The organism is Variovorax paradoxus, from assembly GCA_016806145.1.
Taxonomy (GTDB): Bacteria; Pseudomonadota; Gammaproteobacteria; order Burkholderiales; family Burkholderiaceae_C; genus Variovorax.
Genome location: CP063167.1, coordinates 396458 through 487500 on the forward strand (window position 1 = coordinate 396458; position 91043 = coordinate 487500).

Annotated in this window: 79 protein-coding genes, 2 rRNA genes and 3 pseudogenes (2 of these 84 running past the window's edge); 34 read left to right on the forward strand and 50 right to left on the reverse strand. The window is 68.1% G+C overall.

Going from position 1 to position 91043, the window contains the following annotated elements:
* From INQ48_32810 to INQ48_32825, 4 genes are all read right to left on the reverse strand, one after another.
* Positions 1-1571, reverse strand: partial view of a response regulator gene (locus INQ48_32810; GenBank protein ID QRF62333.1) — the 5' portion only. Its footprint begins 145 nt before the window's first position; only the first 1571 of its 1716 coding nucleotides appear in the window; the start codon lies at positions 1569-1571; its stop codon lies beyond the left edge, outside the window.
* A gap of 10 nt (positions 1572-1581) precedes the next feature.
* Complete coding sequence (locus tag INQ48_32815) at positions 1582-3072, reverse strand: AAA family ATPase (protein QRF62334.1); 1491 nt, start codon at positions 3070-3072, stop codon at positions 1582-1584.
* Between the two features lie 253 nt (positions 3073-3325).
* Positions 3326-4105: a sulfite exporter TauE/SafE family protein gene (locus INQ48_32820; GenBank protein QRF62335.1), complete on the reverse strand. Its 780-nt coding sequence runs from the start codon at positions 4103-4105 to the stop codon at positions 3326-3328.
* Between the two features lie 351 nt (positions 4106-4456).
* Positions 4457-6007, reverse strand: a complete 1551-nt coding sequence (locus INQ48_32825; GenBank protein QRF63049.1) for a glycosyltransferase family 39 protein — start codon at positions 6005-6007, stop codon at positions 4457-4459.
* A 292-nt stretch (positions 6008-6299) separates the two neighbouring features.
* On the opposite strand from INQ48_32825, the gene INQ48_32830 reads away from it, so the two are divergent.
* From INQ48_32830 to INQ48_32840, 3 genes are read left to right on the forward strand one after another with little or no spacing between them, the layout of a single operon-like run.
* Complete coding sequence (locus INQ48_32830; protein ID QRF62336.1) at positions 6300-7298, forward strand: glycosyltransferase family 2 protein; 999 nt, start codon at positions 6300-6302, stop codon at positions 7296-7298.
* On the forward strand, positions 7295-8161 hold the full coding sequence (locus INQ48_32835) for a ChbG/HpnK family deacetylase (protein QRF62337.1): 867 nt from the start codon (positions 7295-7297) through the stop codon (positions 8159-8161). The genes INQ48_32830 and INQ48_32835 overlap by 4 nt, the downstream gene beginning before the upstream one ends.
* Complete coding sequence (locus INQ48_32840) at positions 8158-8580, forward strand: ester cyclase (GenBank protein QRF62338.1); 423 nt, start codon at positions 8158-8160, stop codon at positions 8578-8580. The genes INQ48_32835 and INQ48_32840 overlap by 4 nt, the downstream gene beginning before the upstream one ends.
* Here the strand turns inward: INQ48_32840 and INQ48_32845 are convergent.
* The 12 genes from INQ48_32845 to INQ48_32900 all read right to left on the reverse strand — a co-directional run bounded on the left by INQ48_32845 (position 8574) and on the right by INQ48_32900 (position 20552).
* A complete protein-coding gene (locus INQ48_32845; GenBank protein QRF62339.1) occupies positions 8574-10124 on the reverse strand; it encodes a hypothetical protein in 1551 nt (516 codons plus the stop codon). The two genes, INQ48_32840 and INQ48_32845, sit on opposite strands and share 7 nt — an antisense overlap.
* Positions 10121-11152, reverse strand: coding sequence for an alpha/beta hydrolase (locus tag INQ48_32850; GenBank protein QRF62340.1), 1032 nt, complete (start codon positions 11150-11152; stop codon positions 10121-10123). Before INQ48_32850 ends, INQ48_32845 begins: the two co-directional genes overlap by 4 nt.
* A gap of 11 nt (positions 11153-11163) precedes the next feature.
* Positions 11164-11895 carry an ABC transporter ATP-binding protein gene (locus INQ48_32855; protein ID QRF63050.1) on the reverse strand — a complete coding sequence of 244 codons (732 nt, stop codon included), beginning with the start codon at positions 11893-11895 and terminating at the stop codon, positions 11164-11166.
* Positions 11896-11909: 14 nt separating this feature from the next.
* The gene (locus tag INQ48_32860) at positions 11910-12695 is read right to left on the reverse strand and encodes an ABC transporter ATP-binding protein (protein QRF62341.1); all 786 of its coding nucleotides are present in this window, start codon (positions 12693-12695) and stop codon (positions 11910-11912) included.
* Positions 12692-13630 (reverse strand): branched-chain amino acid ABC transporter permease, encoded by a 939-nt coding sequence (locus INQ48_32865; GenBank protein QRF62342.1) that lies wholly within the window; start codon positions 13628-13630, stop codon positions 12692-12694. The genes INQ48_32860 and INQ48_32865 overlap by 4 nt, the downstream gene beginning before the upstream one ends.
* The gene (locus INQ48_32870; protein QRF62343.1) at positions 13627-14502 is read right to left on the reverse strand and encodes a branched-chain amino acid ABC transporter permease; all 876 of its coding nucleotides are present in this window, start codon (positions 14500-14502) and stop codon (positions 13627-13629) included. Before INQ48_32870 ends, INQ48_32865 begins: the two co-directional genes overlap by 4 nt.
* 30 nt (positions 14503-14532) lie before the next feature.
* Entirely contained in the window at positions 14533-15684 is a 1152-nt protein-coding gene (locus INQ48_32875) for an ABC transporter substrate-binding protein (GenBank protein QRF62344.1), read from the reverse strand.
* A 23-nt stretch (positions 15685-15707) separates the two neighbouring features.
* Positions 15708-16661 (reverse strand): alcohol dehydrogenase catalytic domain-containing protein, encoded by a 954-nt coding sequence (locus INQ48_32880; GenBank protein QRF62345.1) that lies wholly within the window; start codon positions 16659-16661, stop codon positions 15708-15710.
* Positions 16662-16681: 20 nt separating this feature from the next.
* Positions 16682-17485 carry a glucose 1-dehydrogenase gene (locus INQ48_32885; GenBank protein ID QRF62346.1) on the reverse strand — a complete coding sequence of 268 codons (804 nt, stop codon included), beginning with the start codon at positions 17483-17485 and terminating at the stop codon, positions 16682-16684.
* A 1-nt stretch (position 17486) separates the two neighbouring features.
* On the reverse strand, positions 17487-19214 hold the full coding sequence (locus INQ48_32890) for a thiamine pyrophosphate-binding protein (protein QRF62347.1): 1728 nt from the start codon (positions 19212-19214) through the stop codon (positions 17487-17489).
* A gap of 88 nt (positions 19215-19302) precedes the next feature.
* Positions 19303-19977: a TetR/AcrR family transcriptional regulator gene (locus INQ48_32895; GenBank protein QRF62348.1), complete on the reverse strand. Its 675-nt coding sequence runs from the start codon at positions 19975-19977 to the stop codon at positions 19303-19305.
* On the reverse strand, positions 19974-20552 hold the full coding sequence (locus tag INQ48_32900; GenBank protein ID QRF62349.1) for an SCO family protein: 579 nt from the start codon (positions 20550-20552) through the stop codon (positions 19974-19976). The genes INQ48_32895 and INQ48_32900 overlap by 4 nt, the downstream gene beginning before the upstream one ends.
* Before the next feature lie 116 nt (positions 20553-20668).
* Between INQ48_32900 and INQ48_32905 the strand changes: the two genes are divergently transcribed.
* The 4 genes from INQ48_32905 (at position 20669) to INQ48_32920 (ending at position 25166) form a co-directional block, all read left to right on the forward strand.
* Positions 20669-21334 carry a TetR/AcrR family transcriptional regulator gene (locus tag INQ48_32905; protein ID QRF62350.1) on the forward strand — a complete coding sequence of 222 codons (666 nt, stop codon included), beginning with the start codon at positions 20669-20671 and terminating at the stop codon, positions 21332-21334.
* A gap of 187 nt (positions 21335-21521) precedes the next feature.
* A complete protein-coding gene (locus tag INQ48_32910) occupies positions 21522-23057 on the forward strand; it encodes an AMP-binding protein (GenBank protein QRF63051.1) in 1536 nt (511 codons plus the stop codon).
* A 13-nt stretch (positions 23058-23070) separates the two neighbouring features.
* The gene (locus tag INQ48_32915) at positions 23071-24051 is read left to right on the forward strand and encodes a tripartite tricarboxylate transporter substrate binding protein (protein QRF62351.1); all 981 of its coding nucleotides are present in this window, start codon (positions 23071-23073) and stop codon (positions 24049-24051) included.
* A 71-nt stretch (positions 24052-24122) separates the two neighbouring features.
* Entirely contained in the window at positions 24123-25166 is a 1044-nt protein-coding gene (locus tag INQ48_32920) for an AraC family transcriptional regulator (protein QRF62352.1), read from the forward strand.
* A 1-nt stretch (position 25167) separates the two neighbouring features.
* Here the strand turns inward: INQ48_32920 and INQ48_32925 are convergent, their stop codons facing one another.
* On the reverse strand, positions 25168-26289 hold the full coding sequence (locus INQ48_32925) for a CoA transferase (GenBank protein QRF62353.1): 1122 nt from the start codon (positions 26287-26289) through the stop codon (positions 25168-25170).
* A gap of 152 nt (positions 26290-26441) precedes the next feature.
* Between INQ48_32925 and INQ48_32930 the strand changes: the two genes are divergently transcribed.
* Entirely contained in the window at positions 26442-27437 is a 996-nt protein-coding gene (locus INQ48_32930) for an NADPH:quinone oxidoreductase family protein (GenBank protein QRF62354.1), read from the forward strand.
* A 33-nt stretch (positions 27438-27470) separates the two neighbouring features.
* On the opposite strand, the gene INQ48_32935 is transcribed toward INQ48_32930, so the two are convergent.
* Positions 27471-28631 (reverse strand): acyl-CoA/acyl-ACP dehydrogenase, encoded by a 1161-nt coding sequence (locus INQ48_32935; protein ID QRF62355.1) that lies wholly within the window; start codon positions 28629-28631, stop codon positions 27471-27473.
* Positions 28632-28867: 236 nt separating this feature from the next.
* Between INQ48_32935 and INQ48_32940 the strand changes: the two genes are divergently transcribed.
* Positions 28868-29398 carry a cytochrome P460 family protein gene (locus INQ48_32940; protein ID QRF62356.1) on the forward strand — a complete coding sequence of 177 codons (531 nt, stop codon included), beginning with the start codon at positions 28868-28870 and terminating at the stop codon, positions 29396-29398.
* Positions 29399-29440: 42 nt separating this feature from the next.
* Here the strand turns inward: INQ48_32940 and INQ48_32945 are convergent, their stop codons facing one another.
* The 8 genes and pseudogenes from INQ48_32945 to INQ48_32980 all read right to left on the reverse strand — a co-directional run bounded on the left by INQ48_32945 (position 29441) and on the right by INQ48_32980 (position 41200).
* A complete protein-coding gene (locus INQ48_32945; GenBank protein ID QRF62357.1) occupies positions 29441-31720 on the reverse strand; it encodes a xanthine dehydrogenase family protein molybdopterin-binding subunit in 2280 nt (759 codons plus the stop codon).
* Positions 31717-32757 carry a xanthine dehydrogenase family protein subunit M gene (locus INQ48_32950; GenBank protein QRF62358.1) on the reverse strand — a complete coding sequence of 347 codons (1041 nt, stop codon included), beginning with the start codon at positions 32755-32757 and terminating at the stop codon, positions 31717-31719. The genes INQ48_32945 and INQ48_32950 overlap by 4 nt, the downstream gene beginning before the upstream one ends.
* Positions 32754-33272, reverse strand: a complete 519-nt coding sequence (locus INQ48_32955) for a 2Fe-2S iron-sulfur cluster binding domain-containing protein (GenBank protein QRF62359.1) — start codon at positions 33270-33272, stop codon at positions 32754-32756. Before INQ48_32955 ends, INQ48_32950 begins: the two co-directional genes overlap by 4 nt.
* Positions 33273-33428: 156 nt before the next feature.
* Positions 33429-34904: pseudogene (gene lpdA / locus INQ48_32960) on the reverse strand (dihydrolipoyl dehydrogenase).
* Between the two features lie 26 nt (positions 34905-34930).
* Positions 34931-36244 (reverse strand): annotated as a pseudogene (gene aceF, locus INQ48_32965) (dihydrolipoyllysine-residue acetyltransferase).
* A gap of 11 nt (positions 36245-36255) precedes the next feature.
* Positions 36256-38957, reverse strand: a pseudogene (gene mdeB, locus INQ48_32970) (alpha-ketoglutarate dehydrogenase).
* A gap of 158 nt (positions 38958-39115) precedes the next feature.
* On the reverse strand, positions 39116-40459 hold the full coding sequence (locus INQ48_32975) for a DUF3100 domain-containing protein (GenBank protein ID QRF62360.1): 1344 nt from the start codon (positions 40457-40459) through the stop codon (positions 39116-39118).
* Positions 40460-40681: 222 nt separating this feature from the next.
* Complete coding sequence (locus INQ48_32980; protein QRF62361.1) at positions 40682-41200, reverse strand: Lrp/AsnC family transcriptional regulator; 519 nt, start codon at positions 41198-41200, stop codon at positions 40682-40684.
* Positions 41201-41395: 195 nt separating this feature from the next.
* Between INQ48_32980 and INQ48_32985 the strand changes: the two genes are divergently transcribed.
* The 8 genes from INQ48_32985 (at position 41396) to INQ48_33020 (ending at position 49489) form a co-directional block, all read left to right on the forward strand.
* Positions 41396-42412 (forward strand): 1-aminocyclopropane-1-carboxylate deaminase, encoded by a 1017-nt coding sequence (locus INQ48_32985; GenBank protein QRF62362.1) that lies wholly within the window; start codon positions 41396-41398, stop codon positions 42410-42412.
* A 58-nt stretch (positions 42413-42470) separates the two neighbouring features.
* The gene (locus INQ48_32990) at positions 42471-42764 is read left to right on the forward strand and encodes a hypothetical protein (GenBank protein QRF62363.1); all 294 of its coding nucleotides are present in this window, start codon (positions 42471-42473) and stop codon (positions 42762-42764) included.
* 55 nt (positions 42765-42819) lie between these two features.
* The gene (locus INQ48_32995) at positions 42820-43911 is read left to right on the forward strand and encodes a M14 family metallopeptidase (GenBank protein QRF62364.1); all 1092 of its coding nucleotides are present in this window, start codon (positions 42820-42822) and stop codon (positions 43909-43911) included.
* Positions 43912-44074: 163 nt separating this feature from the next.
* Positions 44075-45004, forward strand: coding sequence for a branched-chain amino acid ABC transporter permease (locus INQ48_33000; protein ID QRF62365.1), 930 nt, complete (start codon positions 44075-44077; stop codon positions 45002-45004).
* 14 nt (positions 45005-45018) lie between these two features.
* Complete coding sequence (locus INQ48_33005; protein ID QRF62366.1) at positions 45019-46227, forward strand: ABC transporter ATP-binding protein; 1209 nt, start codon at positions 45019-45021, stop codon at positions 46225-46227.
* A 17-nt stretch (positions 46228-46244) separates the two neighbouring features.
* Complete coding sequence (locus INQ48_33010) at positions 46245-47021, forward strand: ABC transporter ATP-binding protein (GenBank protein QRF62367.1); 777 nt, start codon at positions 46245-46247, stop codon at positions 47019-47021.
* A 13-nt stretch (positions 47022-47034) separates the two neighbouring features.
* The gene (locus tag INQ48_33015) at positions 47035-47799 is read left to right on the forward strand and encodes an ABC transporter ATP-binding protein (GenBank protein QRF63052.1); all 765 of its coding nucleotides are present in this window, start codon (positions 47035-47037) and stop codon (positions 47797-47799) included.
* A gap of 235 nt (positions 47800-48034) precedes the next feature.
* A complete protein-coding gene (locus tag INQ48_33020) occupies positions 48035-49489 on the forward strand; it encodes a cytochrome P450 (GenBank protein QRF62368.1) in 1455 nt (484 codons plus the stop codon).
* A gap of 47 nt (positions 49490-49536) precedes the next feature.
* Here the strand turns inward: INQ48_33020 and INQ48_33025 are convergent, their stop codons facing one another.
* Positions 49537-50595: an excisionase family DNA-binding protein gene (locus tag INQ48_33025; protein QRF62369.1), complete on the reverse strand. Its 1059-nt coding sequence runs from the start codon at positions 50593-50595 to the stop codon at positions 49537-49539.
* A 214-nt stretch (positions 50596-50809) separates the two neighbouring features.
* Between INQ48_33025 and INQ48_33030 the strand changes: the two genes are divergently transcribed.
* The 3 genes from INQ48_33030 to INQ48_33040 are packed head-to-tail and all read left to right on the forward strand — an operon-like array spanning position 50810 to position 53492.
* On the forward strand, positions 50810-52399 hold the full coding sequence (locus tag INQ48_33030; protein QRF62370.1) for a GMC family oxidoreductase N-terminal domain-containing protein: 1590 nt from the start codon (positions 50810-50812) through the stop codon (positions 52397-52399).
* A 41-nt stretch (positions 52400-52440) separates the two neighbouring features.
* Positions 52441-52821, forward strand: a complete 381-nt coding sequence (locus INQ48_33035) for a hypothetical protein (GenBank protein ID QRF62371.1) — start codon at positions 52441-52443, stop codon at positions 52819-52821.
* Positions 52818-53492, forward strand: coding sequence for a response regulator transcription factor (locus tag INQ48_33040; GenBank protein QRF62372.1), 675 nt, complete (start codon positions 52818-52820; stop codon positions 53490-53492). Before INQ48_33035 ends, INQ48_33040 begins: the two co-directional genes overlap by 4 nt.
* Before the next feature lie 17 nt (positions 53493-53509).
* Here INQ48_33040 and INQ48_33045 read toward each other — a convergent pair whose 3' ends face one another.
* Positions 53510-54946, reverse strand: coding sequence for a helix-turn-helix transcriptional regulator (locus INQ48_33045; protein QRF62373.1), 1437 nt, complete (start codon positions 54944-54946; stop codon positions 53510-53512).
* A gap of 284 nt (positions 54947-55230) precedes the next feature.
* On the opposite strand from INQ48_33045, the gene INQ48_33050 reads away from it, so the two are divergent.
* Positions 55231-56058: an alpha/beta hydrolase gene (locus INQ48_33050; GenBank protein QRF63053.1), complete on the forward strand. Its 828-nt coding sequence runs from the start codon at positions 55231-55233 to the stop codon at positions 56056-56058.
* 3 nt (positions 56059-56061) lie between these two features.
* Here INQ48_33050 and INQ48_33055 read toward each other — a convergent pair whose 3' ends face one another.
* Together INQ48_33055 and INQ48_33060 are read right to left on the reverse strand one after the other, a co-directional pair.
* Positions 56062-57051 (reverse strand): hypothetical protein, encoded by a 990-nt coding sequence (locus INQ48_33055; protein ID QRF62374.1) that lies wholly within the window; start codon positions 57049-57051, stop codon positions 56062-56064.
* Positions 57052-57246: 195 nt separating this feature from the next.
* On the reverse strand, positions 57247-57855 hold the full coding sequence (locus INQ48_33060; protein ID QRF62375.1) for a MarR family transcriptional regulator: 609 nt from the start codon (positions 57853-57855) through the stop codon (positions 57247-57249).
* 129 nt (positions 57856-57984) lie between these two features.
* On the opposite strand from INQ48_33060, the gene INQ48_33065 reads away from it, so the two are divergent.
* Positions 57985-60978: a winged helix-turn-helix domain-containing protein gene (locus INQ48_33065; GenBank protein QRF62376.1), complete on the forward strand. Its 2994-nt coding sequence runs from the start codon at positions 57985-57987 to the stop codon at positions 60976-60978.
* 48 nt (positions 60979-61026) lie between these two features.
* On the opposite strand, the gene INQ48_33070 is transcribed toward INQ48_33065, so the two are convergent.
* The 4 genes from INQ48_33070 to INQ48_33085 form a co-directional block, all read right to left on the reverse strand.
* Positions 61027-61647, reverse strand: a complete 621-nt coding sequence (locus INQ48_33070; protein ID QRF62377.1) for a response regulator transcription factor — start codon at positions 61645-61647, stop codon at positions 61027-61029.
* Between the two features lie 77 nt (positions 61648-61724).
* Positions 61725-62537 (reverse strand): response regulator transcription factor, encoded by an 813-nt coding sequence (locus tag INQ48_33075; protein QRF62378.1) that lies wholly within the window; start codon positions 62535-62537, stop codon positions 61725-61727.
* 299 nt (positions 62538-62836) lie between these two features.
* A complete protein-coding gene (locus tag INQ48_33080) occupies positions 62837-63619 on the reverse strand; it encodes an SDR family oxidoreductase (protein ID QRF62379.1) in 783 nt (260 codons plus the stop codon).
* On the reverse strand, positions 63616-63945 hold the full coding sequence (locus INQ48_33085) for a nuclear transport factor 2 family protein (GenBank protein ID QRF62380.1): 330 nt from the start codon (positions 63943-63945) through the stop codon (positions 63616-63618). The genes INQ48_33080 and INQ48_33085 overlap by 4 nt, the downstream gene beginning before the upstream one ends.
* 98 nt (positions 63946-64043) lie before the next feature.
* Here INQ48_33085 and INQ48_33090 point away from each other — a divergent pair, with 98 nt between their 5' ends.
* On the forward strand, positions 64044-64955 hold the full coding sequence (locus INQ48_33090) for a LysR family transcriptional regulator (protein ID QRF62381.1): 912 nt from the start codon (positions 64044-64046) through the stop codon (positions 64953-64955).
* Between the two features lie 100 nt (positions 64956-65055).
* Here INQ48_33090 and INQ48_33095 read toward each other — a convergent pair whose 3' ends face one another.
* The 4 genes from INQ48_33095 to INQ48_33110 form a co-directional block, all read right to left on the reverse strand.
* Entirely contained in the window at positions 65056-65820 is a 765-nt protein-coding gene (locus tag INQ48_33095; protein QRF62382.1) for an alpha/beta hydrolase, read from the reverse strand.
* A 53-nt stretch (positions 65821-65873) separates the two neighbouring features.
* On the reverse strand, positions 65874-66407 hold the full coding sequence (locus tag INQ48_33100; GenBank protein QRF62383.1) for a hypothetical protein: 534 nt from the start codon (positions 66405-66407) through the stop codon (positions 65874-65876).
* 199 nt (positions 66408-66606) lie between these two features.
* Entirely contained in the window at positions 66607-67038 is a 432-nt protein-coding gene (locus INQ48_33105; protein ID QRF62384.1) for a DoxX family protein, read from the reverse strand.
* A 10-nt stretch (positions 67039-67048) separates the two neighbouring features.
* A complete protein-coding gene (locus tag INQ48_33110) occupies positions 67049-67423 on the reverse strand; it encodes an alpha/beta hydrolase (GenBank protein ID QRF62385.1) in 375 nt (124 codons plus the stop codon).
* Positions 67424-67611: 188 nt separating this feature from the next.
* On the opposite strand from INQ48_33110, the gene INQ48_33115 reads away from it, so the two are divergent.
* Complete coding sequence (locus INQ48_33115) at positions 67612-68067, forward strand: MarR family transcriptional regulator (GenBank protein QRF62386.1); 456 nt, start codon at positions 67612-67614, stop codon at positions 68065-68067.
* Positions 68068-68264: 197 nt separating this feature from the next.
* A complete protein-coding gene (locus INQ48_33120) occupies positions 68265-68495 on the forward strand; it encodes a hypothetical protein (protein QRF62387.1) in 231 nt (76 codons plus the stop codon).
* A gap of 25 nt (positions 68496-68520) precedes the next feature.
* On the opposite strand, the gene INQ48_33125 is transcribed toward INQ48_33120, so the two are convergent.
* Positions 68521-68730: a hypothetical protein gene (locus INQ48_33125; protein ID QRF62388.1), complete on the reverse strand. Its 210-nt coding sequence runs from the start codon at positions 68728-68730 to the stop codon at positions 68521-68523.
* 350 nt (positions 68731-69080) lie between these two features.
* Positions 69081-70325: an MFS transporter gene (locus tag INQ48_33130; protein QRF62389.1), complete on the reverse strand. Its 1245-nt coding sequence runs from the start codon at positions 70323-70325 to the stop codon at positions 69081-69083.
* A 105-nt stretch (positions 70326-70430) separates the two neighbouring features.
* Between INQ48_33130 and INQ48_33135 the strand changes: the two genes are divergently transcribed.
* Positions 70431-71327 (forward strand): LysR family transcriptional regulator, encoded by an 897-nt coding sequence (locus tag INQ48_33135; GenBank protein ID QRF62390.1) that lies wholly within the window; start codon positions 70431-70433, stop codon positions 71325-71327.
* Positions 71328-71347: 20 nt separating this feature from the next.
* On the opposite strand, the gene INQ48_33140 is transcribed toward INQ48_33135, so the two are convergent.
* A complete protein-coding gene (locus INQ48_33140; protein ID QRF62391.1) occupies positions 71348-72355 on the reverse strand; it encodes a helix-turn-helix transcriptional regulator in 1008 nt (335 codons plus the stop codon).
* 112 nt (positions 72356-72467) lie between these two features.
* Between INQ48_33140 and INQ48_33145 the strand changes: the two genes are divergently transcribed.
* Positions 72468-73379, forward strand: coding sequence for a LysR family transcriptional regulator (locus tag INQ48_33145; protein ID QRF62392.1), 912 nt, complete (start codon positions 72468-72470; stop codon positions 73377-73379).
* 4 nt (positions 73380-73383) lie between these two features.
* Here the strand turns inward: INQ48_33145 and INQ48_33150 are convergent, their stop codons facing one another.
* On the reverse strand, positions 73384-75474 hold the full coding sequence (locus INQ48_33150; protein QRF62393.1) for a hypothetical protein: 2091 nt from the start codon (positions 75472-75474) through the stop codon (positions 73384-73386).
* A 125-nt stretch (positions 75475-75599) separates the two neighbouring features.
* Here INQ48_33150 and INQ48_33155 point away from each other — a divergent pair, with 125 nt between their 5' ends.
* A complete protein-coding gene (locus tag INQ48_33155; GenBank protein QRF62394.1) occupies positions 75600-76208 on the forward strand; it encodes a hypothetical protein in 609 nt (202 codons plus the stop codon).
* Here the strand turns inward: INQ48_33155 and INQ48_33160 are convergent.
* From INQ48_33160 to INQ48_33180, 5 genes are read right to left on the reverse strand one after another with little or no spacing between them, the layout of a single operon-like run.
* A complete protein-coding gene (locus INQ48_33160) occupies positions 76198-77118 on the reverse strand; it encodes a LysR family transcriptional regulator (protein QRF62395.1) in 921 nt (306 codons plus the stop codon). The genes INQ48_33155 and INQ48_33160 overlap by 11 nt on opposite strands.
* Positions 77119-77121: 3 nt before the next feature.
* Positions 77122-78585, reverse strand: coding sequence for a TolC family protein (locus INQ48_33165; GenBank protein ID QRF62396.1), 1464 nt, complete (start codon positions 78583-78585; stop codon positions 77122-77124).
* Entirely contained in the window at positions 78582-79559 is a 978-nt protein-coding gene (locus INQ48_33170; protein ID QRF62397.1) for an HlyD family secretion protein, read from the reverse strand. Before INQ48_33170 ends, INQ48_33165 begins: the two co-directional genes overlap by 4 nt.
* A 30-nt stretch (positions 79560-79589) precedes the next feature.
* Complete coding sequence (locus tag INQ48_33175; GenBank protein ID QRF62398.1) at positions 79590-79796, reverse strand: DUF1656 domain-containing protein; 207 nt, start codon at positions 79794-79796, stop codon at positions 79590-79592.
* A complete protein-coding gene (locus tag INQ48_33180) occupies positions 79793-81799 on the reverse strand; it encodes an FUSC family protein (protein ID QRF62399.1) in 2007 nt (668 codons plus the stop codon). Before INQ48_33180 ends, INQ48_33175 begins: the two co-directional genes overlap by 4 nt.
* Before the next feature lie 242 nt (positions 81800-82041).
* On the opposite strand from INQ48_33180, the gene INQ48_33185 reads away from it, so the two are divergent.
* Complete coding sequence (locus INQ48_33185; protein ID QRF63054.1) at positions 82042-82779, forward strand: helix-turn-helix transcriptional regulator; 738 nt, start codon at positions 82042-82044, stop codon at positions 82777-82779.
* 67 nt (positions 82780-82846) lie between these two features.
* Here INQ48_33185 and INQ48_33190 read toward each other — a convergent pair whose 3' ends face one another.
* Positions 82847-83743, reverse strand: coding sequence for a LysR family transcriptional regulator (locus tag INQ48_33190; protein QRF62400.1), 897 nt, complete (start codon positions 83741-83743; stop codon positions 82847-82849).
* Between the two features lie 120 nt (positions 83744-83863).
* Here INQ48_33190 and INQ48_33195 point away from each other — a divergent pair, with 120 nt between their 5' ends.
* The 5 genes from INQ48_33195 to INQ48_33215 all read left to right on the forward strand — a co-directional run bounded on the left by INQ48_33195 (position 83864) and on the right by INQ48_33215 (position 88930).
* Positions 83864-84820, forward strand: a complete 957-nt coding sequence (locus INQ48_33195; protein ID QRF62401.1) for an alpha/beta hydrolase — start codon at positions 83864-83866, stop codon at positions 84818-84820.
* A gap of 34 nt (positions 84821-84854) precedes the next feature.
* A complete protein-coding gene (locus INQ48_33200; protein QRF62402.1) occupies positions 84855-85646 on the forward strand; it encodes an SDR family oxidoreductase in 792 nt (263 codons plus the stop codon).
* Between the two features lie 84 nt (positions 85647-85730).
* The gene (locus INQ48_33205) at positions 85731-86189 is read left to right on the forward strand and encodes a MarR family transcriptional regulator (protein ID QRF62403.1); all 459 of its coding nucleotides are present in this window, start codon (positions 85731-85733) and stop codon (positions 86187-86189) included.
* A gap of 63 nt (positions 86190-86252) precedes the next feature.
* Positions 86253-87848, forward strand: coding sequence for an MFS transporter (locus INQ48_33210; protein ID QRF62404.1), 1596 nt, complete (start codon positions 86253-86255; stop codon positions 87846-87848).
* 26 nt (positions 87849-87874) lie between these two features.
* Positions 87875-88930: an aldo/keto reductase gene (locus tag INQ48_33215; GenBank protein ID QRF62405.1), complete on the forward strand. Its 1056-nt coding sequence runs from the start codon at positions 87875-87877 to the stop codon at positions 88928-88930.
* Between the two features lie 137 nt (positions 88931-89067).
* Here INQ48_33215 and rrf read toward each other — a convergent pair.
* Both rrf and INQ48_33225 read right to left on the reverse strand, forming a co-directional pair.
* Positions 89068-89180 (reverse strand): 5S ribosomal RNA (gene rrf / locus INQ48_33220).
* A 142-nt stretch (positions 89181-89322) separates the two neighbouring features.
* Positions 89323-91043: ribosomal RNA gene (locus INQ48_33225) — 23S ribosomal RNA — on the reverse strand; it runs 1150 nt beyond the window's last position.

The following is a 91043-nucleotide window of genomic DNA, read 5'->3' on the forward strand; positions in this document are numbered from 1 at the left end:
ACCTCCGCCATGTCGGCATAGCCGGTCGCGACCAGCACCGGCATCTGCGGATAGAGCCGGCGCGCGGCCGCCGCGAGCTCGGCGCCGTTCATGCCCGGCATCAGGTAGTCGACCATCAGCAGGTCGGGCCGGCGGCGCTTCAGCTCCTGCAGGCCGCTGTGGCCATCGCTGGCCTCGCGCACGGTGTACTGCAGCAGGCGCAGGCCTTCGGCGATGCCCTGGCGGACCTCGGCATCGTCCTCCACCACCAGCACCTCGCTGCGCGGGTCCTGCCTGGCGGGCGCGGCACCCTCGCGCTCGCGCGGCGATGCGGCGTCATCCGCCTGCTCGGGCTGCGACAGCGGGAAGCGCAGGGTCACGGTCGCGCCCTCGCCCGGCGTGCTGCGGATCTCGGCCTGGCCGCCCGACTGGCTGGCGAAGCCGTAGACCTGGCTCAGCCCCAGGCCCGTGCCATGGCCATTGGGTTTGGTGGTGAAGAAGGGATCGAACACCTTGGAGAGCACCGCGCTCGGTATGCCGCTGCCGGTGTCCTGCACGCTCACCAGCACCTGCGGCGAACCGTCGGCGGCGCTCGCCAATGCCGTGCGGATGGTCAGTTGCCCGCCCTCGGGCATCGCGTCGCGCGAATTGACCGACATGTTCAGCAGCGCCATCTCGAGCTGCGCGCCATCGAGCATCACCCAGAGTTCATCCGCCCAGAGGTCGAACTCGACCCGCACCTTCGAGCCGACCGAGACCTCGATCAGCTCGCGCAGATTGGTGACCAGCGCATTCACGCCATGCAGCCGCGGCACCAGGCTGCGCGCCCGCGCAAACGACAGCAGCTGCCCGGTCAGTCGCGAGCCGCGCGCCACCGACTCCTTCGCGCGGCGCGCATAGTCGGCCAGCTTGCCTTCGGGCGCCAGCCGCTTGATGAACTCCAGGTTGAGGTTGACCACGTGCAGCAGGTTGTTGAAGTCGTGCGCGATGCCGCCCGTGAGCCGGCCGATGGCCTCGAGCTTTTGGCCCTGCACCACGTTGGCCTGCAACCGTTCGCGCTCGGCGATCTCGCGCATCAGCCAGTCGTTGGCGCCCGCGAGTTCGGCCGTGCGGGTGGCGATGCGCCCTTCGAGCTCGGCATTGAGCCGCTCGACCGTGGCCTTGGCCGACTCGATGTCGTTCAGGTGGCGGCGCGTGGCGTACTGCCGCTGGCGCGCGCGCAGGGCAGAGCGCGCCGCGCTCGCGAGCGTCTCGGGGTTGAGCGGCCGCTCGAGCAGCACCGAGTTGCCGAGTTGCTGCAGCGAGGCCTGCGCGCTGGCCGAACGCCGACCCGACTGGCGCATCGCCAGCACCACGAAGGGCAGGTCGGACCAGGCCGGCTGCTTCGCCAGGCAGGCGCCCAGCGCGCTGTCGAAGCCGTCCGCCAGCGACTCCTCGGTCACGATCGCCGCCGCGGCCGCGATCTCGAGTTCCACCAGCAGCGATGCCGCGTCGGCGCAGACCAGGCAATCGATGCCCTGGCCCTCGAGCAAGGCCCGGATCACCTGCGCATCCCGGCCGCGCGGCGCGAGGATCAGGATGCGGTTTTCCACGCCGGCCCTTTCATGCGGACGGCGTGGCGATATCGCTATCGCCCAGCAGTGGCTGCGTGCCCGTGTAGCGGGCCGCGCCCGACAACACGCCCTGGAAGTCGCTCAGCGCCTTGCCGACCTCGACCCCGTGCGGGCCCAGGCGGAACTCGCGGATCGATTGCTCGTGCGCGTTGGTGCGGCTCTTGATCACCGAGATCGCCTTCAGCAGGTTGCCGCGTGCCTCGAAGTACCTGAAGTTCAGCATCGCATCGCTCAGGTAGCTCAGGTCCACGTCGGCGCGCATCTCGCCCACGGTGCCATGCAGCGACAGGATCAGCAGCGTGGTGAGCCCGCGCAGGTTCAGGTAGGCCAGCAGCTCGTGCATCTGCAGTATCAGGTACTTGCCGCCGGGCATGGCGTGCAGGTAGGCATTGAGGCTGTCGATCACCACCATCTGCACGCCGTCCTGCTCCACCGCCATGCGCACCGAGTGCGCGAACTGGCCCGGCGAGACCTCGGCCGGATCCAGCGTGCGGATCGTGATGTGGCCCGAGCTCATGTAGGGCTCGACGTCGAGCCCCAGCGCCCGCGAGCGCTGCCGCAGCGTGCCCAGGCCCTCGTCGAACAGGTAGTAGGCCACCTTCGAGCCGCGCCGCGCGGCGGCCACGGCGCAACTGATCGCAGTGGTGGTCTTGCCCACGCCCGCGGGTCCGGCCAGCAGCAGGCTGCTGCCCGGTGTCAGGCCGCCGCCCAGCAGGGTGTCGAGCGCCGCGGTGCCGGTCGAGACCAGGCGCTCGTCGATCCGCTGCTCGTGCTCGCTGGCCACCAGGCGCGGAAACACCTGCAGCCCGCCGCGGTCGAGGTTGAAGTCGTGCTCGCCGCTGCGGAACTTCACGCCGCGCAGCTTCACCACGCGCAGCCGCCGCTTGTCGGCGCCATAGTCGTTGGTGTTCTGCTCCAGGTGCAGCACGCCGTGCGCGATGCTGTGCAGGTGCTGGTCGCCATCGCCGCCCGAGCGGTCGTCGAGCATCAGCACGGTGCAGCCGCGCTGCGCGAAGAAGCGCTTCAGCGCGAGGATCTGGCGCCGGTAGCGCAGCGCGCTCTGGGCCAGCAGCCGCATCTCCGACAGGCTGTCGAAGACCACGCGCTGCGGCTTCTGCTCGTTGACCAGGCGCATGACGTCGCGCGTAGTCTCCCCGAGCTCGAACTCCGAGGGATGCAACACCGTCTGCTCGGCCTCCTCGCTGAGCCCCTCGTCGCTCACCAGGTCGTAGACCTCGATGCCCTCGAGCGACCAGCCGTGCGAGGCCGCGACCTCGGTCAGTTCCTCGGAGGTTTCGGACAGGGTGACGTAGAGCCCGCGCTCGCCGGCAGCGCGGCCGGCCTGCAGGAACTGCAGCGCGAGGGTGGTCTTGCCGGTGCCCGGCGTGCCCTCGACCAGGTAGAGATGCTGGGCGGGCAACCCGCCGCCGAGGATGTCGTCGAGGCCCGGGATGCCCGTGGAGGTGAGTGAGGATGGCATGACAGCAAAGCGTTTTTTTGGAGGAATACACGCCCGGGATGACCCAGGCCGCTCTGCATGCCACGTGGTGGTCCAGGAAGAGGGTCACTGCTTCATCGGCAGCGGCGGTGCAACTCATCAACCACAACAAATTCTGACTGGAATTCTCGCGCGCGGGATGCCCCGCGACAGGGGCGTTTCGGGCACTTCGCGTGTAAGCCATTGCCTCGTGCGGGCAAGGCAGGACGGTGCCAGGCCACCGCGACCGGTGGCGTCAGCCGTGCGCGATCGCGGCCCAGGCCGCGGCGAACAGCGTCGAGCCCGCGGCGGCCAGCAGCCCGCCCACCAGCCATTTGAGCGTGCGCGGCTGCAGCCGGTTGGGCAGCCGGTGATGCAACCGGGTGGCCGCATAGACCACCGGCATCGCACAGGCCGCGAGCAGCGCGGCACGCCACGAGAAGTGCCCGGTCGGCACCACGATCACGAGCCGCACCAGCGAGTTGAACGCGAACATCAGCAGCAGCGCGCGCCTTACCAGCTCGCGGTCCAGCGGCTGCCGGTACATGTGGAACACGATCGGCGGCCCCGAGCTCGAGAACAGCCCGCCGAGCACGCCCGACAGGCAGCCGACGATGGCGAAGCTCCTGCGCCCCGAGATCGCCGGCAGCGGCTTCGCCTGCAACACCAGCAGCACCGCGCAGCCGAGGATCGACACCCCCAGCAGCGCGCGCAGCCAGTCGACCGCGCTGCCGCTGAGCCAGGTCAGCAGCATCAGCCCGACGATCACGCCCACCGTGCTGCCATTGAGCGCCGGCTTCATCAGCTGCCACGGCACCGGCCCGGGCCGCGCGCGGAAGTAGGTCCAGGCATTGATCAGGCTCAGCACCGTGGCCGCGTTGGCCGCGTCGCCGACGCTCGCGATGTGGAACACCGACACCAGGCCGAGCAGGATCAGGCTGAAGGCGAAGCCGGTGAGGTTCTGGGCGTAGGTGGCGAGGGCGACGCAGGCCATGAAGGCCAGCACCGGGCCGGCGCCGGAGAAGAGGTCTTGCACGCGTCGGCCTTCAGCGGCGCGGGTCGGGCAGCACTTGCGCGCTGGCGACGGCGTTGCGAAGCCGCGGAGGCGAAAGACGAGACGTGGGAAGCGATCCGGCGGGATCGGGAACGAACGGGGGCACGGGCGCAGACATCGGGGGAAGCGGGGGGAAGGCGCGGTCGCGGGACGAGGCGCCTGCAGTCGAGAGTGATGCCGGGGGCCGGCATCGGGGGTGAATTATAGGTGGGCCCCCTGGGCGCACGCAGCACGCCGCACCGCCTCTCCAGCGCTGGCGGGTCTCCCGGTCCCGCTCCCCTGTCATGCGGCGTCGAAGTACCCCGGCTCCACGAGCAGCAGCGAGCCGTCGGCTCAGCGCGCCGCGCTCGCGCGCGGATCGTGACCGCAGGCGATGCCCGGCGCGCCCCGTTCGTTCTCCGCCAGCACGATGCCCCAACGAAGCAGCACGCGGCGCTCGGGCCCCTCACCGGTCCAGGGCAGCTCCATGCTGCCGGCGCAATCCACGGTCTTCATCAAGGGCTCGAGCAATGGCCCCTCAGCCTGGAACGGCCGCGTGTCGAGCATCAGCACCATGCCACCCTCGCGCGCCAGCACGCCCGGTGCCAGCCAGGGCGAGGTTCGCTCGTCGCCGTCGATGAGCAGGCGCACGCCGGGATCCATCCGCAGCGCGACGGCGCCCGCGAACCAGGTGTCGCCGACCAGCAGCGTCAGCGGACGCTCGCCCATGCGATCGCGCCATGTCGCCTCCACCGCCGCCGCGATCCGCTGCGATGGCAGGTTGGCGCGTGTCGCGCGGCCGGCCCGCGCGCTCCAGACGCCGTCGACCCCCGCATAGGCCCAGGCGGTGGCGATGTGCAGCACTCCCACCACCGCCAGCACCGCCTGCCAGCGGCGCCGGCTCCAGCGCTCCACGTCGAGCCACGGCAGCGAGGCAGCCGCCCATACGCCCAGCGGCAGGAAGAAGGTCGTGAGCCAGGCCGGAATCAGCCGCGAATGCAGCAAGGCCGAAGCGACCAGCACCAGCACGGTGGGACCGAGGGTCGCCCAGGCCAGGAAGCGCCGGTCGAATGCCGCGGGCAGCGGCGCCGGCTGCGTGGCCGCTTCGCGCCGCTGCGCGAACCAGGCCCAGCCGATGAACAGCAGCATCGGCGACAGCCGCGCGAGCTGGACCAGCAGCACGAACACCGGCCGCGGCAGCAGGTGCCTGCCGGCTGCATGCACCGAATGGACCGAGTGGCGTGCATAGAGCACCGTGGTGTCGCCATGCTGCAGCACCCACCACAGGTGCGGCGCCAGCAGCACCAGCGCCAGCGCGCTGGCCAGCAGCAGGTCGCGCCGCACGCGCGCATCGCGCCACAGGCCCTGGCGGACCACGAAGCCCAGGCCCACGGCGAACTGCACCGCGGCGCTGTACTTGGTGAGCATCGACAGGGCCGCGAACAGCCCGAGCCAGACCCAGTCGGCGCGCCCGCTCCCGGCCGGCCGCAGCACGCGCCACAGCATCCACCAGTAGCCCGCGAGCGGCAGCAGCTGCACCGTGTTGTGGTTGTAGACCACCGCGCGCTGCACGTGGTAGGTGACCAGCGTGCCCAGCAGCAGCGCGAAGGCCGCGCGCGCCGGCGTCATCATCTCGCGCGACCAGCGCCACAGCAGGTAGAGCGCGCCGACGCCGCAGCCCACGCCCCCCACGTAGGTCAGCCACGGCTGCCGGCCGAGCAGCGCCACCGGCAGGCTCAGCAGCCAGCTCGGCAGCGGCGGATGCTTGTAGTAGCCCCACTGCAGGCTGCCGCTCCAGAACAGCTCCTCCACGTTGTCCCAGGGCGGCGTGACATCGAGCGCCACCATCGGCCAGGCCCATGCCAGCACCAGCGCCACGAGCAGCGCGGGCACCCAGCGCTCCATCGGCGCGCCGCCCGTGGCGGTGGCATCGGCAGTGGGGAGAAAGCGGCCCGGCACGGGCGTCGATCCGGAAGTCATGGGCGGGATTTATAGGGGCCGCACCTCACCGCCGCCTGACTTCGCGAACGATGGTTTCGACGCGTCGCGATGCGCGTGGAGCCGGCCATGCTGACCCCGCACTGACCCGGCCGAATGGGGTGCATCGCGCACATGGAATTGAGTGCTTTCCCATGCACAAGCTCGTAATCTCCGGCCCATTCCCTGTCACGGTACGCGTCGTGCCGCCAGCCCCATCATGAACGCACCCATCCCCGAGTTCTCCAGGCTGCAGAGGCCACGAGCGGTTGCGATACCGAGCATCTCGTGCGTCGTTCCCTGCTTCAACGAAGCACGCAACCTGGGCGCCCTGCTGCCCGAACTCGAGCGCATGCTTCGCGCCACCCAGTTGCGTTGGGAAGTGATCGTGGTCAACGACGGCAGCACCGACGACACCGAGCTCGTCCTCGGCGCCTGGTGCGAGCGGCCGGGCATCCGCAGCCTCTCGCTGTCGCGCAACTTCGGCAAGGAAGCGGCCCTGACCGCCGGCCTGGGCGCGGCGCGCGGCGACGCGGTGGTGCTGCTCGACGGCGACATGCAGCACACGCCCGCGCTGGTGCGCGCCATGATCGACCAGTGGCGCGCGGGCGCCGAGGTGGTCTATGCGGTGCGCGAGGACCGCCGCGACGAGGGGCCGCTCAAGACGCTGAGCACGCGCCTGTTCTACCGGCTGCTCAACGCCTCCGACCGCTTCGCGGTGCCCGAGAACGCGGGCGACTTCCGGCTCATGGACCGCAAGGTGGTCGATGCGCTGCTGAAGCTGCCCGAGCGCAGCCGCTTCATGAAGGGCCTGTACGCCTGGGTCGGCTTTCGCGCCGTGGCGCTGCCCTACACGCCGGCGCCGCGCGCCGAGGGGCGCAGCCGCTTCAACGCGCGGCGCCTCGTCAAGCTGGCGCTCGACGGCCTCACCTCCTTCACCACCTGGCCGCTGCGCATGGTCAGCGTGGCCGGCCTGCTGCTCGCGGTTCCGGCCTTCGGCTACGGCAGCTACGTGGTGCTCGACTACATGTGCTTCGGCAACGAGGTGTCGGGCTGGTCGACCATCGTCGTGAGCCTGATGTTCTTCATCGGCGTGCAGATGATCTCCACCGGCATCCTCGGCGAGTACGTCGCGCGCATCTTCGAGGAGGTCAAGGGCCGGCCCGTCTACGTGGTGCGCGAGCAGCGCGGCCACGGCCTGGAGACCGAGGAGCCATGACCTCGCACGTCGCCGCAACGCAACGGCTTTGCATCTGCGCCGACGACTTCGGCATGAGCGCGGGCATCAACGCGGCGGTGCTCGACCTGATCGCGCGGCGCAATCTCTCGGCCACCGGCTGCCTGGTGCTGCGCGAGGCCTGGCCCCGGGGGCTGCCCGCGCTGCGGCGCGTCGATGCCGCGTGCGTCGACGTGGGCCTGCACCTGGACCTGACCCCGCCACGAACCGCGGGCGCCGAGGAGCCCGGCCTCGGTGCGCTGGTGCTGCGCTGCTACGCGCGGTCCATGCCGCGGGCACGCCTGCGGCAGACCATCGCCGGGCAGCTCGCGCGCTTCGAGGACGGCCTGGGCCGCGCGCCCGCCTTCGTCGACGGCCACCGGCACGTGCACCAGCTGCCGATGGTGCGCGAGCTGCTGCTCGAGGAGCTGTCGCGCCGCTACGCGGCCGCGCCGCCATGGCTGCGCAACACGCGGCCCGGCGCGGCCGCGTTCAAGCCCCGGGTCATCCATGCGCTGGGAGGCCGCGCGCTGGTGCGCGACGCCGCGCGGCGCTCGATCCCGACGAGCCGGGGCCTGCTGGGGGTCTACAACTTCGCGGGCGGGGTGGCGGGCTACCGGCAGCGCCTGCTCGCCTGGCTGTCCGCCGCGCGCAGCGGCGACGTGCTGATGTGCCATCCCTCGCTGGCCGAGGACGCCGGCACGCCGCACCACGAAGCCAGGGCCGCCGAGTACACGGTGCTGGCGGCCATGGAGTTCCCGTGGCGCGATCCCCGGGGCGGGCAGGTCGAGCTCATGGCCCTGTCGGGCGGGATGCATGGGTTGCGCACAATGTGCTGCCCGACCCACGACACCGCGACCCGATGACCTCCGCAAGCCTCCCACTCGACCATGCCTACCGCGCCTACCTCGACTGCCTCAACGCGCGGGACTTCGGCGCGCTGGGCCGCCATGTGCACGAGGAGGTCAGCCACAACGGCGTCCACCTCGGCGTCGCGGGCTACCGCCGCATGCTCGAGAAGGACTTCGACGACATTCCCGACCTGCGCTTCGAGCTGGAGCTGCTGGTCGTGGACGCGCCGCGCGTCGCAAGCCGGCTGCGCTTCGACTGCACGCCGAAGGGACGCTTCCTGGACCTCGACGTCGACGGCCTGAAGGTGTCGTTCGCCGAGAACGTCTTCTACGAGTTCGTCGACGGACGGATCGCGCGCGTGTGGTCGGTCATCGACAAGGCGGCCATCGAACACCAGCTCGTGGCGTCGCGCGGCGCGCGGCAGCCCTACTGAGCGTCGAAGCTCAGCACGAATCGCCCCGCTTCCGCCAGGCCGCCGCATTCGAGCAGCAGGCCGCACTCGCTGGTTCGCAGCGCCGGAAAGGTGCTTCGGCTCACGGCACGGCCGCTGCCCGCGGCCACCTCGCGGCCATCGAGCGCGAGCGTCCAGCGCCCCTGTTCGGCCAGCCGGCCGATGACGACCTCGAGGCCGCCGCGCGCGCCGGCGCAGCGGCGCAGCGCGAACCGGAGCCGCCGCGACGCCGGATCGAAACGGGCCTGCAGCACGTCCACGGCATCGCCCACTTCCACCAGCGCGGGATGGCGGCGCTCCTCGGCGGCGATGGGTTCGTTGTAGAGCTTCCAGAGCCCGTCGGGCACGTTGAGCGCCGCATAGCCCATCAGCACGTTGCCGCACATCGGCTCCATCAGCGTGCGATGGCCCTCGGCGTCCTGCGGCGCGTCGTTGCGCGGAAAGTAGAAGCCGCCATCGCGCCAGGTGGGCGCCATGTGGCGCTCGGCATGGCGCTCGAGGCCGGCCAGCGTCGCGGCATCGCCCATCTCCGAGGCCCAGGTCGCGGCCCAGCCGAAATCGGAATCGTCGTTGACCACCGCCTGGCCCATGATCAGCGGCCGCTCGGCCGAGCGCACCGACAGCGCGCCGTCGCGGCCCTCGACCAGCCAGTCGCGGATCTGCGCGGGATAGTGGCTGTGCACGAACTCGCGGTTCCACATGTTCATGAGCGTGCCGCACCAGGCGTCGGCCCAGGGCGAGGGGCCGGCGTTGTCGCGCACGACCTGCGTGTCCTGCGCCATCATCATGTTGTAGTGGCCGTTGGCGCCCAGCCGGCCGAACTGCGACCAGGCCTTCTGGTAGGCCTCGGTGACCTCGGCCGCCACCGAGCGGCCATTGACCAGGTCGTGCATACGAAAGCCGAGGATGGCCGGCTGGTTGCAGATCTGGAACACGCAGTTGGGCTCGCAGGCCACGCCCAGGTAGCCGCTCTCGACCATCTGCCAGTACACGGTCTCGTTGAGGCTGTTCTGGTCGTACTCGTAGCGCCGCTCCTTGCCGCCCCAGAAGAAGGACCAGTAGCTGAAGGTGAGCGCGCCGTGCGCGGCGTAGCGGTGATCGTCGAACAGGTAGTCGTAGAGCAGCGCCATCGACTGCACGTAGGCGCTGTACATGATGTTGTCGCGCGCGACCGGATCCCACTGCTCCTCGAGCCGGTCCGACAGGTGCAGGTTGAACACGCTGCCGCCGCGGCTGACGCGCGCCCAGTACATCCAGACCTCGGGCAGCAGCATCTTCTCGACCAGGCGCTCGAAGACCGGCTTGAACGCGCCCGGCGCGGCCGGCAGGCGATGGCGATGCGCCAGCGCCAGCGCATAGGCCATGTACGAGAGCTGGAAGCGGTAGCCGCCGAAGTCGTCCTGGCCCGCGCCGCGCCCCTGCATCAGCGACCAGTCGTTGGGCGGCTGGCGCGCGAGGTTGGCGAAGTGGCGCAGGTGCCCGGCCTGGCGGTCGGTGAGGGTGTCGTGGGCTTCGGCGGTGGTCATGCGGTCTTCTCCTCGGGTTCGATGCGCCGGGCGATCCAGGCCGCCAGGCAGGCGTTGACGCGTTCGGGCTGCTCCTGCTGCATCCAGTGGCCGCTGTCGACCACGGCCTCGCTGAGGTCGCCGCACATCGCGCGCATGGGCGCGGCCAGGCGCGAGTCGCGGGTCTCGCAGATCCAGTCGAAGGCGGCATGCAGGAACAGCACCGGCATCGCGAGCCGCCCCGCGGCGGGCGCGGTGGCCGCGAAGGCAGCGTTGCGCGCCATGTTCATGTACCAGGCGTCGGGACCGAAGAAGCCGTTGCGGCCCAGTCGCTCGGCATATTCGGCGAGCGCCTCCTCGGAGAGCACGGCGGCGTCGCGCGGCAGGTCGGGCGCGATGCCCGCGCCGCCGAACCAGCCGCCGTCGCGCCGCATCGTCGCGGTGCGGTAGGGCTTGCCGCGCCCCTCCGGATTGCCGCGTCGCATCAGCGCCTTGACGGTGCGCCGCGGATCGGCCTCGAGCGCGGCCCGCGCCGCCTCGAAGCTTTCCTGGTAGTGGCACTGGTAGTCCCACTGGCCCGCCGGATACAGGGCCTGCGGATACACGGCACGGTCGACCAGCGGCAGCAGGCTGTCGAGCGTGAAGCCGCTCGGCAGATAGGGAACGCACAGGCTCGCGACGCCCAGGCACTTGTCCGCATGATGGCTGGCCATGCTCCAGACCACCGGCGAGCCCCAGTCGTGGCCGACCCAGATCGCCCGGTCGCGCCCGAGGTGCGCGAGCAGCTCGACCATGTCCTGCACGATCTGTTCCATCGCGTAGTCCTCGCATGCCGGATGCACGGTCGAGCCGCCGTAGCCGCGCATGTCGGGCGCCACCACGCGAAAACCGAGCGCCGCGAAGCACTCGATCTGGTGGCGCCAGCTCTCGGCCAGTTCGGGCCAGCCGTGCACGAACACGATCAGCGGCCCGTCGGCCAGGCCGGCCGCCAGGTAGCGGGTGGTGTGCCGCGGGGTCGCGCATTCGTGCGCAGTGATCTCGTGTCGCATCTTCATCTCCCTCACATGCCGAGGTAGGCGGCCTGCACCGCGGGGTCGGCGAGCAGCGCGCGGCCCGGGCCTTCGAGCGTGATGCGGCCGGTCTCGATCACGTAGCCGCGGTCGGCGATGGCCAGCGCGGCGCGCGCGTTCTGCTCCACCAGCAGGATGGTCTTGCCTTCGTCGCGCAGCCGGCCGATGACGCCGAAGATCTCCTTCACGATCAGCGGCGCCAGCCCCATCGAGGGCTCGTCGAGCAGCAGTAGGCGTGGCCGGCCCATCAGCGCGCGCGCCATCGCCAGCATCTGCTGCTGCCCGCCCGACAGCGTGCCGGCCGCCAGGCGCCGGAACTCGCCGAGGATGGGGAACAGCGCGTACATCGCCGCCAGGTCGCTCTCGACCTGCGCGGGATCGTTGCGCACGAAGGCGCCGAGCCGCAGGTTGTCCTCCACCGTCATCGGGCCGAACACCTGCCGGCCCTCGGGCACCTGGCAGATGCCGCGCTTGACGCGCACGGCGCAGGGCGCGCGCACGATCGGCTCGCCATCGAAGGCGATGGCGCCGGACGAGACCGGCTGCACGCCCGAGATGGCGCGCAGCAGCGTGGTCTTGCCCGCGCCGTTGGCACCCACCAGCGCCACCAGCTCGCCTTCGCGCACCGCGAGGTCGACGGCGTGCAGCGCCTGGATGCGGCCGTAGTGGCTGGTCAGGCCCCGCACCTCGAGCAGCGTCTTCATCGAGCGGTCCTCCTGCATCGCGGGTACGGCGTTCATGCCTCGGCCCCCAGGTAGGCGGCGATCACCTCGGGGTCGTTGCGCACCTGCGCCGTGCTGCCGAGCGCCAGGCGGCGGCCGTAGTGCAGCGCCAGGATGCGGTCCGACACGCCCATCACCAGCTTCATGTCGTGCTCGACGAGCACGACCGTGGTGCCGTTCTCGGCGATCCGGCGGATCAGCACCTCGATCTGTGCCGTCTCCGTGTGATTGAGCCCGGCGGCCGGCTCGTCCATGAGCAGCAGCCGCGGCGAGGCGGCCAATGCGCGCGCGATCTCCAGCCGCTTGAGCGCGCCATAGGACAGCTGGCTCGCCTGCGCCTTGGCATGCGCGCCGACGCCGACGAAGTCCATCAGCTCGAGCGCCCGTTCGCGGCATTGCGCATCGGCGCGGCGCAGCGCGGGCGGGCGGAACATGCCGCGCAGCAGGCCCGTGCCGAGCGACAGGTGGGCGCCGATCATCACGTTGTCGACCGCGCTCATGTTCATGCACACCTGCAGGTTCTGGAAGGTGCGGCTCAGCCCCCTGCGCGCGAGCTGCTCGGGCGGCGTGCCGTCGACGTCGCTGCCGAACAGCGCGATGCGGCCGGCCGTGGGCCGGTAGATGCCGGTCACGAGGTTGATCAGCGTGGTCTTGCCGGCGCCGTTGGGACCGATGATCGCGTGCACCGTGCCCGCATGCACCTCGAAGCTCAGGTCCTGGATCGCCTTCACGCCGCCGAAGGCGATCGACAGCCCCTCGACCTTCAGCGCATCGACCACCGGCTTGGCCAGCGCGCTCATGAAGGCCTCCTGGCGAACAAGCCCTTCAGGGTCGGCACGATGCCCGCGCGCATGAAGATCATGGCGGCCGTGAGGATGATCCCGAGCAGCAAGGTCTCGAAGGACTCGAAGGCATGCAGCACCTGCGGCAGCAAGGTGATGATGGCCGCGCCGACGATCGATCCGAAGACCGAGGCGGTGCCGCCCAGCACCACCATCATCACGAACTCGACCGAGCGCGTGAGGCCCGCGGCCGCGGGCGTGAGGAAGCCGACGTAATGCGCCATCAGGCTGCCCATTACGCTGGCCATCACGGCCGACAGCACGAACACGCGCGTCTTGAAGCGGCCGGCCTCGATGCCCACGGTGCGCGCCGCGACTTCCGAGCCGCGGATGGCCTGCAGCGCGCGGCCGGCCGGCGAGTCGACCAGGTTCGACGCGGCCCAGGTCGCGAGCAGCAGCAGCGCCGCGGTGAACGCATACCAGGCTGGCTCGCCCGACAGCGACCACCCGAACACCGACAGCGCCGGCACCGTCATGCCGTCCGAGCCGCCGGTCCAGCGGGTCTCGTTGTTGAAGACGATGGTCGCGATCAACCCGAGCGACAGCGTGGCCATCGCCAGGTGATGACCGGCCAGCCGCAGGATCGGCCGCGCGACCACGAAGGCCAGCACGCCCGTCGCCGCCGCGCCGGCGGCCAGCGCGGCCAGCGGCGGCCAGCCGAAATGCGTGGTCAGGATCGCCGAGGCGTAGGCACCGAAGCCGAAGAAGGCCGCGTGCCCCAGGCTGATCTGCCCCGCGTAGCCGAACAGCAGGTTGAGGCCGATCACGACCACCGCGTTGATGGCGATGCGGATCGCGATGTCGTAGGCGAAGCCGCTCGGCCCGAGCACCGGGAACAGCAGCAGCAAGGCCGCGAGCAGCGCAAGGCCGGCATGGCGGGTGGGAAATCTCATACGCGCTCCGTCACCCGCACGCCGAACAGGCCGCGTGGCAAGAACATCAACACCAGCAGGATCAGCACGAAGGCCACCGCATCCTTGTAGGCGGCGGAGACGTAGCCTGCGGCCAGCGCCTCCATCACGCCCAGCACCAGGCCGCCGACGATCGCGCCCGGCCCGCTGCCGATGCCGCCGAGCGCGGCGGCCGCGAAGCCCTTGAGGCCGAGCACCACACCCGCGTCGTAGCTCGTGAAGGTGATCGGCGCGGTGATGACGCCGCCGATGGCGCCCAGCGCGCCCGACATCGCGAACGACACCAGCATCACGCGGTCGGTGCCGATGCCCACCAGCGCGGCGGCCAGCGGGTTGTGCGAGGTCGCGAGCATGCCCTTGCCCGAGAGCGTGCGGCCGAAGTACCAGGCCAGCAGCACCACCACCGCCAAGGTCACGCCCAGCACCCACAGGCTCTGCGGCACCAGCGTGGCGCCCGCGACGCGCAGCGGCGCATCGCCCGAGAACGCGGGCAGCGCATGGTTGCCCTTGCCGAGCACGACCTGCACCACGCCGCGGATCACGAGCGCGACGCCCAGCGTGATGATCAGCAGCGTGATCAGCGGCGCGCCGCGCGCGGGCCGCACCGCGAGCCGCTCCATGCAGGCGCCGGTGAGCACCGACGCGACGATGGCCACGGCGATCGCCAGCGGCAGGCCGCTGCCGGCCTCGACCATGGCCGCCGCCGTCATGGCGCCGAGCATGATGAACTCGCCCTGCGCGAAGTTCACGATGTGGCTCGCGTTGTAGATCAGCGCATAGCCGAGCGCCGCGAGCGCGTACATCGCGCCGACCGTCAGGCCGGAGAAGAGGAACTGCAGCAGTTCAGAGAACATGGTGGCCCCCATGCCGGCGCGGTAGCGTGCTCACTTGACGAGCTCGAAGCGGCCGTTGCGCACCTCGATGATGCGCAGCGAGTCGGTCGTCAGGCCGTTGTGGTTGGCCGGCGTCATGGTGAAGGTGCCGTTCAGTCCCACGAGCCCCCTGGTCGATTCGATCGCGTCGCGCAGCTTCGCCTTGTCGGTGCCGTTGGCGCGCTTGATGCCGTCGACCGCGATGGCCAGCGCATCCGCCACGTTGCCGCCGAAGGGCGAGGCGTCGACCTTGTAGGCCTCCTTGAAGCTGCGGTAGTAGTCGAGCGAAGGCGCCTTCTGCGGATCGCCGTCCTTCAGCGCGTCGGGCACCACGAAGCCCGTGGTCGGCATGCGCACGCCTTCGGTGGGCGCGCCGCCGAGCTTGATGAACTCCTGGTTGACCGCGGCATGCGGCATGTAGACCGGCAGCTTGAAGCCCATCTGCGCGTAGTTCTTGATCGCGACGGCCGGGCTGGTGCCCGCGCCGCAGAAGACCAGCATCGCCTGCAGGTCCTGCAGGTTGCGCAGGCGGGTGAACTGCGGCGTGATGTCGGTGTCCTTCGGGCCGTAGCTCTCCTCGCCCACGACCGTGATGCCGAAGCGGGCCGCCGCCGCCGTGACCTCCTTGCGGCCCGACTGGCCGAAGCCGCTGGTCTCCGACAGCAGCGCGATGCGCTTGATGCCGCGCTCCTGCATGTCCTGCAGGATGCGCTCGGCCACCATGCGGTCGGAGTGCGGCGTCTTGAAGACCCACTTCTTCACCGGATCGACCAGCGCGAGCCCGCCGCCCGTGGAGACGAAGGGCACGCCGGCGCGCTCGGCATAGGGCACGATCGCCATCGCGGTCGGCGTGACGGTGCCGCCCAGCAGCACGTCGACCTTGTCGGTGTCGACCAAGCGCTTGGCGAAGGTATTGGCGTTGTTCGGGTCGGACTGGTCGTCGTAGATCGTGAGCGCGATCTTGCGGCCCAGCACGCCGCCCTGCTCGTTCAGCCGCTTGACGTGCAGCTCCAGCGTCTTCTGCTGCGGGTCGCCGATGAACCCCACCGGGCCCGTCACCGACAGGATGGCGCCGATGCGGATCGGCTCGCCCTGGGCCTGCGCGGCGGCGCCGACGGCGAGCCCCGCGAAGGCGAGAAGGGCATGGCGAATGAAAGCTCTCATGGTTTTCTCCGTCTAGTTGTGGGTCAGGCGCTCATGCGCATCTGCAGCTTGATCTGGCCGGGTGGCAGGCTGCCTTCGAGCAGCCGCGTGAACATCTGCTCGGCCTGCGCGAAGGGCACGGCATGCACCCAGCGCGTGTCGAGGTCGGGGAGCATCGCGACGGCCTCGCGGAACTCGTAGGGCGTGTAGCCGAACGATCCCTTCACGGTGCGCTCGCCGCCGATCAGCGGCCCGGCCGGGAACGCCAGGTCGGCGCTGTGCAGGCCGACCAGCACCGCCACGCCGCCCGGGCGCACCTTGAGCGCGGCGTCGCGCCGCGTGGCGACCGCGCCCACCGAATCGAAGACCACGTCGAAGCTGCCCTCGATGGCCTCGGCCGTGCGGTCGGCACCGCCCGCGTCGGCGAAGGCGCGGCGCTCGGCCGACAGGTCGGTCACCGTCACGTCCTTCACGCCGAAGCGCTTGAGCACGAACAGCAGCGACAGCCCGATCGAGCCCGCGCCGAGGATCGCGACCGGCCCGCTGCCGATCGCGGCGGCGCCGAGTCGGTAGGCATGCAGCGCGGTGGCGATCGGGTCGGCCATCGCGGCCTGCGTGATCGTCGCGTGGCCCGCCGGCACGAGATTGCCCTCGGGCACCGCGACCGCCTCGGCGAAACCGCCGTCGCGGTGCACGCCGATCACCTGGCGGCGCTCGCACAGGTGGGCGCGGCCTTCGCCGCAGGCGCGGCAGCAGCCGCAGGCCAGCAGCGGATTGACGATGACGCGCTCGCCGGTGTCCTCGCGCAGGCCGACGAACTCGTGGCCGAGCGTCATCGGCGCCTCGGCCTTGGGCCGCTCGTCGCGCACCACGCACATGTCGGTGCCGCAGACGCCCGCCTGCAGCACGCGGACCATGACTTCCCCGCTTCCGGGACGCGGCGCGGGAACCTCCAGTTGGCGGACCGTCGCGTCGCCCACGTAGACCAGTGCTTTCATGCGTTTCTCCAGGGGCGGGCTCAGGCGGCCGGCGCCGACGGCTTGCGCGCGGCGAGGCTCGGGTAGCGCTGCATCGAGGCACCGCCGTCCACGTAGAGGGTCTGGCCCGTCACGTAGGCCGCGTCGTCGCTCGCGAGGTAGGCGACCGCCGCCGCGATGTCCTCGGGCCGGGCCGGGCGCTGCAGCGGGATGTTGTCCAAGAAGGCCTCGCGCGCGACCGGGTCGGCAAGCAGGCGCGCCACCATCGGCGTGTCGGTGAGGCCCGGCCCCACCGACGCGACGCGGATGCCCTGCGCCGCAAGCTCGAGCGCCGCGACGCGCCCGAGCATCTCCATGCCGGCCTTGGCCGCGCAATAGGCCGCGAGCCCCTCGCCGGGCTGCCGCGCATTGGTCGAGGCGATGTTGACGATCACCGCCGGGCCGCCCTGCGCGAGCATCTGCCGCGCCTGCGCCTGCAGCGAGACGAAGACGCCCGTGAGGCACACGTCGAGCACGCGCTGCCAGGTCTCGAGCGTGGTGTCGACCAGGCGCGCGCTGGCACCCACGCCGGCCGCGTTGACGGCGATGTCGAGCCGCTCGAAGGCGGCGGCCGTGGCCTCGACGGCGCGATGCATGTCGGCGGCGTTCGCCACGTCCGCGGCGATCGCCAGCGCGCCGCCGCCGATCGCATCGGCGGTGGCACGCGCGGCGGCGGCATCGCGGTCGAGGCAGGCGAGGCGCGCGCCCTCCTCGGCCAGGCGCACGCAGATGGCGCGCCCGATGCCGGAGCCCGCGCCGGTGACCAGGGCCACGCGGCCCTCGAGTCTCTTGCCTGGCAAGGTCATCTCAGGCCTCCAGGTCGTCGGCATAGGGAACGAAGTTGCGCTCGGCATCGCGCTCGGCCATGCGGCCGACGAAGCGCTGCGTGATCGGGTGCATCACGGCGGGGTCGGTCATCACGTTGACGCAGGCCGGCCGGTTCGATGCCAGCGCGCGCGCGAGCGCCGCGTCGAGCTGCGCCACGTCCTCGACGAACTCCGCGTGGCAGCCGAAGCCGGCCGCGGCCTGCTCGTAGCGCGTGCGGCCCAGGTCGCTGACCATGCGCCGGCCCTCGCCGTACATCAGGTCCTGCCCGTGCGCCGACATGCCCCACATCTGGTCGTTGTTGACCACCACGACTACCGGCAGCCCGTGCCGCACCAGGGTGTCGAACTCGGCGAAGTTGAAGCCGATCGAGCCGTCGCCGGTGAACAGCACGACGCGCCGCCCGGGGTTGGCCACCTGCGCGCCGACCGCCAGCGGCAGGCCCTCGCCCATGCAGCCCACGTAGCCGTGGCCGAGCCAGCGGCCGGGCGCGTCGCTGTGCGCCGTCATGTCGATCCACGAATGCGATTCGCCGCCGTCGAGGCAGACCACCGCATCGCGCGGCAGTGCCGCCGCCACCGCCACCGCGAGGCGATAGGGATGCACGGGGCCGCTCTCGGCCGCCGCCACCTGCGCGAAGTTCTGCTTCGACGCGGCACCGACGGCGCACAGGCGATGCGCCCATGCGCTGGTGTCGGGCAGCGGCTCGGACTCGGTGGCGCTCAGCAGCGCACGCAGGGTTTCGCCGCAGTCGGCCGTCACCGAGAGGTCGGGTTCGCGGATGCGCCCCATCTCGCCGGGCTCGATGTCGACCTGGACGATCTTCGCCTCGGCCGGCAGGAAGGACTTGCGGCGGCCGCCGGTATAGATGCCGAAGCGCGCGCCCAGCACCAGCAGCAGGTCGGGCACCAGGCCCTGGCCGCGCGCCGGTGCCAGCGTGGCATAGCCGCGGCCCCACAGCGCATGGTCGGTGGGCAGCACGCCGCGCGACTTGGCATTGGTGAGCACGGGAATACCGGAGCGCTCGGCGAAGGCGCGCAGCTCGGCGGCGCAGCCCGCATAGAGCGTGCCGCCACCGGCGAGGATCACCGGGCGCTGCGCGCCGCGCAGCAGCGCGACGATGCGCGCCACCGCGTCGGCCGTGGGCGCGGGGCGCGTCGGCGCGCCGGCCGGGTCGAGGTGCCGAACCTCCTCGGGCGCGATCAGGCCGAACATCACATCGATCGGGATCTCGACGTAGACCGGTCCGGGGCGGCCCGTGGTCGCCTTGCGGATCGCCTGGCCCACCAGATCGGCCAGGCGGTTGATGTGTGGCACCTGCACGGCCCACTTGGTGACCGAGCGCATCACCGCCATCTGGTCGACGCCGCCGTTGACCGGCAGCGCATCGAGGTCCTGCAGCGGCGCCGCGCCGCCGATGACCAGCATCGGCACGCAGTCGGCGAGCGCATTGGCCACCGGCGAGACCACGTTGGTGATGCCGCCGCCGGCCGTCACCAGCGCCACGCCGAGGCGGCCGGTGCTGCGCGCATAGGCCGAGGCGGCAAAGCCCGCCGCCTGCTCGTGGCGCGTGTCGACCACGCGCAGGCCGGCGTCGCGCGCGGCCTGGTAGGCCGAATCGAGGTGGCCGCCATGAAGGGTGAATGCGGTGTCGGCGCCAAAGCGCCGGAGGACGTCGATCAGGATCTGACCGCCATTGAGTTTCGCCACGGATGCTCTCCAGAGTGCGCTTCGAGCGCGTTACCGAAAGGAGACGCGTGCGTTTCGAAAGCCGCGTCTCGTTGGTGGCGGACTTTAATTAAACACGTTCATTTAAAGATCGGTGTTTTCCCTTGGCCGCCGTTTGGGCCTCGCGAATCCACTGCCCGATCAATGCGTTCACCACGGCCTCGACCATCGCTTCGGTCGCCGACCAGGGCATGCTCGGCGTGACACGCGGGAACGCGATCACGCCGTGCGTGGCCGCGATCAGCGCGTCCATGGCCAGCGTGGTGTCGACGGGCCGGCATGGCAGCGAGGCCAGAAAGCCGTCGACGACCTGCCGGTAGAGCGCGAGCGAACGCACGACGCTGGCCGAGCGCCCGAAGGGCAGCCCCTCGGGCGTGTGCAGCGCCACGCGCTCGCGCGAGCCGGCGAACAGCACGTCGAAGTGGTCGGGGTGCGCGAGCCAGTAGTGCGCCGCGGCGAGGAACACCGCGCGCACGCGTCGCGCCGGGTCGGCCGTGGCCCGCGCGCAGGCCTCCATGGCGTCGGTGGCCGCGTTCATGTCGAACTCGCGGATCGCCACCAGCAGCGCGCGCTGGTCGGGAAAGTACTGGTAGATCGCGCCCGGCGAGTAGCCGGCCCGGGCCGCGATGTGGCGCATCGACATCGCACCCGCGCCCTGCTCGACCAGGATGCGGCGGCCCGCGTCGATGAAGGCCTGGCGCACCCGCTGCCTGTCGACCGCGGAGTACGCCTTGCGCCCGGTCACACGATGTGCCGGCGCAGGCGTTCGACCACGGCGTCGATGTCGAGCGCGTCGGGCAGGTGGGCCTGGTAGCGGCCGCCGGGCGCCATCAGGTAGGCGAAGGCCGTGTGCGGCACCACGTAGCCGCCCGGTGCGCCGGCGTCCGGCACCGGTTCCGCGAACACGCGGAAGGCCTTCTTGGCGGCCTCGACCTGCGCGGGCGTCCCGGTGAGCCCGGTGAAGCCGCCGGGCTGGCGCGCGACATAGGCCTGCATGGTCTTCGGGTCGTCGCGCCGCGGATCGACCGTGACGTAGAGCGGCTGGATGCGATCGGCCAGCGGCCCGAGGCGCTCGAGCGCGGCGCCCAGCTTGCCGAGCTCGCGCGGACAGACCACGGCGCAATGCGTGAAGCCGAAGAAGACCAGCAGATGGCGATCGCCGAAGCTGCGCTCGGTGACGGCGCGGCCATGGTGGTCGACCAGCTCGAAGCGGCCATCGATGGGCGCCGGGCGCGCCGTCGGCGCCTGGACGGGTTCGGCAGCCGTTGCGCCGCCGCAGCAGCAGGCGCGCACCGGCGCCGTGGAGGTCTCGTTCGTCATGGGCGGATATTAATTGCACATGTTCATTTATGAACCGGGTTTTCCCGTGCCCGGGCCTATACTTTTGCTCCACCGCCCCGCGCGGAAGAACCCCAGCCCCAGAGCCAAGCCACCCCATGTCATTCCGCCCGTCCAAACCCGAAGTCCTCAGCCGCGCGCGAACTCCCGAGGACAAGGCCAAGGTCCGGGAGGCCTTCATCGCCGCGGGTCGCAAGCTGTTCGCCGACGAGGAGCCGTCGACCGTCTCGCTGCGGCGCATCGCCGCGGCCGCCGGCTATGCGCCGGGCTCCATCTATCAGTACTTCCACGACCAGCAGGACCTGTTCTTCCACATCCGCGCGCACGACATGCAGGCCTCGACCGAGCAGCTGCGCGAGCTGATCGCGCGCGTGCGCAGTCCGCAGCGGCGCGTGCTCAAGCTCTTCATCGGCACGGCCGACTACTGGCTCGAGCACATGGAGGAATTCCTGGTGATCTTTCCCGCGCCCAGCGTGGACCGGGCGCCGGCGGTCGGCAGCGCCGGCGTGCCCTTCGGCCGGTCGCCCGTGGTGCAGGACAGCCTCAAGCTCTACTACGACACGGTGGACGAGTTCTTCCGCACCCTGGCGCGCCCGCCCATGAACGCGCGCCTGGCCACCGACATCCTGATCGCGGCGGTGCACGGCACGATCGTGTTTCCATGCATGACGCGGACCATGGACTGGTCCGACACGCGCCTGATGGTCAAGCACCTGGTCACGAGCATGGTGGACGACTGGGGCAAGAGCGGCCCTGCCGCCTGATACGCCGCCTGATACGCCGCCTGACGCGCCGCCGCGCGTCATGCAGTTTGATCGGCCCGGTCATGCCGCGCGCCGACCCGGCTTCGTATCCTCGGACCATTGAACGAGAGACAAGGTCCGCGCCGCCGCAGGTGGCGAGGGCCACACGGAGACCGACTTGCCATCGAACGAACCCGTCCTTGACGGCCTGGCGCGATTCGCCGCCGAGGCCCCCGCGCGACCGGCGGCCATCCTGGCCGAGACCGGCGAAACGCTGGACTACCGGCGCCTGCACGAACGCTCGGCGCGGCTCGCGTGCTTCCTCGCGGCCCGCCTCGAGGCCGGCGAAGTGGTGGCGATCCTGCTGGGCAACCGGCTCGAATACTTCGAGCTCACCTTCGCGGCACGCCGCGCCGGCCTCTACTACGTGCCGATCAGCACGCACCTCACGCCCGGCGAGATCGACTACATCCTGCGGGACTCGGGCGCGCGCATCCTGCTGACCGAGACGGCGCTGCGGCCCTGGGCCGAGCGCTCGGCCTGGCCGGCGCCGCTCGAGGAGGTGCTCTGCATCGACGCCGAAGACCCGGTCGAAGGCGCCGCGAGCTACCGCGCGCTCGTCGAGGCCGACGGCCCGGTACCGCCGCTGCCGGACCGGCCCCTGGGCCTGGACTTCGCCTACTCCTCGGGCACCACCGGCCGGCCCAAGGGCATCAAGCACAAGCTCGAGGACCAGCAGCTGCGCAAGGCGCTCGCGGGCGACTGGCTCTCGTTCTTCGCCTTCGATCCCGCGAGCGTCTATCTCTCGCCCGCGCCGCTCTATCACGCGGCGCCGCTGCGCTTCAGCGTGCGTTGCGTGGCCTTCGGCGGCACGGTGGTCCTGATGCGCCGCTTCGATGCCGAAGGCGCGCTCGCGGCGATCGCGCGCTGGCGCGTCACCCATTCGCAATGGGTGCCGACGATGTTCATCCGCCTGCTCGCGCTGCCGGCCGAACGACGCGCGGCCCACGATCTCTCGAGCCACCGGCTGGCGCTGCATGCGGCGGCGCCCTGCCCTCTCGAGGTCAAGCGCCGCATGATCGACTGGTGGGGCCCGATCGTCTGGGAGTACTACACCGGCTCGGAGCGCGCCGGCGCCACCGCGATCTCGGCACCCGAATGGCTCGCGCACCCGGGCTCGGTGGGCCGCGCGAAGCAGGGCGTGCTGCACATCGTCGGCGACGACGGCGGTGAATGCGCGCCGATGGTCGACGGCCTGGTCTGCTTCGAGGGCGGCCCGAGCTTCGCGTACCACAACGATCCGGTGAAGACCGCCGAGACCCACACGCCGCAGGGCTGGGGCACCTTCGGCGACATCGGGCACGTGGATGCGGAGGGCTACCTCTACCTCACGGACCGGCGCGCCAACATGATCATCTCGGGCGGCGTGAACATCTATCCGCAGGAGGCGGAGAACCTGCTGCAGGACCATCCGCTGGTGCACGAGGTGGCCGTCATCGGCGTGCCGCATGCGGAGTTCGGCGAGGAGGTGAAGGCCGTGGTCCAGCTCAAGGATCCCGCGCTCGCCGGTGCCTCGACCGCGCAGCAGCTCATCGACCACTGCCGCGCCCATCTCTCGGCCATCAAGTGCCCGCGCAGCGTGGACTTCGCGACCGACCTGCCGCGCACCGAGACCGGCAAGCTGCTCAAGCGCGTCGTGCGCGACCGCTACCGCGCGCTCGCCGCGCCCGCTTCCCAACCGTGACGGAGACCCGACCATGACGATCGACATCGGACGCAGGCACTGGACGATGGCCCTGCTGGCATCGCTGGCCGGCCTGCCCGAGCTGGCCAGTGCGCAGCAGGACACCCGGCCGCTGACCTTGCTCGTGCCCTATGCCGCCGGCGGCGCGGCCGACCCGGTGGTGCGCCCGCTCGCGCAGCGCCTGCAGGAGGTGCTCGCGCGCACCGTGCTGGTCGACAACAAGGCCGGCGCCAACGGGCTCATCGGCACGCAATACCTGCTGCGCCAGCCGCCCGACGGCCTGACGGTGCTGTTCCACATCACCAGCCTGATCCAGAACATCGCGCTGTCGCGCGGCAAGCCGCCCTACGACTTCGCGAAGGACATCGAGCCGCTGGTGCTGCTGGGCCGGCAGGCGGTGGTGCTGGTGGTGCCCGCGTCGAGCCCCTACCAGAACCTGGCCGACCTCGCGCGCGCGGCCAAGGCCAACCCGGGCAACTTCTCCTTCGGCTCCTATGGCGCGGGCTCGACCTCGCACATCTACGGCGAGCAGCTGCGCGCGGCCTGGAACATCGAGATGCCGCACGTGGCCTTCCGCGGCACCAGCCCGCTGCTGCAGGACATGCTGGGCGGACGGGTGCCGATGGCCTTCGTCTCGGCCGCCACCGCGATCGAGCGCCAGGGCGACAAGGGACTGCGCTCGATCGCGGTGGCGCACAGCAAGCGGCTGACCGCGCTGCCGCAGGTGCCCACACTGCACGAGCTCGGCTACGCGGGCTTCGACTACACCGGCTGGTGGGGGCTGTTCCTGCGCGCGGGCACGCCGGCGCCGGTGGCCGAGCGCCTGCGCAACGCGATCCGCGCCATCCTGCAGGAGCCCGACATGGTCGGCCGGCTGCAGCTGGCCGGCCTGGAGCCCAGCAGCGAGACGCCCGAGCAGATCACGGCCGCGATGCAGAACGAGTACCGCCACTGGGAGGCGCTGAGCCGGCGCTTCAACATCACGGCCGATTGACGCTGTCGCTCGTGCGGGCGGCGCGACAATGCGCAGCGCATGCCCGCGCTTTCCCTGCACCCGCCCGCTTCATGACCGCCGTCCCCGGCCCCTCGCCGAGCGCCACGCCGCCGCCGATCGCCGGCTGGTTCGTGCAGCTGTTCCTCCGCAGCGCGGACCTGCCGCCGGCGCAGGCCCAGGCGGTGCTGCGCCGTTCGGGCATCGATCCGCTGCAACTGGACGCGCGCGGGCTGCGCGTCACCGAGCAGGCCTTCACGCGCTTCCTGGTCCTGCTGGCGCGGCGCGCGCGCGACGAGGCCTGGGGCATCGCCTCGCGGCCGATCCCGCCGGGCACCTTCCACACCCTGTGCCGGCTGATCGTCAATTGCCGCACGCTCGGCGAGGCGCTGGTCGTCATCGGCCGCTTCTATGCACTGGTGGTCGACGACTTCTCGATCAAGATCCGCCGCGAGGGCGGCGAGGCCATCGTCTGGCTCAAGCCGCTGCGCACGCTCTCGCCCGAGCGGCACGTGAGCCTGCATGGCGCGACCGTCTTCCTGCTCTACCAGTTCATGTGCTGGCTGGTCGACCGCCGCATTCCGCTGACCGCGGTCGAGTTCTCGTACCCGCGCCGGCCCACCAGCGCCGAGACGCTGCGCACCTACGACACGCGCGAGATCCGCTTCGAGCAGCCGTTCACCGCGCTGCGGCTCGAGAGCCACCTGGCCTCGCTGCCGATCATCGGCGGCGAGGAGCGCCTGAGCCGCTTCCTCTCGGAAGCGCCGCGCACGCTCATCACGCGCTACTACGACCACAGCCGCGTCAGCGACCGCGTGAAGTCCATCCTGCGCGCGCAGGTGGGCACGCCGATGAGCCTGGATGACGTGGCGGCCCGCCTCCACATGACACCGGTGACCTTGCGGCGGCACCTGGCCGACGAGGGCTGCGGCTTCTCGGAGCTGCGCGACGACGTGCGCCGCCGCGCGGCGCTCGACATGGTGCGCCAGGGCCATGTGAAGCTCGAGACCATCGCGCTGCGGCTGGGGTTCGCCGAGTACAGCACCTTCCACCGGGCCTTCCGGCGCTGGACCGGCACGGGGCCGACCGAGTACCGGGCGAACCCGCCGGCGTCCTGATTCAGGGTCCGGGGTTCGCGCGGCGCGCCCAGTCCGCCAGCCAGTGCGCATCGGCCACCACCGCCGTCGTGGGACGCGGCAGCGAAGGCGAATGACTGAAGCGCGGCGCCGGTGCGGGCTGCAGTTCGCCTTCGAGTTCGACGAAGGCCTGTCGTGCAACGAGGTGCGGGTCGCGCATGCTGGCACCGAGACCGTTGACGGGCGCCACGCAGGCATCGCTGCCTTCGAACAACGCCTCCCAGTGCGCGCGCGGCTCGCGCGCGAACAGCGCCTCGAGCGCGCGCGCCTGTGCGGGCCAGCGGTCGCGATCGTGTTGCGCGAACTCCTGGCCGTCCAGGCCGAGGCGCGCGAGGAACTCGGCATGGAACTGCGGCTCGATCGCGCCCACCGCCAGATGCAGGCCGTCCGCGCAGCGGTAGCTGCGGTAGTACGGCGCCGCGCCATCGAGCACGTTGGCCTGCCGCTCGTCGCGCCAGCGCGATGCGGCGCGCAGGCCATGGATCAGCGACAGCAGTGACACCGTGCCATCGCAGATCGCGGCATCGACCACCTGGCCGCGCCCGCTGCGCGCCGCATCGTGCAGCGCCGCGAGCACGCCCACGGCCAGGTAGAGCGCGCCGCCGCCATAGTCGCCGACGAGGTTGAGCGGCACGCTCGGGCCCTCGGCCGGACCGATGGGATGCAGCGCGCCCGCCACCGCGAGGTAGTCGATGTCATGGCCCGCCTGCTGGCTGCGCGGCCCCTCCTGCCCCCAGCCCGTCATGCGGCCGAACACCAGCGCGGGCCGCAACGCGAACAGCTCGGCAGGGCCGAGCCCCAGCCGCTCCATCACGCCGGGCCGGAAGCCTTCTATCGCCACGTCGGCATGGCGCAGCAGTTCGCGCGCCGTCGCGAGGCCTTCCGCCGAGCGCAGGTCGAGCGCGAGACGTTCGCGCCCGCGCATCGTCGCGCCGCGCTCCATCTGCACCGCGCCGGGCCGCTCGATGCGCACCACCCGCGCGCCCATGTCGGCGAGCAGCATCGCGGTGAAGGAAACCGGCCCCAGGCCCGCGAACTCGACGACCCGCAGGCCGCGCAATGGACCGGCCGGCGATGGCGATGCGTTCTTCGTTTCGTCGTTCATCGCTGCATGGTGCCGTCGGGCTCGCCCCGTCGCGATGACCGTCGCGCTCGTTCCCCATGACCCGCGCACGCCATGCCATGCGGGTTGCGCGCGGCGGTCATGGCGTGGGCCGGGCCGGCCTTTCATCATGGCGCCAACCAAAGGAGCCGAACATGAAAGCATGGGTGAGTCATCGCCCCGGGGGACCGGAGACGCTGGTGTGGCAGGAGCTGCCCGATCCGGTGCCCGCCGACGGCGAGGTGCTCGTGAAGATCGCCGCGGTGGGCGTCAACTATCCCGATGGGTTGCTGATCCGCGACCTCTACCAGGTCAGGCCCGAGCGGCCCTTCGTTCCGGGCAGCGAGTTCTGCGGGGTCGTGGAGCAGGCGGGCCCGGGCGTGTCGGGCCTGCGCGAGGGCGACCTCGTCATCGGCCGCTGCGGCTGGGGCGCCATGGCCGATCGCATCGCGGTGGCCGAACAGCGCTGCGTGCGCGTGCCGGCCGACACGCCGCGCACGCAGGCGGCCGCCTTCATGTTCGCCTATGCCACCGCCTACCACGCGCTGTGCGACGCCGCCCAGTTGCGCGCGCGGCAGACGGTGCTGGTGCTCGGCGCCGCGGGCGGCGTGGGTTCGGCCGCGGTCGAGGTCGCGCATGCGCTGGGCGCGCGCGTGGTGGCCGCCGTGTCCTCGCCTTCCAAGCTGGCCTTCGCGATGGCGCGCGGCGCGTCGGGCGGCCTGGTCTACGACCAGCAGGTCGAAGGCAGGGAGGCGCAGCAGGCGCTCGCGCGGCGCATCAAGGAGGCGGTGGGCGGCGACGGCTGCGACGTGGTGTTCGATCCGGTCGGCGGCGGCTACACCGAACCCGCCTTGCGCAGCCTGCGCCGCGGCGGCCGCCACCTGGTGGTGGGCTTCACCGCCGGCATCCCGAGCGTGCCGCTCAACCTGGCGCTGCTCAAGAGCCGCCACATCGTCGGCGTGGACTGGCGCAGCTTCGTGCAGGAAGACCCGAAGCTCAACGACCGCAACGTGCACTCGCTGCTCGCGATGTGGCGCGAGGGCCTGCTGCAGCCCGAAGTGACCGAGACCTTCGCGCTGGCCGATGCGCCTTCGGCCATCGCGCGGCTCGACGCGCGCGGCGCGCTCGGCAAGATCGTCGTGGTCGCGTGAAGGCGGCGGCCGCCCGGGCCGCCGTTTTCTTCCTCAGTTCAACTCGCCCGACAGGATCTCGCGCGCCATCACGATCTTCATGATCTCGGTCGAGCCTTCCATCTGCTTGCACATGCGCAGCAGGTTGTGGAAGTCGAAGAAGGGATAGTCCTCGATCGCGAGGCCGCGCCCGCCCAGCACCTGCATCGAGCGGTCGATCACGCGCAACCCCGCATCCACGCAGTAGGCCTTCACCATGGCCGCCTGCATCCGCGAAGCCGAGTAGCCGCCGCGCGCGACCATCCAGGCCGCGTAGTAGGTGTTGAGGCGGATCGACTCGATGTCGTACTGGTTGTCGGTCAGCATCCACTGGATCGCCTGGTTGTCGCCGAGCGCCTTGCCGAACACCTTGCGCTCGCGCGCGTATTCGACCGCCAGCTCCTGGCTGCGCTCGGCCATGCCGAGCGCGGTGCCGCCCAGGCGCAGGCGGAAGCGGTTGAACTGGTGCTGCGCGATGGAGAAGCCCTCGCCCTCCGCGCCCAGCAGGTTCTCGGCCGGCACGATCACGTTCTCGAGCCGCACCTCCTGCTCCGTGCCCCATTGCCGCGCGATCACCGGGATGTCGCGCGACTTCGTGAAGCCCGGCGTGTCGTTGTCGACCAGGAACACGCTGATGCCCTTCGGCCCCTTGCTTGGATCGGTAACCGCCGCGACCGCCGTGTACGACGCGAAGTGATGGCCGGTGCGCCACATCTTCGTGCCGTTGAGCACCCAGTGGTCGCTCTTTCGCACCGCCGTCGTGCGGATGCCCGCGAGATCGGAGCCGGCCTCGGGTTCGGTGAAGCACATCGACCAGCCCGTCTTGCCCTCGAGCACCGGATAGAGGTACTTCTCGCGGATCTTCTCGGGTGCCTGGTAGAGCACCGGCCAGGGCGCGAACGGCCCGCCGGGCATGCGGCGCGGCGACTTCGAGAACTCGGCCAGCACGATCACGTCCTCCATCGGCCCCAGGCCCTGGCCGCCGAATTCCTTGGGCACGATCAGCTTGGCCAGGCCGTACTCGGCCAGCTTGCCCTTGAGGTGGGCATTGAGCTCGGGGCTGTAGTCGCAGTTGGCGACCGGCCATTCGCGGTAATGCGGCAGGACGACCGTCTTGATGAAGCTGCGCGCGCGCTGCTGAAGATCGCGTTGCGCGGGGTCGAGTTCGAAATCCATGGTGTGCCTCTTGTGTTCGGACATGCGCCCGATGACATGTCAACGCAATCGATTGGATCGGCGCGGGCGCGTGGCTTCCATGGCACCGTCGTTCAAACTGCATGACATCGCCGCAGTGCCCGGGCGAATCGCACTGTGTCGCGCGCACGGCGCGGATACACGGGCATACGAAGGACGCGCCTTCGCGCTTCGAGACACCGAAGAATCGCGGCGCCCCCACTTCAAGGAAGCCTTCGATGAAAAACATCCGCATGGAAATCGCCGCCGTAGCGCTCGCGCTCGGTGCCTGCGTGTTCGCGGCCGTGTCGATCGCCGCGGACGGCAAGCCCGCCGCCTCGACGTCCACCTCCGCCGCGTCGCCGATCTATGGTGTGACGATCCCCAAGGGCTATCGCGAATGGCAGCTGATCGCGCCCGCGCTGGAGTCCGAGCCGCTCAACGAACTGCGCGTGGTGCTCGGCAACAAGACCGCCGTCGACGCTTACAAGAAGGGAGCGCTCCCCTTCCCCGATGGCACGGTGCTGACCAAGCTCGCGTGGAAGCACGTGCAGTCGCCGGACTTCGAGCCCGCGCTGGTGCCGGGCATGGCGACCACGGTGCAGGTGATGGTGAAAGACTCGAAGAGATACGCCGCCACCGGCGGTTGGGGCTTCGGCCGCTTCGTCGACGGGAAGCCGGTGGACATCGCGCAGCACCAGACCTGCTTTGCCTGCCATGCGGCGCGGGTGAAGGACAGGGACTATGTGTTCACGCGGCTGGCGCCGTGAGCCCCCTGCACCCCTCCCGCTGCCCGTGGTCGCCTTGCAGCCCTAACGCATGACCTTCTCGGGCGTCATCGGCGTGCTGCGTATGCGCTTGCCGGTGGCATGGAAGATCGCGTTGCTCACCGCGGCCGCCACGCCCACGATGCCGATCTCGCCCACGCCCTTGGCACCGAGCTCGCTCACCACCCGGTCATCCTCCTGCACGAAGATCACGTCGATGTCGTGGATGTCCGCGTTCACCGCCACGTGGTATTCGGCGAAGCTGTGGTTCATGAAGCGGCCCAGCCGGTGGTCCGAATGCGTCTCCTCGTGCAGCGCCTGGCTGATGCCCCAGACCACCGCGCCGGTGACCTGGCTGCGCGCGGTCTTGGCGCTCATGATGCGGCCCGCCGCAATGGCGCTCACCACGCGGGTCACGCGCACGGTGCCGAGCTCCTCGTCCACCTTGACCTCGCAGAACACGGCCGAGTGCGTGGCGCGCACGTATTTACGCTGCTTGAGCACGCTGGGCAGCAGCAGGTATTTCTCCTCGACCGCGCGCCCGCCGTTGGCGGCAACCACCGCGGTCAGAGGCAGCGACACGTTCGCCGAGTCGCGCAGCCTGATCGCGCCGTCGGCGAACTCCACCTCGGAGAACCTCGCCTTCGCGAACGGCGAGCCCGAGATGCCGCGCGCCAGCCGGAACAGGCGGCGCTTGAGCTTGTCGCACGCACCCTGCACCGCCGAGCCCACGGTCGACACGTGCGAGGAGCCGCCTTCGATCGGCGCCACCGGCAGCGTCGAATCGCCGAGCTCGAAGCGCACCTGCTCGAGCGGCAGGCCCATCGCCGCCGCGGCGATCATCGACATGACGGTGTAGGTGCCGGTGCCGATGTCGGTGGCGGCACTGCTCACGCGCAGATGGCCGTCGGCACCGAGCACCGCCTTCGCGCGCGCGAACATCTGCAGCGCGTCCCAGGTGCCGGTCGCCATGCCCCAGCCGACCCATTCGTGGCCCTCGCGCGTGGCGCGCGGCATGGGGGCGCGCCGCGACCAGCCGAAGCGCGCCGCGCCCTGCTCGTAGCAGGCGCGCAGCTCCTTCGTGGAGTACGGCATGTCGTCGATCGGGTTGCGCTCGGCATAGTTGCGCAGCCGCAGCGCGAGCGGGTCCATGCGCAGCGCATGCGCCAGTTCGTCCATCGCCACCTCGAGCGCATGCACGCCATGCGCGGCGCCGGGCGCGCGCATGTCGAGCGGGCTGTACTGGTCGAGCGCGACCAGCTTGTAGTCGAGCTTGATGTTGTCGCAGGCATAGAGCTGGCCCGACCAGTTCACGACGACCTCGACATAGTCCTCGAAGCGCGAGGTCTCGGCGATCGCCGTGTGCGCGATCGAGCGCAGGCGGCCGTCGCCGTCGGCCGCGAGCTGCACGCGCTGCACCGTCTCGGGCCGGTGGCCGAAGCTGAACATCTGCTGGCGCGTGAGCACCACGCGCACCGAGCGCTTCAGATGGATCGCGCCCATCATCGCCAGCACCAGCTGGTACTGCGGCCGCAGGCCCGCGCCGAAGGCGCCGCCAACGTAGGGATTGCGCACCGTGACCTTCTTCTTCGGCAGGCCGAACACGTGCGACACGTACCAGCGGCTGTTCTGCGAGCTCTGCGTCTTGTCGTAGACCATGTAGCCGCCGTCCTCCCCGCGGATCACGGTGGTCGCGAACATCTCCATCGGGTTGTGGTGCTCGACGCCGCTGTAGTAGTCGGCACTGATCTTCACCGGCGCGGCATCGAAGGCCGCCTGCGCATCGCCCTTCTCCTTGGGCGGCGGCGAATAGCCCGCCTTCAGCCGGCTCGGTGTCTTCGCGCGGTGCGTGTGCTCGAGCAGGTCGGTCTCGTGCGGCTCGCGCAGGTACGACACCTCCACCAGCCGCGCCGCATGCCGCGCGGCCTCGAAGCTGTCGGCGATCACCAGCGCCACCGGCTGGCCGCTGTAGCGCACCTGCGCATCGTGCAGCGGCTTGAACGGCGAACCGCCCGGCGCCGTCATGTCCTTGTAGAAGATGCCGAGCGAGCGCGAGCTGGGCCGCCGCTCGTGCGTGATCACGTCGAGCACGCCGGGAACGGCCAGCGCGCGCTCGAGGTCCATGCGCGCGATCCGGCCCTTGGCGATGGTGCTGTTGACCACCACGCCGTACGCCAGTCCCTCGGCCGGATGCTCGGCCGCGTAGCGCGCCGCGCCCGTGACCTTCGCGCGGCCGTCGATGCGCGAGACCGGATCGCCGATGCGAACGGGGCCGGTGCCGGGATCGGCCACCGGGACGGCCATGGCGGTTCGGGCGTGGGTCATGCGATGTCCTTGAGATCGGGACGGCCCGGGCCGTCGTTCGGGGCGGTGAGCGCGGTGCCGGCCGCGGCGGTCGCGAGCGCGCGGACGATCGCGCGATGCGCCATCGGAATCTTGAAGTCGTTCCGACCCTGCGATGTGGCGCCGCGCAGCAGCTGGTCGGCCACCAGCGCGAAGTTCTCGTGCGATGGCTGGCGCCCCGTCAGCAGGGCCTCGGCCTCGGTGCTTCGCCACGGCTTGTGGGCCACGCCGCCCAGGGCCACGCGCGCGGCGCGAATGCCGCCGGCCTCGTCGAATGCCAGCGCGGCCGCGACCGACACCAGCGCAAAGGCATAGGAGGCCCGGTCGCGTACCTTGAGGTAGGCGCTGTGCGCGGCGAACTCGCGCGCGGGCGGCAGCTCGATGTGCGTGATCAGTTCGCCCTCCCCGAGCGTCGAGTCGCGCTGCGGCTCGTCGCCGGGCAGGCGGTGGAAGTCGGCGAAGGCGATCGCGCGCGCCCCGCGCGCGGAGCGCACATGCACCACCGCACCGAGCGCCGCCAGTGCCACGCACATGTCCGATGGGTGGGTCGCGATGCAGTGATCGCTCGCGCCCAGCACCGCATGTTGCCGGCTCAGGCCACCGATGGCGGGGCAGCCGCTGCCGGGCGCGCGCTTGTTGCAGGGCACGCCGATGTCGTAGAAGTAGACGCAGCGCGTGCGCTGCAGCATGTTGCCGCCGTTGGTCGCCATGTTGCGCAACTGCGGCGAGGCGCCCGCGAGGATCGCCGCCGCGAGCAGCGGGTAGCCCTCGCGCACCAGCGGATGCCAGGCCGTGTCGGCGTTGTGCGCCAGCGCACCGAGGTGCAAGCCACCACACTCGTCCGCTTCGATGCGGTCGAGGCCGAGCCGGGTGATGTCGATCAGCCGGGCCGGTCGCGCCACGCCTTCCTTCATCAGGTCGAGCACGTTGGTGCCGCCGGCGATCCATTGGCTGCCGGGCGTGAAGTCGCTCAACGCCTGCTCGAGGCTGGCGGATGCGACGAGGGTGAACGGGTTCATCGCTCGCGCGCCTGCAACACGACCTCGGACACCGCGGCGGCGATCTGCGGATAGGCCCCGCAGCGGCACAGGTTGCCGCTCATCAGCTCGCGCACTTCGTCCAGCGTGGTGGCCTGGCCTTCGTTCTGCAGCCCGAGCGCGGAACAGATCTGGCCCGGCGTGCAGTAGCCGCACTGCAGCGCATCGTGCGCCACGAAGGCGCGCTGCAGCGGATGCAGTTCGTCGCCCCGCGCCAGGCCTTCGATGGTGGTGACCTCGGCGTCCTCGCACATCGCGGCCAGGCGCAGGCAGGCATTGATCCGGCGGCCGTCCACCAGCACCGTGCAGGCGCCGCACTGACCATGGTCGCAGCCCTTCTTGGTCCCGGTCAGGCCGAGCCGGTCGCGCAGCAGGTCGAGCAGGCTGACCCAGGCCTCGACCTCGAGCGCATGCGGCGTGCCGTTGATCCGCAAGCACAGCAGATGGCGCGAAGGCGCCCGCCGCGCGCAGGCGGCTTCGTTCATGGAATCGGTCATCGTGGTCCTTGGCTGGAGGTACTCCGGCTCACTTGCACAACTTTGCACAACCGCAGTGGGAGGCTGCCAAGCTATGGAAGCGGGAGGTACCAGCTCGTCGGACATGAGCCCGGCAACACGTGGGCTGTCGATCTGTCCTTGACAGGCCCCGCTCGTTCAGCGCTTCTGCGGCGGCAGGTCGGTGCAGGTCCCGTGCGCCACTTCCGCCGCCATGCCGATGCTCTCGCCCAGCGTCGGGTGCGGATGGATGGTCTTGCCGATGTCGATCTCGTCGGCGCCCATCTCGATGGCCAGCGCGATCTCGCCGATCATGTCGCCCGCATGGGTGCCGACGATGCCGCCACCGAGGATGCGGTGCGTCTCGGCATCGAACAGCAGCTTGGTGAAGCCCTCGTCGCGGCCGTTGGCGATCGCGCGGCCCGAGGCGGTCCACGGGAAATGGCCCTTCTTGACCTTGATGCCCTCGGCCTTGGCCTGGTCCTCGGTCAGGCCCACCCACGCCACCTCGGGGTCGGTGTAGGCCACGCTCGGGATCACGCGGGCATTGAAGGCCGCGCTCGCCAGGTCCTTGTCGCCCTTGAGCTCGCCCGCGATCACCTCGGCCGCCACGTGCGCCTCGTGCACCGCCTTGTGGGCCAGCATCGGCTGGCCGACGATGTCGCCGATGGCGAAGATGTGCGGTACGTTGGTGCGCATCTGGATGTCGACCGGAATGAAGCCGCGCTCGCCAACGGCCACGCCGGCCTTCTCGGCGCCGATCTTCTTGCCGTTGGGGCTGCGGCCCACCGCCTGCAGCACCAGGTCGTAGACCTGCGGTTCCTTGGGCGCGTTCTCGCCCTCGAAGGTGACCTTGATGCCCTCCTTCGTGGCCTCGGCACCGACCGTCCTGGTCTTGAGCATGAGGTTGTCGAAGCGCGGCGCGTTCATCTTCTGCCAGACCTTCACCAGGTCGCGGTCGGCGCCCTGCATCAGGCCGTCGAGCATCTCGACCACGTCGAGGCGCGCGCCCAGCGAGGAATACACCGTGCCCATCTCGAGGCCGATGATGCCGCCGCCCAGGATCAGCATGCGCTTGGGATCGGTGCCGAGCTCGAGCGCGCCGGTGGAGTCGACCACGCGCGGGTCCTTCGGCATGAAGGGCAGGCTCACGGCCTGCGAGCCGGCGGCGATGATGGCGCTGCGGAACTTCACGGTCTGCTTGCTGCCGGTGGTGTCCCAGCCGGTGCCCGAGGTCTCCTCGATCTCGAGGTGATGCGGGTCGACGAAGTTGCCCACGCCGCGCAGCACCGTGACCTTGCGCATCTTGGCCATGGCGGTGAGGCCGCTCGTGAGCTTGCCCACCACCTTGTTCTTGTGGCCCAGCAGCTTGGCGCGGTCAACCGTGGGCGCGGCGAAGCTCACGCCGAGGTCGGCGAAGTGCTTGACCTCGTCCATCACCGAGGCCACGTGCAGCAGCGCCTTCGAGGGGATGCACCCGACGTTGAGGCAGACGCCGCCGAGGGTGGCGTAGCGCTCGATCAGCACGACCTTCAGGCCGAGGTCGGCGGCGCGGAAGGCGGCCGAGTAGCCGCCGGGGCCGGCGCCCAGCACGATGACATCGCATTCGACGTCGACCTTGCCGGCATGGCTGGAGCCGGGCGCCTTGCCCTGTTGTTCGCTCACAGCAGGATCCTCCGGTAGTCGGCCAGCAGCTGCGACAGGTACGCATTGAAGCGCCCTGCCGCCGCCCCGTCGATCACCCGGTGATCCCAGCTCAGACTCATGGGCAGGATCAGGCGCGGCACGAACTGCCTGCCGTCCCACACCGGCTTCATCGCGCTCTTCGAGAGGCCGAGGATGGCCACTTCGGGAGCGTTGATGATCGGCGTGAAGTGCGTGCCGCCGATGCCGCCGAGCGAGCTGATCGAGAAGCAGCCGCCCTGCATGTCGGCCGCGCCAAGCTTGCCGTCGCGCGCCTTCCTGGCGAGCTCGCCCATCTCCTGGCTGATCTGCAGGATGCCCTTCTTGTCGGCATCGCGCAGCACCGGCACCACGAGGCCGTTGGGCGTGTCGGCCGCGAAGCCGATGTGGAAGTACTGCTTGTAGACCAGCACGGCCTGGTCACCCTGGCCGTCGAGGCTGGTGTTGAACTCGGGGAACTTCTTGAGCGCCGAGACCACCGCCTTGATCACGAAGGCCAGCATCGTGACCTTCACGCCCGACTTCTCGTTCTCCTTGTTGGTGGCAACGCGGAAGGCTTCGAGCTCGGTGATGTCGGCATCGTCGTTGTTCGTGACGTGCGGGATCATCACCCAGTTGCGGTGCAGGTTCGCGCCGCTGATCTTCTTGATGCGCGACAGGTCCTTGCGCTCGACCGTGCCGAACTTCGTGAAGTCGACCTTCGGCCAGGGCAAGAGGCCCAGCGCGGCGCCGTCGGCACCGCCACCGCCCGCGGGCTTGGCCGCGGCGGAAGCCTTGGTGGTGGCCTGGCCGCTCATCACGGCCTTGGTGAAGCCCTGGACGTCTTCCTGCGTGATCCGAGCCTTGGGACCGGAACCCTTGACCTCCTCGAGCGGCACGCCGAGCTCGCGCGCGAACTTGCGCACCGAGGGCGAGGCGTGCGGCAGGCCGGCCGACGGGCTCCTGGTGGGATCGTGCGGCGCGGCGACGGCCGACGCGGGAGCGGCCGGAGCCAGTGCGGGCGCGGCGGCCACTGCAGCCGCGGGCGCCGGCGCCGGTGCGGGCGCGGCGCCTGCAGCGGGGGCGGCGCCTTCGATCACCGCGATCAGGTCGCCGATGTTGACGACGTCGCCGACCTTGACCTTGAGTTCCTTGAGCGTGCCGGCGGCCGACGACGGGATCTCCATCGAGGCCTTGTCCGATTCGACCGTGATCAGCGACTGCTCGACCTCGATGGCGTCGCCGGGCTTGACCAGCACCTCTATCACCGCGACATCCTTGAAGTCGCCGATGTCGGGCACCTGGATATCGATCATTTCGGCGCTCATGCGTCCACCTTCGGATGTTGGAGGGTTGTTCCCGCCAAGGAAGCCCTGGCGGCGTGGGCGATGCTCTGCGCGTCGACGCCGAAGAAGCCGCGCAGCGCGGCGCGCGTGTCGCTGCGCCCGAAGCCGTCGGTGCCCAGCGTGAGGTAGCGCCGGCCCGCGGGCAGGAAGGCGCGGATGCTCTCGGGCACGGCGCGCACGTAGTCGGTGGCAGCGACGATCGGCGCCTTGCCCTGGCCGAGCTGGCGCGCGACGAAGGCTTCGCCGGCGTCCTCGCCCGTTTGCTCGCCCGCGATGGCGCGCTGCTCGCAGGCCAGGCCGTCGCGCGCGAGCTCGCTCCAGCTCGTGACGCTGAACACCTCGGCCTCGATGCCCTCGTCGGCCAGCAGCTGCGCGGCCTTCACCACCTCGGTGAGGATCGCGCCCGAACCCATCAGCGTGACCTTCTTCTTCGCCTTGCCCGCGGCCGGCGCGTAGGTGCCGAAGCGATAGCAGCCGCGCAGGATGTCGGCCTCGGCGCCCGCGGGCACGTCGGGCTGCGCGTAGTTCTCGTTCATCAGCGTGACGTAATAGAACACGTCCTGCTGCTCGACCATCATCTCGCGGATGCCCGCGTCGACGATCACCGCCATCTCGCCCGCGTAGGCCGGGTCGTAGGCCTTGCAGTTGGGAATGGTCGCGGCCACGAGGTGGCTGCTGCCGTCCTGGTGCTGCAGCCCCTCGCCGCCGAGCGTGGTGCGCCCCGAGGTGGCGCCGAGCAGGAAGCCGCGCGCGCTGGTCGGCCGCGGCCCAGATCGCGTCGCCCACGCGCTGGAAGCCGAACATCGAGTAGTAGATGTAGAACGGCAGCATCGCCAGGCCGTGCACGCTGTAGCTGGTGGCCGCGGCGGTCCAGCTCGCGATGGCGCCGGCCTCGCTGATGCCTTCCTCGAGGATCTGGCCGTCGGTGGCCTCGCGGTAGCTCAGCACCGAGCCGATGTCCTCGGGCGCGTAGCGCTGGCCCACGCTCGAATAGATGCCGACCTGCTTGAACAGGTTCGCCATGCCGAAGGTGCGCGCCTCGTCGGCCACGATCGGCACGATGCGCGGGCCCAGCGCCTTGTCCTTGAGCAGGTTGCCCAAGAGGCGCACGAAGGCCATGGTGGTGCTCATCTCCTTGCCGGCGGCCGCGACCGCGAACTGCGCGTAGTTCGCGAGCTCGGGCTTGGCCACGGGCTCGCAGGCGGTTTCGCGGCGCGGCATGGCGCCGCCGAGCGCCTCGCGGTGCTGGCGCAGGTAGCGCATCTCGGCGCTGTCCTCGGCCGGGCGGTAGAAGTCCATGGCGGCGGCCTGCGCGTCGCTCAGCGGCAGGTCGAAGCGGTCGCGGAACTCGATCAGGTCGACTTCGCCCATCTTCTTGTGCGAGTGCGTGGTCATCTTGCCCTGGGCCGCGCTGCCCATGCCGTAGCCCTTCTTGGTGTGGGCCAGGATCACGGTGGGCCGGCCCTTGTGGGCGGCGGCCGCGGCATAGGCGGCATGGATCTTCACGAGGTCGTGCCCCGCGCCGCGCTTGAGGCGGTCGGTCGATCTGCTCGTCGGTCATGCCCTCGGCCAGGCGCGCGAGCTCGGGGTTCTGGCCGAAGAAGTTGTCGCGGTTGAAGCGCCCGTCCTTGGCCGCGAAGGTCTGCATCTGGCCGTCGACGGTGGCGGCGAAGGCGCGCGCCAGCGCACCGCTGGTGTCGCGCGCGAACAGGCCGTCCCAGTCGCTGCCCCAGACCAGCTTGATGACGTTCCAGCCGGCGCCCGCGAACAGCTTCTCGAGCTCGTCGATGATGCGGCCGTTGCCGCGCACCGGGCCGTCGAGGCGCTGCAGGTTGCAGTTGACCACCCACACGAGGTTGTCGAGCTTCTCGCGCGCGGCCAGGGTCAGCGCGCTCATCGATTCGGGCTCGTCCATCTCGCCGTCGCCGAACACGCCCCAGACCTTTCGGCCTTCGCAGTTGAGCAGGTTGCGGTGCGAGAGGTAGCGCATGAAGCGCGCGTGGTAGATCGAGCTGATCGGACCGATCCCCATCGAGCCGGTGGGGAACTGCCAGAAGTCCGGCATCAGGTAGGGATGGGGATAGCTGCACAGGCCGCGCGCGCCGCTGCCGTCGACGAAGGCGGGCGCGGTGAGTTCCTGGCGGTAGTGCGCGAGGTCGCTTTCGCTCAGGCGCCCTTCGAGGTAGGCGCGTGCATAGACGCCCGGCGCGCTGTGCGGCTGGAAGAACACGAGGTCACCGCCATGGGCGGCGCTGCGCGCGTGGAAGAAATGGTTGAAGCCGGTCTCGAACAGGTCGGCCGCGCTCGCGTAGCTCGCGATGTGGCCACCGAGCTCGCCATAGGCCTGGTTGGCCTTGGCCACCATCGCGAGCGCGTTCCAGCGCATCAGCGAGGCCAGCTTCTCCTCGACGGCGAGGTCGCCCGGGAACGGCGGCTGGTCCTCGGCCGCGATGGTGTTGACGTACGGCGTCGACAGCTCCGGCTGCCAGCCGATGCGCTGCTGGCGCGCGAGCCGCGCGAGTTCGTCGAGCATCTGGCGCGCGCGCTGCGGGCCATGGACCTGCGCCAGCGCGAGGAAGGACTCGCGCCATTCGGCGGTCTCGGCGGGATCGGGGTCGTGCGACAGCGCACTCGCATCGGCAAAGGCTGGCTGCGGGATTTCGTGGTCGATGGTTTTCATGAAATGGATGTCTCGATCTGGAAGGTGTCGATTCGCGCTGAATCTCGCGTCGACAACGCGTTCGCTTCGTCTGGCGTCGGGGAGATGCGCGGCGCGAAGGAAGACCCGCGTGGAAGCTCCATCGGCCGAGCCGTTGCGGCCCGACCCCGGGAGTCCTGCTACACGGGCTTGTGCATGAAGAACTGCGCCACGACGGTGGCACCGAGAAAGGTGCCGGCGTTGGCCGCGAACGAGGTCACGACGATGCGCCAGCCGAGGCGGCGCAGGACGGGGACATCCTTGGCGATCGAAAGACCCGCGAACGCCAGGATCGGCGTGGCGAGTGCGAGGAAATTGATCTTGCCGGTCATGTCGGCGACGACCGCGGCTCCCGGAAATGCGGGATACGTCAACGTCATCCCCACGAGCGACACCCATACGACGGCGGGGACCTTGCGCCGGGTCAATCGGTACAGCATGTCGCCGACGATCACCACGGCGATCACGATGCCCATGCCACCCAGCACCGACGGATCGGAGGCTGCGGCGTGATAGGTGATCCAGTTTCCTCCGAGCGCGAAGATCGCAACGGCAATCCAGGTGAACAGGCGGGCGCCGAACGCAGGTGCGGCATGTTCCGAGTGCAGATGACCCGACAGATCCGAACTCTCGACGCTGGCCGAGGTGGTCCGGCCGATCCGGGGCTCGAGCACCTTGTAGAGCCAGGCCGTGAACGGCAAGGAGAGGAACAGCGTGAAGTAGGTGCCGACGGTGGTCGTGATCAGGTTGCTTGCCGCGGCGAAGGTGATGACCTCCTTGGCGACCTCGGGTGTCTGCTGCGCGGCGATCGACGCGGCCGCGGCCGCCATCATGCTGCCGGACCCCACGCCCGCCCCCATCGCCAATGCCAGCGGGTCGAAGATCTTGAGACTCGCCAGCACACCCGCGAGGATGGCCATGAAGATCGCTCCAAAGACCGCGGTGGTGAGGTATTCGGCGAGAACGCCGTGTCCCTCGGGCGATTGCATTCCGTATTTCTCGCTGATGATCGCCAGGCTTGGTTCCCTGCCCACGGAGAAGGTGGCACCCACCGCCTGACGCTTGATGCCTAGCAGCAATGCGATCGGCAGTCCCAGGACCATGGTCCCGAAGAAATGTCCGAACTCCTGGAACACGAGTGCCCATCCCGCGGCCGCGAGTTTCGGGATCGAGCCGCCCACCAGCAATCCGAGCTTCGCGATGAACATCAGCAACGCGGGCTGAAGAATGGTTGCGGCCAGGCCCTGCATGTCGGTGGTGACTCGCAAGGCGGGAGGCATCCGATGCTGGAGCAGCCCCAGCGTCGCTCCCATGAGCAAGGCCCATAGCAGGGGCAACAGCACGATCCGCGCCGGTCCCAACTGCAGGCTGATGTTGCCGATGAACTCCGCCAGGAGCACGAGCACCAGCGCGATGGTGTAGAGGCGAAGGCGGCCATTGCTCGCGCTCGCCAGGGGGACAAAACCAGTCAGATTCTCAGCCATGCAATGTTCCTCATTGATCTTGGATGCGTGCAGCAAGCCCTGGAGATCAAGGCGTTGCCAGGCCGGGAATCGTAGTTTTGATGGCTTTGAATGTGCTTGCGTAATTCCTTCGAACGACAAACGAAAAAGACTGAAAAACGATCTTCTCTCGATGAATGTTTGGAGCGATATGCAGATATCGACGATTCATTGCGCGTCGAGAATGAAAGTTCTTTTTCGATGCTAGACGGGCAGGTACGTGGTCGACAGAACCTGCTTGAGCACCATGAAGGTACGGATCTGCCGAACGCCGGGCAGATACAGCAGCTGCTCCGCGTGGAGGCGGTTGTAGCTTTCGTTGTCGCGCGTTCGCACGAGCATGAAGTAGTCGAACTCGCCGGTCACGACGTGGCATTCCAGACAGCCCGAAACCTTGTGCACCGCCTCTTCGAACGCGGTGAATGAATCCGGCGTCGAACGATCGAGCATCACGCCGATCATCACCAGCGTGCCTACGTCCAATGCCTGGGGATTCAGCAGCGCGACGATCCCCTTGATGAGCCCGAGCTCCTTCAGCCGCTCGACCCTGCGCAGACAGGCAGGGGCACTGAGGCTCACCTTCTCCGCGAGTGCCACGTTCGAAAGGGACGCATCCCTCTGCAACGCTTTCAGGATGGCTCGGTCGGTGCGATCGAGCTTGTCGAGGCTGGGCACCGCTTCGACATTCTGGCGAAGAACTTTTGTTGCGCGTTTTTCAGGCATGGCGAACTTAAATTAGTTGAATATCGATTTTTCAAATTATTGATTTTGCCTTTGCTATTTTATTTGCAATCCTTGTTCAGGGGAATATCTCTAAGATTCTCATCGTCCGCTGTTTGGTATCGAGGTGTGCGCGATGCATGCGTGCTTCGCGAACGAGATGCACGGATCCACTTTCAACCAACCCAAGTCATGGCCATGAATCTGAACAAGTTCCCACGCTATCCACTGACCTTCGGCCCGACGCCGATCCATCCGCTCAAGCGCCTGAGCGCCCACCTCGGCGGCAAGGTCGAGCTCTATGCGAAGCGCGAGGACTGCAACAGCGGCCTCGCCTTCGGCGGCAACAAGACGCGCAAGCTCGAGTACCTGATCCCCGAGGCACTCGAGGGTGGCTACGACACGCTGGTGTCGATCGGCGGCATCCAGTCGAACCAGACCCGCCAGGTGGCCGCGGTGGCCGCGCACCTGGGCCTGAAGTGCGTGCTGGTGCAGGAGAACTGGGTCAACTACTCCGACGCGGTGTACGACCGCGTGGGCAACATCGAGATGTCGCGCATCATGGGCGCCGACGTGCGGCTCGACGCGGCCGGCTTCGACATCGGCATCCGCAAGAGCTGGGAACAGGCGATGGAGGACGTGCGCGCCGCCGGCGGCAAGCCGTTCCCGATCCCCGCGGGCTGTTCCGAGCATCCGCTGGGCGGCCTGGGGTTTGTCAGCTTCGCCGAAGAGGTGCGGCAACAGGAAGCCGAGCTCGGCTTCAAGTTCGACTACATCGTGGTCTGCGCCGTGACCGGCAGCACGCAGGCCGGCATGGTTGTCGGCTTCGCGGCGGACGGCCGGGCCGACCGCGTGATCGGCATCGACGCCTCGGCCAAGCCGCAGCAGACCTTCGAACAGATCCTGCGCATCGCGCGCAACACGGCCGAACTGGTCGAGCTGGGCCGCGACATCACCGAGCAGGACGTGGTGCTCGACCGCCGCTTCGGCGGCCCCGAGTACGGCCTGCCGAACGAGGGCACGCTGGAGGCGATCCGCCTGAGCGCGCGCTTCGAGGGCATGCTGACCGACCCGGTGTACGAGGGCAAGTCGATGCACGGGATGATCGAGAAGGTGCGCCTGGGCGAATTCCCGGCCGGCTCGAAGGTGCTGTATGCGCACCTGGGCGGCGTGCCGGCGCTCAACGCCTACAGCTTCCTGTTCCGCAACGGCTGATCCACAGCACCGAGCACGTGCTGGCCTTCCTCGCAGCGTCACTTCAAGGAGCGTCGAGGTGAAACCACTGGATGCCGCATCGGTAGAGGCCCTCGACCAGTCCATTCAGGAGCTCATCACGTCCTGGAACGACGTGATCGAGCGCCTCCTCTCAACCTGTGGAGCGGATGAGGGCGGCCAGCGCGTGCGGATGCTGCTGAGCCTGCTGCTGAACGACATCAGCCGGCGTCGGATCGAATTGACGGGCGCGGCGCTCCTTCTTCCTGCCAGGCTGGAACTGGACCGGGCAGTCCCCTCCGACGCGCTGACCGCCGCCCAGATCCGCGACTTGATGGCCATCGCGTGCATCTAGCAGCGCTCGAGTCCCGAGCGGCTTGCGCTTTCAAGAGAACAAAGGCTTTTCATCCATGACTTCGGCCATCGAGCAGCACTTTTCACAGACCTACGAAGAAGCACGCGGGAAATTTTTGCTCGCATCCGATGAAGCAGGACTGCCGCTTCAATGTAGAGAGCATCCGAAGCGCGGACGCGACGGAGAGTTGCTCGCGATGGACATCGCGAGGTCCGGCGCTCCGGAGGCGACCCGTCTGCTGATCATCAGCAGTGGATGCCACGGCGTCGAAGGCTTCTGCGGGTCGGGCATCCAGTCGTTCATGCTGCGCGACATGCAGTGGCAGCGCTTCGCCAAGCAGGCAGGCGTTGCCGTGCTCTATGTCCACGCACTCAATCCCCATGGGTTTTCCTGGTGGCGGCGCACCACGCACGAGAACGTCGACCTCAATCGGAACTTCATCGATTTCGGCGCGGCACTTCCGCCCAACGAGGGCTACGACGAGATCGCGGACTGGCTGGTGCCGGACAGCTGGCCCCCGGCGCCTGAGGTTGCGCTGGCGCTCGATCGCTATGTCGAAGCCCACGGCCATGCCGCCTACCAGGCCGCCGCGTCCGGCGGGCAGTATCGGCATCCGGACGGCATCTTCTACGGCGGGAACGCGCCGACCTGGAACAACCTCGTCGTACGCCAGCTTCTTCGCGAGCATGCGTCGAAGGCTTCGAAGCTGGCATGGATCGACATCCACACGGGCCTGGGACCGAGCGGCGTGGGCGAGAAGATCTTCGGCTGCCGGCACGACGATGCAAGCATCGCGAGGGCCAGGTCATGGTGGGGAAAGGACGTGACCCAGCTGGACGATGGCAGCTCCACCTCCGCCCCGCTCCAGGGCCTGCTCTGGCACGCCCCGCATGAAGAATGCCCGCATGCCGAGTACACGGCGCTGGGCCTGGAGTTCGGAACGGTCGCCATCGACGAGATGATCGATGCGCTGCGCGCCGACCAATGGCTCGAGAACCATCCGGATTCCTCGAGCGAGCAACGACGGATCATCAAACATCAGATCCGGGATGCGTTCTACACGGACACCGCCGCATGGAAGGAACAGGTCGTGGAACAGGCCATGAGTGCCGCAACCCAGGCCGTCATCGGCATGACTCGCGACTGAGCGGCACACGCCTCGGCCAGGCGCCGGCCGCGCATCGGTGCGAACGGCTGAGCGCATCGATTCGAATCCTTCTCCCACCTCTGCCATGCAGAGCGATCGAGCGAGAGGATCGGTTCCAAACACTACAAGAAAAAGCGCATCGTCGGGTGCGCTCGGAGACTTCATGGAACAGTTTTTCCAACAGATCATCAACGGTCTGGTTCTCGGCAGCATGTACGCCTTGATAGCCTTGGGCTACACCATGGTGTACGGCATCATCAATCTGATCAATTTCGCGCATGGTGAAGTGCTCATGGTGGGGGCGCTCACGAGCTGGTCCATCATCGGGCTCATGCAGTCGTCGATGCCCGGCACGCCGGGCTGGCTGATATTGATCATCGCGCTGGTCATCGCGTGCGTCGTCGCCGCCACGCTGAACTTCGTGATCGAGAAGGTCGCCTACCGGCCGCTGCGCAACTCGCCCAAGCTCGCACCGCTGATCACCGCCATCGGCATGTCGATCCTGCTGCAGACGCTGGCGATGATCATCTGGAAGCCCACCAACAAGGCCTACCCGACCCTGCTGCCCTCGGACCCCATCCACATCGCCGGCGCCGTCATCTCGCCGACGCAGGTGATGATCCTCGGCGTCACCGCGGTCTCGCTGGCCATCCTCATGTGGCTGGTCAATTACACGAAGCTCGGCCGCGCGATGCGCGCCACCGCCGAGAACCCGCGCGTGGCCGCGCTGATGGGCATCCGCCCCGACATGGTCATCTCGGCCACCTTCATCATCGGTGCCGTGCTCGCGGCCATCGCGGGCGTCATGTACGCCTCCAACTACGGCATCGCGCAGCACGCCATGGGCTTTTTGCCCGGCCTCAAGGCCTTCACCGCGGCCGTGTTCGGCGGCATCGGCAACCTCGCGGGCGCGGTCGTCGGCGGCCTGCTGCTGGGGCTCATCGAAGCCATCGGCTCGGGCTACATCGGCACCCTCACCGGTGGCGTGCTCGGCAGCAACTACAGCGACATCTTCGCGTTCATCGTGCTGATCGTGATGCTCACGCTGCGCCCGGCCGGCCTGCTCGGCGAACGCGTGGCCGATCGCGCCTGAAGGAGCTTGCCATCATGAAGAACAGCAAGAACCTCGCGCTCTACCTGGTCGGCGTCATCGCCGTGCTCGCGCTGCCGCTGCTGCTGCAAAGCCAGGGCAACGCCTGGGTGCGCATCGCCGACATCGCACTGCTCTACGTGCTGCTCGCACTGGGCCTGAACATCGTGGTCGGCTACGCCGGCCTGCTCGACCTGGGCTACGTCGCCTTCTTCGCGGTCGGCGCCTACCTCTACGCCCTCATGGGCTCGGGCCACCTGTCGGAGACCTTCGAGTGGTTCAAGGCCACCTTCCCGAACGGCCTGCACACCTCGCTGCTGATCGTGATACCGCTGGCCTTCGTGTTCGCGGCGCTGCTCGGCGTGCTGCTGGGTGCGCCCACGCTCAAGCTGCGCGGCGACTACCTCGCGATCGTCACGCTGGGCTTCGGTGAAATCATCCGCGTGTTCCTGAACAACCTCGACCAGCCGATCAACATCACGAACGGTCCCAAGGGCATCACCTCGATCGACTCGATCAAGTTCTGGGGCCTGGACCTGGGCAAGGCCTGGAAGTTCGACGGCTTCACCATCTCCTCGGTCACGCTGTACTACTACCTGTTCCTCGCACTGGTGGTGGTCACCATCGTGATCTCGCACCGCCTGCAGGTCTCGCGCATCGGCCGCGCCTGGATGGCGATCCGCGAGGACGAGATCGCCGCCAAGGCGATGGGCATCAACACCCGCAACATGAAGCTGCTGGCCTTCGGCATGGGCGCGAGCTTCGGCGGCGTGTCGGGTTCCATGTTCGCGGCCTTCCAGGGCTTCGTCTCGCCCGAGTCGTTCAGCCTCATGGAGTCGGTGATGATCGTCGCCATGGTCGTGCTCGGCGGCATCGGCCACCTGCCCGGCGTGATCCTGGGTGCCGTGCTGCTGGCGGCCCTGCCCGAGGTGCTGCGCTATGTCGCCGGCCCGCTGCAGGCGCTGACCGACGGGCGCCTCGACGCTTCCATCCTGCGCCAGCTGTTCATCGCGCTGGCCATGATCGTCATCATGCTGGTGCGCCCGCGCGGCCTGTGGCCCTCGCCCGAGCACGGCAAGACGCTCCAGCGCAAGGGCGGCGTGCCGGTCGATCCGGCCCATGCCGCCGTGGCGCCGGGCTCGCTGCAGACCCACGCACCGGGCGTCGACACCCCGGCCGACGAGCTGCCCGGTGCGGCCTCGCGTCCCATGTCGATCAATCCGTGAGCGAGGAGACGCATCCCATGAGCAAGGCAGACACCATCCTCGACGTTCGCGGCATCTCCAAGCGCTTCGGCGGCCTGCAGGCCCTGTCCGACGTCGGCATCACCATCCAGCGCGGCCAGGTCTATGGCCTGATCGGCCCTAACGGCGCCGGCAAGACCACCTTCTTCAACGTCATCACCGGGCTCTACACGCCCGACAGCGGCAGCTTCGAGCTCGCCGGCAAGCCCTACCAGCCCACGGCCGTGCACGAGGTGGCCAAGGCCGGCATCGCGCGCACCTTCCAGAACATCCGCCTGTTCGCCGAGATGACGGCGCTCGAGAACGTGATGGTCGGTCGCCACATCCGCACCCGCTCCGGCGTGGTCGGCGCGATGCTGCGCACCAGTTCCTTCAAGGCCGAAGAGAAAGCCATTGCGCAACGCGCGCAGGAACTGCTCGACTACGTGGGCATCGGCAAGTTCGCCGACTACAAGGCGCGCACCCTGAGCTACGGCGACCAGCGCCGCCTGGAGATCGCGCGCGCCCTGGCCACCGACCCGCAGCTCATCGCGCTGGACGAGCCCGCGGCCGGCATGAACATGACCGAGAAGGTCCAGCTGCGCGAGCTGATCGACCGCATCCGCCGCGACGACCGCACGATCCTGATCATCGAGCACGACGTGAAGCTGATCATGGGCCTGTGCGATCGCGTCACGGTGCTCGACTACGGCAAGCAGATCGCTGAAGGCACGCCGGCGGACGTACAGAAGAACGAAAAGGTGATCGAGGCTTACCTCGGCACCGGAGGACATTGAGATGAGCGCAGCAGTGCAAACCCAAGAGGAAGTCGCGGCGGGCGCTTCGCAACGCAAGGCCGCGGGCAAGGTGTTGCTCAAGGTCAGCGGCCTGAAGGTCGGCTACGGCGGCATCCAGGCCGTCAAGGGCGTGGACTTCGAGGTGCGCGAGGGCGAGCTGGTCTCGCTGATCGGCTCCAACGGCGCGGGCAAGACCACCACCATGAAGGCGATCACCGGCACGCTGCCCGCGGGCGCGGGCGACATCGAGTTCCTGGGCCGCAGCATCAAGGGCCGCGGCGCCTGGGACCTGGTGGGCGAGGGCCTGGTGATGGTGCCCGAGGGCCGCGGCGTGTTCACGCGCATGACGATCACCGAGAACCTGCAGATCGGCGCCTACATCCGCAAGGACAAGGCCGGTATCGCGAGCGACATGGAGCGCGTGTTCGTGACCTTCCCGCGGCTGCGCGAGCGCAAGGACCAGCTGGCCGGCACGATGTCGGGCGGCGAGCAGCAGATGCTGGCCATGGGCCGCGCGCTGATGGCACGCCCCAAGGTGCTGCTGCTGGACGAACCCACCATGGGCCTGTCGCCGATCATGTGCGACAAGATCTTCGAGGTGGTGCAGGCCGTGGCCGCGCAGGGCGTGACCATCCTGCTGGTCGAGCAGAACGCCAACCGCGCGCTGCAGCTGGCCGACCGCGGCTACGTGATGGAGTCCGGTCTGATCACCATGTCGGGCGATGCCAAGGGGCTGCTCAGCGATCCGAAGGTGCGCGCGGCGTACCTTGGGGAGTAGGGCTGCGCGACGGTCCCGGCGGCCGTGCAACGAAGGGGGTGCAGGCATTGCGAACTTCGCATTGCCGCCCGAAACTTCGCAGAGCCTTCGGCCTTCGGCTCGTCCTGCCTTTCCAATGGCCGGACTGCGACTCGCCGGGCTTCCTCGTCTGCTTCTGTCCCTGGTCATCTCTCGAATCCCATCCGGTCGACCGCGGTGACCGCCAGGTGCGCGTTGAACTCACTCGCCGAAGAAAATGACATCCGATATCCGCAAGCCCCCTGCCGCGTACACGTCGGAACGCATTCGCGCCGTTTCCGACCTGCCGGGCCCCAAGGGCATTCCCATCCTTGGCAACGCGTGGCAGATCGATCCCTCCAAGGCTCGCAGGCAGTTCGAGCAATGGGGGGCCCAGCATGGCACGCCCTTCCGTCTGAAGCTGGGCCCGAAACAGGTCGTGGTCTGGGACAGCCACCATGTCGCCCAACAGTTGATGCGCGACCGGCCCGAGCGATTTCGCCGCGGAGGGCGCATTTCGGAGGTCCTGGATCAGATGCGCATCGGCGGTCTGTTCGCCGCCGAGGGCGCGGCCTGGTTGCCTCAACGCAGGATGGTGATGCAGGCCCTGAACGGAACGCACTTTCCGGCGTTCTTTCCTGTCATGCGCACGATCGCGCTGCGCCTGCATCGACGGCTCGCGCGACTGAGCGACGAAGACCAGGTCGTGGATTTGCTGGAAGAACTCACCGGCTTCACCGTGGATACCGTCTGCGCCCTCGCATTCGGCTCGGACCCCGACACCATGGAACAGGGCCCGGACCGCATTCAGCAGCACCTGAAAAAGATCTTCCCGATGTTCATGAAACGGTTGCTCGCGCCGCTGCCGTACTGGAACTGGTTCAAGCTGCCGCAAGATCGCGCGCTGGATGCGGCGCTCGATGAGGTCCATGGCTTCGTCCGCGGCCTCATCGACCACGCGCGCCAAGAGATTCTGGCGAATCCCGCGCACCCCGCCACGAACCTGCTGCAGTCCATGCTGATGGCGCAGTCGCACGCATCCGCGGAGGGCGGCGACGCCCGGTCGCTGTCCGACGATGCCATCGCGGCCAACGTGCTGACGCTGTTGCTGGCGGGCGAAGACACGACCGCCCACTCCCTGGCGTGGTCCATTCCCCGTCTTTGCGCGGACACGGCCTTGCAGGAGGAGCTGGCCGTTCAAGCGAGCACGCTGATGGGCCAGGACGTGGTCTGCGCCGACTATGGGTTGCTGAAGCACTTCGACCTCTTCGAGGCCGTGGTGACCGAGTCTCAGCGCCTGCAGCCCGTGGTGGGCATGCTTTCATTCACGCCGACTTCGACGACGGTGCTCGATGGCGTCGAGCTCACACCGGACTGCATCGCGTACTTCATCACGGGCCCGGCCATGGTCGATGCGTCGAACTTTCACGATCCGCTGCGCTTCGACCCGCGACGCTGGCTCGAACGCAGGGAGGGGATTGCGCACGAGCCCCGAGCCTTTGTGCAGTTTGGTGCCGGGCCACGCGTTTGCCCGGGTCGCCATCTCGCAAGCGTGCAGATGCGGCTGGTACTGACGACCCTGCTGAGGAATTTCCGGATCGAGCTGGCGTGCGCGCCCGACGCGATCGAGGAGATCAACGCCTTCACCGTGATGCCGAGCCAGATGCCCGTGCGGCTGCGTCCCAGACGATGAATGCGCTCACGCGGGCCCGACCAGCCCCCAGCCGCTCCGCGGACCTGCTAGGTCTTGGCGATCGCGTCCCGGAGCTTCACTTCGTCTGATGCGATCGCCGCGAGTTCCAGCAGGACGCGTCGCTGGCTTTTGTCCAGCTTGCGCGGATGAAAATCGATGATGCAGATCGATCCCAGGGCGAAGCCATCGGGATCGTAGACGGGCGCTCCCGCGTAGAACCGGAAGTACGGCGCCTGGGCTACCGCGGGGTTCTGCGAGAAGCTCGAATGCGCAGCCAGATCGTCGACTTCGAAGACACCCGTCTGGAGCACCGTGTGATTGCAAAACGCCCAGCTTCGGGGGGTGTCGACCAGGTCAAGCCCTTGCCGGGACTTGAACCATTGCAGATCGGGCGTGAGAACGGTCATCAGCGCGATCGGGCTCTTGAGTCCCTCCGCCGCGAGCCAGGTCACTCGATCGAATGCCGCTTCGGCCGGCGTTGCCACGAGGCCCGAGCGCTGCACGGCCTGCAGCCGGCTCGCCTCGTTGGGTGCGACCGGGAAATCAGCGGCCGAAACCTTGGCGAGCAGATCGCGAGGATCGTCCACCAGGAGCTTGATCACGCTTGCCAGCGTCTTGCGTGACTCGAGACGCACATTCGAAGGCAGTGGCTCATCGAGCGTCTCGCCTTCGCGAAGGACCGCGAGAAAGTCCGTGTTCTTGAGCCGGCTGTCCATCGCGATGCTCTGCAAGAGCGCCACGCCCTCGCTTCTCCAGCCCTCGAGGTCCACCACGACGATGGCGGGTGGCCGGTTTCCCGCGACCACCGCGGCCGTCCAGGTGCTGGTCACGAACTGAGGCACCACATGGCCGATCTTCGCGAACAGCTGGCGAAAGAGCGGTGCCCGCTCCGCTGTCGTCACGACGAGGACCATTGCCGAGCCGGCATGCCCGGCCGCATGGGACTGGTCCATCAGAAGGTCCACGTCGGACCGGTGAACACGCCTGTGTCCCCCCGGCGTTTTCCAGGACGGGAGCCTGCCGCTTTCGATCAGGAGCTGGGCCGTACGAACGGATATGCCAAGCAGCTTGGCGGTCTCCGTGGTTGTCAGGACGCTGTCTTCCATCTGGCTCGATCACGAAAAGTAGGGGTTGTTCACGGGATCCGCGACACCCGAAGCTTAAGCGAGCGCGCTTTATGTCAATCGAATGTATTGCAAAGACCGTCCCAATTGGTCGTTTATTCGTGCAAATTTGATAGTTTTGATAATTTTGAAAGATACTCACGCCTACCCTTCGCCCGTCGCGAGAGGTGAGTCCAACCCTTCAGCACTACCAACCATGACCTCGACCAACGAACGCCCTCACACCCCTGCCATTCCTCAGACAGCTCCCGACGCCCACTACGATTTCATCGTCTGTGGTGCCGGCACCGCGGGTTCCGTGGTTGCCGGCCGGCTGGCCGAAAACCCGGAGGCGCGCGTCCTGCTCATCGAAGCCGGTGGCGATGACGAGCATCCGAATGTGCTCGAGCCCGGTAACTGGCCACTGAATCTCGGCAGCGATCGCGACTGGAATTTCGCGGGGGCTCCCAACCCGCATGTCAACAACCGGCAGATTCCCTTGAACATGGGTCGCGGCCTCGGCGGCGGCTCCAGCGTCAACGTCATGCTCTGGGCCCGCGGCCACAAGAACGATTGGGAAGACTTCGCGAGCGAGAGCGGTGACCCGGCCTGGGGCTACGAGTCCGTGCTGAAGATCTACCAGCGCGTCGAGGACTACTGGGGCACGCCCGATGCCGCCCGTCGCGGCACCGGGGGCCCGGTTCACGTCGGTCCCGCCCGGGAACCCCAGCCGATCGCCCACGCCATGATCCGCGCCGCCAAGGATCTGGGCATCCCGACCTTCGACAATCCCAACGGAGAAATGATGGAGGGCCGTGGAGGTGCCGCGATCAACGACCTGATCGTCAAGAACGGGAAGCGCAATTCCATCTACCGCGCCTACGTGCATCCACGACGTGGTCAATCCAACCTCACCGTTCTGACCGACACCCTCGTCAGCCGCCTGGTGTTCGACGGCAAACGGGTCATCGGCGTGGAGACCGTGAAGGACGGCCGGACGCAGCGCTTCTGCGCGCACAAGGAGGTGGTGCTCTCGCTCGGCGCGGTGAACACGCCCAAAGTCCTGATGCAATCGGGCATCGGTCCCGAGGAAGAGCTGCGCCGCCACGGCATCCCCATCGTCCAGCACCTGCCGGGCGTCGGCGCCAACCACCAGGACCACGTGTCGTTCGCAGTCATCTTCGAATACGAGACGCCGCAGCCCGTGGGCCATGGCGGCTCCGAGGCAACGCTCTACTGGAGCAGCTCGAGCGGGCTGCGGCTGCCGGACATGTTCCATTGCCAGGTCGAGTTCCCGGTACCCAGCGCGGAGAATGCCTCGCTTGGCGTTCCGTCACATGGCTGGACCATGTTCGCCGGCCTCGCGCACCCCGAGAGCCGCGGCCGCGTCACGCTGTCGGGGCCGCGTGTGAACGACGCTCCGATCGTCCAGCCGAACACCTTGTCGGACCCGGCCGACCTGCGCGGCGCCCTGGAGAACATCCGGTTCGTGCGGGAGCTCGGTGCCCAGGCATCGTTCAAGGGCCTGGTCAAGGGCGAAAGTCTTCCGGGGAAGCTGGATGCGAAATCGCTGGAGAACTATGCGCGCAATGCCGCCGTGACCTACTGGCACCAGTCGTGCACGGCCAAGATGGGCCGTGACGCAATGTCCGTGGTCGACGGAAAGCTCCGGGTGTATGGCGTCGAAGGTCTGCGAATCGCGGACGCATCCATCATGCCCCACGTCACGAGCGGCAACACCATGGCACCTTGCGTCGTCATCGGGGAACGTGCGGTCGAGGAAATCCGCGCGAGCCACGGCATCTGAGTCCCTCCATCCATCCTTCATCCACCTCCTGGAACAAATCAATGACCACCCAGCGAACCTTGAGCATCGTTCTTTCCATCTTCGGATTCATCGGCCTCGCGAAGGCCGAGACCTATGAGGGCGTGACCCACATACGATCGGAGCGGCCTCGCGCTGCCGTTTCGGCCGAAGCGCGCACGGCAGCCAGGTCTCCCGACGCGGGAGAGGCGTCCTACGCTGTCCACTCGGCCGTCCGCGTCCACCAGTCGAGCCGGGCCGACGTCATGCGCTCCACCGCCGAAGCCGCGCGCGCGGGCAATCCATACGGGGACCATGCGGGCGCTGGCGTGCTGAGCTTGCGAGATGGAAAGTGGACCCACGACGCAATGCCCGCTCAGGCAATGACATCGACCCCCCGGGCTGGAGGAAGCAGCAAGCAATGAATGTTGCGGTCGTGAGTCATGTGTCCGCATCCACCGCCTTGACGGCGATCCTCCTGGAAGAAGCGGACATCCATGTGACCCACTTCCAGGCGCCTGCGCCCTTGAAGATCGCCCTGCAGAGAGCGGAATTCGGGGCGGTATTGCTCGAAGACCATGCAGACCATCTCGACGGCTGGCTCGCAAGCCTCCAGGCCGACCGGCTGGTGCAAGTTCCATGCATCGTCGTCGGGCCTCGGGACCCCAGCCGCATGGCCCTGGCGCTGCAGAAGGGCGCGCACGACTATGCCATCGTCGATGTCGATGCGAGATGGCTGATCTGCCGGCTGCGCGCGCGGGTCAAAGCCCAGGCAAGAGGTCGCCCCGAGTCGCTGCGTGTCGGACCCCATGAACTGCATGCCGGCACGCAGACGCTCGTCTCGCCATCCGGCGAGACAGGCCTCACGTCGCGCGAGTTTGCGCTTGCCTGGATGCTCTTCGAGAACTTCGGCAGAGTGGTCGACCTGCGCACCCTGTGCGCCGAGATCTGGGGCCGCTCCGCGGACATCGGCAAGCGCGCGCTCGAGCAGCATGTCTACAAGCTGCGGCGCAAGCTCGGTGCGGGTACTTCGCACGCCTGCCACCGACTCCGGATCCAGACGGTCTACGGGATCGGCTACAGGCTCCAGCTGTAGAGCGCGCGGCCAGCGGCCTAGCTGGCGTCCTCGTGCCAAGCCCGGCCAGGTGGCGTGTCCGTCGGGGCCTCATCGAAATGCTCGCGGTAGTTCCTTGCCAGGGTCGAGCGATGGGCTACTCCCCAACGTTGCGCCACGGCGGCAATGCTTTCGCGGCCCGGCGACTGCTGAAGTTCGGTCCGCAGGCCCGCCATGCGAAGTTGCCGAATGAGTTCGGCCGGGGAGAGCCCGAGATGCGTCCGGAACGCCATCTGCAGCGCGCGTTCGGTGACTTCGATGTGTGCCGCCACACGCCGAATCGTCAAGGTGCTCTCGTCCAGGTGATCGAGCATGAACTGGTAAGCCCGGCGGTAGCGCGTCGGCAAGCGCAGAAAATCCGCGCCCGCTTCGCAGGCGCGCTCCTGACGTTCCAGGAAGCGCGAATACGGCAGCCGGTGCAGCTCGCAACGCAGTCTCGACATGGCCTGGGCTGCGTACTGCCGGAAAGAACGCAATGCCTCCGCATGCTTGCCCTGCATCGCATGCAAGCTCGAGGCACAGTACGCCAACTCCATCGCATGGCGATGATCCCGATGGCGCGCGGCGTCGGTCGCCAGCGGCCCGAGCACATCGATCGCCGCGTGCGCCCGCCCTCGATTGACAAGCACGAGCGCCGCCTCGACGCGGGCGGCCTGTTCCACCCGGCCGATGCGTCGATCGCGCCACCAGTTCAGTTCGTCGGACATACGCGCCACTCCGGCCATCGATTCGATCGCCGGATCCGCCAGCGCGGCGAGGAAGGCGAGCCGGCGCGATATCAGGGGCGTTGCCGACAGTCCAGCCGAAGCCGTGTGCAATCGCCGCGCAGACATCTCCGATCCTGCGGGGCGACACATGTCCATGACGGGCTCTTCGAAGCGGCGCAGCTGGCTGGTCATTTCCAGCTCGAGGCCGGCGACTTCGATCAATTGCCGCCACGCAGGGCCGACATGAACTGCCAGATCCGCGGCAAGCGCAAGTGTTCGCGAGGCGCGGCGCCGTTCTCCGATGCCCTGCACCGCCTCGCCAAGGCCGGACAGTGCCTCGACGCGCAGCATCGCGGGCGCATCCTTGCTGTCGGCGACGACGTTGAAGCACTCCGCGGCCCGGCCGAGCCTGTTGAGAGAAAGAAGCAGGCAGCCGCGGTCCATCGAGGAAAACCAGCGCGCCTGGTCCCGCGGAAGTCTCCGGTAGAGGCGAAGCTGACTCTGGAACAGTTCCTCGGCATGCTCCTCGCGCCCTGCCGCGAGCAAGGCCTGGCCCATGAGCTGGCCCAGTGCCGCCCATCGGTTCGGATCCGGTGCGCCGCCGGCGCGCTCGAGCCGCGCGAGGCCGATGCGCAGCGCGTCATGGATGTCGCCGGCCCGCACCGCACGGGTGACATCGGCATCGCGTTCGTCGCCGCGCAGGCACGCCATTGCAAGCAGCAAGATCAAAGCAATCCTCTTCTTCCGTTCTATCGGGCCGGACGATGCTAGGCGGATCGGGCAGCGGGCGGGCTCACATCCTTGCGATGGAATCCTCGCGAAAACTCAGGAGATGCAAAAGGCTGCATGGCAATCCGCATCGCATGGGTTCGCTTGTTCGCATATCGCTTCGCTGCGCGGGCCGCAGCGCGCTCGCGGATGCCGTCTCATCGGGCATCCCCTTTTGAAAAAGCGATCCAATGAAAATCATCCATGCACAGCCAGTGATCGAGTCGATGCACCAATCAGCATTGCTGCGCTACCGCGTCGGCACGTCGCACGGGAACATCGCCGTCGCCGAGATCGGCAAGGGCGAGACCACGGTGATGTTCATCCACGGCAATTCTTCCTGCGCAAAAGTTTTCGAGCACCAGTTGCTGGGGCCGCTTTCCCGCAGCTGCCGGCTCGTCGCCTTCGACTTGCCGGGTCACGGAGACTCCGACGATGCCATCGACCCCTATCGCACCTACACCCGACCCGGTTTCGCCGCCGCGGCCATCGAACTCAGCCGACTCATCTCGGTGAGCAACCCCATCGTCGTTGGCTGGTCCTTGGGCGGCCATATCGCCATCGAGATGATGGCAACGCTGCAGAACCTGCGTGGCGTCATGGTCTGCGGATCACCGCCGATCGGGCCGGGTCAGGCAGCCAGAGGCTTCACTTCGGCCGCGCATGCGGGCCTTGGCAGAAAGCGGTTTCTTTCGGCTTCGGAGAGGGCGGATTTCGCGCGCGGCATGGCGGGCGAACCGACGCCCTCCTTCCTGCTCGACGCGATAGCGCGTTGCGATGGGAGATCGCGCGAAATTCTGTTCAAGGCCCGGGACGCGGGCGCAGGCATCGATCAGCGCCGCATGGTGGAGAGCAGCGGGATTCCCCTTGCGGTCGTCAATGGCGCCGACGATCCATTCGTCAACATCGATTTTTTCGACGAGGTCGCCTATGCCAACCTTTGGGAAGCGCGGTGCCATCGACTGCGAGGCGTTGGCCATGCGCCGTTCTGGAGTGGGCCCGACCTGTTCGCGCCGTTTCTCGAGCGATTCGTTCGGGACGTCCAAACATCCGCAAGCGTCGTGCGTCCCTGACGCTCATCCATTGGCGTTCTCGCTGTTCAACCACGGATCGCCATCCGACGCGCCGAACATGGCGAGCAGATATTCATGCGTGAGCCACACCGCCGAAGATGCCGCCTTGCTGGAAAGCATGCAGAGCCACACGGTTCGGGCGGGAAGACTCCACTGCGGCAACACCCGCTCGAGCGCGCTTTCGAGCAAGGCATCCTCGATGACGAACGAGGGCAAGCAGCACACGCCCAATCCCGCCAACGCACCCGCATAGGAGAGATGGGTGTTCGAGCTGCTCAGCGCGGCTCTCACCCCAGGATCGAATCGATGCACATGCCCGGCACTGCCATCGGAGTCCGCGGCATCGCGACGGAGACTCAGCGTCTGGCTGCTTCCCGCGGCCGCGGGCCGCAGGAGCAATGCATGGTCGGCCAGTTCGCGAGGATGACTGGGTCGGCCATGCCGATCAAGGTAGTCGGGCGCGGCACACATGACCGTCCTGCTCATGGCCAGACCTCGCACGTCATGGTCGCCCCTGGGCGGATGCCGCCTCAGCGCGATGAGCAAGTCTGCGCCCAACTTCGTCCGTCCAGCATGCACCGACGTGTCGACATCGATTGCAATGCGCGGGAACAAGGCATTGAAGCGTGGAAGATGCTTCGTCAGTTGATGAACGGCGAAGTCGATCGGCGCCCGCAGCCGGACGACACCTTGCGTTTCGCGTCGGGCCTGCCAGGAGGCGCTGTGGGGCAGGGTCGCTTCGCCTACGCGAGCTCGCGCATCGCCCAGATACTGGATTCCCTTGTCCGTCAACTCGATACGGCGTGGCGCGCGATGGACCAGCCTGGCGCCGAGCCGCGCCTCGAGTTCAGACAGTTTGCTCGCCGCGGCGGCAGGAATCCTCTCCATCGATACGTCGTCGCCGGCGAGCCCGCATGCATCGACGATTCGAAGGTACTCCCGCATCGAGTCGAGGGGGTCCCTCAGCGTTGATCTCTCAGTTGTCTTGGCCATTCCGATTTCTCGAGCGTGCGATCCCCAAAGCGATGGATTGCCGTCAGGAACCCCAGCTCCTGACGCAACGGATGCGGCGAGTCACGGCAGCGTCCCGCGCAAATGGCAGTCTAGGAAGGGTGCGCCGTGCACGCCTCTACCAGAAGCAGGGGATGGATGGCAGATGCGCGAAAAACCGGCTGGCGGCCCTCGAGCTCAATGCGATTCGGGCGCGAGAAGGCAGGCCTCGAACAGGCGCAGACCTGCCTCGAGTGCGCCGAGCCCCCCGGCAATGCGGGAGAACGGCGCCATCCGGTCGTTGAACTGCATCTGCAGGTTGGCGAGGATCTTGTCGACGCTTTGCTTGCCGTGGGGAGTCAGACGGATCAGGTAGCCGCGGCGGTCCTTCGGGTCCGGTTCGCGCGCCGCGAGGTCGCGCTTGACGAGTTGATCGAGGCGGTACGTCGCCGTGCCCGAGGTCACGCTGTACATCTTGAGGATGTCGCTGGGACGGAGCACGTAAGGGTCACCGATGCGCCGCAGGGCCATCAGCAGGATGAATTCATGGTGCTTGATGCCGAAGGCGTCGCACTGCTCGATGATGAACTTGTCGATCACCATGCCGATCCGGCGGATGCGCATACCCATCAGGATGCCATCGACACCATCGGGCGGAAGCTCGCCGCGCCATTGTTCGACGAGCACATCCGCGTTGCCCCATATGGGATGGAGGTTCGCCGCGCCTGCCGCGGGTTGCTCTAGCGCATAGGCGTTCATCAACCGGGTGTTCTCCTCCGATTCAGTGGGGACATGCGCGCTTTTCATGGGTGACAGACCAACATAACCTTAAAATTTAAGATACTTGAAAATTCGTTATACCACTGTCTAAAATACTTGCAAGCATCGCGACGCGAGCAGCTGCAGGCGTCAACCCACTCTCGATGGAACATGCAGATGGACCGTTTGCTTCAAAGGCCCGCCGCTGACTCGCTCCATGGACGGCCCCTGTCGGGCTCGCCGTGGTTAAGCGATACAGCGCTGCAGCCGGTGAGCCCGGCCGTAGACAGTCTCGATGCCGCGGAGCCCGCGTCCGCCGCGGCCATCGCGCAGGCAGGAGTCCGTTTCAGTTTCGATCGGTTCCAGGTTCACCCTGAGCAGCGGGCGCTGCTGGAAGAGGGTCGCCCCCTGCGCCTTGGAAGCCGCGCCTTCGATCTGCTGGTTGCGCTGTGCCGGCGCCCCGGCTCGATCGTTTCCACCCAGGAACTGCTGGCCGCCGCCTGGCCGAACCAGATCGTTGACGAAAGCAGCGTGCGGGTCCACATCGCGACGCTGCGAAAGGCGTTGGGAGACGGCCAGGCGGGCAAGCGCTACATCACGAACGTGCCGCTGCGCGGCTACTGTCTCGTGGCGCCGGTCGAAATCGCCGGCGATGCGAACCCGGAAGCGGCAACACCGCCGGTTCCTCGCGAGATCGTCAGGCCGAACGTCGACGCAGGGCTGTGCGCGCCGCCGCATGCCCATGGCTTGATCGGACGCAATCAGGAGAGCGATGAGCTGATGCAGCGCCTGCGGGAATATCGCTGCGTCACCCTCGTCGGCGCGGGAGGCATCGGCAAGACCAGCGTTGCCTTGCCCGTGGCACGGCGTTTCGCGGACGTCGAAGGCGCTGCGGTGGTGATCGTCGAGCTCGGTGCCCTGTCGCATCCGGACCTGGTCCCGATGACCATCGCCTCGTCGCTGGGGCTGATCATTTCGGACGGCCAGCCGCCGCTGCTCGCCATCGCGGCATTCCTGCGCGGCAAGGGCCGCCAGCTGATCGTGCTGGACAACTGCGAGCACGTCATCGATTGCGTCGCGACGGTCGCGGAGCACATCCTGGCGCAAGTGCCGGAAGTCCACTTGCTCGCGACCAGCCGGGAATCGCTTCGGATCCATGGCGAATCGGTGCAGCGCCTCGAATCCTTGTCGCTGCCGCCACCGGCGATGCAGAGCCGGGCGGCCGATGCCCTCCAGTACTCCGCCGTCCAGTTGTTCGTCAAGCGCGCGTCCGCGAACACCAGCACGTTCTCGATGGGCGACGCAGAGGCTCCGCTCGTCTGCGGCATCTGTCGCCGTCTCGACGGCATTCCCCTGGCCATCGAACTCGCGGCGGGTGCCATCGAGGCGGTCGGGTTGCGGGGACTCGTCGAACGACTGGGGGGACGGTTGGGAAATCGCCTCGTGATGACGGGACGCGGGCGCCGCACCGCCTTGCCCCGCCATCAAACGCTGCGCGCCACGCTGGACTGGAGCTTCGGACTCCTGCCGCTCGAAGAGCAGGAGCTCCTGGTTCACCTGTCGATCTTCCGGGGCGTGTTCACCCATGCGGCAGCGTCGGCGGTATTCGACCGCCCGCTCGAATCGATGGACGCCTGCCTCGCCGCACTCGTGAGCAAGTCGCTCGTCGTGAGCGAACAGAGCAACGACATGGTGGTCTACCGTCTGCTCGAAACCACGAGGGAGTACGCGGCGGAGCGCCTGGCCGCGAGCGCCGAGGCCAACGACGCCGCGACGCGCCACGCCAGGTACCTGCTGTCGGCCCTGCGGGCGGATGCGTCGGACTGCGCAAGGCTCACCGCCTCCAGCGAACTCGCAGGCCTCGCTCGTGGCGTCGAGGACTTGCGCGCGGCGATCCATTGGGCTTTCGACGCCGAGGAAACCCGGGACCTCGCTATCTCCCTGGTGGCATGGTCGGGGCCGCTCTGGTTCTCGTTGTCCATGCTGTCGGAATACAGAAAACTGGCCGATCGCGCGCTCGAGGCGCTCGATACGGGCAAGCCAAGCGCTGTGAGCGCCGAAGAGGAGATGCGACTGTGCGAGACGCTGGGACATGCGATCTGGCATACCCACGGCGGCGGCGCGGCAATGCAGAAGACATTCAGCCGAGCGCTGGCCATTGCCGACCGCCTCCAGGCAACCTCCTACCAGTTGCGCTGTCGCTGGGGCCTGTGGCTGGTGTGCAATGCCGAAGCGGACTACACCGGTTCTCGACGGCAGGCCGAGCAATTCGGCGAGATCGCGGTCGCCGGCGCCACCCCGGCGGTGCAATACACCTACGAGCGCATGATGGCGCTCGGTACGCACTTCGAAGGCGATCAAGCCCGGGCGAAGGAATTCGCGACGCGCGTGTTGAAGCAGCCGCTGGTTCTGGAACAGACCCTGCGCGGCACCGGCTTTCACTTCGATCAGCGGGTCGCGGGACTCACCGTGATGGCTCGCATCCTGTGGCTGCAAGGGAACGCAGAACAGGCACTCGACCACGCTCGTGCCGCGGTCCGGGAAGCATTGGCCATCGACCATGCGCTGTCGCTGTGCTACGCAATTGCCATCGGAGCAGCTCCCGTTGTCTTGTGGTGCGGGGATATGGAGCAGGCCCGCGAGTGGGTCGACCTGCTGCATCGAACCGCCCATGGGCGCTCACTGCATTTCTGGAAGTCGTTCGGCGAGGGCTACCAACAATTGCTGGAGATGACGGATCGGACGCAGTCCGGCGCCGATGTGCGCTCCGGGCCCGCCATCCTCAGCACGTCCTTGCACGAGACCTTGTGCACCGTTCAACCGGCGTTCTTCGACGAAGCCTTGCTCGAGCGCGCCACGACCGGACAATCCGGCTGGTGCACCCCGGAGCTTCTTCGCATCCAGGGCGAGCGCCAACGCGAGGGCGGCTCGCCCATCGAAGCGCTCGAAACTTTCCGCAAGAGCCTCGAACTTGCACGTGCCCAGCACTCGCACGCGTGGATCTTGCGCAGCAGCACCAGTCTCGCGCGCCTGCTGGGGGAATGCGGCCGATCGGCGGAGGGCGTTGCTCTGCTCGACAGCACATTGAGCCGATTCGAGGAAGGCTTCGCCACGCCCGACCTGCAGCTCGCCACTCGATGCCTGGAGACTCTGCGCCGCCAGCCCGAGTGAGCCCTTCGATGGCCTCGCGCCCGGACCCGGTCCGCGCGATCGCAGCGGTCAATGCAGGACACGGAAGTCGAGGTTCACCAAACCTCTTTGCGCAGCGACACTGACCGCATGCGTGCGGCTGTTCACGCCGAGCTTGGTCATGATCGCGTTGACATGGGTCTTGACGGTGCCCACGGCAATGCCCAGGCGGCACGCAATCACCTTGTTGCCGTGCCCCGCGGAGAGAAGGTTCAGCACTTGCGCCTCGCGCGCCGTGAGCGCCTCGCGCGTGATGCTGTCGGCCATGCGTCGGGCCAGATCCAAGCCGACGAAGCTCTTTCCTTCGGCCACCGTGCGCACCGCGTCGAGCAGTTCCTCTACGCGCGTACACGTCAGAAGGTAGCCATGGACGCCGCTTTGAAGCGCATGCCGCACCACTTGCTCCCGATCCTGCGTGGTCAGCACCAACAACCGGGTCATCGCCTGCGGCCTTGCAAGCTCGCGGTTGGACTGCGCCAGTCGCAGCCCGGTCGAGTAGTCGCAGATCACCAGGCTTGGCGTGTCCTCGAGGTCATCGCAGATCTCGAACTCAGGGTTGGCTCGAAGCGCTGCGGCCAGCCCCGCGGCGACGACGGCATCCGCGTGCTGCACACGGACACGGGTGCGATGGGCATGGATCGAGGTGAACATCATGGATTCCCAGTGGGTTCTAGCGAGGGCGGCATCGACGGAGCGGTCCGCTGAATCGGTGCCTTCTACGAAACGGATCAAGCAATGTGCGCATAGGCCTGCGACAGGCCGACGAGCCCCCGCTGCGCCGCAACGCTCACCACCTGCGTGCGGCTGCCGGCGCTCATCTTCTTCATGATCGCGTTGACGTGCGCCTTCACCGTGGCGACGGAAATTCCAAGCTGGCGCGCGATGAGCTTGTTGCACCGCCCGCCACTGAGGCCGTCGAGCACGTCCGTCTCGCGAGGCGTCAGGGACGCATAGGAAAGGCTTTCGGCCACGCGGTGAGCCACGGCCGCGCTCAGGTAGCGCTGGCCCGCGGCGACCGACCAGACCGCCTGTTCGACTTCTGTGGTCGAGGGACCTGGCACGACGTACCCATGAACGCCTTGGGAGAGCGCTTGCCGGACATGACGTTCGCTCATGTGTTCGGTGAAGACGAGCACACGAAGCATGGATGCCTTGGGCGCAGACTGCGGGGCAGCCATGACGGCCATGGCCGTATCGAAATCGCAGACCAGAACCTCGCAGCGCTGCTGCAGTTCACCCAGCTCCACGCCGGCCTGGATGGCGAGACCGGGCTGCGCGTCCAGTGTTGCTCTGAGGCCGAGTTCCACGATCGGTTCGTGATGCCAGACGCCAACCCGAAGGGGCACGCTCTTGTGCAAAGCTTCCATCAAGATCTCCAGTTCTTGCCACGGACGGGACTGTCTGTGGATGGACGCTATCGTGATCGCGGCGAAGTCTGTGAGCCAGTAATGCGTTGTTAAACGTTGGGAAGGCCGGGAGTTCACGTCCTGTGAACTCTTCTTGGGCGGTCCGGCAATGACGGCGAGGATGGTGTGCGCCACGCCCGTCGGGTGGCAACGCCAACGCTGCGCCACCCGGCTGTGCGAGACGCTGCGTCGATCGGCGTGGGAGCGGTGTGGCTGGCGGTCGCGCCGCGGCTCGGCGCCTTGGTGCAGGGCCCGCCCTGGCAGGACGCGGGCGCTCGCCGGCCGGGCTGCCGGCAAGCAGCAACAGCTCCGACGCGCGGAGCTGCGAATTCATCGTTCGCATCACGACGCGATGCGACGCGCAAGCCACGCAAGCCGCGACCTGCTCATGGCGGGGGTCGGCCAGCCCTCCGGACTGGCCGCGCAGGCGATTGCTACAGGGTAGAGACGGTGCCACCGTCGATGCGGTACTCCGACCCGGCGGACGATGCCGAGCGCGGCGACGCCAGGAACACGATCAGGTCGGCCACCTCTTCCGGCGTGGCGGGCCTGCCGACTGGGATGCCTCCGAGCGCATCCATGATGATCTTCTTGCCACCGCCGTAGTCGGTGCCCGCGTCGGCGGCCACGCGTTCCGCGAACGCGACGGAGGCCTCCGTCTCGATCCAGCCCGGTGCGACGCTGAGCACCCGCACCCCCTTGGGCGTCACCTCCTTCGACAACGACTTGCTGTAAGTCGTGAGCGCACCCTTGGCCGCGGCGTAGGCGGTGGTGGACGCGGGCAGCGGCAGCAGGCGCTGGATGGAGCTGACATGAACGATGACACCCGAGCCTTGCGCAAGCATCGACGGCAGCAGCGCACGGTCCAGGCGCACGGCCGGCATGAGGTTCAGATTCAGTTCGGCGAACCAATGCTCGTCACTGATGGCCGCGAAGCCGCCGCCCGGCGTGCTCGAGCCGCCAAGCACATTGATCACGATGTCGACACCGCCCCATTCTTCAAGGACGGATTCGGCGAGGCGTTTCACGCCATCGGCGGTCATCAGGTCGGCGAGGACGTACGAAACGCCTTCCACCGGTGCGGCCGGTGCCTTGCGCGCGGAAGTCGCCACCCGGGCGCCGGCATCCACGAGGGCACGCACGACCGCGGCGCCAAGGCCCAGGGTGCCGCCGGTGACGACTGCCCGAAGGCCATCCAGTTTGAGATCGAAGCTCATACGGCAATCTCCAGGTTTGCGATCAGGCCGCGCTCGAGGCGGAAGAAGAATTTGAGGTCGATCGGGCTGCCGCGAAAGTTGCCGGCCACGTGGGCTTGCACCTGGTGGACACCGTCGACCAACTCCGAGGAGAAGGGGTCGGTCGTGCAGGTGTACTTGGCGTCGGCTGCTTCCTTCCACGCCCTGATCGCGTCGCGACCGATGTACGTGTGGCCGTCATCCTTCACGACGGCCTTGGGGGTGAAGCATTGCGCCACGCTGTCGGGCCCTTGCGGGTCCGCCGCAAAGTAGGCGGCGATGGGTTCGGGAAGAGTGGGAGAGGCCATGGTGTGCTGCTTGGTTGGGACAGATCGAAGGATGCGCCCGCGTGTCCCTTTAGAGAATCTCCTAGAATCCGAATGGCTCATGTAGAGAAAAGCACATAATGCGAGGCTCCGACTTTGCCGAACTCAAGGCTTTCATCGCCGTCGTCGAGAGGCAAAGCTTTGCCCGTGCAGCGGAGCACCTGGGTCTGTCGCCGTCGGCGCTGAGCCAGACCATCCGACAGCTCGAGTCGCGCATCGGCGCGCGCCTGTTGAACCGCACCACACGCAGCGTCGCTCCATCGGCCAGCGGCGAACAGCTCTATCGACGCGTAGCCCCGCTGTTCCGCGAGATGGCCGACGCGGTGGCCGAGGCCAGCGACGCCACCGGGCAGATGAGCGGGACCCTGCGCATCAACACCCTCGGGATCGCTGCAAGAGAAATCATCGGGCCGCGACTCGGCCGCTTCCATCGCGCGCATCCGGACGTCGTGCTCGACATCGTCGTGGACGATGCGCTGGCCGATATCGTCACGGGCCGTTTCGATGCCGGGATTCGCGTGGGTGGACAGCTCGAGAAGGACATGGTGGCCGTCCGCCTGACGCCCGATTTGAAGATGGTGGCCGTGGCCTCCCCGGACTACCTGGCGCGCCATGGCACGCCGAAGTCACCTCATGATCTGCACGGCCATCGGTGCATCAACTGGCGACTCCGGATGGACGGGAGGCTCTACCGATGGGAGTTCGAAAAACGCGGCAAGCGACTCGAGGTTGCCGTGGAAGGTCCCGTCGTCACCAATCACGCCGACATCGGCGTGGCGGCGGCGCTCGACGGACTGGGTATCGCCTATCACTTCGAGCTCGATCAGGTGGGCGATTGGCTGGCGCAGGGACGGCTGGTCCAGGTGCTCGCCGACTGGTCCATCTCGCGCCCGGGGTTGTTTCTCTACTACTCGAACCGGCAGCACCGCCCCGCGCTGCTGGGCTCGTTCATCGACTGCCTGCTGGACCGGGAGCCGTCCGGCGAGATCTAGCGGGGTACGCATGCGGTTGCATGGGCTTGATACAGAAGCGTCAGGCCCACAGGGGCAGAGCGCGGCAATTGCAGAGCGCTCGCCCTGTGGCGATACGCCACTATTTGGTCTGACCGACGGCGTCCAGAATCACCTTCGCGACACGAGCGGGCTGCGATTGTTGCGGTACATGGCTGGCATTCAGGGTCGTGACGCGAGCACCGATCTTCTTCGCGAGGTCGTGCTGCAGCGCCGGTTGAATCATGCGGTCCGCGCTCGCGACGATGTACCACGACGGCTTGGTCTTCCAAGCAGCCACGTTGATCTTCTGCTCGAACGACTTCCCGAGGATCGGCCCCTGGGTCGCGGTCATCACCGAGGTGGTGGCTGCCGGAAGGTCTTGGGCGAAATACTTCGCGATGCCCTCCTTCGTCATCGTCAGGAAGCCGGAAGCGTCGGCCGTGATATGCGCGGTGCCGGGGGGCGTCGGATATCCCTTTCCGAGCTCGGCGGAGGTCTGACCCGCATCGGGTGCGAATGCGGCGACATACACCAGCGACGACACCTTCTCGTTCGCGCCGGCCTCGGTGATGACCGAGCCACCCCAGGAGTGACCGACCAGGACAACCTTGCCGGGCTGCGCGTCGATGGCGCGTTTCGCAGCGGCCACGTCGTCCTCGAGCGAGGTCAGCGGGTTCTGCACCGCGACCACGTTCAGGCCCTTGGCCTGGAGCAGCGGGATCACCTTGGCCCAGTCGGACCCGTCGGCGAACGCACCGTGGACGATGACCACGCTCGGCTTTTCGGTTGCGCTGGCGACCGATGTGAGCGCGAGGCTCGCGACGATGGCGGCGGAGGCGAACTTGATGTTTTGAACGGCTTTCATGACTGTCTTTCGGAATGGAATTTGGGGAGGTGTTCGAGGAGGTTGGGTTCGGCTCACTGTGCCGCGGCGAGATTCTTCAGAGCCAGTCGATGCTCGGCGCGCACAGCAGCGAACCTGGCGGGCATGCGCTGCGCGGGAGTGAGGCCATCTTCGCTGCCCGTGGGTGCGTCCCCTAGGCGTTTTGCCAGTTCGAATTCCTCGGCAACCAGCTGGCGAGTTTTTCCTTGCACCGGCAAGCGTGCGGGATAGCGATGGGGAGCGAGCTCGGCGGCGCTGAGCATGAGCACGCCGTGGTCGACGATGGCACCCGATCGCACCGCCTCCACGAACTCCATCTTGACCTGGCCACGCGATACCCCGGACCATTCGGCTCGGGACCCGCAGCGCTCACGTCGGATCTCGCACTCGGTGAGGCCGATTTCGCCTGCAATGATGATGTCGCCGTTGCGGATCGATTGCGCCGTTTCGGCACGCACATGTTCTCGCTTGAGGCTTTGCGACTGGGCCCACGTGGCGACACCCAGCAGGCATGCGATCGTGGCGGCGCTGCGGAAAGTTCGGTTTGACTTCATGACGTTGACTTCCAAAGAGGGTTGTAGAGAAGAAGGACACAGGTCTGTGTGAGCCTGTGCCTGAAGTTTCACTTTGCGTGTGCTTCTCTACATCGTCCTCGCGCAGGGGACCGCGCTGGGCTGCAGGCATGTAGGCGCCCTCGAACTCGAGGCAAGCCCCGATCTCGGCAAAAAGTTATACGCCGGGGCTGCGCGGTCCGATCCATCGATCACCTCATCTGTCGCCACGATGTTGCGATTGCGTATCCCGGACCGGCACGAAGACGCGGCGGACGGCCCGGTTTCGAAGGTACAGAGAAAGCCACGCGCCGCCCCCCAACAGCAGGCACACCAGTTGGGGCGGCGATCCGATTTCGCCCAGACGCAGATGGGTACAGATCGCTCCACCCAGGAACCCGGTCAGCAGCACCGCGCCAAGCACGCTGGTGACGGGAATCACGAACAAGGCGATGCACACGACGAGAACGCCTCCAATGACCGCGCAAAGAGCCTGGGGGAACCCCGTTCTCTGCATGTTCTCGGCCAGGAGCTCGGGGGCGAAGAGGCATACCCCCGCATCGATCGACAGAATCAGGACGACGAGGGCGCCCACGACGCGCCCGGTCCACGCAGCGGCAGGCGACGGACGGTGAGATTCGCAATGCATGTCGACGGCATCAATAAGCCGGGACGCGTGCCTTGGAAGCCGCCTGATCGACGGCCGGCCTCGCCTGGCCACCGAAGTCCGTCGGGATCCGGCTGTTGAAGAACGCGCCGGCGCGGAGGTTCTGGTTCGCCGCGCGTGCCCGTGTTCGGGCTTCCATCTCCACCTCCGCGCGATCGCGCGGCGAGATCAAGGCTGTTGCCACGCCCGACGACGCACCTTCGGCGTAAGGATTCGAGGCGCGCGTTGCGGCACGCGCCTCGGCCTGCACGACGTGACGACTCTGGTTCGATTCATGACGCAGGACGCCCTGATATTCCTCTGCAGCCGCCTGAGAGGCGGCGCCGGCGAAGAGGGGCATGGCAAGGATGACGATGGCTTTTTTCATGGATGTAGAGGGATCGAAGGTCTGGAAAACGAACTGGCACGGATACGTGCGACATTCGCAATGATTTGATATCGCAATCTTTGTTATCGCGATATGTATTTGAGCATTGCTTGCTTTTTCTTGTCAAGCCATTATTTGCCGCGATAATGAATCGCTGTAAAACTCACGATCAGGCTCGAGGAGCGACCATGGCGGACCCAGCCCCCCTTCCTCTGGACGAACATCTGTGCTTCACGCTGTACGGTGCAGGCATTGCCATCAATCGGACTTACAAGCCGATGCTGGACGAGTTCGGGATCACCTACCCTCAGTACCTGGTCCTGAATGCGCTATGGGAGAGCGGTAGCTTGACCATCGGCGCCCTCGCGGCCCGGCTGGCCCTCGAATCAAGCACCATCACGCCGCTGGTGAAGCGCCTGGAACTCAACGGTTTTGTGGAACGGCAGCGCAGCGTCGCAGACGAGCGGCAGGTGCACGTTTCGGTGACCGAGCAGGGCCGCGATCTCCAGAAGAAAACGAGTTGCTTGACCGAAACCTTGGGCTCTCGGTCCGGAATGACGGCCGAAGAACTGGCGATCCTCAACGCGCAAGTCCGCAGACTTCGCGACGCGTTGCAAGAATCGGCGGCCCGCGCCGGCCTGTGAGTGGTCATCGGCGCGAGCGGATGGAGGGTTGCCCGAGCCGCTAATGCGCAGTGGGCGATCTGGCTCGCCCGGCCCTGAGGTCCTGTGCGCCGCGCAGCGCCGGTCGAGGTGGTTTTCCCGGACTTTTTTCACGCTTTCGCAAGTATCCATGCAACGTGGGTGCATCCGATGCCATGGCGTGCGGCGTACGCCATGTAATGAAAAAGACCGATGTTTTGGCCACCTCCATGGCAATGGCAAGGGATGGACTGGCCCTCAACCCCTCCGACGCGTTCGAATTCATCGCGGAACTCATCGCCAAGGAAAACCCGGCCTGGGATTCCTACGATCGAAAGGTGGAACGCCTGCTCAAGCTGGGCGCCTGCATCTGGAGCCTGCGGCGCGACCTGATCACGCCCTCGCCCGCGCACCAGCCGCCCGCGCGCTGAGGCTCGTCGCGCTCGCGCGAACGGACTATTCGGGAGGCGGGCCGCCCGGGGTCGAAGGAGGCGCGGCGCCCGAGGCCCAGAGGTCCATGAACCGCCGATTCGCCTCGAGCTTGAGTTCGGCCAGTTCGTTGAGCGCGCTCAGCGGGGCGCCGGGGCCGAGCTCGCGCAAGGTGTCGTGGAGGGCGGTCTCGGACGCAGCCCATGCAGCGTAGAGATCCTCGTCGAATGGCGGCATCGTGGTCTCCTTTGCATTCGTGCACGCGACGTGCGAGCGCACGTCGACCGCTTCTCAATGCTAAAGCGCTACATGTCGGATCGACTCCCCGAGCCGGCACTTTCAGCTCCTCCAAAAGGAGGATGCGCCGATGCGCTCAGCAGGGTCTTGTTTGGTATGCGCACGAGGAGCCTGTCCCACGGCGCCTGTTTTGCGCGATGGCGGCTTGCCAGCCTTCGCTCGCGGGCGTTCGCTGGTGGCGGAGGAACGGCCACAGATCGCCAACCTGCAACCAGACCGAGGAGCGCAGCGTAGGTCACTTCAAGCTGCCATCGGCCTGGTGCCCCCCTTGTCTGCGCCCCCGAAGACTCCTAGGGCAATGGCGAGAGAACCTCCGCGCGAGCCCGTGCGTTGCGAAGCCGCTCGCTGACGAATGCCGTGACGACGGCCAGCGCGATGAACCCCGCCGCGGCGGCGCCGAGGTTCGCGAGCCATCCATGACCCACCATGGCGCCCCCCAGGCTCGCGCCCACGGCCTGGCCGATGTAGATCGAGGAGGTGTTCAACGCGATGGACGCGGCGGTCAGCGAGGGCGCCTCGGCGGCCAGCCGCCCCTGCTGCATGGAATTGGTCGAGGCGAAACCCAGGCCCCACACCACCAGTCCGGCCGTCACCGCCAGCTGGGAGCCCATGCCGTCGTGCAGCAGCACCATACCGCTCAGGATGGCGAACAGGCTGAGCACGCAGGTGCGGAACACGCCGAGGCTCGAAACGAGGCGGGTGGCCAGCATGTTCCCGGCGATGCTCATCAGCCCGAACAGCGTGAGCTCCAACGTGATGCGCAGTCCCGACGCACCCGTCAAGGCGGCGAGGAAGGGACGCAGGTAGGTGAAGAGCAGGAACTGGCCGGCCCCCGCGAACACGGTCACCAGCAGGATCGCCAGCAGGACCCGCGACCCGGCGATCGCCTTCCAGCTGGCGAACGACACCCGCGCACCGACCAGCCGCGCCGGCACGCCCCTGGCAAGGACCGCACTAGTGCACAGGCCCAGCGCAGCCAGCGCGAAGTAGGCCTGGCGCCAACCGAGGGACGAGGCCAGGGCCGAGATCAACGGCACGCCGACCGCGAGCGCGAGCGACCAGCCGAGGAATGCCGTCGCGATCGCGGCGGGGCGCGCGCGACCTTCGACAACGAGCGTGATCGTGCCTGCCGCCTGCGGCGTGAAGATGGCGGCGACCGCCATCGTGACCACGCGCACCGCGAGCAGAACCTCCCAGGAGCTGCTCATCGCCGCGACGGCCTGCGCGGCCGACACGAAGACGATCGTGGCCACGAGCAGCGTGCGCCGGTCGATCCCGCTCGTGAGCCAGGTCATCAGCGGTGAACTGATGCACAGCACCACCGCGCCGGCCGACATCAGCAACCCGGCCGCTCCCAGCCCGATCTCGAAATGATGGGCGAGCTCCACCAGCATCCCCGCCGGTGCGAGCACCACCGAACCGGTGATGAAGTTGCCGAGCATGAGCGCGTACACCGTGCGGGCGACGCCCCGGTTCGCGCCGGGCGCGGCGTGTGAATCGCCATCGGCATGGATCGTTTCGCCTTGCGGACGCATGTGAAGCTCCTCGAGAGGTCTCTGGATGAAGGGCGCAGAGTTCTCTCGACGCTGCTCGTAGCGTAGGGACGAGGCGGCACGGGCGGTAGCCGCTATCCTTGCACAATGGCTGATAGAAAACGCACAGAGGTCGACTGGCAGGACGTGCGCGTCTTCCTCGCCCTGGGCCGCTACCGAAGCCTGTCGGCCGCGGCCCGGGCGCTGCAGGTCAATCACGCAACGATCGCGCGGCGCCTCCAGTCGCTCGAGGACAGCATGGGCGAAAAGCTCGTGGAGCGCAGGCCCGACGGATACGTTCTGACGCCCGCGGGCGAAGAGGCCCTGCACGCGGCCACGGACATGGAAGCCGCTGCGCAGCGGCTCACGCGGACCGGTCGCAACGAGGACGAGGACCTGCGCGGGGTGGTGCGCATCAACGCACCGCCGGCACTCGGCCATGCCTTCCTCGCGACACAACTGGCCAGGGTGACGGCGATCCATCCAGGCCTCGACGTCGACTTGGCGACGGACCTGCAGACCGTCAGCCTGGACCGCCGGAAGGCGGACATCGCGGTACGCATCGGCAGGCCCTCGGATGGCGACCTGATCGCCAAGCCCGTCGGCAAGCTGGTGTTCGGCTTCTACGGCGACGAGGCGCAATGCGAACGCGTGGAACGACAGGGGCTGGCCCCCGTCTTCGTCAGCTTCGACGAGCCGCACTCGAACATGCCCGAGGCCCTCTGGCTGGCGCAGCACTTTCCGCGCTCGCGCATCGCCCTGCGCGCGGAGAACCACATCCTGCAGGCCACCGCGGCCAAGGCCGGTGCCGGCCTGGCCCTGCTGCCGCACTACATCGGACGGCAAGTGCCCGAACTGCGGCCCTGCGCGCTGGCGCCGCTGCCGCCGTCGAAGGAGATCTGCCTGCTCATCCGTGGCCAGGATCGGCACGCGGGCCCGGTCCGTGCCGTGATGCGCCACCTGGTCGACGCCTTCAAGGAGAACCGGGCGCTGTTCAGCGCCTGAAGCGCCTTGCGCGAACGCCTTCAGCGCGCCGACTGCGCATGCGCGCGCGGCGACGTCCCCAACACGCGCTTGTAGGCCCGGGCCAGGATCGCGCCCGTGGAGTACCCGACCCGGTCGGCCGCCTCGTCGAGCGACATCCGCTGCTCGCGCAGCAGGCGTGCCGCCGCCTGCACGCGCCAGCGCGCGAGGTAGCCCATGGGCGGAACGCCGGTGTGTTGCTGGAACCGGGTCGCGAAGGTGGTCCTCGCCATGTGGCACAGGCCGGCGAGCGATGCCATGGTCCACGGGTGCTCCGGCCGCGTGTGCATGGCGTGCAGGGCGGGAAGCAGGCGGGCGTCGCGCCGCGCGCCGGCTGGCAGGGGTTCGCCATGGCGCTCATGGCCCTCATGACGCTCATGGCGCAGTTGCTCGAGCACGACGTGCCGGATCAGCGCATTCACGGCCTCCGTCATGCCCACGCCACGGCCGCCCTCGGCGACGTTGGACAGCCAATGCAGCAGGTCGGTCATCGGCACGAGCCAGGGCAAGGCATCGCTGCGCCGCCGCAGATGGACCACCTCGGGCAGCCGCGCGAGCAGCGGCTCCGCCTGCAGGCGTTCGCTCCAGAAGAAGCTGCCGCTGACCACCGTGGCCCGCTCCGGCTCCTCGCGAGCGGTGCCGCCGGTGGCGGCCTCGAGGTCGACGGCGTAGGTCAGGCCCGCGCGCGCCGATCGATGCGCGACGATGGCGGCGAAGGGCAATGGCGTCGCATGGGGCGTGTCGAACAGGCGATGGGCGCCGCCGCGCGGGAGAAACAGCACGTCGCCATGTTCCACCTGGAGCGGCGCGCCACCGTGCATGCGGAACTGGCAGGGCTGGCCCGAGAAGACGTACAGCGGTGCGCGCCGGCGGTCTTCGATGCCGACCGCGAAGCCCGTGCCCAGGCGAACCTGGAAGTGAAGGATCGGATCGAAGCGCCAGGACTCGACACATGCGTGATGGCTCGCGGCGCCCTGCGACCGCGGGCGCGAGAAGGATGGCTGATTCATCGGATGAGGGGATCGTCGTTGCAGTGGAATGCCCGTCGCCGCTTCGGGCACCCCGCACTCTAGGAAAGCGCGCGGCGCCAGGGAATTTCGATTTTTGTGATACCGTTTTTGAATGACCAGGCCCATCAGCGTCCGGCAGCTCCAATGCTTTCTCGCCGTGGCGCAGGAGCGCAGCTTCCGGCGCGCCGCCGAGCGGCTGTCCATCACGCAGCCGCCGTTGTCGCGCCAGATCGCGGAGCTGGAAACGGCACTCGGCGTTCGCCTCTTCGACCGCAACACGCATGGCGTGCGGCTGACGCCGGTGGGCGAGGTGGCGCTGCGCCGCTTCTCGTCGCTCATGGGGGAGTTCGACGCGGCGGTCGCGCATGTGGCGCAGGCCTCCCATCAATTGCCGCGCCTGCGGCTGGGCGTGCTGAACTGGGTGCAGCTGGACGGCCTCGCGGCCATGGAGCACGGCCTGGTCGAAGGCGGCCATGCCAGCGGTGTGGACGCGCGCACCACCACGACCATCGCCGCGATGTCGGCGCTGCGTAAGAACGACCTCGACGCGGCCATCGTGCTCTGGCCGGCCTCGATGCATCGCCTGCGCGGCGACCTGGTCGGCGAGGTGCCCCTGATGGCCTTCGTGCCCGCCACGTCGGCGCTCGCGCGCAAGCGCGCCATCCCCGTGCGCGAACTGGAGGCGCTGCCGCCCTTCTTTCGCTTCGCTCGCGCCGAGAACGCGCGCATGTATGACGAGTTCACGCGGCAATACGCCTCGCATGGCTTCGTCCCCTCGCAGGAGGCGGGAGGCCCCGATGCACTGCACGTGTTCGCGCAGATCGGATCGGGTCGCGGATGCACCTGCCTGCCCGCCCCGTTCTCGCTGCACCGCTATGCCGGCGTGCAGCCCCGGCCGCTGCGCGAGCGGATCATGGTGCCGCTCGTGCTGCTGACCTCCCTGCGCCTCGCCCAGGAATACCACGACGTTTTGGCGGCCATGGCGACCGACATGCTGAGAGCGGCGCGGCCGGCATCTCGGTGATGCCTCAGTTGCCCACCTTGTCGTCGAAGGCCGGCGAGACCTGCATCGCGCCCCACTGGAACCGGAGGCTCATCCCGTCGTTCGACGGTTCCTGCCTGTCGGTCACGCCCGCGGCGGCATCGAGCTTGGGGCCGAGCGCGATATAGGACGCATAGGGGAAGCGCTCGTCGTGCGGCCAGTTCGGGCTGCCGTCGTAGAAGTAGTCCGAGAGCTGGAACCAGATCTGCAGCTCGCTCTGCGTGACCCGGTCCCTGGCCTGCAGGGTCATCTTCGACTTGCCGAAGGTGCCGCCGATGTGAAGGCGCTTCTGCAAAGCGTCGAGGCGGGCATAGACCGCATCCGAGAACGGCGTGAGCGCGTCGTAGTCGACGAAGGGCCGCATCGCGAGCGCGCCCGATCCCGAATGCGCCTGGATGATCTCGTCGCCCTGCACGCACCGGCCGCTCGCCGCCCACTGGCCCTGGGTGTCGTCGGCGGGAACGATCACGAGATTGTTGTTCTTCAGCGGGCCATCGACCTCCTCGCGCCGCGCCTGCATGTCGGCGCGCAGGTGCAGGTCCACATTCACGTCGGCCAGGAAGGTGGCGCCCGCGCAGCTCCTGTCGACCCGCTTGCTCTGGTAGGTGACGCGGCCCTGCCAGGAGCCGAGCTGGCGCGGATTGCTGCGCAGCTCCTTGGCCGTCACCACGACCTCGCCGTGCGTCGCGTTGGCGAGCACCGCCTTGATCTGCGTCGACGACCACGTGGCGTTGACCGGCACCCCGTCCACCGTCACCCGGCCCGGTTCGTCGCCGAAATCGCCATGCACCACCAGCAGGTTGCCGGCCTTCATCTCGAGGTGGGTGATCACCGGCGCCAGCTTGGTGAAGAGATCGCCATCGACGCGGATGAAGGCATCGGGCGTGATGTGGCCGTCGTCGTCCTCCACGCCCGGTGCCGACATCAGGCCGCGCTTCTGCAGATAGGCCATCACGTCCTGGAAGACGAAGGAGCGGTTCGGCACGGCCACGGGCTCGTACTGGTTGACGCCGGCCATGCGGTCGACGAGCAGGCCGATGGCGGGGTAGCCGTTGGGGTTGGAGCTGCCGTCCCAGCCGACGATCGAACCCGCGCCGCTCGCCTTCAATGCGCTGCGGAAGTTCGCCGACTCGGCATTGCCGCTGTTGCACGAAAAGGTGATGACCAGCGCGTTCGGTGCGAACTTCAGATAGCGGCGCACGAACTTGTCGGTGAACGAGAGCTTCGGCGGATTGCCCTTGCCCAGCGCCTGCCAGATGGTCCGCTCGCGGTGGTAGATGAGGTTGCCTTCCTCGAGGTCCTTGCGGTGCACCGCGTCGTTGAGCACGGTGGCGAAGTCGTCGAGCATCACGGCGAACTCCTTCTGCACACCGGGCCCGTACATGGCCGAATGCGAGTTGAAGTACAGGAAGCCGACATCGCCCACGGCCTTGACGTTCGCCACCGTCATCGCCTGGCGCGTCACGCTGTAGCCGCGCTCGGTCAGCGCCTTCTTCATCGAACGCACCAGCGGCTCGCCGAAGCGGAACTCGTTCGGATGGGGCGCGGGCGCGCCGGAATGGACGAGCAGCACGGCCTTCGTGCTACCCGGGATGGCACGCACGACCGACGACACCGGGGTCGCGCCGGCGGAACGCAGGCCGGCGCGCTGCTCTTCTTCTTCGTCGGGCGCGGGCTTCGGCTCGGGCTGGTTCTTCGGCACGCGCCAGTTGTCGGAGAACAGGTAGTAGCGCCCGTCCTTGAAGCGGGCCCAGAGGCTGGCATCGCCGACGCCGGCATCGTCGAATTCGGCCTGCGCGACGGTCCATGCGCGCAGCGCTTCCCACTGCTCGGGCGTGGCGTTCTTGCGCCCGCCGGTGATGGTTTCGAACTGGTCCGCGAGGCGATCCATCGCATTCAGGCGGGCCACGCTGGCGGCCTCGCCTTCGATCGGCGGCGGCGCGTCACCGCCCCCCGAGGGATCGCCGCCCGATGGAATTCCGCCGGGAAAGAAACCGTTGCCGCCGCTGCCGCCGCCACCGCAAGCGCCCAACGTCACGGCAAGGCACAGGAACGCGGCGAAGAGGAAACGCCGCACGCAAAAAGATCGTTGCATAGACTCAATCGAGGGGGAAAGAACGCTCCGCCCCGGCGCGCTCGCGGGGCAAGAAAGAAGGAGGAGATTCTTCGCGAGCCCCCGAGGATCGACCACAGCCAACACGCGTGAAAACACAGCCCGACGTTCGCAAGGAACGCCACGGGCGCCTTGATTTACCTGTTTTCGGGGATTGGTTCGCCGGCCGGTGCTCCCTAGCATCGCTCGTTTTCCTGACCCTGCCCCGGGCTCGCCACGTCGTGCCGCCGGGCCCATCGATTCATGCAGCGGCACACGCCCGTCCCCGTTTCGCCAACCCGTGGCACCGATTCGTTCCGGGCGGACGGCTGCGTACCTTCTCGATCGACGCGTCGACGGTGGCCTTGAAGCAGACCGCGTTGACCCTGGCCATGGAGGGCTTCGAAGCCGCATTGGCCTCCCTGGCCATCGACGGAAGGGGACGCATGCTCAGCCTGGTCGACACGACCAACGACGTGCAGCAGACGCGCGCGATCACCGATACGACCACCGGCACACTGGGGACCCCGTTTGCGATCCGGGGCCTGCGCGGCCCCATCGCCACGGCCTTCGATTCTTCGCGCGAGGGCGTGAACCATCTCGTGGATTCTTCCAATCTCTACCGCCGCACCATCGACCCCGTCGCAGCCAGCTACACCAACACATCGACCGTCACCCTCGCGCCGACGATCAAGGCCATGGTGCTGCTCAATCGCTGAGGGTCTGGCGCAGTGATGCCGCGGGCGAGTCCCCGGCGCTCGACGTCAGGAAGTCGAGGAACGCCCGCAGCGCCGCGCTCTTGTGGTCGCGGTGCGCGTAGGTCGCATAGAGCCAGATCGTCGGCGGCATCGCATCTTTCAGCACGGGCACCAAGGCACCCGAACCCAGGTGCGCGCGCGCCAGCACCTCGGGCACGCAGGTGACGCCGAGCCCCTTCACCGCCAGCGCGATCAGTGGCGCGGCATCGTCCGCATCGAGGCGGCTGCGCACGGGCACGTAGTGGGTCTTGCCGTCGACCAGGAAGGGCAGCCGGGATGAAGCGTCCCACAGCGAGTAGGTCAGCACGTCGTGCCGGGCCAGGTCCTCGGGCTTCGACGGCATGCCCCTGCGCGCCCAGTAGCGCGGCGACGCGCACAGCACCAGCGGCACCGGCCGCAGCTTGCGCACCACGACGTCCCGGGCCTCGATGGGCCCGATGCGCAGAGCGACATCGATGCCGCCCATCACCAGGTCGTCGTCGCGATTGCTCAGGTGGATGCTCACGTGCACGTCGGGGTGGTCGGCGATGAAGTCCTCGATCTGCCAGCCCAGCTGGCTCAGCGACAGGCCGTGCGGCGCCGCGACCCGCAGCCGCCCGCGCGGATGCGCCGCGAAGTCCGACAACTCCGTGCTCAGCTCCCGCAGCAGGCCGAACAGCGGCACCAGCCGCCGCGCGAGCGTCTCGCCGGCGTCGGTCGGCGTGACCGAACGCGTCGAGCGGTTGAGCAGCCGCACACCCACGCCCTTCTCGAGCTGGGCCACGATCTTGGTGACGCTGGCCTTCGAGATGCCCAATGCGACGGCCGCGCGCGTGAAGCTCTTGCGGGCGACGACTTCGCCGTAGACCTTGAGCTGCTGCAGGTCCTCCATGGCCTAGGGCGAAGCCTTCGCGAGCCGGTCCTGTCCTTCGCCTTCCCAGCCGCCGCCGAGCGCCATGAACACGGCGAACTGGCCGTCCGCGAGCCGGGCCTCCGATGCCGCCAGCGCGGCCTCGCTGGCCGCCAGCGTGCGCATGGCGTCGAGTGCGTCGAGCTGCGCGGTCTTGCCGTTGACGTAGAGCGCGCGTGCCTGCGCCGCGACGACGGCGCTCTGGTCGCGCGCGGCCGCCAGCGCCGCATGCCGGTCCAGTTCGCGGGCGTAGGACTCGAGAGCGCTCTCGACCTCGCGCAGCGCCGTGAGCACGGTGGCATCGAAGCGGGCGGTGGCCTGCCGCGTGGCGGCCTCGGCCTGCGCGATGCGCGCGCGGGCCACACCGTTGGTGGGCAGCGTCCAGCTGATCAGCGGGCCCAGGCTGTAGCTGAACGACTCGCGGTTGCCGAACCGGTCCATGAAGCCGGCCGAACCGGCCGACAGACCCAGCACGACCTTGGGGTAGAGCTCGGCGGTCGCCACGCCGATGCGGGCGGTGGCGGCCGCCAGGTTGCGCTCGGCCTGGCGCACGTCGGGCCGGCGACGCAGCAGGCTTGCACCATCGCCCACGGGCAGCGGGCCCGTCACGCGCGGCGGGCTGTCGCACGCGGCCACCGGGGCCAGGAAGTCGCGCGGGGCCTCGCCCGTGAGCGTGGCCAGGCGGTACAGCGCGTTCTGGCGCTGCGCCTGCAGCGGCGGCAGCGCGGCGCGCAGCAGTTCGAGCTGGCCGCGTGCGCGCGCGGTGTCGATGGGCCCCACCCTGCCGGCCTGCTGCAGCCGCTGCGCGAGCCGTACGGCCTCCTCCTGCAGCCGCACCGACTCGTGGGCGCTGCGCAAACGCAAGCCGGTGGCGCAGGCCTCGGCGTAGGCCCGGGCGGTGCCGCCGGCGACGTTCACGCGCACCAGGTCGACGGCGGCCTGTGCCGCGCCGCTGCCGGCCTCGGCCGCTTCGATGGCGCGGCGCAGCTGGCCGAACAGGTCGAGCTGGTAGGACAGGTTCGCACCCATGCCATAGGTGAAGCGGCTCGGCGGTTCGTAGTCCTTCTGCACGAGCGTCAGCCCCGAGACATGGCCGAAGCCGGGGCCGCCGCTCAGGGCCAGCGTCGGACGCTCCGGCGCGCGCACCTCGGCCTCGAGCGCCTGGTCGCGCTCGAAGCTGGCGACGGCCTGACGCAGGTCGGCGTTGTGCGCGAAGGCCCGCGCGACCAGCGCATCGAGCTGCGGGTCCTGGTAGAGCTGCCACCAGTTCGGCGGCAGGGCCGCGTCCGCCGCGTTGCCATTGGCCGACAGGAACGGTCCCGCGGAGGCCGCCTGCGCGGGCGAGAGCGCGGCCGGCGCGACGTAGTCGGGGCCGACGGGCGAGTGCGCGCAACCGGCGAGGCACGCGGCCGCCGCGACGGCGATCAGGCACCGATGAAGGCGGCTCATCCCGGAAGCTCCGAGCGGCGCGCCGCGGCCGCAGCCTCCGGCGCCGCCGATGTACCGAGCACCTGCACCGTGACCGTCTGGCCCGTGACCAGCCGCGTGCCCGCCGGTATCGCGTCGAGCTTCACGCGCACGGGCACGCGCTGCGCGAGCCGCACCCAGTTGAAGGTCGGGTTCACGCTGGGAAGCAGGTTGGCGCCGGTGCTGCGATCGCGATCGGCGATGCCGGCCGCGATGCTCTCCACGGTGCCTTCGAGCGCGTCGGCGTCCATCGGCGTCACGCGCACGCGGTCGCCCAGGTGGATGCGCGGCAGCTTGTTCTCCTCGAAATAGCCTTCGACGTAGACCGACCCCGCATCCACCAGCGCCATCACCGGATGGCCGGCGCTCGCATAGGCGCCTTGCCGCAGGTCGAGGTTGGTCACGAGGCCGTCGGCGGGGGCATGCACCTGCGTGCGGCGCAGATTGAGCCGTGCGGTGTCTAGCGCGACCTGCGCCTGCCGCAGCGCCACCTCGGCCGCGCGCAGCGTGCCGTTCGCCTGGTCCAGCCGCGCGCGCGACTGCTCGCGAAGCTCCTGCGAGACCAGCTCGCCCAGGCCCGCGTTGCGGTTGTTCTCGCGCTGTGCCTGCGCGATGAGGATGCGCTGGTTGTCGAGCGCGACGGCCTGCGCGGCAACGGCCGCCTCGGCCTGCTGCACGGCCAGTTCGAAACGGGCCTTGTCCAGCGAGAACAGTGGCGCGCCGGCGGCGACGAACTGGTTGTCGCGCACCGCGACATCGGTCACCAGGCCGGACACGTCGGGCGCGACCTGCACGACCTCGGCGCGCACGCGTCCGTTGCGGGTCCAGGGGGCCAGCTCGTAGTGGTCCCACAGTTGCCAGGCGGCCCAGCAGGCCGCCGCGACGGACGCCAGGGTGACGAGCAGCCGGATGCCGCGGCGGGCCCAGGCGGGAAAGGGAATGGCGTCAGGTTTCATGGAGAAGGAAGGGAGTGCGAAGCGCGGAGATCAGGTGGCGAAGACGCCGGTGAAACGGGCCAGGGCGAAGAGCAGCAGCACGTACACCGCCAGGTCGAACAGGGCCGGGTGCCATACCCAGCGGTAGACGCCGGCCCGCGACAGCAGGCGGCGCAGCGCCCAGGAACACGCCAGCGCGCCGCCGGCCAGCAGCATCAGCCCCGGCAGATACACACCGTGGAAACTCGTTTCGATCATGGGTGGAGCGCGCACTGGGCCGCTGGAAAGAGGTTGCGTCGAAGGCCCACGAGCGCGGCGATGGCGGCATCGGCAGGCCGCGCGGCATCGCCATGCAGCGCGCCGAGCAGCAGGCGGTCGATCTGCGGCAGCAGCGGTTCATCGCGCCGTGGCGCCCCCGTGGCCTGGGCGCGGAAGACCCGGGCCGCGTCCGCGAGCAGGCGGCCGACGGCTTCGGCGGGAAGGCAGCGGCGCCACTGCTGCAGGCTCGCGATGTCGGCACCCATGCGCAGGTCGCGCAGCGCGAGCCGCGCGTCGGCCCGGGCCGCCTCGCCCGCGCCCGGTGCCGTGCGCGGTGCGAGCAGCGCGATGCGGTCCAGCATCCGGCCCGCATAGGCGTCGCGCGCGGACGCGTCCTGGGGACGGGCAGCAAGGTCGGCCAGATCGAGCGAGGTGGCGCGCCGTAGGCGCCGGGCACTCCAGTCGCTGCCCACGCTGCGCACCAGTGCCGTGATGCGCGCCGCGGCCACCGCGCCCAGGATCAGCGCGAGGTTCGAATTGAGCAGGCTCGGCAGGTCCGCGCTGGCGGTGTCCTGCAAGGCGAGCGTGCCGGCCACGCCGAAGAACATGCCCAGTGCCGCGAGCGAACTGGCGGGCCGCGCGATGTAGCAGCCCACCAGCAGGAAGAACGGCGCGATGCACAGCGCCAGCATGCCGAAGTCGCGCGCCAGCGGCATCACCACCAGCACGCAGAACACCGACACCGGCAACGACCACAGCAAGGCGACGACGAACTTGTGCATGGCGGGCACCGGATCGTCCATCGTCGCGAAGAAGCTGCAGAAGACGGCGGCCGACATCGCCGCGGCCGAGCCCGAGGGCCATGCCGTGGCGATCCAGACCGCGCAGCAGGCGCAGGTGGTCAACACGGCCGTCGCGGCCGAGCGCAGTGCCAGGCCCCGGTCGCGATGCAGCACTCTTCCGCCGAGTGCCGCGGTGCGCCGCAACGGCAGCGCGCTGCCGGTGAGGCCGGTGTCGATGTCGGCGCGCAGCGCGATGCAGGCCTGCCAATCGCGCACCAGTTCCTCGAGGCGCACGGCGAGGTCGATGCGCAATGCGCGAATCCACGGTGACGACGCCGGCCCATCGGCCAGCGCGCGAAACGTGGCGCAGGCTTCGTCGATGGCCGCGGGCGGCAGGCTCGCTCCTTGCGGCGCCATCCGTCCTGCGTGCCGCCCGAGCGCCGAGGCGATGTCCGCCGGCACCTTGCCCTCGGCGGCCCTCAGCGCCTCGAGCCGGTCCTCGATCGCCGACAGCGTGGGCGTGAGCGCCGAGAGGCGGTCCTGCATGGCGCGGATTGCGCCCGCGGTCCAGCGCAGGTTGCCGGTGTCGAAGGGCACATGGGTCGACAGCAGGCGCAGCTGCGTGATGTCCAGCGCCAGCCGCTGGCGGTCCGCAGCCATGCGCGCGCCATCCGCGTGGGCAAGGCCGTCACCGAGCAGGTCGCTCATCCAACGGCGCGCGTCGCCGAGTGCGCGATCGAGCAGGGCCAGCAGCGATGGCGCGAGGCTCGCCGGCAGAACGAGGCTGTGGACCAGACTGGCGCCCAGGATGCCCAGCCCGATCTCCTGCACGCGCGCCACGGCGGTGTCCAACATGGCCGCGGGCGCTTCGACCAACGGGAAGCCGATGAGCGCGGCCGAGTAGCCCGCCAGCAGAAAGACATAGGAGCGCGCGCTGCGGTCCAGCAGCGAGAGGTAGAGGCACTGTCCGGTCCACAGCGCGAGCGCCAGCGTCAGCAGTTCGGGCGCGTCGGACAGCGACGGGATCAACACCACCGTGGCCGCGCAGCCGAGCAGGGTGCCCGCGAAGCGATAGAGCGCCTTGGAGCGCACGTTGCCCGCGAGCGGATGCGCCACGATGTAGGCGGTCATGAAGGCCCAGAAGGGCCGTGGCAGGCCGGCGCGGCAGGCCAGGTACAGCGCGAGCATGGCGCCCGCGAAGCTCTTGAGGGAGAAGAGCATCTCGGGGCGAGAGAAGCGAATCCTTTGCATGCATCGATGCTAGGCAGCGGTGCCCGTGTCGGACATTGCATTCCTGGCCGAACGATTTCTCTTTTCGGCCACGGCGCAACGTGCGCCCCTTTCATTCAGAGCCGCCAATTCGACGCAGCGAGAATGGCCGGCTCGCAGCAACGATCATGGAGACCATGCCCCGCCCCGAGGTCGTCCCCGAAGGCCTGGATTACCAACTCACCGTGCCGGTCATGGCCCTGCGCGTGGACGTCGAGGCGCGTGCGCGCGAGATCCCGATCCACCAGCACCAGATGGGGCAGCTCGTCATCGCGCTGCGCGGCGCCGTGTCGTGCGAAGTGCCGGGCGCGTTGTGGATGGTGCCGCCGCAGGCGGGCGTGTGGATTCCGGGCGGCACGCCGCACAGCAACCACGGCACGGCGAACGCGCTGATCTTCTATCTGTTCGTCGCGCCGGGCACGGGCGCCTTGCCGACGAAGTGCTGCACCCTGGCCATCAGCACCATGCTGAGCGAAATGATCCAGCACCTCGCCGGACTGCCGCCAAGCTACGAGCCCGGCAGCGCGACCGACCGGCTCGCGCATGTGCTGCTCGATCAGCTCGGCACGATGCCGAACGAGGACTTCTCGTTGCCGATGCCGCAGGACGCGCGGCTTCGAAAGATTTCGCGCGCCATCACGCTCGACCCCTCGGACCGCCGGACCCTGCAGGACTGGGCCGCCGAGACCGGCACCAGCGAGCGCACCCTGACCCGGCTGTGCACGGCGCAGACCGGCCTGAGCTTCGGACGCTGGCGGCGCCAGCTGCACATGATCGTCGCGCTTCGCGAACTCTCGGGCGGCGCGACCGTGCAGCAGGTGGCCTATGGCCTGGGCTACGAGTCGCCGTCCGCCTTCATCACGATGTTCAAGAAGGCCTTCGGCAAGCCGCCGGCCACCTACATCGCCGAGCGCTTCAAGGTGGGCGCCTGACCGCGCGCGGGCGACGAGCGGCCGATGGTGGTTGGCCGTCGGCGATGAACCAGCGCCACCCCCGCGGCTAGAGGGTCGCCCCCTGGAAGGCGTCGACCAGGAAGTCGACCATCACCCGCACCTTCGCGCTGAGATGGCGGCGACTGGCGTAGATCGCGAGGATGTCGATGGGAGGCATGTGATAGCCCGGCATGACCTCGACGAGTCGGCCGGCCCGCACGTCCTCGCCGAGGACGAAGCTCGGCTGCCAGATGACGCCGGCGCCGGCGAGGGCCGCGGCGCGCGCGGTCTGGCCGTTGTTGGCGCGCAGGGCCCAGCGCACGCGGACCGATTCCAGCGTTCCGCCGGGACCGGCGAACTGCCACTCGTCAGAGGTCGCGCCGTAGGTGTAGCCCAGGCACGGGTGCCGTGACAGGTCCGCGGGCACCTCGGGCATGCCGTGCTTCGCGAGGTAGTCGGGCGAGGCGCACACGAGGTTCTGCGAGCGGCCCAGGTGGCGCGCGATGTGATTGCCCGACGTGGTCCGCGAGATGCGGATGGCCAGGTCGTAGCCCTCCTCGACGATGTCGACCACGCGATCGATGAGGGCGATGTCGAGCTCGACGTCGGGGTACTTCGCCATGAACTTCGGCCACAGCGGCGCCAGCACGAGGCTGCCGAAGCTCAGCGGCGCATTGAGGCGCAGGCGCCCGCGCGGCTGCAGCGACGCGGTGGTCGCGAGTGCCTCGGTCTCGGCCACCTCCTCGAGGATCGACTTCGCCCGGTCGAACAGGGCCTCGCCGCCTTCGGTGAGCGACAGCCGGCGCGAAGTGCGGTTGATCAGCCGCGTGCGCAGGTGCGCTTCGAGCTCGTTGACGTAGCGCGTCACGTTGGCCGGGGAGGTGTCGAGCGCATCGGCCGCCTTGACGAAGCTGCCGCGCGCGACCACGGTCACGAACACCTCGTACGCACGCAATCGGTCCATGGCCCTGGGCTCCAATCATTCATGAAAGCTGAATGAGTAAACCACTTTTGGGGCCTTTCTGGAAGTGAAGCTGAATCATAAATTCGCTTCACCCCCAAACACAGACCGAAAGGCCCAGACATGAACACCCCCCATCCCGCCCCCACCCGCCGCGCGCTGATCGCCGGCGCCGCCGCCTTCGGCGCCACACTGAGCTTCGGCTCGTTGGCGCACGCCGCGCCCGCCGCACCCACCATTGATGCGGTGCCGGGCTTTCGCGCCGGCAGCGCCGAGGTGAACGGCACCCGCATCAACTACCGCATCGGCGGCACCGGGCCGGCCATCGTGCTGCTGCACGGCTACGCGGAGACCGGCCACATGTGGAACCCGCTGATGCCGCTGCTGGCGAAGACGCACACCGTGGTCGTGCCCGATCTGCGCGGCGCGGGCAATTCGTCGAAGCCCGAGAGCGGCTACGGCAAGAAGAACATGGCGGTCGACATCCACGAGCTCGTCAAGTCGCTCGGCATCCGCAACGTGAGCATCGTCGGCCACGACATCGGCCTGATGGTGGCCTACGCCTATGCCGCGCAGTTCCCCTCGGAGACCGACAAGGTGGTGCTCATGGACGCCTTCCTGCCCGGCATCGGCCAATGGCAGAACGTCTGGCTGCTGCGCGACCTCTGGCACTTCCATTTCCACGGCGCGACGCCGCTGGCGCTGGTGCACGGACGCGAGCGCATCTACTTCGAGCATTTCTGGAACGACTTCGCGGCGGACCCCAAGCGCTCGGTGCCCGAGGCCGATCGCCGCTTCTATGCCAAGGCCTATGCGCAGCCCGGCGGCATGCGCGCCGGCTTCGAATACTTCAAGGCCTTCGAGCAGGACGCGGCCGAGTTCGCCGAACTGGGCAAGACGCCGCTGCCCATGCCGATGCTGGTTCTCTCCGGGGAAAAGGCCGGTGGCACCTTCCTGATCGAACAGGGCAAGATGGTCGCGACCAACGTGCAGGGCGTGATCGTCAAGGGGTCCGGTCACTGGCTGATGGAAGAGGCGCCCGACCAGGTCATTCCCGCGCTGGTCAATTTCCTGGGCTGACACCCGTCTCGTCATCGACACAAGGAGCATCGACATGGATCTTCAACTGAAGGGCAAGCTGGCCCTGGTCAGCGGCAGCACCGCCGGCATCGGCTATGCGATCGCGCACACGCTGGCCCGCGAGGGCGCCAGCGTCATCGTCAACGGCCGGTCGCAGGCGTCGGTCGACGAGGCGGTGGAGTGCATCCGCTCGCAGACGCAGGGCACGGTGGTCGGCTACGCCGGCGACCTCAGCCGCGCCGACGCCGCCGAGGAACTCGTGCGCCGCCATCCCGGCATCGGCATCCTCGTCAACAACCTCGGCATCTTCGAGGCCAAGGCCTTCGAGGACATCCCCGACGAGGATTGGCTGCGCTTCTTCGACGTCAACGTGCTGAGCGGCGTGCGGCTCGCGCGCCTGGTGCTGCCGGAGATGAAGCGGGCGAACTGGGGCAGGATCATCTTCATCTCGAGCGAAAGCGCGGTGCAGATATCGACCGAGATGATCCACTACGGCATGACGAAGACCGCGCAGCTCGCGGTGTCGCGCGGGCTCGCGGAATCGGTGGCCGGCACGAACATCACGGTGAACAGCGTGCTTCCGGGCCCGACGAAATCGCGCGGCGTCGGCGACTTCGTCGAGGGCATGGCGCGCTCGAGCAGCAAGAGCTTCGAGCAGGTCGAGGCGGAGTTCTTCGAGCAGATCCGCCCGACCTCGCTGATCAAGCGCTTCGCCACGCCGCAGGAGGTGGCTTCGCTCGTGGCCTATGTGGCGAGCCCGCTGGCGTCGGCGACCACGGGTGCGGCGCTGCGCGTGGATGGCGGCGTGGTCAAGAGCGCCTTCTGACGAAGACGAGGTGAACGGCCGGTAGCAGCCCGCGCGGAAACACTACCGGCCTCGCGGTTTATGGGCATATACCCATAATTGCGCATGACCTCCGCCCATCACCACCACGGCATGTGCTGCAGCACCGCGCTGCGCAAGGCCACGCGCCGCGTCACGCAGCTCTATGACGAAGCGCTGGCACCGGTGGGGCTGCGCTCCACGCAGTACTCGATCCTGATGGAGCTGAGCCGTCGCGCCAGCGAAGCGCCGAGCCTCCAGGTGCTGGCCGATGCGCTGGTGATGGACCGCTCCGCGCTCGGCCACACCCTGCGTCCGCTGGAACGCGATGGCCTGCTGGCACTGCAGCCTGGCGAGTCGGACCGCCGCCAACGCCAGGTGGTGCTGACGCGCAAGGGCCAGGCGCTCGTCGCGCGCGCGCAGCCGCTGTGGCAGCGCGCGCAGGACCGCTTCTGCGAGGCGTTCGGCGAAGCGGAGGCGGCGCTGTTGCGCATCACCTTGCTGGACATTGCCGCGGATGAGCGGCTGAGCTTGCGGGCGTCCTGATTTCCGGATTTTCATTCACCGCTTCTTTCGTTGGCCTGAATATGGGCATATGCCCCTAAATCCATGAGCACCCTTCCTCCATCCTCTGCCGTCGCGCAGGATCCGCGTCGACAGCGAGCCGTCCTGCTGGTGGCCTCCATGGTGTGCTCGCTGGTGATGCTCGACACCAACGTGGTGGCGGTCGCCCTGCCCACCATCGCGCATACGCTCCATGCCGAGTTCGCGGACATGCAATGGGTGATCACCGCATACATGCTGCCCTTCGCGGCCCTGCTCATGGCCGCGGGCTCGCTGTGCGACCGGTACGGCCGGCGACGCATCATGGTGATCGGGCAGCTGCTCTTCGTCGGCGCTTCGCTGTTCTGCGGCACGGCGCCGGCAGCCTGGGTGCTGAATGTGTCGCGGGCATTCCAGGGCGTCGGCGCAGCCCTGCTGTTGACGGCGGCGCTGGCGGTGATCAACCACGGCTTCCAGGGAGCGGCGCGCGCACGGGCCTACGCGTTCTGGGGCGCCTGCCTCGGCATCGCGATCACCTGCGGGCCCATTCTCGGCGGCGTGATCTCCAGCACCATCGGCTGGCACTGGGTGTTCCTCATCAACCTGCCGATCGGCGTGGTGCTGATCGCGGCCACACTGCGGGTGGTGGAGGAATCGCGCGACAAGGAAGCCGTGCGGCTGGACTATGGCGGTGTCGCCACCTTCAGCGGTGCGCTGTTCCTGCTGACCTGGGCGGCCATCGACGGCAACGCGCTGGGCTGGACCTCGGCCGCGGTACTGGGGCGCCTGATCGGTGGCGTGGTGCTGCTCGAGGCCTTCGTGGTGATCGAGGGCCTGCAGTCGAGGCCCATGGTCGACTTCAGGCTGCTGCGCTCACCGGCCTTCGTGGGCAGCGCTTTCGCCATGGTGGGCTACGCGGCGGGGGCGCAGGTCATGCTGTTCTATCTGCCGCTGTATCTGCAGAACGCCTTCGGCCTGTCGCCCGCCAGCGCCGGCATCTCGATGCTGCCGTTCGCGCTGCCCATGTTCCTGGTGCCGCGCATCGCGGCGCACTACACGGCCGGGTGGACGTCGCGCGCGTTGCTGTGTCTGGGCCTCGGACTGAGCGGCACGGCGAACGCGGCCATGGCGTTGTTGGCCACCGGCGGCGCGGGCTACCTTGCCTTCGCCTGTGCGATGACGCTCGCGGGCACCGGCGCCGGCCTGCTCAACGGCGAGACGGCCAAGGCCATGCAGGGCGCGATCCCGCCGCAGCGCGCGGGCATGGCCTCGGGGCTGGCCGGCACCACGCGCTTCAGCGGCCTGCTGGCGGGCGTGGCCGGATTGGGCGCGGTGCTGGTGGCGGTGGCCAGCGCGGACTTCGAGCGCACGGCCCGGCAGCGGTCGTTGGCGCCCGCACTGGCGCGGGACGTGGCCAAGCGCTTCAGCGCGGGCGATGTGGCAGGGGCACTCCATGCACTGCAAGCACTTCCCGCCGATGCGTCCGCGGCCGCCGCAACCGCGATGCGATATGCATTCGGCACCGGATTCGCGGCCGCGGCGTGGTCCGCTGCCGGCGTGGCCGTGGTCGCGCTGGTGCTGACACGGCTGCTGATGCCCGGCCGCGAAGCCCACGCGGCGAACGGGATGCAGGAGGCGCACATGGTGGCGCCCGGTGAGTGATCGTCCATCCACGAAGGAGAAATCCCATGCGCTATCGTCTTCTCGGCCGCAAGTCCGGCCTCCGTGTCTCTGAACTCGCTCTCGGTGTCGCCCTGTTCGGCACGGGCTGGGGCTACGGCTCCGAACATGCCGAGGCGCGCCAGGTGTTCGACCGCTACCTCGAGGCCGGCGGCAACTTCTTCGACACTGCCGACGGCTACCAGTTCGGCCAGTCCGAATCCATGCTGAGCGAGCTCATCGCGCCGATCCGCGACGACATCGTGGTGGCGACCAAGTACAGCGGCGGCGCGGCGAAGGAGCCGACCTTGGCGAAGACCGGCAACAGCCGCAAGAACCTCGTCTACTCCGTCGAGCAGAGCCTGCAACGGCTCAAGACGGATCGCGTCGACCTGCTGTGGGTCCATCACTCCGACAACGTCACGCCCACCGAGGAAATTCTCCGGGGGCTCGATGACCTCGTGCGCGCCGGCAAGATCCTCTACGCCGGCTTCTCGAACTTTCCGGCCTGGCGTATCGCGCGCGCGGATCTGCTGGCGGAGCTGCGTGGCTGGTCGCCGCTGGTGGGCGTGCAGTTCGAATACAGCCTGATCGAACGCAGCGCCGACCGGGAGCTGCTGCCGATGGCCGAAGCGCTGGGCCTGGCGGCCGCTGTGTGGTCGCCGCTCGGAGGCGGCCTGCTCACGGGCAAGTACCGCAACGGGGAGCAGGGCCGGCTGCAGGGCATGGGCCGGGTCATCCGCACCGAGAAGACCGAGCGCGACGCGGCCGTCGTGGATGCCGTGATCGATGCGGGCGCGCAGCTCGGGCGTTCGCCGGCCGAAGTGGCGCTGGCATGGCTCGGCAGCAAGGCAAGGACTTCCACCACGTCGATCATTCCGATCATCGGGCCGCGCACGGTGGAGCAACTCGACAACAACCTTCTGGCGCTCGACCTGACGCTGCCGCAGGACTTGGTGGACCGGCTCGATCTAGTCAGCCAGATCGCGCATGGGGTTCCGTTCGAAGTCAATGCGGAGACGCTTCCGCGGATGCTGGGCGGACGTCCACACCTGGTGGATTTGCCCGCCTTCAAAGTTGCCTGATTAGCTTCTCGCGTATCGGCAATTGAATTGCCAATAAAAAAGCGCCCTGTCGGGGACGGGGCGCTTTTTGTTTTGCTTTTTGCTTGCGCCAATAAAAAAGCCCCAACCGTTTGGTTGGGGCTTTTTTGGCTGTAAGAGCCTGACGATGACCTACTTTCACACGGGAACCCGCACTATCATCGGCGCTGAGTCGTTTCACTGTCCTGTTCGGGATGGGAAGGAGTGGGACCAACTCGCTATGGTCATCAGGCATAAAGGGTTGCTTGGCTGATCACATGATCAACCAAACGAATTCATAGAGTTTTGAATCAGCACGCGCTTAGGCGTTATTTGAATGTGTTTTTGAATGCGTCAACTTGGCATAACACCTTGATCTGACTGATCAAAGTTATAGGGTCAAGCCGCACGAGCAATTAGTATCAGTTAGCTTAACGCATTACTGCGCTTCCACACCTGACCTATCAACGTCCTGGTCTTGAACGACTCTTCAGGGGGCTCGAGGCCCCGGCAGATCTCATCTTGAAACGAGTTTCCCGCTTAGATGCTTTCAGCGGTTATCTCTTCCACACTTAGCTACTCGGCAATGCCACTGGCGTGACAACCGATACACCAGAGGTGTGTCCACTCCGGTCCTCTCGTACTAGGAGCAGGCTTCCTCAAATCTGCAGCGCCCACGGAAGATAGGGACCAAACTGTCTCACGACGTTTTAAACCCAGCTCACGTACCTCTTTAAATGGCGAACAGCCATACCCTTGGGACCGGCTACAGCCCCAGGATGAGATGAGCCGACATCGAGGTGCCAAACACCGCCGTCGATATGAACTCTTGGGCGGTATCAGCCTGTTATCCCCAGAGTACCTTTTATCCGTTGAGCGATGGCCCTTCCATACAGAACCACCGGATCACTATGTCCTGCTTTCGCATCTGCTCGACTTGTCAGTCTCGCAGTTAAGCACGCTTATGCCATTGCACTATCGTCACGATGTCCGACCGTAACTAGCGTACCTTCGAACTCCTCCGTTACGCTTTGGGAGGAGACCGCCCCAGTCAAACTGCCTACCATGCACTGTCCCCGATCCAGATAATGGACCTAGGTTAGAACCTCAAACACACCAGGGTGGTATTTCAACGTTGGCTCCACAAGATCTAGCGACCCTGCTTCAAAGCCTCCCACCTATCCTACACAGATCTGTTCAAAGTCCAATACAAAGCTACAGTAAAGGTTCATGGGGTCTTTCCGTCTTTCCGCGGGGAGATTGCATCATCACAAACATTTCAACTTCGCTGAGTCTCAGGAGGAGACAGTGTGGCCATCGTTACGCCATTCGTGCAGGTCGGAACTTACCCGACAAGGAATTTCGCTACCTTAGGACCGTTATAGTTACGGCCGCCGTTTACTGGGACTTCAATCAAGAGCTTGCACCCCATCATTTAATCTTCCAGCACCGGGCAGGCGTCACACCCTATACGTCCACTTTCGTGTTTGCAGAGTGCTGTGTTTTTAATAAACAGTCGCAGCCACCGATTTTTTGCAACCCATTCATGCTCCGTTGTTCACTTCACACTAATAGGGCACACCTTCTTCCGAAGTTACGGTGTCAATTTGCCGAGTTCCTTCTCCTGAGTTCTCTCAAGCGCCTTAGAATACTCATCTCGCGCACCAGTGTCGGTTTGCGGTACGGTCGTATACAGCTGAAGCTTAGTGGCTTTTCCTGGAACCTCGTTCAGTCACTTCGCGAGCAAGCTCGCTCGATCGTTGGCCTCGGTATATGTGCACCGGATTTGCCTAATGCACGCCTACATCCAACTAAACCGGGATATCCAACACCCGGATGACCTATTAAGATCCGTCCCCACATCGCACTGTATAACGGTACAGGAATATTGACCTGTTTCCCATCAGCTACGCATCTCTGCCTCGCCTTAGGGGCCGACTCACTCTACGCCGATGAACGTTGCGTAGAAAACCTTGCGCTTACGGCGAGGGGGCTTTTCACCCCCTTTAACGCTACTCATGTCAGCATTCGCACTTCTGATACCTCCAGCACGCTTTACAACGCACCTTCACAGGCTTACAGAACGCTCTCCTACCACTTGCAATAAATTGCAAAT

Excerpts from the sequence above, each read along its gene's own strand:
- INQ48_32815 (QRF62334.1), bottom strand. The coding sequence starts at position 3,072 with ATGCCATCCTCACTCACCTCCACGGGCATCCCGGGCCTCGACGACATC.
- INQ48_32825 (QRF63049.1), bottom strand. The coding sequence starts at position 6,007 with ATGGAGCGCTGGGTGCCCGCGCTGCTCGTGGCGCTGGTGCTGGCATGG.
- INQ48_32830 (QRF62336.1), top strand. The coding sequence starts at position 6,300 with ATGAACGCACCCATCCCCGAGTTCTCCAGGCTGCAGAGGCCACGAGCG.
- INQ48_32835 (QRF62337.1), top strand. The coding sequence starts at position 7,295 with ATGACCTCGCACGTCGCCGCAACGCAACGGCTTTGCATCTGCGCCGAC.
- INQ48_32840 (QRF62338.1), top strand. The coding sequence starts at position 8,158 with ATGACCTCCGCAAGCCTCCCACTCGACCATGCCTACCGCGCCTACCTC.
- INQ48_32845 (QRF62339.1), bottom strand. The coding sequence starts at position 10,124 with ATGACCACCGCCGAAGCCCACGACACCCTCACCGACCGCCAGGCCGGG.
- INQ48_32850 (QRF62340.1), bottom strand. The coding sequence starts at position 11,152 with ATGCGACACGAGATCACTGCGCACGAATGCGCGACCCCGCGGCACACC.
- INQ48_32855 (QRF63050.1), bottom strand. The coding sequence starts at position 11,895 with ATGCAGGAGGACCGCTCGATGAAGACGCTGCTCGAGGTGCGGGGCCTG.
- INQ48_32860 (QRF62341.1), bottom strand. The coding sequence starts at position 12,695 with ATGAGCGCGCTGGCCAAGCCGGTGGTCGATGCGCTGAAGGTCGAGGGG.
- INQ48_32865 (QRF62342.1), bottom strand. The coding sequence starts at position 13,630 with ATGAGATTTCCCACCCGCCATGCCGGCCTTGCGCTGCTCGCGGCCTTG.
- INQ48_32870 (QRF62343.1), bottom strand. The coding sequence starts at position 14,502 with ATGTTCTCTGAACTGCTGCAGTTCCTCTTCTCCGGCCTGACGGTCGGC.
- INQ48_32875 (QRF62344.1), bottom strand. The coding sequence starts at position 15,684 with ATGAGAGCTTTCATTCGCCATGCCCTTCTCGCCTTCGCGGGGCTCGCC.
- INQ48_32880 (QRF62345.1), bottom strand. The coding sequence starts at position 16,661 with ATGAAAGCACTGGTCTACGTGGGCGACGCGACGGTCCGCCAACTGGAG.
- INQ48_32885 (QRF62346.1), bottom strand. The coding sequence starts at position 17,485 with ATGACCTTGCCAGGCAAGAGACTCGAGGGCCGCGTGGCCCTGGTCACC.
- INQ48_32900 (QRF62349.1), bottom strand. The coding sequence starts at position 20,552 with ATGACGAACGAGACCTCCACGGCGCCGGTGCGCGCCTGCTGCTGCGGC.
- INQ48_32905 (QRF62350.1), top strand. The coding sequence starts at position 20,669 with ATGTCATTCCGCCCGTCCAAACCCGAAGTCCTCAGCCGCGCGCGAACT.
- INQ48_32915 (QRF62351.1), top strand. The coding sequence starts at position 23,071 with ATGACGATCGACATCGGACGCAGGCACTGGACGATGGCCCTGCTGGCA.
- INQ48_32920 (QRF62352.1), top strand. The coding sequence starts at position 24,123 with ATGACCGCCGTCCCCGGCCCCTCGCCGAGCGCCACGCCGCCGCCGATC.
- INQ48_32925 (QRF62353.1), bottom strand. The coding sequence starts at position 26,289 with ATGAACGACGAAACGAAGAACGCATCGCCATCGCCGGCCGGTCCATTG.
- INQ48_32930 (QRF62354.1), top strand. The coding sequence starts at position 26,442 with ATGAAAGCATGGGTGAGTCATCGCCCCGGGGGACCGGAGACGCTGGTG.
- INQ48_32935 (QRF62355.1), bottom strand. The coding sequence starts at position 28,631 with ATGGATTTCGAACTCGACCCCGCGCAACGCGATCTTCAGCAGCGCGCG.
- INQ48_32940 (QRF62356.1), top strand. The coding sequence starts at position 28,868 with ATGAAAAACATCCGCATGGAAATCGCCGCCGTAGCGCTCGCGCTCGGT.
- INQ48_32945 (QRF62357.1), bottom strand. The coding sequence starts at position 31,720 with ATGACCCACGCCCGAACCGCCATGGCCGTCCCGGTGGCCGATCCCGGC.
- INQ48_32950 (QRF62358.1), bottom strand. The coding sequence starts at position 32,757 with ATGAACCCGTTCACCCTCGTCGCATCCGCCAGCCTCGAGCAGGCGTTG.
- INQ48_32955 (QRF62359.1), bottom strand. The coding sequence starts at position 33,272 with ATGACCGATTCCATGAACGAAGCCGCCTGCGCGCGGCGGGCGCCTTCG.
- INQ48_32975 (QRF62360.1), bottom strand. The coding sequence starts at position 40,459 with ATGGCTGAGAATCTGACTGGTTTTGTCCCCCTGGCGAGCGCGAGCAAT.
- INQ48_32980 (QRF62361.1), bottom strand. The coding sequence starts at position 41,200 with ATGCCTGAAAAACGCGCAACAAAAGTTCTTCGCCAGAATGTCGAAGCG.
- INQ48_32985 (QRF62362.1), top strand. The coding sequence starts at position 41,396 with ATGAATCTGAACAAGTTCCCACGCTATCCACTGACCTTCGGCCCGACG.
- INQ48_32995 (QRF62364.1), top strand. The coding sequence starts at position 42,820 with ATGACTTCGGCCATCGAGCAGCACTTTTCACAGACCTACGAAGAAGCA.
- INQ48_33000 (QRF62365.1), top strand. The coding sequence starts at position 44,075 with ATGGAACAGTTTTTCCAACAGATCATCAACGGTCTGGTTCTCGGCAGC.
- INQ48_33005 (QRF62366.1), top strand. The coding sequence starts at position 45,019 with ATGAAGAACAGCAAGAACCTCGCGCTCTACCTGGTCGGCGTCATCGCC.
- INQ48_33010 (QRF62367.1), top strand. The coding sequence starts at position 46,245 with ATGAGCAAGGCAGACACCATCCTCGACGTTCGCGGCATCTCCAAGCGC.
- INQ48_33020 (QRF62368.1), top strand. The coding sequence starts at position 48,035 with ATGACATCCGATATCCGCAAGCCCCCTGCCGCGTACACGTCGGAACGC.
- INQ48_33025 (QRF62369.1), bottom strand. The coding sequence starts at position 50,595 with ATGGAAGACAGCGTCCTGACAACCACGGAGACCGCCAAGCTGCTTGGC.
- INQ48_33030 (QRF62370.1), top strand. The coding sequence starts at position 50,810 with ATGACCTCGACCAACGAACGCCCTCACACCCCTGCCATTCCTCAGACA.
- INQ48_33035 (QRF62371.1), top strand. The coding sequence starts at position 52,441 with ATGACCACCCAGCGAACCTTGAGCATCGTTCTTTCCATCTTCGGATTC.
- INQ48_33040 (QRF62372.1), top strand. The coding sequence starts at position 52,818 with ATGAATGTTGCGGTCGTGAGTCATGTGTCCGCATCCACCGCCTTGACG.
- INQ48_33055 (QRF62374.1), bottom strand. The coding sequence starts at position 57,051 with ATGGCCAAGACAACTGAGAGATCAACGCTGAGGGACCCCCTCGACTCG.
- INQ48_33060 (QRF62375.1), bottom strand. The coding sequence starts at position 57,855 with ATGAAAAGCGCGCATGTCCCCACTGAATCGGAGGAGAACACCCGGTTG.
- INQ48_33065 (QRF62376.1), top strand. The coding sequence starts at position 57,985 with ATGGACCGTTTGCTTCAAAGGCCCGCCGCTGACTCGCTCCATGGACGG.
- INQ48_33070 (QRF62377.1), bottom strand. The coding sequence starts at position 61,647 with ATGTTCACCTCGATCCATGCCCATCGCACCCGTGTCCGTGTGCAGCAC.
- INQ48_33080 (QRF62379.1), bottom strand. The coding sequence starts at position 63,619 with ATGAGCTTCGATCTCAAACTGGATGGCCTTCGGGCAGTCGTCACCGGC.
- INQ48_33085 (QRF62380.1), bottom strand. The coding sequence starts at position 63,945 with ATGGCCTCTCCCACTCTTCCCGAACCCATCGCCGCCTACTTTGCGGCG.
- INQ48_33090 (QRF62381.1), top strand. The coding sequence starts at position 64,044 with ATGCGAGGCTCCGACTTTGCCGAACTCAAGGCTTTCATCGCCGTCGTC.
- INQ48_33095 (QRF62382.1), bottom strand. The coding sequence starts at position 65,820 with ATGAAAGCCGTTCAAAACATCAAGTTCGCCTCCGCCGCCATCGTCGCG.
- INQ48_33105 (QRF62384.1), bottom strand. The coding sequence starts at position 67,038 with ATGCATTGCGAATCTCACCGTCCGTCGCCTGCCGCTGCGTGGACCGGG.
- INQ48_33110 (QRF62385.1), bottom strand. The coding sequence starts at position 67,423 with ATGAAAAAAGCCATCGTCATCCTTGCCATGCCCCTCTTCGCCGGCGCC.
- INQ48_33115 (QRF62386.1), top strand. The coding sequence starts at position 67,612 with ATGGCGGACCCAGCCCCCCTTCCTCTGGACGAACATCTGTGCTTCACG.
- INQ48_33120 (QRF62387.1), top strand. The coding sequence starts at position 68,265 with ATGAAAAAGACCGATGTTTTGGCCACCTCCATGGCAATGGCAAGGGAT.
- INQ48_33125 (QRF62388.1), bottom strand. The coding sequence starts at position 68,730 with ATGCCGCCATTCGACGAGGATCTCTACGCTGCATGGGCTGCGTCCGAG.
- INQ48_33130 (QRF62389.1), bottom strand. The coding sequence starts at position 70,325 with ATGCGTCCGCAAGGCGAAACGATCCATGCCGATGGCGATTCACACGCC.
- INQ48_33135 (QRF62390.1), top strand. The coding sequence starts at position 70,431 with ATGGCTGATAGAAAACGCACAGAGGTCGACTGGCAGGACGTGCGCGTC.
- INQ48_33140 (QRF62391.1), bottom strand. The coding sequence starts at position 72,355 with ATGAATCAGCCATCCTTCTCGCGCCCGCGGTCGCAGGGCGCCGCGAGC.
- INQ48_33145 (QRF62392.1), top strand. The coding sequence starts at position 72,468 with ATGACCAGGCCCATCAGCGTCCGGCAGCTCCAATGCTTTCTCGCCGTG.
- INQ48_33160 (QRF62395.1), bottom strand. The coding sequence starts at position 77,118 with ATGGAGGACCTGCAGCAGCTCAAGGTCTACGGCGAAGTCGTCGCCCGC.
- INQ48_33165 (QRF62396.1), bottom strand. The coding sequence starts at position 78,585 with ATGAGCCGCCTTCATCGGTGCCTGATCGCCGTCGCGGCGGCCGCGTGC.
- INQ48_33170 (QRF62397.1), bottom strand. The coding sequence starts at position 79,559 with ATGAAACCTGACGCCATTCCCTTTCCCGCCTGGGCCCGCCGCGGCATC.
- INQ48_33175 (QRF62398.1), bottom strand. The coding sequence starts at position 79,796 with ATGATCGAAACGAGTTTCCACGGTGTGTATCTGCCGGGGCTGATGCTG.
- INQ48_33180 (QRF62399.1), bottom strand. The coding sequence starts at position 81,799 with ATGCTCTTCTCCCTCAAGAGCTTCGCGGGCGCCATGCTCGCGCTGTAC.
- INQ48_33185 (QRF63054.1), top strand. The coding sequence starts at position 82,042 with ATGGCCCTGCGCGTGGACGTCGAGGCGCGTGCGCGCGAGATCCCGATC.
- INQ48_33190 (QRF62400.1), bottom strand. The coding sequence starts at position 83,743 with ATGGACCGATTGCGTGCGTACGAGGTGTTCGTGACCGTGGTCGCGCGC.
- INQ48_33195 (QRF62401.1), top strand. The coding sequence starts at position 83,864 with ATGAACACCCCCCATCCCGCCCCCACCCGCCGCGCGCTGATCGCCGGC.
- INQ48_33200 (QRF62402.1), top strand. The coding sequence starts at position 84,855 with ATGGATCTTCAACTGAAGGGCAAGCTGGCCCTGGTCAGCGGCAGCACC.
- INQ48_33205 (QRF62403.1), top strand. The coding sequence starts at position 85,731 with ATGACCTCCGCCCATCACCACCACGGCATGTGCTGCAGCACCGCGCTG.
- INQ48_33210 (QRF62404.1), top strand. The coding sequence starts at position 86,253 with ATGAGCACCCTTCCTCCATCCTCTGCCGTCGCGCAGGATCCGCGTCGA.
- INQ48_33215 (QRF62405.1), top strand. The coding sequence starts at position 87,875 with ATGCGCTATCGTCTTCTCGGCCGCAAGTCCGGCCTCCGTGTCTCTGAA.